The organism is Variovorax sp. Varisp53 (assembly GCF_059491555.1).
Genome location: NZ_CP168512.1, coordinates 6,177,964 through 6,290,643, shown reverse-complemented (window position 1 = coordinate 6,290,643; position 112,680 = coordinate 6,177,964). Strand labels below are relative to the sequence as shown.

The following is a 112,680-nucleotide window of genomic DNA, read 5'->3' as shown; positions in this document are numbered from 1 at the left end:
CGGTTTCGTGCATGCGGTCGATCACGTACAGCTGGCGCGCCCGCGCGCGGCGCGGGTTGGCCACGGGGTTGTTGGCGCCGGGCGCCTTCGGCAGGCCGGCCAGCATCGCGGCTTCGGCGACGGTGACGTTCTGCAGCGGCTTGCCGAAGTAGGTTTCGGCCGCGGCGGCAAAGCCGTAGGCGCGGTTGCCGAGGTAGATCTGGTTCAGGTAGATCTCGAGGATCTGGTCCTTGGTGAGCTGCCGTTCGAGCCGCAGCGCCAGCAGGATCTCGTAGGTCTTGCGGCTCATCGTCCGCTCGGAACTCAGGTACACGTTGCGCGCCACCTGCATCGTGATGGTCGATGCGCCCTGTTTGCGGCCACCCTTCAGGCTGGCGACCGCAGCACGCAGGAAGCCCTTGTAGTCCACCCCGCCGTGGTCATAGAAGCGCGCGTCTTCAACGGCCAGCACAGCGTCCTTCATGACCTTCGGAATGCTGGCGAAGGGCGTGAGGTTGCGGCGCTCTTCACCGAACTCGCCGATCAGCTGGCCCTCGGTCGAGTACACGCGCAGCGGCAGCTTGGGGCGGTAGTCGGAAAGCTCCGAGACATCGGGCAGCTTCGGGTAGATGGCGACCACCGCGACGATGGCCGCGACCAGCACCACGAGCGCGCCGGAGCCCACCCCGATGGCGCCCCAGCCGGCAATGCGTTTCCAGCGGCGGCGGGGATCGTTCGGCGCCGCGCTGTCGTCGTCGGAAGGTTTGGGGCTTGAGCGTTTGAACATAGGAATTGGCTACTGGCTAGCGAAAGGTTGGAGCCGCCGCGCGCTGCTGCGTTCCAGCATCGAGAGGTCGAGCGCGCCGCACTGCGCCGCCTGCTGCGCGCAATGCATGGCATCGAAATACTTGTCTTGGTCGAAGGCGATCGGCAACGAGTCCACGCTGGCGCCGAGGGCACGAACGGTGGCATCGCAAAGACCGCGGTTGCAGGCCGCGCCCATCGTGAGATCGTCGGTGACGAGCAGGCCCTGGCAGCCCCATTCGCCTCGAATCACCTGTTGCACGATTTTGCGCGAGAAAGAGACCGGATATTCGGCGTCGAGTTCCACAAGGATGACATGGCCCGGCATGATCGCGGCATCCGAATGTTTCGACACGTCTTGAAACGGTTTCCGGCCGCGCGCCCTCAGCAGCTTCATGCCGCCTGCGCTTCGGGTGCCGCGACCGGAGCCGGTTCCACGCGGCGGGAGAGCGCATACCAGTCGACCTTGCGCGTGACGAGCATCAGCACGGCCAGCATGCCGAAGATCAGCAGCGCGCCCAGCAGCAGCGCATTGCTTTCGGAAGCCAGCAGGCCGTAGAGCGCGCCATAGAGCAGCGCAACGAAGGCGCCGAACGACAGGCCGCGCCGCCAGCCTCCGAGCACCGCGCTGAAGTACACGGCCAGCAGGGCGACGCTCGCCGTGGCGGCGCCTGCGTACGCCATCCAGAACGCGAATTTCTCGGAGAGCGCGAGCAGCAGCAGGAAGAACAGCGCGATCGACAAGCCGACCAGCCCGTACTGGATGGGGTGCAGGCGCAGCTTGCGGAACAGCTCGAACATGAAGGCGGCCATCAGCACCAGCCCGATGAACAGCACGCCGTACTTGCCGGCGCGCGTGCTCATCGAATAGACGTTGATCGGCTGCGCGAGCGACACGTCGAAGGTCTGCAGCGGACCCGTGTTGCGGTGCGCGGTGGTAGCAACAGCTGCGGCGGCGGCGTTGTCGTCGGCGGGACCGCCTCGGGCCGAGAGATCCGCGCGCGAACAGGTGCGCGCGGAAGTCACGAGCGAAGACACGCGCCAGTGCGCGTCGAAGCCCTGCGGCGTCACGCTGCGCTCGGCCGCGAGAAAGCGCCCGCCGAAGCTGGGGTGCGCCCAGGGCGAGCTCAGGTGCGCGGTCGTTTCCTCGGCGATGGGCGCGATGGCGAGCGTGTCCTGCCCGACCAGGCCGAGCTTCATGTCGAACGAAACCGGCGTACCGGCCTGCCATGCGGTGAGCGCCGCGCCCGTGACCGGTGCGTGGATGCCATCGGCAAACCAGGCGCCGTCGGCCAAGCCCGGCACGCGCTGCCTGAAGCGCAGTGCCTCGCCGCCCATCGTCATCGCCGGCGAACCGTCGAGGCCGCGCAGGTCGCTCACGTTGAAGGCGATGAAGGGCACCTTGAATTCGATTTTCGAATCGGTCTCGCTGTGCGCCACGGCGTTCAGGTCGAAGGCCGCGAAGCCACCGGTGAGCGTGGCGCTGAGTGTGTAGAACGGAATCCTGAAGATGCCGCGGTAGCGTTCCTGCGGAGCCATCGAGCCTTCGATGTGCAGCTTGTCCGGGAACACCACGTGGGCCATTTCCTTGCTGCGCGGCTCCTGGCCGATCACCTTGCCCTGCGCGTTGCGCAGCGGCTCCATCCAGCGCTCCACGTACGGCACCAGCAGCAGCGGGCCGACCATCGTCTGGCGCCCGGCGTAGGTGGCGGCGAGTTCGTCGGCCGCTTCGCGCTGGCTCTCGCCGCGGGCGCGGTTGATCGATTGGATCTCCCCCAGCGGAATGCACAGGAGCAGCAGCAGGAACAACAGGCCGGCGACCTTGGCCAGCATGGAATTCAGCACGGCCTTGAACAACTGAAGCATTTTTTTCTCTCCTCGTCTGTAGCGAAGCCGTGATGCTCGCCGCGCGACCCGAAGGCCGTGTGAAGCGTGTGCGCCGCCTCGCTTCACACAGACTTCACACAGCGGCCGATGGCGCCGTTCGACTTCAACGCGCCTTCCAACTGCCTTCTCGTGCGGTGCCGACAGTTGCGGCTGTGCAAGTTCGCACGGACAAGGAACCTCGCCATGGATGCCCACACCACCCCACGTCCCGGCCGCTGGCTCTGGCTCGCCACCGTGAGCCTGGCGGCCGCGGGCTTCATCGCCATGGGCGCGCGCCCGGCGCATGCGCAGGAAGCGCCCGCCGGAGCGCGTCTGAAGACCGAGAGCCCCTATTTCTTCGTGAAGAGCGATGACCCCTCGGTCGACCGCCTGCCCCTGAAGGGCACCGAGGTCTCGGTGAAGATTTCGGGCGTGATCGCCGACGTGACGGTCACGCAGACCTACCGCAACGAAGGCCAGCGCGCCATCGAGGCGAAATACGTGTTTCCCGGTTCGACCAAGGCCGCCGTGAGCGGCCTCAACGTGCGCCTGGCCGACCGGCTCATCACCGCGCAGATCCGCGAGAAGCAGCAGGCACAGATCGAGTACGACACGGCGAAGAAAGAAGGCAAGACCGCCGCGCTGCTCGAGCAGCACCTGCCCAACGTGTTCCAGATGAACGTCGCCAACATCCTGCCGGGCGACGATGTGAAGGTGGAGCTGCGCTACACCGAGCTGCTGGTGCCGCAGTCGGGCAACTACCAGTTCGTGTTTCCGACCGTGGTCGGGCCGCGCTACAACAGCCCGAAGTCGGAGAACGCGCAAGCCAAATGGGTCGCGCAACCGACGCTGGCCGCGGGCGTGGCGCCCAACACCAGCTTCAAGCTCAAGGCCAGCATCGACACGCCGATGGGCCTGAAGGAAATCCGCTCGGCCACGCACGCCATCGACGTGAAGAAGAGCGACGAAGACCAGCACGCCGACATCGTGCTCACGGCCGATGGCCGCCCCGCCGACAACCGCGACTTCGTGCTCGACTACCGCCTGGCGGGTGAAAAAATCGAATCGGGCCTGATGCTCTACAAGGGCCAGGGACAAAACTTGGATGGAAGCGCCGAGAACTTTTTCCTCGCCATGGTCGAGCCCCCCAAGGCCGTGGCCGCCAGCGCGATTTCGCCGCGCGACTACATCTTCGTGGTCGACATCTCGGGCTCGATGCACGGCTTTCCGCTCGACACCGCGAAGACGGTGCTCGAACGCCTGATCGGCGGCCTGCGGCCGAGCGACACCTTCAACGTGCTGCTGTTCTCGGGCAGCAACAGGATGCTGTCGCCGAAGTCGGTGCCGGCCACGCGCGCCAACATCGAGCAGGCGCTGGCCACCATCCAGAACTACAGCGGCAGCGGCAGCACCGAACTGATTCCGGCGCTCAAGCGCGTGTACGCTGAGCCGAAGGAGGAGAACGTGTCGCGCACGGTGGTGGTGGTGACCGACGGCTACGTGACGGTCGAGCGCGAAGCCTTCGAGCTGGTGCGCAACAACCTCTCGAAGGCCAACGTATTCGCCTTCGGCATCGGCTCGTCGGTCAACCGCAGCCTGATGGAAGGCATTGCGCGCGCCGGCATGGGCGAGCCCTTCATCATCACCGACCCGGTGCAGGCGCCCGAGCAGGCCGCGCGCTTTCGTCGCATGGTCGAGTCGCCGGTGCTCACCAGCGTGAAGGCCACCTTCGGCGGGCTCGACGTGTACGACGTGGAGCCGCAGGCGCTGCCCGACGTGCTCGGCGAGCGCCCGGTGATCGTGTTTGGCAAGTGGCGCGGCGAAGCCAAGGGCCGCGTGATCATCGAAGGCCGCAGCGCCAACGGGCCCTACCGCCAGGAAGTGCGCATCGACGAGCGCACCCGCCAGGATTCGGCCGCGCTGCGCACGCTGTGGGCCCGCCATCGCATCCAGAGCCTGAGCGACCAGGAAACGCTGGAAGGCGGCGCGGCGTTCAAGGAGCGCATTACGGAACTCGGCCTGAAGTACAGCCTGCTCACGCAGTACACGAGCTTCATCGCCGTCGACAAGGTGGTGCGCAACGTGGCACCGCAGAACAGCGTGGACGTGAATCAGCCGTTGCCGATGCCGCAAGGCGTGAGCGACCTTGCGCTGGGCGCCGAGGTGCCGAGCACGCCCGAGCCCGAATCGCTGGGCGCCATCGCTGTCGTGCTGTCGATGCTGGCCATGCTGCGCCGCCGCGCGCGCCGCAACGACGCCCGCCGCTTTACCGCCTGATCCATCGAGAAAGAAAAAAATGTCTCTGGCAACGCTCGCCCACCGCCACCCGCGCATCGTGGACTGGGGCATCCACATCGATCGCACGCCGGCCGCAGGCTGGCTCGGGCTGCAGTTCGTCGCGCTAATGCCGACCTGGGCCTGGATGGCGCAGCGCATGCGCGACGGCTCCGACGATCCGATGGGGCTGCTGGCGCTGGTCGCGCTCGCCGCCCTGGCCTGGAGCCGCCGGCGCGAACTGCGCGCCTCGCCGCGTCTGGGCTGGCTCGCGCTGGCGGGCGCGAGCACCGTGCTCGCGACGCTGCTGCGTACGGGGCTTGGCTTCATGCCTGCGCTGCCGCCGCTCGCGGCGGGGCTGGTGGCCGTGCTGTCGCTGGCGTGCGGGCTGCTCGCTTTCCTGCCGCGTCGCGTGGCTGCGCTGCCGGTGGCCGGTCTCGCGGTGCTCGCGCTGCCGCTGCTGTCGTCGCTGCAGTTCTATGCCGGCTATCCGCTGCGCGTGGTGACGGCCGAGGCCAGCCGCTGGCTGCTCGCGCCCGCCTTCGAGGTGGCGCGCGAAGGATCGAGCCTGGTGATCGACGGCCGGCTCGTGGTCGTCGATGCGCCCTGCTCCGGCGTGCAGATGGTGTGGCTCGGCTACTTCACGGCCTGCGCGGTCGCGCTGTGGGCGTCGCGCAGCGACCGGGCCTTCATGCGGCGGCTGCCGATGGTCGGCCTCCTCGTGCTGGCCGGGAACATCGTGCGCAACAGCGTGCTGATCGCCTTCGAGGGCGCAGGCCATCCGCTCGCACCCTGGGCGCACAACGCGCTGGGCCTGCTGGTGCTGGCCCTCGTGTGCGGCGTCATCGCCCGCCTCATGGTGCCGGCACGACCCGTGCCCGAGCCGGCCGAACTGCCCATCCCGGGCCTGATCACCACCCACGGAGGCCGCCATGTCGACACCGTTCTTTGAACGCTGGTTTGCGAACCATTTCATCAATCGCATCGGCCACAAGACGGCTTTCGCGCTGGCAATGCTGCTGTGCGTGCTGTGGTCGGCCGCCGCGGTGGTGCGTGCCCCGGCCGAACAGGTCGCCGCCGCCGTGCCGCATGAATGGCCGAGTGAATGGGATGGCGTTCCGTTGCGCCCGCTGGCCCTGAGCGACGTGGAACAGCGTTTTGCCGAGCGCTTCCCCGGCGCCATCGGCCGCATGACCGACGGCGCGCAGACGCTGGTGATGCGCGAGGTGACGCAGCCCACGCGCATGCTGCATCCGGCCGCGGACTGCTACCGTGCGCTGGGCTATCGCATCGAACAGGCGCGCCTGGAACGCGATGCGCAGGAACGGTTGTGGCGCTGTTTTGTTGCGCAACGGCACGGAGCGCAAAAAATCCGCGTCTGCGAGCGCATCGTCGATGCCCGGGGCACCGCTTTCACAGACACTTCAAGCTGGTACTGGGCAGCGGCCAGCGGCCAATCCCATGGGCCGTGGCAAGCTGTCACCGTGGCGAGACCGATCTGAGAACGTGCCTGTGAAGAAGACCCTGCGATTCGTGCTTTTCGGCCTGCTGGCCCTGGTCATTACGGCCTGCGTGGCTATCTTCCTGATAGCCAAGCTGGCGCTCGCTCCGGCTGCCGGCGAATGGAGCACCACGGTGAAGGCGGGGCCGCTGAGTTTCGAGATCGGCGTTCCGACGGCCGTGCGCGTGGCCACTTCGCCGTGGTTCGCGCCGTATCTCGACGGGCGTTCGCTGGACACCCGCTTCGGCACCGTGCGCTTCGCCTGGAAGCCGGCCGGCGAGCTGCTCGAAATGCAGTGCGCGCCCTGCAGCGCCGAAGTGCCGGCGCTCGGCACCCAGCCGATCAGGATCGAGCGCCTGCTCGCCACCGTGAAGCGCGACGGCAACACGCTGAACGGCACCTTCGAAGCCACGCCCCAGAGCACCGACACCACCCGGCTGCAGGGCCATTGGGACGGCAAGGTCACGCTGAAGAACCTGCAGCTCAATGCCAGCGTGCAGGATGCGCCCATCGAGCGCTGGTACGCGGTGCTGGTGCCCACACTGCCCGAGCTGCAGCGCGCACGCATCGGCGGCACGCTCGCGCTGCGCGGCCAGCTCGTGCTGCCCGAGGCCACCTTCGCCGTGCAGCCCGTCATCAGCCAGTTCACCGTCGAGGGGCTGGGCACCGAGGCCATGCTCAACGCGCGCACCAGTTGCGGACCGTCGGCCAGGCTCGCCAACGACAGCTGGCTGGCGCGCGCCGTCATCGCCGCCGAAGACCAGCGCTTCTTCACTCACAACGGCTACGACCTGACCGAGATCCTCGCGTCGATCGACAACAACCAGAAGCCAGGCCAGACCCGGCGCGGCGGCAGCACCATCACGCAGCAGCTGGCCAAGCTGCTGGTGACGGGCAGCGACCGCACCGCCGAGCGCAAGCTGCGCGAGCTGCTCTACGCGGTCGAGATGGAGCAGACGCTGGGCAAGGCCCGCATCCTGCAGCTGTACCTGGACAACGCGCCGTGGGGCGGCAACGCCTGCGGCGCCGAGGCCGCGGCGCGCCGCTACTTCAAGCGCAGCGCGCGCACGCTCGAGCCGGCACAGGCGGTGTGGCTCGCCGCCATGCTGCACAAGCCGCAGGCCGTGCTCGAACAATGGCGGCAGGATGGCCACGTCGACGCCGACCGCATCAAGTGGATTGCCGAGGGCATCCGCGGGATCAGCCGGAACCAGCGCGAAGCGCTGCTCAAGGGCGTGGCCGCGGCGAAGTTCACGGCACCGGAGGCCACGAAACAATGAACACCACATCCCTGGGCGTCCCGGATATCGAGGCCATCGAGCGCGCCACCATCGCCGCGGTGTCGCCCGACCTGACCGAGGAGCTCGACGGCTGGCTGCTGCCCTTTGCCAGCGGCACCGTGAAACGCGCGAGGTCGGCCGTGCCGCTGCACCGCAGCGAGGTCGACCACGGCACGCTCGACCGCATCGAGGACCGCTACGACAGCCGCCAGCTCACGCCCGCGCTGCGACTCGCCGACGCACCCTGCTTCGAGGGCCTGCGCGCCGAGCTGGAGCGGCGCCACTACATCGGCGACAGCCCGACCTGCGTGCAGGCCGGCTCGGCGCAGCGCATGCGGCAGGTGGTCGCAGGCGGCGCGCTGGCTGACGTCGATCACGCGCCCGACGCCGCCTGGTCGGCGCTGTTCCTCGGCGAGGGCTTCGATCCGGTGGACGGGGCCCATCGCGTGCGGATGCTGTCGCGCGCCAAGGGCTCGCTCTATGCGAGCGTGCGCGAAGGCGGCCGCACGGTGGCGGCGGGCGCGATGGCGTTCGGACACGGCTGGGCCAGCGTGCACGGCATGCGCACCGACCAGGCGCAGCGGGGGCGGGGCCTGGCGGCGCGCGTGCTGGCCGGGCTGGCGCAGGCCGCGTCGGCGCGCGGCTTCGAGCGGGTGTTCCTGCAGGTCGATGCGCAGAACCATGCGGCGCTGTCGCTGTACCGCCGCGCCGGCTTCGAAACGCAGTGGAAATACTGCTACTGGCAGCGCCAGCAGTGGCCATGACACTCCAAGCCGCCCGCTGAAAGGCCGCGGGTGGCGCGGTGGGCGCGTTAGTGCCACCATGGACGGATGACGAACGCCAACCACCACGCCAACCATCCCACCGATCCCGTCGCCACGCCGCGCGGCATCGACCACATCGTGGCCGGTGTCTCCACCAGCGACGGCGACGGCGTCAAGCTCACCCGCGTGCTGCAGCAGCCGCTGCAGAAGCGGCTCGACCCCTACCTGATGCTCGACGCCTTCGGCAGCGACAACCCGGGCGACTACATCGGCGGCTTTCCCAATCATCCGCACCGCGGCTTCGAGACCGTCACGTACATGATCGCCGGCCGCATGCGCCACCGCGACAGCGCCGGCCATGAAGGCCTGCTGGAGAACGGCGGCGTGCAGTGGATGACCGCCGGCCGCGGCCTCGTGCACAGCGAGCTGCCCGAGCAGGAAGAAGGCCTGATGGAAGGCTTTCAGCTGTGGCTCAACCTGCCGGCCAGGGACAAGATGCGCGAGCCCTGGTATCGCGACATCCAGAGCGAGGAGATCCCGGAGTTCACCACCACCGGCGGCGCGCACGTGCGCGTGATCGCGGGCGCGAGCCACGGCATCGAGGGTGCGGTGCGGCGCGAGCACACCGAGCCGCTGTACCTCGACATCACGCTGCCCCCGGGCGCGGAGTTCGCGCAGCCGCTGCCTTACGACCACAACGCGCTGGTCTACGTGTTCCGCGAATCGCTGTGGATCGCGGGCAGCGAAGTCCCGACGCGGCGCATGGCGATCCTGGCCAACGACGCAGGCAGCGACGGCGTGGTGCTGCGCGCGGGCGCGACCAACCACAGCCCCGCGCGTGCGCTGCTCATCGCCGGCAAGCCGCTGCACGAGCCCATCGCGCAGTACGGCCCCTTCGTGATGAACACGCAGGAGCAGGTCCAGCAGGCGGTGCACGACTTCCAGAACGGCAAGCTGGGCTGAGCCTGTAGTCGCCCACCTACCGAAAGTCGGCATCGGGCAGGGTTCCGGCCATCGCATGGGCCATCTAGATTGTGCTCATGCCCACCACGATCCGAAAAGGACAGGCGCCCGCCACGCTGCAACGCGCCCAGTTCCACGAACGCTTCATGCAGCCCTTCCAGGACCCGGCCTTCCAGGCCGAGGCCGACTCGCTGCGGCGCATCGAGATCATCGCCTGGGAAGCCTATGAGCAAGGCCGCAAGGCGCCCGTCACCCACAGGGCGGGGCCCGGCTATGCGGACCCGGACTACGAACTGTCCGTCGACTGGCTCGAAGCCAAGGCCCGCATCGACGCGGCGCAGCTCGCCTGGGGCCTGCCGCAGACGCCTTCGCGCGTGCTGCTGGTGAACGGTTCGCCGCGCAACGACGGCACCTGCCCCGGCGAAGTCTCCAAGACATGGCGCCTGACCGAACTCGCGCGCGAAGTGCTCGGCGGCAGCGGCATCGAGACCGACCTGCTCGACCTGAGCCTGCTCACCTCCGAGTACGGCCGGCAGATCCACCCATGCAAGGGCTGCGTCTCCACCGCCATGCCGCTGTGCCACTGGCCCTGCAGCTGCTATCCCAACCATTCGCTGCGCCAGACCGGCGACTGGATGAACGAAATCTACGAACGCTGGGTGTCCGCGCACGGCGTGATCCTGCTCACGCCCACGCACTGGTACCAGGCGGCGAGCCCGCTGAAGCTCATGATCGACCGCCTCGTGTGCGCCGACGGCGGCAACCCGGACCCCACCAGCACGCACGGCAAGAAGCCCGAGGAGGCCAAGGCGCTCGAACTCGAAGGCTGGGGCTATCCCAAGCACCTCGACGGCCGCGTCTACGGCGTGGTGGTGCACGGCGACGTGGCAGGCGTGGAGAGCGTGCGCCGCAGCCTCGCCGACTGGCTCGACTGGATGGGCCTGGTCGACGCCGGCACGCAGGCGCTGCTCGATCGCTACATCGGCTACTACGAACCCTACGCCACCAGCCATGACGCGCTCGATGCCGACGCCGACGTGCAGGAAGAAGTGCGCAACGTCGCGCGTGCCGTCGCCCGCGCGGTCGGCGACCTGCGCGCGGGCAGGCTGCAGGTGCCCGACCGCGGGCTGAAGCGGCCGCGGCCCAAGTAAAAAGTCACGCCACAGGCCGCTTCGCGCTCGCTGTACATCATTCTTTACGCAAGCTCACGCCGGCCTAACGGAGGCGATACAGAGCGCTTCCACACTTCGTCTCACCTGCTGCCCATCGGTGGCGGGCTTCTTCGAAAGGAAGCACTTTTCATGATTTCTCTTCGCCAACGCATCGTCTGGGCCAGCCTGCTGGGTTCGGCCGCCCTCGCCTCTTCGGGCGCGTTCGCTCAAGCGCCGGCCGCCTCCACCCCAGCCGCACCCACCGCCGCGGTGGCCCAGGCCGACAACGCCGCGGCGCCCAAGGCGCAGCACAAGCGCATGGACCCCGCCCAGCGCATGGAGCGCATGCAGGAGCGCCGCACCAAGCGTCTTGCCGCCCTGAAGGAAAAGCTCAAGCTCACTGCGGCCCAGGAAGGCGCATGGAGCACCTTCACCGCCGCGACGCAGCCGCCCGGCGGTCCGCGTCCGCACATGGACCGAGCCGAGTTCGCCAAGCTGACCACGCCGCAGCGCCTGGAGCGCATGGAGGCTCGCCGTGCCGAACGCAGCGCGATGTTCGCCAAGCGCGCCGAAGCCACGAAGACTTTCTACGCCGCGCTGACGCCCGAGCAGCAGAAGACCTTCGACGCCGAGACTGTGCACTTCGGTGGCCACCGGGGTGACCACGACGGTCACCGCGGCCATGAAGGCCAGCGCGGTGCGCCGGCACCTGCCAAGGGCTGATCCGCGCCCCGCTGCGCCGGTGACGGCGCCATCGAATGAAAGCCCGCAACGCGAAAGCGCTGCGGGCTTTTCTCATCGACGGGCGGGTTTTACTGCGGCGTGCCCGTCTTGTCCGTCGGATTGGTCACCACTTCGGGGCGTTCGCCCTTCTGGCCGAACTGCGGCTTGACCTTGCGCCCCGTCTGGCTGACCTCCGCGCGGGACATCTCGCCGGTCGGCTGCGGCATGGCGTTGGGCTGGTGGTTGACGGTGGTGGACGCCTCGCCCTTGGGCACCACGCTGTTGGCATTGTTGCGGTTTTGCGCACGGGCCTCGGCCTTCACGGCCTCGCGCGAGACGGGCATCGAGGCGTCGGGGCGCTGCGGCGGATTTGCGACGCCGGCAGGCGTCATGGTGCTGGCTTCGCCGCCCACCGACGGGTCGGGCTGGGCGGGCATGGACGTGGCTTGTGCCGACGCGATGCCGGCCATGCCCAACAACGCGGCGAGAACCGTGGCGTGAAAAGTAATTTGCTTCATGGATGTGCTCCTTGTGGCTTTGTGTCGGTGTCGAGGATGAAACGCGGGCTGCTTCCCGAGCCCTCGAAAATCACCGTAGGAGCGGCGAAATTCCCACCGTGTGGGGGTGCGGCAGGCCTGCCTGTAGGAGCCGGCCGCCCACGCGTGAAAGGGGGGCGGAAGGAGGTGGCGAGTTCCTACAGGCAGGAGGGGCGCGGCAACGTACAACTTGCACAACGATGTCCTCCTCTCCCATTCCAGACGCCGCGGCGTCCGCGCAGGCCTCGCCGACCTCGCTCAAGGTCATGACGGTGAACACCCACAAGGGCTTCACCGCGCTCAACCGCAAGTTCATCCTGCCCGAGCTGCGCGACGCCGTGCGCACCGTGGGCGCCGACGTGGTGTTCCTGCAGGAAGTGCTCGGCACCCATTCGCGCCATTCGCGCAGGGTGAGCAACTGGCCCGAGGCGCCGCACTACGAATTCCTGGCCGACACCATGTGGCCGCAGTTCGCCTACGGGCGCAACGCGGTGTACCCGAAAGGCCACCACGGCAATGCGCTGCTCTCGAAATTCCCGATCGTGCATTTCCGCAACCACGACGTGTCCGTGAGCGGCCCCGAGAAGCGCGGGCTGCTGCATTGCGTGCTGCGGCTGCCGGGCCGCGTCGTCGACGTGCACGCGGTCTGCGCCCACCTCGGCCAGGCCGAGGCGCACCGGCAGCAGCAGCTCGAGCTGCTCTGCCACATCGTGCGCGACGAGGTGCCGGCCGACGCGCCGCTGATCGTGGCGGGCGACTTCAACGACTGGCGCGGCCGTGCGCACGAGATCCTGGAAAAAGGCGCCGCGCTGCGCGAGGTGTTCGTGCATGCCAACGGCCGCGCGGCCAGGACCTTTCCCGCCCGCTTCCCCGTGCTGCCGCTGGACCGCATTTACGTGCGCAATGCCGGCGTGCACGCGCCCGTGGTGCTGCCGCGCCGGCCGTGGTCGCACCTGTCGGACCACGCCCCGCTGGTGGCGGACATCGACCTGTGAGCGCAGTGCGCGCGCGAGCCATGAGCAGCAGGAACAACAACAACCACTGGACCGGCGGCAACCGCATCGAGCTGCTGGAGAACGGCGAGCAGTTCTTTCCGCGCGTGTTCGACGCCATCCGCAAGGCACGGCGCGAGGTGATCGTCGAGACCTTCATCCTGTTCGAGGACAAGGTCGGCCTGCAGCTGCACGCCGCCATGCGCGAGGCGGCGCAGCGTGGCGTGAAGATCGACCTGATGATCGACGGCTTCGGTTCGCCGGATCTCTCGCGCGAGTTCATCGAGGGCCTGACCTCGGCCGGCGTGAAGGTGCGGGTGTTTGATCCGGGCCAGCGCTTCATGGGCCAGCGGCTGAACGTGTTCCGCCGCATGCACCGCAAGATCGTGGTGGTCGACGGCGAGCGCGCCTTCGTCGGCGGCATCAACTATTCGGCGGACCACCTGCTCGATTTCGGACCCAAAGCCAAGCAGGACTATGCGGTGGAACTCGCGGGCCCGATCGTGGGAGAGATCCACCAGTTCGTGTTGCGCGCCATCGCGCTCGGCGGCAAGGGCGCGGGCTGGTTCCGCCGCCGGCTGAAGCTGGCGCCGCCCGAGAACCAGGTCCGTGCCGGCGAGGCCGACGCGATGTTCGTCACGCGCGACAACCGGCGCCATACCAACGACATCGAGCGGCAGTACCGTGCGGCCATCCGCGCGGCGCGCAAGCGCATCGTGATCGCCAATGCGTACTTCTTTCCGGGCTATCTGCTCATCAAGGAACTGCGGCGCGCGGCGCGGCGCGGCGTGGACGTGCGGCTCGTCCTGCAGGGCGAGCCCGACATGCCGATCGTCAAGACTGCCGCGAGCATGCTCTACCACCACCTGCTACATGCCGGCGTGCGCATCTACGAATACTGCGACCGTCCGCTGCATGGCAAGGTCGCGCTCATGGACGACAGGTGGAGCACCGTGGGGTCGAGCAACCTCGATCCGCTGAGCCTGTCGCTGAACCTCGAGGCCAACGTGATCGTGCGCGACGCGGCCTTCAACCAGGTGCTGTGGGAGCGCATGGACCGGCTGATGCAGCACAGCTGCAAACAGGTGGAGGCGGCCGACCTCGCCAGCGAATGGAGCGGCTGGCGGCTGGTGCGCAGCTTCTTCGTCTTCCACATCCTGCGCTGGTACCCGGCCCTGCTGGGCCGCCTGCCGCGACACGCGCCGCGCCTGACGCCGGCCGAGGCCACCGATCTCGCAAGCCGGCGCGACAGCGGCCGCAGCGACTCGGCCGGCGGCGCCACCCGGACGGAAGCCGCCTGAGCGGAAGCGCCGCATCGAGTCGATGAGCACCATGGCCCTCTCCCACCACGGCTGGTGGCCCTGGATTCGCCGCGCGGCGACGTGGGGCTTCTTCGCGCTGATCGCGTGGCTGCTCGTGCGGCAGGCGCGCACCATCCACTGGGACGAGGTGTTCGACGCGATCCGTTCGCTGCCTGCCGTCGCCCTGCTTGCGGCCGGTGCGCTGGCGGCCTGCAGCTTCGCGCTCTACAGCACCTACGACCTGCTGGGCCGGCACCTGACGCGGCACCGGCTCGGCACGGGCACGGTGATGGGCGTGACCTTCATCAGCTACGCCTTCAACCTCAACCTCGGGTCGCTGGTGGGCGGCGTTGCCTTCCGCTACCGGCTCTATTCGCGCCTGGGCCTCGCGAACGAGACCATCACGCGCGTGCTCGGCTTCAGCATGCTGACCAACTGGCTCGGCTACCTCGTGGTGGCCGGTGCGGCATTCCTTTTCTGGCCGATGACGCTGCCGCCCGGCTGGAAGATCGACCACGAGGACCTGCGCATGCTCGGCGCGGTGCTGCTGATGGTGGCCCTGGCCTACCTGGTGCTGTGCGCAGCGGCGAAGGGGCGCGTCTGGCGCGTGCGCGGCCATGCGTTCAGGACGCCGGGGCTGGCGATGGCGCTGCTGCAGCTCGCCATGTCGTGCACCAACTGGTCGCTCATCGGCGGCGTGATCTGGTTCCTGCTGCAGGGTCAGGTCGGCTATCCGCAGGTGCTCGCGGTGCTGCTGGTGGCGGCGGTGGCCGGCGTCGTCACGCACGTGCCGGCGGGGCTCGGCGTGCTCGAGGCGGTGTTCGTGGCGCTGCTGTCTCACGAGGTGCCGGAAGCCCAGCTGCTCGGCGCGCTGCTGGCCTATCGCGGCCTGTACTACCTGCTGCCCCTGATGGTGGCCGCGCTGGGCTATCTGGTGACGGAGGCGAGAGCGAAGCGGCTGGGAATGGCGGGGCGCTAGAAGCGATAGGCGTAGCGCAGCCGGACGAAGGTCTCGCCCGGGTTCGGTTTCTTGATGCCGCCATTCGAGAAGTGCTGCACGCGCAGCGACAGTTCATGCGCGCCGTGTTCGCCGAAGCTGCGTCCGATGCCCAGCACCTCCGTGAACTGGAAGGCGGTGCTGAAGCTGCGGTCGGGTGTCCTGTAGACGTGATCCATCACGCTGCCGCCGACGCCGCCTTCGGCAAACCAGGGCGAGTCGCCATGGTCGAAGCGGTAGCGCCAGGTGTAGATGGCGCCGATCTGCGTGTAGTTGCGCGGGCCGTTGCCGAGGGCGGGCGCATGCCAGTTGCTCAGGTACACATCCCAGTAGCCCGAGAGCGCGCCTTCGCGCACCGGCTGGCGTGGTGACCACGGGAAGGTCATGCCCACCGTGGCCGAATCGGCGCTGCCCATTTGCCCGTGCGGGGCGCGGCCTCCCTCAACGTACATGCCCGTTGCGCTGTCTTCGAATGCATGGGCCGCCGCGCCCGGAAGAGCCAAAAGGGCCGAAAGGGCCGTGAACAGGGCGGCCCGGAGAGGTGTGGCGACGCGAAATCTCATGATGCGGCCCGTGATGAGTGACCTGAAACAGGAAGACACCATCAATCTCAACCCTGTTTCAGCATTCGCTCGGCACGTAATTTCCACATCGGGAAGTAGGACCCGATCAATAAAAATGCAGTGCCGGATTTGCTGCACTGCAGCATTTTCGGGCCGGCGAAGCCTATAGTGACCCGACCTCCTCCAGCGCACTGCCCTCATGCCCTCCCTCACCTCCGCCGCCCGCCTGGCCAATCCGCTCATGCAGTGGTTCGACCTGGCCTTCAAGACCCATGAGATGCTGCTGTCGTCCGGCTCCGTGATCCGCATGCGCACCGAGCGCATCGCCAAGGCCGGGCTCACCCCCAGTGCGGCCGACCTCGCGGAATTCCAGCTCATGGGGCAGGAAAAACTGGCGGCTGCAAGCGAGGCTGGCATCGCGATGGCGAAGCAATGGCACAGCAGCCATTTCTCGCTCGCCAGCCGGGTGCTGCAGCAATGGGTTCAGGGCACGACGGCCTTCTTCTTGCTGGCGGGCAGTGTCACGCCGGCCCAGGCGGCCGCGCATGGCGATGCGTTCGTGCAATCGGCCGCAGGCACGGTCGATGCCGCGAGCCAGCTGCCGGAAATCGCGGCGCGCATCGCACGCGAGGGCCTGGAGCCGATCCACGCGGCGGCTACCTCCAACGCACGCCGGCTGGCCGAACTGGAATCCTGAGCAGGCTCTTCAGGACTTCGCCGGCACCAGCGTCAGCAGCGTGATTTCGGAAGGCGCGCCAAAGCGCTTCGGCGGGCCCCAGTAGCCGGTGCCCCGGCTCACGTACACCCACATGTCCTGCAGGCGGTGCAGGCCGGCCGTGAAAGGCTGCTGCATCGGCACGAACAGGTTCCAGGGAAAGAACTGGCCGCCGTGCGTGTGGCCAGACAGCTGCAGCTGGTAGCCGGCCACCGCAGCCAGTGGCGCGCTGCGCGGCTGGTGCGCGAGCAGCACGCGCGTGTGCACCAGCGGCGGCGCGTCGTGCAGCGCCAGGTGCGGATCGCTGGTGTGCGCCGCGTCGAAATGCCCAGCGGTGAAGTCGGTCACGCCAGCAAGTACCAGCGCGCTTTCGAACAGCTCTTCATCGGTCTGCGCACCGCGCACGTTGCGCGTCTGCAGCACCACGTGCTCGTTGAGCAGCACCTTCAGGCCGAGCCGGCGCAGCTCGTCGATCCAGGCATGCGCGCCCGCGTAGTACTCGTGGTTGCCCGTGACCACGAAGGTGCCGTGGCGCGCACGCAGACCGGCCAGCGGCGCGATGTGCTCGCGCAGTTCCGGCACGGTGCCGTCGACCAGGTCGCCGGTGATCGCGATGGCGTCCGCGCCCAGGCGATTCACCGCGTCGACGATGCGCTGGATGTACGCGCTGCGGATCGTCGGACCCACGTGGATGTCGCTGAGCTGCGCGATCGTGAAGCCTTCGAGCGCCTGCGGCAGGCCGCGGATGGGCACCTCCACCCGCTTCACGCCGGCCGTGCGGCGCGCATTGAGGAAACCGATCGCCGACGTGGCCGTGGCCATTGCCAGCACCGCCAGCGCGCTCCATGGCTGCAGCACATTCCACTGCACCGGCACGCCGCCCAGCGCGCTTGCGAGCCAGGCGAGCAGCAGGCCGGCGTCGCGCAGCAGCGTGAGCACGAACATCGACGAGAACCAGCCCATGCCGATCAGGCCGATCCACTTGAGCACATCGCCCGTGGCGGCATCGCGTCCGGCGCGGCGCGACACGAAAGGCAGCGGAATCGTGACCGCCGACACCGCGAGCGCGAGCAGCGCCAGCGGCCACGCGGGCGTGAGCACGGCCAGCGCGGGCAGCAGGCGCAGCGCGATATAGACGTGCAACAGCGCGGTCAGGGCGCTCAGGGGGCGGATCGGCATCGGGGCAATGAAATCGGGCACTGCCCGGGACACCTCATCTGCAAGGCGCATGCCGCGCATTCAAGGCGCCGGGAAGTGCGGCAATAGCTATTTTTTCTATAGCGCGAAGCGCCCGGATAGCAGGCTTCATGGCTCGGCCGGGCCCGCAAGAACGGCACCGGCCGCCGCGGTGCCGGCGCCCACTTTCGCCGCGCTACTGCACCGTACGCGTGCCGGCCGAAGCCATGTCGGTGCCTGCCGGCCAGATGAAGCTCGCCTTGGCCGGCGCGCCCTGCAGCACGTGCAGCTGCTGCTTCAGCACCTGGCTGCCGATGCGGGCCTCGACCTCATAGGTGCCCGGATCGAGGCGCGCCACCATGAACGGGCCGCCCGACACCACGTTGTCGAGCAGTGCGGTGCCGCTGCTGTCGCGCACCGTCACGTGCACGTTGGCCGCGAAGTCGGCGCCCTTGCTGTCCTTGACCGCGAATTCGAAGGTGGCGGGCCAGCGCGGCGACACCGTCTCCATCAGCTGGGCCTCGTCGCTGCCGATGCCGCCGCTCATGTATTCGACACCGTGCGCCATGTAGATCGGCGGGTTCACCGCCGCCTGGGCAGGCGAAAGCGCGCCGAGCACAACGGCGGCGCAGAACAGAGCGGCCGCCAGCGGCCGCATCGCGCGCGATGATGGAAAACGGGTGCTCATGGTCGGAATCCTTTCCTTGTCGTCGTGGCGGGAAGCCACGACGTCACTGTGCGGTTCGCGGCTTAGGAAAGGCTGACCGGAAAAAACACTCAGCGGGCGGTGGACGTCTGCGCCAGCGCCTGCGGCAACGACGGCGCGACCGAGGCCATGTCGAAATTCGACGGCCACACGAACGACGCACGCGCCGGCATCCCGGCAATCACCACCAGCGACTGTGTCAGCGTGAGGCCGCCGAGCGTCACGTTCACGTCATAGGCGCCCGGATTGAGGCGCGCGAGCATGTAGGGGCCTTGCGACTGCACGTCCATCACGACCTGGCCGGTGTATTTCTGGCGTATTTCAATGAGGGCCTTGGCGGGAAAGCCGGGCACCCCCGCACCCTTGCCGTCGCTCACGCCGAAATCGATGGTCGCGGCCCAGCGCGGCGACACCATTTCCATGAACGCGGCTTCGTCCTTGGCGGCGCCGCCGCACATGTACTCGATGCCCTGCGCCACCTGGATGGGCGGGTTCGAGAACGCGTGGGCTGAAGTCACGGCCCCGAGGAATGCTGCTGTACCGCCCAATACCAGCGCGGCCAGGGGCCGGCGGAGACGCGTAGGGTTCATTGCTGTGTGGTCCTCGATCTTGCGTGACGTGAAATCCGTCGGGGATTTTGCTTAGCAAGAGTCGGGCTAGATATAGCGTTTACGAGGAACGATCTTCGGATTGGAGGTGAATGCTATTGTTTTCATAGCTGATGACGGCCTTGTGACGTGCATTGCCGGTACTTTTGCTAACAAACCTCAGGGAAACCCTGATACGCCTTGGTCTGCGGCGTTTTCGGGACGGATTCCGCCGGCGGGCATGGCGCGCGCCTACAGCCGTGCATGGCGGTGCGAGCTAAGAACGGTTGAACGCAAACAAGGAGCTTCAGCCATGACACTCCAATCGACCATCGACGACTTCAGGAAAGTGGATGCCGCGCGCGCCGACTATCCAGGCGAGCACCTCGCCGTGCTGGGCGCCGGCGTCTTGCTGCTGCTGGCGGCGGGCCGCAGCCGCTCGTTCCTGACGCGCATCGCGGTCGGTGCGGCAGGCGGCGCCCTGATCGGGCGCGCGGCGAGCGGCACCGGCGGGATCGCCCGGTTGGCAGGCGCATTGCAGGCCGGGGGCTGGCCATGGCTGCGGCGCTGAGAGGACGGCCTGGCCGGTCCTTCGGGCCTTGGGGGCCGCCGCAGTATTGGGCGCCGTGCCTCGGGGTGGCACTCGTTGCGATGTGCCTGTTCTATGCAACCCTCCAGGGGCTGGTGCGTGAGAGCGCGGCACGCGCGCCGGTTCAGGCGAGCGTCCCGGCTGCGTTCGTCCAGCCGCCCGTGACGAACGATCGCGAGGAAGCTGCGCGGCCTCCTGTGAGGCCGGCTGCCCTCCCCGTCGCGTCTCTCGTTCCGCTGGAACGTGCCCCTGTCGAGCCCCCCCGCGTGGCAACGCCCACCGTCGAGGTGACCAAGTGCATCGGCCCGTCGGGCGAAGCCGAATACTCCGACGGTCCGTGCTCGAACGGCGGGCTCGCCACGACCTTGCGCCTGCAATGAGAAACGCCCGGGTGACCGGGCGTTCTCAGGCTCTTCAGCGGTGCGGCACGGGGCCGCGCGCGTCGGTGACGACCATCGTCACACGTCGATATTCGCCGCCCGCAGCGCGTTCTGCTCGATGAACTCCCGACGCGGCTCGACCTCATCTCCCATCAGCATCGTGAACACACGATCCGCTTCGATTGCGTCGTCGATCTGCACGCGCAGCAGGCGCCGCACGGTCGGGTCCATCGTGGTTTCCCACAGCTGCTCGGGGTTCATCTCGCCCAGACCCTTGTAGCGCTGGCGCGAGGTGGCGCGCTCGGCTTCGCTGATCAGCCACTTCATGGCCTGGCGGAAGTCGTCGACCTTTTCTTCCTTGGCACGTTCGCCTTCGCCGCGCTTCACCAGCGCGCCTTCGGGACTCAGCAGGCCGCGGAAGGTGTTGGCGGCTTCGGCCAGCGCTGCGTAGTCGGCGCCGTGGACGAAGTCCTGCGTGAGCACGCTGCTCTTGATGTTGCCGTGGTGGCGGCGGCTGATGCGCAGCAGCGGCTTGTCGGTGCGGGCGTCGAATTCGCTGCTCACCTCGGCCGGCACGCCGGTCGTGTTGAGCTCGCGCAGCTTGGCCTGCAGCGCGACGGCCGAAGCCTCGGCGGCGGGCGTGGTGTCGAGGTCGAGCGCCACGCCGTCGGCAATCGCGCGCAGCGCCTCGGCGTCCATGAAGTTGCGCAGGCGCGCAATGACGGCCTCGGCCACCTGGTGCTTGCGCGCCAGCTCGCCCAGGGTGTCGCCGCTGAGCGTGGTGGAGTTCGCGCCGCCGGTCTGCAGGCTCGCGTCCTTCAATGCCACCTTGAGCAGGAAGGCGTCGAGCGCGGGGCCGTCCTTCAGGTACTGCTCTTCCTTGCCGACCTTCACCTTGTACAGCGGCGGCTGCGCGATGTAGATGTGGCCACGCTCCACCAGCTCCGGCATCTGCCGGTAGAAGAAGGTGAGCAGCAGCGTGCGGATGTGGGCGCCGTCGACGTCGGCGTCGGTCATGATGATGATGCGGTGGTAGCGCAGCTTGGCGACGTTGAAGTCATCCGCGCCGCCGCCCGCGGTGGTTGCGCCGGCGCGGCCGATGCCGGTGCCCAGCGCGGTGATCATCGTGAGAATTTCGTTGCTGGTCAGCAGCTTCTCGTAGCGCGCTTTTTCCACGTTCAGGATCTTGCCGCGCAGCGGCAGGATGGCCTGGAACTTCCGGTCGCGACCCTGCTTGGCGGAGCCGCCGGCGGAGTCGCCCTCCACCAGGTAGACCTCGCACAGCGCGGGATCTTTTTCCTGGCAGTCGGCCAGCTTGCCGGGCAGGCCCATGCCGTCGAGCACGCCCTTGCGGCGCGTCATTTCGCGGGCCTTGCGGGCCGCTTCGCGGGCGCGGGCAGCCTCGACGATCTTGCCGCAGATGATCTTGGCGTCGTTCGGGCGTTCCTGCAGGTAGTCGGTCAGCAGCTTGCCGACGATGTCTTCCACCGGCGCGCGCACTTCGCTGGACACCAGCTTGTCCTTGGTCTGGCTCGAGAACTTGGGCTCGGGCACCTTCACGCTCAGCACGCAGCACAGGCCTTCGCGCATGTCGTCGCCGGTGACTTCGACCTTCGCCTTCTTCGCGAACTCGTTCTCTTCGATGTACTTGTTGATGACGCGGGTCATCGCGGCGCGCAGGCCCGTGAGGTGGGTGCCGCCGTCGCGCTGCGGGATGTTGTTGGTGAAGCAGAGAACCTGCTCGTTGTAGCCGCTGTTCCACTGCATCGCCACTTCGACGCCGATGTGCGTGCCGGGAATGCCGCCGTAGGTGTCGGCCGGGCGCTCGCCCTCGGCGTAGAACGAGTTCGGGTGCAGGACGGTCTTGCCCTTGTTGATGAACTCCACGAAGCCGCGCACGCCGCCGGCGCCGGAGAAGTCGTCTTCCTTGCCGGTGCGCTCGTCCTTCAGGCGGATGCGCACGCCGTTGTTCAGGAAGCTCAGTTCGCGCAGGCGCTTGCTGAGGATTTCGTAGTGGAAGTCCGAGTTCTCCTTGAAGATCTCGGTGTCCGGCAGGAAGTGCACCTCGGTGCCGCGCTTGTCGGTGTCGCCGATGATCTTCATGGGCGAGACCTCGACGCCGTTCACCGTTTCGAGCAGCCGGTCCTGCACGAAGCCGCGGCTGAATTCGAGCTCGTGGATCTTGCCTTCGCGGCGCACCACGAGGCGCAGCATCACGCTCAGCGCGTTCACGCAGCTCACGCCCACGCCGTGCAGGCCACCCGACACCTTGTAGCTGTTCTGGTTGAACTTGCCGCCGGCGTGGAGTTCGGTCAGCGCAATTTCGGCGGCCGAGCGCTTGGGCTCGTGCTTGTCGTCCATCTTCACGCCGGTGGGAATGCCGCGGCCGTTGTCGGTGACGCTGATGGAGTTGTCGCTGTGGATCGTGACGACGATGTCGTCGCAGTAGCCGGCCAGCGCTTCGTCGATGGAGTTGTCGACGACTTCGAAAACCAGGTGGTGCAGGCCGGTGCCGTCGGAGGTGTCGCCGATGTACATGCCGGGGCGCTTGCGCACGGCCTCGAGGCCCTCGAGGATCGTGATGGAGCCCTCGCCGTAGCTGGCGTCGGGCGGCACGACCTGGACTTCAGGGGTGTAGACCGGCTCGGTGTGCGGCACTTCGGGCTTGTTTTCTTCAGCACTCATTCGGATATTCCTCTGTCTCTCACGGCATTCACGTGATTTTTCGGGCTCTCAAAAGCTCAATTCGCCGCCTCTTGAAAGCGCAAACCCGCGGAGGGCCGCGGGCTGTGTGCGCAAGGCGCTTCGGGGTCTGTCTGCTAGATACGCATCGGCATCACGACGTACTTGAAGGATGCGTTCTCGGGGATGGTCAGTAACGCCGAGCTGTTGGAGTCGGCAAGGTCGAGCTTGACCATGTCCTGGTCCATGTTCGACAGCGCGTCGATCAGGTAGGTGACGTTGAAGCCGATCTCGATGGCGTCGCCGCCGTAGTCGATGTCGAGTTCGTCCTGCGCTTCTTCCTGCTCGGCGTTGTTCGACGCGATGCGCAGCGTGCCCGGTTCGATGTTCAAGCGCACGCCCTTGAACTTCTCGCTCGTCAGGATGGCGGTGCGCTGCAGGCTGGCCAGCAGCGGCGCGCGGCCCAGTGTGACGCTGTTCTTGTGGTTCTTCGGGATCACGCGGTTGTAGTCGGGGAACTTGCCCTCGACCAGCTTGGTGACGAACTCCATGCCGCCAAAGCTGAACTTGGCCTGGTTGTTCGCGAACTGCATCTCGATGGCGCCCTCGGCGTCCGACAGCAGGCGCTGCATTTCGATCACGGTCTTGCGCGGAAGAATGACTTCCTGGCGCGGCACCTCGACGTCGAGCATGGCGGAAGAAAACGCCAGGCGGTGGCCGTCGGTGGCGACCAGGCTCAACTGCTTGCCTTCGGCCACGAACAGGATGCCGTTCAGGTAGTAGCGGATGTCGTGCACGGCCATCGCGAACGAAACCTGCGAGAGCAGGTCCTTCAGCGTCTTTTGCGGCACGCTGAACACGGGGCCGAAATTGGCGGCTTCCTGCACCAGGGGGAAGTCTTCGGCGGGCAGCGACTGCAGCGTGAAGCGGCTCTTTCCGCCCTTGAGCACCAGCTTGCTCGCGCTCGATTCGAGGCTCACGGTCTGGTCGGCCGGCATGGTGCGCAGGATGTCGATCAGCTTGCGCGCGCCGATGGTGGTGGTGAAGTTGCCTTCGTCGCCGCCGAGCTCGGCGGTGGTGCGGATCTGGATTTCGAGGTCGCTGGTGGTCAGCTGCAGCTGGCCACCGGTCTTGCGGATCAGCACGTTCGCCAGGATCGGCAAGGTGTGACGCCGCTCCACGATGCCCGCCACCGACTGCAGCGCGGCGAGGACTTTGTCTTGGTTTGCCTTCAAAACGATCATGTCTTCTTCCTCTTCTCTATCTCTTTGAATCAGCTTGTAAGGGCGCCATTCTCCGCTGTCGCGAGGGGCTTTCTTGATGACATTCGGCGGTCAGCCCTTGAGCGTCTGCTCGAGCACGTGAAGCTGCTGGTTGAGCTCGGTGAGCTGCTGGCGCTCGCCCGAGATCTTGCGCACCGCGTGCAGCACCGTCGTGTGATCGCGCCCACCGAACAGCTCGCCGATTTCGGGCAGGCTTTTCTGCGTAAGCTCCTTGGCCAGGTACATCGCGATCTGCCGCGGTCGCGCAATGCTGGCCGGGCGCTTCTTGCTGTACATGTCGGCGACCTTGATCTTGTAGTAGTCGGCGACCGTCTTCTGGATATTCTCGACCGAGATCTGACGGTTCTGGATCGACAGGAGGTCGCGCAGCGCCTCGCGCGCCAGAGCGATCGAGATCTCCTTCTGGTTGAAGCGCGAGTAAGCCAGGATCTTGCGCAGCGCGCCTTCGAGTTCGCGCACGTTGGAGCGCACGTTCTTGGCGACGAAGAAGGCCACTTCTTCCGGCATTTCGGCCGATTCGGCGCGCGCCTTGTTGATCAGGATGGCCACGCGCATTTCGAGTTCAGGCGGCTCGATGGCCACCGTGAGGCCCGAATCGAAGCGCGACACCAGGCGTTCATGGATGTCGGCCAGGCCCTTCGGGTAGGTGTCGCTGGTCATCACGATGTGCGACTTCTTGGCGAGCAGGGCCTCGAACGCATTGAAGAATTCTTCCTGCGTCCGGTCCTTGTTGGCGAAGAACTGCACATCGTCGATCAGCAACAAATCGAGCGAGTGATAGCGCTCCTTGAACTCATCGAAAGTCTTGCGCTGATAGGCTTTGACCACATCCGAGACGAACTGCTCGGCGTGGATGTAGAGAACTTTGGAGTCCGCCTTGTCGGCCAGCAGCCGGTTACCCACAGCGTGCATCAGGTGGGTCTTGCCCAGGCCGACGCCGCCGTAGATGAAAAGCGGGTTGTAAAGATGACCCGGCATGCCGGCCACGTGCATGGCCGCGGCGCGCGCCATGCGGTTGGCCGTGCCCTCGACCAGGGTGTCGAAGGTGAGGCCGGAATTCAGCCTGTTCTTGAAGCCGGCGGCGGCCGGCTCCTCGCCCGGACCGGCCACGTCGCGCGGCACGTCGGTTTCGGCCATGACGGCCACAGGTGCAGGACGGACGGTCGCTTCGCGAGGAGCAAGCGCTAACTCAATGGCGACCGGCTGGCCGTACATCTTCTCGGCCATGGCGGCGATCTTGCCGGCGTACTGGGCCCGGATCCAGTCGAGCTTGAAGCGGTTGGCGACGAACACCGTCATGCGCGAGAGGTCGTCGGCGACCTGCGCAGTCAGGGGCTTGATCCAGGTGTTGAACTGCTGCTCTGACAGCTCCTGCGCGAGTTGGTCGACGCAGGCCTGCCAGAGGCTTTCGCCGATGCCGTCAGTCGACATGGGCGCTTGAAAAAGTGATGAGACCCTCGGGCATTTTTTGGTATAGGTATTGTGGATATTCTCTGCTGGAAGGCGCCCGGCATTCTAACTTGTCAAAACCTTATCCACACGCCGCTGGGCCGATCGAAAGGCCCGCAAATCCACTCGAAGATTGTTCCGGCGGCCAATGTTTGCGATAATTGCGGGTTTCCCTGAAAACCTCTTGCGTCTTTCGGGGACCATCCGAAACACGCTCCCCCGGCGGCCCGCAGGTACTTCATGCTTTTTGTGCGAAGAACCGGCGCGAACAGGGAAATAGGAAATCACCATGAAACGCACTTATCAAGCATCCAAAGTCCGCCGCGCCCGTACCCACGGCTTCCTGGTCCGCATGAAGACCCGCGGCGGCCGCGCCGTCATCAACGCACGCCGCGCCAAGGGCCGCAAGCGCCTGGCCGTCTGACGGCAGCCCACCTGCCGTTGCCAGCAGCCGACACGTCAGCGCAGGCTTCCATAGCCAGCGCTTCTGGCGTATCCGGTCCGGCTTCCATGCAGCGGCTCAAGACCCGCGCGCAATTCCAGGCCGTCCTCGCAGGTGCCACCGTGGCGCGCACTGCTCATTTCGCATTGCATCGCTGTGCGCTCGATCTCGCATCGGGCGCACCGCCGTTGTTCGCGTCCGACGATGTCTGGCTGGGCGCCATGGTGCCCAAGCGTTGGGCGCGTCGCGCGGTCACGCGCAACGCCATCAAGCGCCAGATCTATACGGTGAGCGCCGCACCCGGCGTCGGTTTGCCACGTGCTGCGCACGTGGTGCGGCTGCGCGCCGGTTTCGACCGCAAGGAATTCGTGAGCGCCACTTCGGACAAGCTCAAGGCAGCGGTGCGCGCCGAACTCCAGCAGCTGCTGGCGCGGGCGGCGCGTTCTTCCGCGCCCGCTTCCTCCTCGTCATGAAACGCCTGCTGATCGGCCTTGTGAAGGGCTACCGCCTGCTGCTGAGCCCCTGGCTCGGCCAGTCGTGCCGCTTCACGCCGAGCTGCTCGGCGTATTCGATCGAGGCGCTGGAAGTGCATGGCGCGCTCAAGGGCAGCTACCTCACTCTGCACCGCATCGCGCGCTGCCAGCCATGGTGCGATGGCGGGCACGATCCGGTTCCACCGAAATCACAGCGTCGCACTGACAAGTCAGGCTCGCTGTTTTCGTCTCTTCTCTCCTCCGACAAGAAGTCTTCGTCATGAACGATATACGCCGCACGATCCTGTGGGTGATTTTTGGGTTCTCGCTGGTGCTGCTGTGGGACCAATGGCAGGTCTTCAACGGCAACAAGCCGACCTTCCTGCCGTCGAGCAAGCCGGCCGCGGTGGCCTCCGCCCCGGCCGCTGGCAGCGCACCCGCCGCCAGCAACGGCGTGCCGGCTGCATCTTCGTCGGGCGCGAGCGGCGGCAGCGCCGGTGCCGTGCCCACGCAAGCCGCTGCAGCCGCGCCGCGCGAGCAGGTCAGCGTGACCACCGACCTGTTCAAGGCCACGATCGACAGCGAAGGCGGCACGGTCAACCACCTCGAGCTGCTGAAGTACGACGAAGCCGACCGCACCAAGCGCGTCGTGCTGTTCGAAAACGGCTCGCCGGCCACGCGCTATGTGGCGCAGACCGGTCTGCTGAACCCCGTCGACTCGGGTGAGCGCTTTCCCAACCACCTGACGCCGATGACGCCGAAGGCCGGCCCGCGCGAGATGGCCGATGGCCAGAACACGCTGGAAGTGGGCTTCGAAAGTGCCCCCGTCGGCGGCCTGAAGTACGTCAAGACCTACGTGTTCCACCGCGGCGACTACGCCATCGGCGTGCGCCACGAGGTGGTCAACGTGAGCGACCAGCCGCGCGACGCCCAGCTCTACATGCAGCTGCTGCGCCATGGCACGGTGGCCGCCGGCACGATGTTCGGCACCAACACCTTCACCGGTCCGGCCGCGTACACCAACGAGAAGAAGTTCCACAAGCTCGACTTCAAGGACATCGCCAAGGGCAAGATCGAACCGCCCCCGCCGGCCAACGACGGCTGGATCGCGATGGTGCAGCACTACTTCGCGTCGGCCTGGCTGCTCAAGGGCGATCCGGCCAGCGAACAGCTGCGCCGCGAATTCCGCGTGAAGGACCTGGGCGACAACCTCTTCACCGTCGCCATGGTGGCCACGCTGCCGAAGATCGCGCCGGGCGCCACGCAGGTCGTGAACAGCGCGCTGTTCGCCGGCCCCGAAGAAGAAAAGAAGCTCGAAGCCATCGCCCCGGGCCTGGACCTGGTGAAGGACTACGGCATCTTCGCGATCATCTCCAAGCCGCTGTATTGGCTGCTCACGCAACTGCACGGCATCCTGGGCAACTGGGGCTGGGCGATCGTTGCGCTCGTGGTGCTGCTGAAGGCGGCCTTCTACTGGCTCAACGCCAAGGCCTACGCCAGCATGGCCAAGATGAAGGCCATCAATCCGAAGATCATGGAAATGCGCGAGCGGCTGAAGGACAAGCCGCAAGAGATGCAGCAGGAAATGATGCGGATCTACAAGACCGAGAAGGTCAATCCGATGGGCGGCTGCTTCCCCATCGTGATCCAGATCCCGGTGTTCATCGCGCTGTACTGGGTGCTGCTGTCGTCGGTTGAAATGCGCCACGCCCCGTGGATCGGCTGGATTACCGACCTGTCGGCGCCGGACCCCTGGTACATCCTGCCGATCGTGATGACGGCCACCTCGCTGTTCCAGACCTGGCTCAACCCGACGCCGCCCGATCCGATGCAGGCCAAGCTGATGTGGATCATGCCGCTCGCGTTCAGCGTGATGTTCATCTTCTTCCCGGCCGGCCTGGTGCTGTACTGGATCACGAACAACACGCTGTCGATCGCGCAGCAGTGGTTCATCAACAAGCGCCTGGGCGTGCTCGGCGCCAAGAAGTAGCCGCACGACGCCCCAGTCATCCCCCGAAAGGGCCGCGAAAGCGGCCCTTTTTGCTGAAAGAATCCGCACCATGCTGTTCGCCCGCACCACCGATCCCATCGTCGCCATCGCCACCGCCTCAGGCCGTGGCGCGGTCGGCATCGTGCGGGTGTCGGGCGCCAGGCTGGCGCCGCTGATCGACGCCATCTGCGGCCGCGTGCTCAAGCCGCGCGAAGCCACCTACCTGCCGTTTCGCGATGCCGGCGGCGAGCCGGTCGACCATGGCCTGGCCATTCACTTTCCTTCGCCGAATTCCTTCACCGGCGAGGACGTGCTCGAATTGCAGGCCCACGGCGGCGCGGTCGTGCTGCAGCTGCTGCTGGCGCGCTGCCTCGAAGCCGCGGCCGAGCCTGATCCCGTCACCGGCCGCGCTCGCCTGCCCGGCTTGCGCGTGGCCGAACCTGGCGAGTTCAGCCAGCGGGCCTTTCTCAACGGCAAGGTCGACCTGGCACAGGCCGAGGCGATCGCCGACCTGATCGACGCCAGCACCGAGGCGGCTGCGCGCAGCGCCGGGCGCTCGCTGTCGGGCGCTTTCTCGCGCGAGATCCATACGCTGCGCGATGCGTTGATCCACCTGCGCATGCTGGTCGAAGCGACGCTCGACTTCCCGGAAGAAGAGATCGATTTCCTCCAGAAAGCCGATGCCACCGGGCAACTGGCAAAGCTGCAGTCGCAGCTCGCGGCCGTGCAGCAGCGCGCGAAACAGGGTGCGCTGCTGCGCGAAGGCATCAAGGTCGTGATCGCAGGCCAGCCCAACGCGGGCAAGAGCTCGCTGCTCAATGCGCTGGCCGGTGCCGAACTGGCCATCGTGAGCGCAGTGGCGGGCACCACGCGCGACGTGGTCTCGCAGACCATCCAGATCCACGGCGTGCCGCTGCACGTGGCAGACACCGCCGGCCTGCGCGAGAGCAGCGACGAGGTCGAGCAGATCGGCGTGGCGCGTGCCTGGGGCCAGATCGAAAGCGCCGACGCCGTGCTGTTCCTGCACGACCTGACGCGTGCCCATCTGGCCGACTACGCCGCCGCCGATGCCGACATCCTGGTCGGCCTGCGCCAGAAGCTGCTTGCGAGCGTGCCGGTGCTCGACGTCTGGAACAAGCAGGACGCCGCGCCTGCCGCCCATGCCGGGCATGGCATCGCCTTGTCCGCCAAGACCGGCCTGGGCATCGAGGCCCTGCGTGAACAGCTGTTGGCCATGGCCGGCTGGCAGGCCGTGCCCGAGGGCGTGTACCTCGCACGGGCGCGCCACGTGCAGGCGCTGGCCCGGGTCGAAACGCACCTGGCGCTGGCGGCCAGCCATCTGGCGGCGCAGGCCCAGTTGCTCGACCTGCTGGCCGAAGAACTGCGGCTGGCACAGAACGCCCTGAACGAGATCACCGGCGAGTTCGGCGCGGACGACCTGCTGGGCGTCATCTTTTCGCGCTTCTGCATTGGTAAATAGCGACAGCCGGTTTGAAAAACGTAAACAGTTGTAGCCGAATCTCCTGAGCATCGCTGATACTTCGGCTCACATGCGGGGGCCGAAGAAAACATGTCCATCCAGAACCTGAGCCGCGCCATCGCGGAGAACATCAACACCGACGCGTTTGCGTTGACGTTCAACGTCCAGCAGTGGGAAACACTGGCGGGTTATCTGCAGCCCATCGATACCGGCGTTGGCGACGTGCTGATCGAACAGGGCACGCCGGACCGCTCGGTTTTCTTCATCGAGAGCGGTGCCATCAGCGTGCACCGCGTCAGCAGCAAGGAGCAGATGCGGCTGGCCGTGCTCACGTCCGGCTCGGTGGTCGGCGAAGGCTCGTTCTTCTCGCGCCAGCCGCATTCGGCCAACGTGGTGGTCACCGGCGCAGGCCGTGTGTGGCGGCTCACGGCGATCCGCTTTGCGGAAATGTCGAACCGCCAGCCCAACATGGCGCTGGAGATCGCGATGGCGCTCGGCGCCGTGATCGCCAAGCGCATGGCGCACCGCTCCAAGCGCGTCGCCGTGACCTGAGGCTGCGCTGTCCGCCGGCGGATCGATCTGCCACATGCGGGCAGGCCAGCCAGCTTTTCGTTTTGACCCCCGAGAGTAGTCAGTAAGCAATCCATGGCCTCGATCTGTCCGGTCTGCAGCACGGAAAACCGCGGCGGCGCGAATTTCTGCAGGAGCTGCGGCGTCAAGCTGCCTGCCGCAGGAGACCGGATTCCCCCGCCGCCGAGCCCCGAACGCGAATGGGCCGCCACCGCGCCCGCCCAGTTGCGCGCGCCGACCATTCCGGCGCCGCTGTTCGATCCGGACGAGGCGCTGCCCGCGCGCGCATCTTTTTCGGCAGGTCGGCCGCGCGGCAGAGCAACGAGCATGAACAGACCGTGCTCATGGTGCACGACGACGAACTGCCGCGGACACCCGCGCCGCCCGCTTCGCCGCCGGGCCTGGAGTCGACCTGGGCCCCGAAGCCCGGAACGAAAAGGAGAAGCCGGGTCAAAGTCCGGCAATCCGTGCCGGCCGAACGGCCGCTGCGCAAGCGCGTGATCCTGTTGTGGCTCGGTCTGCTGGTGGTCGCGGTGGCAATGATCGTCGCCGGTTGGTCCGGCAACGAGACGCGAAAGGCGCCTGCGGCCGCTGAGGAGGCCACCGCCCCAGCCACCGAAACTCCAGTGCCCGTGGCGCCGTCGTCGTCGCCGCCCGCCGAACCATCGCCGGCGGCGCCCGAACCCCAGCCCGCCGAGCCGGCCGTGACGCCGCCTGCCGCGGAAACCGCACCGGCTGCCGCCGCGGCGCTCAAGCCCGCTGCCAAGCCACGCAACAAGCAGGCGACCACTGCCGCGCCGCCGTCGAACACGCCCGAACCCGCTGCCGCAGTCGCCGCCCCCGCCCCGGCGCCGGCACCTGTTGCTGCGGCCGAGCCCCAGGCCATGTGCGGCGACCGCAACTTCATCGCCAAGGCGCAATGCATGGCGGCCCAGTGCCTGAAGCCCGAATTCAAGGCCCATGCGCAGTGCGAAGCGGTGCGCCGCCAGCAGCGCATCGAAGAAGAAAAGCGCAACCCGACGCTGATCAACTGAGCTCGCCTCTACCCGGGGCCCCCCTGCAAAGCAGGTTCCGCGGTGTTCCCGAACAGGAAACTAGCCTTTTTGCAGGCGGTCGATGGCAATCGCCAGCGCGGCTGGCTTGCCGGACAGCACCAGCGTATCGCCCTCCGACAGCACCGTGCTGTCGGCCAGCGCGCGCGGCTGGCCGTCGTGCCGACGCAAGCTGGCCACGCGCACACCCAGCGTGGGCAGCGCCAGCCGTTCGAGCGGCTGGCCCACCGCGCGCGCGCCGGCGTTGAGCGTGAAGCTGTTGAGGCGCTCGTGATCGAGTTCGTCGGCGTTGTCGTCATCGGCGCCGTGGAAGTAGCCGCGCAGCAGGTTGTAGCGGGCGTCGCGCTGGTCCTGCACCACGCGGATCACGCGGCGCATCGGCACGCCGACCAGCGCCAGCGCATGGCTCGCGAGCATGAGCGAACCTTCGATGGCCTCGGGCACCACTTCCGTCGCGCCGGCCGCCTGCAGTTTTTCCAGGTCGTGATCGTCCTGCGTGCGCACGATCACCGGCACGTGCGGCGCATGGGCGCGCGTGTTGGCCAGCACCTTCATCGCGCCGGGCACATCGAGGTAGGTGACGACCACGGCACTCGCGCGCGCAAGGCCGGCCGCCATCAAGGCCTGCAGCCGCGCCGCATCGCCGAACACCACCGAGTCGCCGGCGGCGGCGGCCTGCCGCACGCGGTCGGGGTCGAGGTCGAGCGCCATGTACGGGATGCCCTCGCGCTCGAGGATGCGCGCCAGGTTCTGGCCGCAGCGCCCGTAGCCGCAGATGATCACGTGCTGCGCGGTGTTGATGGTCTTGCGCGCGATGGTCGTCATCTGCAGCGACTGCTGCAGCCAGTCGCTGGCCACGAGCTTTCGCACGATGGCGTTGCTGTACATGATGATGAACGGCGTCGTGAGCATCGACAGCACCATCGACGCCAGCACCGGGTTGGCCAGCCACGGCGGCAGCAGGCTGCGCTCCTGCGCCAGCGTCAGCAGCACGAAGCCGAACTCGCCCGCCTGCGCCAGGTAGAGGCCGGTGCGCAGCGATACGCCCGAGGTGGCGCCCAGCACCCGCGCCAGCACCGTCACCAGCCCCAGCTTGAACGCCAGCGGCACCAGCAGCAGCACGGCCACCAGCAGCCAGCGCTCGACCACGATATGCCAGTCGAGCGACATGCCCACGGTGATGAAGAACAGCCCCAGCAGCACGTCGTGGAAGGGACGGATGTCGGTCTCGACCTGGTGCTTGTATTCGGTCTCCGACACCAGCATGCCCGCGATGAAGGCGCCCAGCGCCAGGCTCAGGCCGGCCAGTTCGGTGAGCCAGGCCAGGCCGAGCGTGATCAGCAGCACGTTCAGGATGAAGAGCTCCTCGCTGCGCCGCCGCGCCACCAGCGTGAGCCACCAGCGCATGATGCGCGGGCCGCCGTACAGCAGCACGCCGATCAGGAAGCTCGCCTTCAGCAGCGCGAAGCCCAGCGCCTTGGCCAGCGCCTCGGGCGGCGCGCCCAGTGCGGGGATCAGCACCAGCAGCGGCACCACGGCCAGGTCCTGGAACAGCAGCACGCCCATCACGCGCTTGCCGTGTTCGCTCTCGAGTTCGAGCCGCTCGGCCATCAGCTTGACCACGATGGCCGTGCTGCTCATGGTGAGTGCGCCCGACAGCGCCAGCGCGGTCTGCCAGCCGAGCCGCCACGACGGCGGCAGCCAGTGGGCAATCAGCAGCGCGCCGGCCGTGGCGATGGCCATCGTCAGCAGCACCTGCAGCAGGCCGAGCCCGAACACGTGCTTTCGCATCGCGCGCAGCTTGGGCAGGCTGAACTCCAGCCCGATCACGAACATGAGGAACACCACGCCGAATTCGCCCAGGTGCTGGATGCCTTCGGTGTTCTGCGCCAGCGCGAAGGCATGCGGCCCGATCAGCACGCCGGCCGAGAGATAGCCCAGCATCGGCGGCAGCTTGAGGGAGCGGCACGCCACCACGCCGATCACCGCGGCGAGGAGATACAACAGCGTGAGATCGAACGAAGACATAGGCGGCGATGCTAGAGCAAGACCCATGCGCAGCGCGTCGGGGAGGACACCGAGCGCCGGGCGTGGGGACATCGAGCGCCCCTCGGGGGGAGCGAGGACACGCAGTGCCGAGCGTGGGGGCAACGAGCGCCGCCGGGCCGCCCCAAGGCGCGAGCGCCCCCTTGGGGGGCAGCGAGGACACGCAGTGCCGAGCGTGGGGGCAACGAGCGCCGCCGGGCCGCCCCAAGGCGCGAGCGCCCCCTTGGGGGGCAGCGAGGACACGCAGTGCCGAGCGTGGGGGCAACCCTCCGGCCCGTAAAATCCGGCAATGAGCTCCCGTCCCGTCCCGACCCCCGTGGTCGACCCCGAAGCCATCCTCGCTCGGGCACGTCTCACCTTCGACATCGAAGCCGAAGCCGTCACCGGTCTGAAGACCCGCGTCGGCCCGAGCTTCGTCGAGGCCGTGCGCAAGATCCTCGAAGTGCGCGGCCGCGTGGTCGTGATGGGCATGGGCAAGAGCGGCCACGTCGGCCGCAAGATCGCCGCCACCCTCGCCTCCACCGGCACGCCCGCGATGTTCGTGCACCCGGCCGAGGCCAGCCACGGCGACCTCGGCATGATCAAGGCGGTCGACCTGGTGCTCGCCATTTCCAACAGCGGCGAGGTCGACGAGCTCACCGTCATCCTGCCGGTCGTCAAGCGCCAGGGCGTGCCCCTGATCGCCATGACCGGCCGCCCTGAATCCACCCTCGCGCGCCATGCCGATATCGTGATCGACGCGGGCGTGTCCAAGGAAGCCTGCCCGCTCAACCTCGCCCCCACCGCGAGCACCACCGCCCAGATGGCGATGGGCGACGCGCTGGCCGTGGCGCTGCTCGACGCGCGCGGCTTCGGCTCGGAAGATTTCGCGCGCTCGCACCCGGGCGGTGCGCTGGGGCGCAAGCTGCTCACCCACGTGAGCGACGTGATGCGCTCGGGCGACGAGGTGCCGCGCGTGCCGCCCTCGGCCACCATCAGCGAGCTGATGCGCGCAATGAGCATCAAGGGCTTTGGCGCCGCCGCGGTGGTCGAGCCCGACGGCCGCGCCTCGGGCATCTTCACCGACGGCGACCTGCGCCGCCTGATCGAGGCGGGCGCGGACCTGCGCACGCCCAAGGCGGTCGACGTCATGCACCGCGACCCGCGCACCATCCGCGTCGATGCGCTGGCGGTGGAAGCCGCCGAGCTGATGGAGCAATGCGGCATCACTCGCCTGTTCGTGATCGATGGCGCCGGCGTGGTCGTCGGCGCGATCAACACCAACGACCTGATGCGCGCGAAGGTCATCTGATGCCGCTCGAGTTCCAGGCCGAGACATTGCTCGCCGCGCAGGACGTGCGCATCGTCTTCTTCGACATCGACGGCGTCCTGACCGACGGCGGCGTGTACTTCACCGAGCACGGCGAGACGCTCAAGCGCTTCAGCATCCTCGACGGCTACGGCCTGAAGCTGCTGCGCAAGGCGGGCATCGTGCCGGCCGTGATCACGGGGCGTGATTCGAAGCCGCTGCGCGTGCGGCTCGAGGCGCTGGGCATCGAGCACGTGCGCTACGGCACCGAAGACAAGCTGCCCGCCGCCCAGGCCATGCTCGACCAGCTCGGCTTCGGCTGGGCGCAGGCCGCGGCCATCGGCGACGACTGGCCCGACCTGCCGGTGCTGGCGCGCGTCGGCTTCGCGGCGGCGCCGGCCAACGCCCATGTGGAAGTGCGCGGCATTGCGCGCTACGTCACCCGGGCGCGCGGCGGCGAAGGCGCGGCGCGCGAGTTCTGCGACCTGCTGCTCACGGCCTGTGGCCAGTACCGCGCGATGCTCGACGCTGCCCGGGGCCCGAATCCATGAGCAACGTGAAACGCGCATGGAGCGCGGTGCGCGACGTCCTCGACCGCGCCACGATCTACCTGCCGATCATCCTGACGGCGGCCGTCGCGCTCGGCACCTACTGGCTGGTGCGCAACGCGCCCAAGCTGCTGGAGCCCACGGCCAAGGCCGCGCCCACGCACGAGCCCGACTACTTCATGCGCGATTTCGTCATCAAGAACTTCCTGCCCAACGGCGACCTGCGCAGCGAACTGCACGGCACCGAAGGCCGGCACTACCCGGACTCGGACACCATGGAGGTCGACAAGGTGCGCATGCGAACGGTGTCGCCCGAAGGGCTCGTGACGCGCGCAACGGCCGACCGGGGCGTGTCGAACTCCGACGGCAGCGAGATCCAGCTGTTCGGCAACGCGATCGTCATCCGCGATCCGTCCGTAGGGCCCGGTGGCAAGCCTGCGCCGCGCCTCGAGTTCCGTGGCGACTTCCTGCACGCCTACGTCGACACCGAACGCGTCACGTCGAACAAGCCGGTCACGCTGATCCGCGGCACCGACCAGTTCACCGGCGACACGCTCGACTACGACAACCTGAGCGGCGTGGCGAATCTGAACGGCCGGGTGCGCGGCGTGCTGATTCCTTCGGCGGCTGCTCCTGCAGGGAAGCGCTGAATGACTTCATCCCCGCTTGTCTTCATCACCGGCGCTTCGAGCGGCATCGGCCAGGCGCTGGCTGCGAGCTTCTACGATGCGGGCTATCGCCTGGCGCTGGTCGCCCGGCGCACGGGCGAGATCGAATCGTGGGCTGCGGCGCGCCAGCTGAGCGCAGACCGCTACCGGATCTACAGCGCCGACGTGGCGCAGACCGACAGCATCGTCGCTGCCGGCAATGCCTGCATCGCGCAGCAGGGGCTGCCCGACGTGGTGATCGCCAATGCAGGCATCAGCGTCGGCATCGACACGGCCGAGCGTTCCGACCTCGACGTGCTGGCGCAGACCTTCGCCACCAACAACGTCGGCCTGGCCGCCACCTTCCATCCATTCGTGCGGGCGATGGTGCAGCGCGGCAGCGGGCGGCTGGTGGGCATCGGCAGCGTGGCGTCCATCCGCGGGTTGCCGGGGCACGGCGCGTACTGCGCCAGCAAGGCCGGCGTGGTGGCGTACTGCGAGAGCCTGCGCGGCGAGCTGCACAGCAGCGGCGTCAAAGTCGTCACCCTGTGCCCGGGCTACATCGATACGCCGCTGACGCAGGGCAACCGCTACGGCATGCCCTTCCTCATGAAGGCCGAGGATTTCGCCGCCCAGGCGCTGCGCGCCATCGAGGCCGGCACGAGCTATCGCGTGATCCCGTGGCAGATGGGCGTGGTTGCCAAGATCATGCGCATGCTGCCCAACGCCGTGCTCGACCGGGCGGTGCAGGGGCGCGCACGCAAGAAGCGCAGCGGCGAAGCCTGACAAACCGCACGCGCCGAGCGATCGGCCATTGAAAAAGGCTCCCGAGGGAGCCTTTTGTCTGTGTGTGCCTTGCAGTGCAGGGCTCAGTAGCCGCTGTTGCCGCCGCCGTAGCCACCGCCACCACCGCCGGAACGGCCACCGCCGCCACGGGGGCCGGCGCCGTAGGGGCTGCGGAAACCGCCATCGCCACCACCACCGCCGCCGCCACTGCGGCCACCACCACCGCCGCCGTAGCCGCCGCCACCGCCGGAGCGGCCGCCGCCGCCACCACCGTAGCCGCCACCACCGCCGCCGTAGCCACCGCCACCACCGCCGCCATAACCACCACCGCCGCCGCCGTAACCGCCGCCACCACCGCTGCGCGGGGGACGTGCTTCCATCGGACGTGCTTCATTGACGACGACGCTGCGACCACCCAGGGGCTGGCCGTTCATGCCGTTGATAGCGGCTTGTGCTTCCGCGTCACTGCCCATCTCGACGAAGCCGAAGCCCTTCGAGCGGCCCGTGTCGCGTTCCATCATGACCTTGGCGCTGGTCACTGCGCCGAACTGCCCGAAGGCCTGTTCGAGATCTCCGTCGCGCACCGAGTAAGGCAGGTTGCCGACGTACAGTTTGTTGCCCATCAAGGGACTCCTATAAACACATCAAGAAAAGCGATGGAGTCCCGGAAAGCATCACTCAAACGAGAGCCGTCGAGCCGCGCGAAACTGACCGATCACCGAACTTGCCCCCCGACCAAAATGAAGAGGGAGGCTCGTGCATTATGGGTGAAATAGCCGAAATGCAAGCAGGAATTTGCGTCTTGAGGTAGCACCTGTCAAAACTCCTGAAAGCTAGCACCTACTTGCGGGGTGAGGCGAGGTCCTTGGTGCTACATGTAGAATTCGCCCGTCATTGGGGAGTAGCCGCCTTCCGATTTGCGAGAGGGGCCCGCGTCAACAGACTTGTCCTGCCCCACAGGACATGGCGCGTGCAGTGAACACACCTGGCGAGACCTTTGACCGTGCAACTTCGGGAATATGGCCGAAGGTGTTGCACGGTCAATTGCGTCCTTCGGCCCAAGGAACCCCTCTTCATCATGGAAGCTTTTCTGGTTGCAACCGGCGTGGTTGCGCTCGCCGAAATGGGCGACAAGACCCAACTCCTGGCCCTCCTGCTCGCAGCCCGCTTCAGGAAACCCTGGCCGATCGTCCTCGGCATCTTCGCCGCCACCCTCATCAACCACGCGCTGGCCGGCGCGGTCGGCAACTACATCACGCGCTGGCTTGGGCCCGATGTGCTGCGCTGGATCCTGGGCGGCTCCTTCATCGCGATGGCCGCGTGGATGCTGATTCCAGACAAGCTCGACGACGATGACGCCCCGGGCGCGTCGAAGTTCGGGGTCTTCGGCACCACCGTGATCGCGTTCTTCCTCGCCGAGATGGGCGACAAGACTCAGATCGCCACCGTCATGCTCGCCGCCCGCTTCACGCACGACTATTTCTGGGTGGTGGCGGGCACCACGCTGGGCATGATGCTGGCCAACGCGCCGGTCGTATGGCTCGGCGAGAAGATCGTGCGGCGCGTGCCGATCAAGCTCGTGCACGGCATCTCCGCCGCGATCTTCCTGGTGCTGGGCGTGATCATGATCATCGGTTGGTAAGAAGAGGCCGAGCCCCTTCGAGAAACACCGCGGAACCGGCTCCACCGGGCCGCAGGTGTTGCCCCCGAAGGGGGTTGGCGAAGCGACACGCAGTGCGCGCAGCCTGGGGGATATACTTGCCCTGCGCCGATTTGCTTCAGCTTGCGGGCGCTTTATAAATCCAGCTAAAGACAGGCGCGGCAGACCCGGCTCGTTTTTGGCGAGGCCGGGTTTTTTCATTCATGTCGTCGTCACCATCCTTGGTCGTCACCTCGCAGTCGATGCAGTTCGCAGGCCCGCTGGCCCTGCGCAGCGGCGCGTCGATCAGCGACTACACGCTCGCCTACGAAACCTACGGCACCCTGAACGCCGAGCGCAGCAATGCGGTGCTGGTGTGCCACGCGCTCAACGCGTCGCACCACGTCGCGGGTGTCTACGAAGGCCAGGCCCGTTCCGAAGGCTGGTGGGACAACATGGTCGGCCCCGGCAAGCCGGTCGACACCGATCGCTTCTTCGTCATCGGCGTGAACAACCTCGGCTCCTGCTTCGGCTCGACCGGCCCGATGCACGCCAACCCTGCCACGGGCCGCGTCTACGGCGCCGACTTCCCGGTGGTCACGGTCGAGGACTGGGTGGACGCCCAGGCCGTGCTGCTCGACGCGCTCGGCATCCGCACGCTCGCGGCGGTGATGGGCGGCAGCCTCGGCGGCATGCAGGCGCTCTCGTGGACGCTGCAGTACCCCGACCGCGTGCGCCACGCCGTCGTCGTGGCGAGCGCGCCCAACCTCACGGCCGAGAACATCGCCTTCAACGAGGTTGCGCGCCGCGCCATCGTCACCGACCCCGACTTCCACGGCGGCCACTTCTACGAACACGGTGTGATCCCCAAGCGCGGCCTGCGCATCGCGCGGATGATCGGCCACATCACCTACCTCAGCGACGACGTGATGAACGCCAAGTTCGGCCGCATCCTGCGCAGCGCCGTGGAGGGCGAGGCCGCGGGGCTCGACTACCGCTACTCCACGCAGGACGTCGAGTTCCAGATCGAAAGCTACCTGCGCTACCAGGGCGACAAGTTCAGCGAGTACTTCGACGCCAACACCTACCTGCTGATCACCCGCGCGCTCGACTACTTCGACCCCGCACGCAGCCATGGCGGCAAGCTCAGCACCGCGCTGGCCCAGGCCACCGCCCAGTTCCTGCTGGTGAGCTTCAAGACCGACTGGCGCTTCTCGCCCGCGCGCAGCCGCGAACTCGTGAAGGCGCTGCTCGACAACCGCCGTAACGTGAGCTACGCCGAGATCGATGCGCCGCACGGCCACGACGCCTTCCTGCTCGACGACGTGCGCTACATGGGCGTGGTGCGCTCCTACTTCGAGCGCATCGCCAAGGAGTTCCTGCAATGAGCGACCTCGAGCATCAACGATTGATCGCGGAGCTGGTGCCGCGAGGCGCACGCGTGCTCGACCTGGGCTGCGGCGACGGCGCCCTGCTCGACCTGCTGCAGCGCGAGCGCGGCTGCACCGGCTACGGCGTGGAGATCGCCGACGGCAACGTGCTGCAGTGCATCCGCCGCGGCGTCGACGTGATCCAGCTCAACCTCGACGAAGGCCTCGCGATGTTCGACGACGCCTCCTTCGACGTGGTGCTGCAGATCGACACGCTGCAGCACCTGCGCAATGCCGAGGTGATGCTGCGCGAGACCGCGCGCGTGGGCCGCATCGGCGTCGTCGCCTTTCCCAACTTCGCGCACTGGCCCAACCGCCTGAGCGTGGCGCGCGGCCGCATGCCGGTGACGCGCCGCCTGCCCTACCAGTGGTACGACACGCCCAATATCCGCGTCGGTACCTTCAAGGACTTCGAGGTGCTGGCTGGCAAGAACAACCTGCGCATGCTCGACGCCTTCGGCCTGCAGAACGGGCGCGACGTGCGCTGGCTGCCCAACGCGCGCGCCAGCACTGCGGTCTTCAAGTTCGAGCGCGGCGGCGGCTGAACGCCACGAAGAACGCCGGATGAGCTTCACGCTCGCACAGCCCGTCCACAGCGAGCTGCTCATCAAGAAGAGCCGCTTCATCGGCTGCGTGCAGCCGGTGGCCGACCGGGCGGCCGCGCTGGCCGTGGTCGCCTCGCTGCGCGCCGAACACCCCGCGGCGGCGCATGTGTGCTGGGCCCTCATGGCTGGCGGCCAGTCGGCCGCGAACGACGACGGCGAACCCGGCGGCACGGCCGGCCGCCCGATGCTGGAGGTGTTGCGCCACCAGCAGGTCGAAGGCGCACTCGCGACTGTGGTGCGCTACTTCGGCGGCGTGAAGCTCGGCGCGGGCGGCCTCGTGAGTGCATACACCGACGCGGTCGCGCAGGCCCTGCTCGGCGCCACGCTCGTGCCGTTGCTGCGCCAGCGTAGCCTGCGTTGCGCCGTGCCCTATGCGCTCGAAGGACTCGTGCGGCGCGAACTCGCCGCGGCCGGCGCGGTGCTCGACGGCGTGCAGCACGGCGACGACGTCGCCTTCGCCTTCTCGCTCCCTGAGCCCGATGCCGATGCCTTCATCGTCCGCCTCGGCGATGCTGCGCAAGGGCGCGTCGTCTGGCCGCAGGCGTAACGCGCTTCGGCGGCACGCTGAGCGGCGCCGTCATCGCGAGGATGCCGCGCGGCGCCAATGGCATCGCTTCGTCATCGGGGCCGCGCCGCGCCATCTCCGCGGTCACGATGCCGGTCGGCACCGCGAGCACGCCCCAGCCCAGCAGCATCATGACGGAGGCGATCGCGCGGCCCAGGTCGGTCTTGGGCACGAGGTCGCCGAAGCCCACCGTGGCCATCGTCGAGATGGCCCAGTAGATCGCCACCGGGATGCTGGTGAAGCCATGCACCGGCCCTTCGACCACGTACATCAGCGTGCCCATCACCAGCACCACCAGCATCACGAAGCCGACGAACACGGTGATCTTGCGCCGGCTCGATGCCACCGCCGACACCAGCGCGCGGTACTCCACCGAGTAGCGCGACAGCTTGAAGATGCGGAACACGCGCAGCAGCCGCAGGATGCGCACGTCGATCAGGTAGGCCATCTCGGGCGCGAAGGCCACGAGAAAAGTCGGCAGCAGCGCGAGCAGGTCGATCACGCCGTAGAAGCTCGTTGCATAGCGCAGTGGCTTGTTCACGCAGCTCAGCCGCGCGATGTACTCCAGCGTGAAGAGAATGGTGAACACCCACTCGAGCACATTGAACAGCGGCCGCCACTGCTCGCGGATCGGCTGCACGCTGTCGAGGATCACCACGAGCACGCTGGTCACGATCACCGCGATCAGCGCCAGGTCGAACATCAGCCCGGCGCGCGTGTCGGCCTCGAAGATCACCGTGAACAGCGTGCGCCGCCAGCCGTGCGTGGGCTTGTCGAAGCGTGAATCGGTGGCGGACGACATGGCGCGCGAGGCATGCGCGGCGGAGAGGTTGTCGGTGTTCGAGCGGTTCATGGCGCCACATTGTCATGTCCATGGCCGACTTATTCGGTTACGCTTATTGCGCAATGAAGTGCCGCAGGCCGTGAGCGCGTTCTTACGATAGTCCCTTTCTTGAGGAGCTCCCCCTTGGCTACACAGTCCCCCTTCTTCGGCAAGCGTGATCGTGACACCGATTCGTTGACATCGCGCCCTGCACCGCTCGTCGGTTCGGGCACCAATCTCTCCGGAACCCCCGTCAATCCCTCGTCGCTGACCGCACAGCAAGGCGGCCTGAACGCGGCCGCCGCACCTGCCGCCAAGGAAGGCGGCAGCAAGCTCACCGTCGGCCCGAACATCAAGCTCAAGGGCGTCGAGATCACCGATTGCGACACGCTCGTGGTCGAAGGCCTCGTCGAGGCCACCATGGACTCGCGCCTGATGCAGATCGCCGAGCAGGGCGAGTTCAAGGGCTCGGCCGAGATCGACATCGCCGAAATCCGCGGCGTGTTCGACGGCAGCCTCACGGTGCGCGAAAAGCTCGTGATCCACTCGACCGGCAAGGTCACCGGCAAGATCCGCTACGGCAAGATCGTGATCGAGGAAGGCGGCCAGCTGTCGGGCGAGATCAGCTTCGGCGCCAAGCCGTCGCTGCACGCGGCGGCTTAAGCCTCCACGGGAGGCTTCCATCCAAGGCGCTCCAGCAAGGCACCGGCCGCGGCCGGTGCCTTTTCCTTGGCGCCGTTGATGAAGTAGACGAACACGTCGCGCTTCTTCGGCGACTCGGCCCAGCCCTGCGCGCGCTCGGCCCAGGTGTCGAGCGCCTTGGGTGCGTAGCCGGTCTTGAGCTCGGCGTCGGCCATCATGAGCCGTGCGTAGGCGACATCGCCCTCGGGCTCCTCGAACGACGGAAACTTGTCGGCGTCCGTGAACACGGTCGAGACCTTGTGCTTCTTCGCGAGTGCCTTGTAGGCGGGCACGATGAAGCTCTCGTGCCGCACGTCCATCACGTGCCGCAGCACGCGGCTGCCCTCCTTCTTCGGCAGCAGCTCCAGAAAAGCCTCGAAGTCTTCCGCATCGAACTGCTTGGTCGGCATGAACTGCCACACGATCGGCCCGAGCTTGTCGCCGAGCTCGCTCACGCCGCTGTCGATGAAGCGCTTGATCGAATCTCCCGCGGTGGCAAGCACCTTGCGATTGGTAGTGAAGCGCGAGGCCTTCATCGAGAACACGAAGCCGGCCGGCGTGTCGTCGTGCCACTTGCGGAAGGTCTCGGGCTTGAAGGTGCTGTAGTAGGTGCCATTGACCTCGATGGCGCTGACCTGTCGGCTTGCGTAGTTCAACTCCTTCGCATGGGCGAGGCCCTTCGGGTAGAAGTTGTCGCGCCACGGCTCGTAGGTCCAGCCGCCGATGCCCACCTTGATCCGAGTCGATGCTGCCTTGCTCACATTGCGCTCCGGGTTGAGATCGCCCGCACTCTACGCGGGCTCGCTGCCGGGCGCAAAATGCGTTTTTTCGTCACCCGCGGAGAACCCTTCGATGAACGCCCCCCTGCACCGCGAAATGCCCGCCAGCACGCTCGACGCCGAGCGTGCCCTGTCCGACGTCACCGCCCAGTGGGACGGTGACATCCTCAAGCAGCTCACCGACTACATCGCCATTCCCGCCAAGTCGCCCGGCTTCGACAAGGACTGGTCGGCCAATGGCTACCTCGAGACCGTGCTGCGCAACGCCGCGGCCTGGGTCGAGGCGCAGAAGGTCGAAGGCCTGAAGCTCGAGATCGTGCGCCTCGAAGGCCGCACGCCAGTGCTGTTCTTCGAAGTGGCTGCCACCGGCACCGACATGGGCGAGACCGTGCTGATGTACGGCCACCTCGACAAGCAGCCCGAATTCACCGGCTGGCGCAACGACCTCGGCCCGTGGACGCCCAAGTACGAGAACGGCCTGCTCTACGGCCGCGGCGGCGCCGACGACGGCTATGCGGTGTACGCCAGCATCGCCGCGCTGCAGGCGCTCAAGGCCCAGGGCGCGGCGCATCCGCGCATCGTCGGCCTGATCGAGACCTGCGAGGAAAGCGGCTCCTACGACCTGCTGCCCTACGTCGACGCACTGCGCCCGCGCCTGGGCAACGTCGAGCTCGTGATCTGCCTGGACTCCGGCGCCGGCAACTACGACCAGCTGTGGCTCACCACCTCGCTGCGCGGCATGGCCAGCGGCACGCTCAAGGTCGAGGTGCTGACCGAGGGCATCCACTCGGGCGACGCTTCGGGCCTCGTGCCTTCGAGCTTCCGCATCATGCGGCAGGTGCTCGACCGCCTGGAAGACAGCGCCACCGGCCGCCTGCTGCCCGCGAGCTTCCACTGCGAGGTGCCGGCCGACCGTCTCGCGCAGGCCAAGGCCACCGCGGCGATCCTCGGCGAAGAGGTCTACAAGCGCTTCCCGTGGGCGCACTACGACTGCGGCGGCTCGACCATGTTCGCGCTGCCGACCACCACCGATCCGGTGGAAGCGCTGCTCAACCGCACCTGGAAGCCGACGCTGTCGGTGACCGGCGCCGAAGGCTTTCCGGCGCTGAAGGACGCGGGCAACGTGCTGCGCCCGTACACCGCGTTCAAGCTCTCGCTGCGCCTGCCGCCGCTGGTCGATGCGGCCGAGGCAGTGCAGAAGCTCAAGGCGCTGCTCGAGGACAACGCGCCCTACCAGGCCCGCGTGACTTTCGAAAGCGGCGGCGGAGCCACCGGCTGGAACGCGCCGACGATCACGCCGTGGTTCGAGGACGCGCTCAACAAGGCTTCGCAGGCGCACTTCGGCGCCTCATGCGGCTACATCGGCCAGGGCGGCACGATCCCGCTGATGAGCATGCTCAGCGCCGGCTTCCCGAAGGCTCAGATGATGGTCTGCGGCGTGCTCGGTCCGAAGAGCAACGCGCACGGCCCGAATGAGTTCCTGCATGTGCCCTACGCCAAGAAGCTCACTGCCGCCGTGGCCGAGGTGATCGCCGCGCTGCCGGCCGCGCACCGCGCCGCATCGGAGCCGGCGGCCGCTTGAGCGAGGCGCTGCCTTTGCCGCAGCGCGTGTCGCTGTCCACGCCGGACGGCGAGACGCTCGCTCTGCGCCGGCTGCCAGCGCCCGGTCCGGCGCGCGCCGTGATCGTGGTGGTCCATGGGCTCGGCGAGCACGCAGGCCGCTATCACGCGCTCGCGGAATGCCTGCACGAATGGGACTTCGCCGTGTGGGCGCACGACCACCACGGACATGGCGAATCGACCGGCGCACGCGGCGGCCTGCCCGGCGAGCTGCGGCTGGTCGACGACCTCGCCCTCGTGATCGACGATGCGCGCCGCGAGAACCCCGGCCTGCCGCTCGTGCTGCTGGGCCACAGCCTGGGCGGGCTGGTGGCCGCGAGCCTGGTGGCGCGCGGGGTGCGGCCGGTCGACGGGCTGGTGCTTTCTTCGCCGGGGCTCGATCCGGGCCTGGGCGGTTTGCAGAAGGCGCTGCTCGCGGTGCTGCCGCGCATTGCGCCGAACCTGCGCGTGGGCAACGGGCTCGACGACAACTACCTCTCGCACGACCCGGCCGTGGTGCAGGCCTACCGCGACGATCCGCTCACGCACGACCGCATCGGCGGCCGGCTCGCGCGCTTCCTGGCGTACGAAGGCGCGACGGTGCAGCAGCGGGCCGCCAGCTGGCCCGTGCCGACACTGCTCCTCTACGCGGGCGACGACCGCCTCGTGGTGCCCGCCGCCAGCCGCGCCTTTGCCGCGGCCGCTGCGCCCGGCGGCAAGGTCGAGGCGCACTGCTTCGAGACGCTGTACCACGAGATCTTCAACGAGCTCGAAGCCGACCCCGTCTTCGAAGCGCTGCAGCGCTGGCTCAACCGGCGCTTTCCGCCGCTGGCCTGACGGCGCGCCTGCGCGCCAGCCAGAGCAGCGCCGCGCCGGTCAGCACCACCGGCACCAGCGAACCGAGGTTCAGCAGCCGCCAGCCCTGCGTGGTGACCAGCACGCCGGAGGCGAACGAAGTCACCGCCAGCGTGGCGAACACGCAGAAGTTCAGCGCACCCTGTGCACGGTCGCGCTCCTCGGCGGTGTAGGTCGTGAGCGAGAGCGTGGTGCTGCCGGTGAACAGGAAATTCCAGCCCACGCCCAGCAGGCACAGCGCCACGACGAAGTGGTGCAGCTCCACGCCCGAAAGCGCGATCGCGATGCACCCGAGGTTGAGCACCAGCCCCACACCCATCACCGGCAGCGCGCCGAAGCGGCGGATCAAATGGCCGGTGAAGAAGCCCGGCGCGAACATGCCGATCACATGCCATTCGAGCACCAGCGCGGCATCGGAGAACGGCAGGCTGCAGATCTGCATCGCGATGGGCGTGGCGGCCATCAGCAGGTTCATCACGCCATAGCCCAGCGCGCCCGCGACGGCGGCCACGATGAACACCGGCTGCCGCATGATCTCGCCCAATGGCCGGCCCCCGGCGGGCCCCGTGCGCGTGGGCGCGGCGGGGAATTCGATGAAGTGCATCACCGCCATCGACAGCAGCGCCACCGCGGCTAGCGCGATATAGGCGCCCGCGAACGGCACGGCAAAGACCTGGCGCGTGGCCGTCGCGAGGTTGGGCCCCGCGACCGCGCCGATCAGCCCGCCCGCCATCACCACCGACACCGCCTTCTCGCGCCACGCCGGCGCCGCGAGCTCGGCTGCGGCAAAACGGTAGAGCCCCGCATTGGCGTTGTAGTAGCCCGCGACCACCGTGGCGAAGCACAGCAGCCAGAAATTCTTCGTGGCAGCCGCGTAGCAGCACAGCAAGGCCGACACCAGCGCCACCGCCAACCCGGTCTGGAACGAGCCGCGTCGGCCGAGGCGCTGCTGCGTGCGGGCCACCAGGCCGGTGCTGAGCGCGCCGCCGATCACGTAGCTCATCACCGGCAGCGTCGCCATCCAGCCGCGCGGCGCGATGCTCAGGCCCACCAGCCCGTTGATGGCGATGAAAGTGACGTTGTTGGTCAGGAGCAGGCCCTGGCAGATGGCGAGCAGCCAGAGGTTGCGGTTCATGGTGTGTCCCGTATCGCGCGTTGCAGGTCGCGTTCGATTTCACTGAAAACGACAGGTGGCAGGTCGCCCAGCGTGCCTTCGGTGCCGTCGAGCGCCACCGCGCGCACGGTTTGCAGTTCCTTGCCGTCGGGGCTGTCCTGCACGAACCAGCCTTCTTCGATTTGCAGGCAGATGCGGCGTCCACCGGGCACGGCCTTGTTGAAGCTGTCGACCATGCCGCCCTCGCCCACCTCGCGCTGCCAGCCGCGCGTTTCCAGGCCCATGAGGGCGGCGTTCGATATGGCGCGGCCGGCCCAGTGCGGCAGCTCGCGGCGCGGGCGCAGCGCTTCGTCGAGTACGAAGACCGGACGCATCAGCTGTTCGAAGGGTTGCATGATTTCGTAGTCGGCCAGCACGGCGGCCCAGGCCGCTGCCAGCGACGGATCGAGGGCCGCGACTTCGAGCGGATGCGGCAGGCCGATGCGCGCGGTCTCGGGCAGCTTGACGGCGTCGTCCTGCAGGTCGGTCAGCTCGCCTTCGGCACTGATGCGGAAGGTGCCTTCGAGCTGCCTGCCCGATGCGTCGAACAGGCCCCAGACCAGCGGCCGGCTGAAGACCCGCAGCACCGGATGGTTGGCGAAGAAGGGAATGAACTCGTCGGGGCCCCAGCGGCGCTGCGCGCACATCGCGGCCTCCAGGCGCTTGACCTGCGTGGTGGCCACGGTCTTCGCGAGCTTGCGCAGCTCCTTCAGCTGCGTGGTTGCAGCGGCGGTCTTGCCGGCGTCGTCGTTGGCGCCCGGCTTGGGCAGCGTCTTGAGTGCCTTGCCCCTGGCGTCGTGCACGACGGGCTGGAAGTTGTCGTCCATGCGCACTTCGAAGCTGCGCGGGCCGAAGTCGAGCGTCAGCCGGGCGCGTGTGTCGAGGCCGAGGTCGGGCACGGTGCGGTCGGCCAGCTGGTCGAGGCTGAGGCCGCGCTGCTCGGCCACTTCGCCGAGCATGCGGTCGGCGCGCGTGCGCAGATCGTCGTGGCGGGTCTGGCGCGCGAGTTCGGCCAGGTGCATCAGCGCGGCATCGCTGCCGATCTCGCCGAGCATCGCCATCGCGTCGTAGGCGCGCACGCGGTCGAGCGCGACGCGCCACTGGCGCAGCAGGCCGTAGAGCTGGCGCGCGGTCTCACCGTCGCCGAGGCGGCCCTGCAGCGTGAACATCCAGCGCTCCTTGACCGGGCGGCCGTTGCCGATCCACCAGGCCAGCAGCGCGCGGCCGAAGCGCGCGAGGGAATCGGGCGTGAGTGCATCCAGCAGCCCGGCCAGCCCAGGATAGGGGGTGTCGGGCTTGCCGAGCATCATCGCCATCAGCACGTCGGGCACCACCGCCTGCGGTAGCGCGTGGCCGCCTGCCTTGAGGATCAGGCGGGGCAGCGTTGCCAGCGGCAAGGCCTTCGGCACCATGGGCAGGTTGTCGGGCAGGAGTTCTTCGGGCGCGATGGCCAGCAGCTGCGCCACCGCATTGGCGGCTTCGGCGCCGTACGCGTGGGCCTGGTTGCGCACCGCTTCGGCGTGGCCGGCGCCGTACAGCCAGCGCAGCGCGGCCTGCGCCGCCTCGCGCGCGGGGCCGGGTTCGCCCAGCGCGACGGGAACGAGGCCGCGCGCGGCCGTGTCGGGATAGCGCGCGAGCCACTCGCCGGCTTCGCGCCGGACCCAGCGGTTGGTGTGAAAGCCCCTGGCGATCCAGCCGGCGAGCGGATCCCATTCGATGACCGAGGCCAGCTCGAACATTGCGCGAGAGCCCTGCTTGAGAAAGCGCGGCAGCCCCGGCAGTGCGGCAGCGCCGAACGCATGGAGGATGGGCCGCACGCGCGAGACATCGCCCGAGTAGAGGATGGGGGGTGGCCCGTGCATGAATACCGCGACAGCCAGCGGCAGGGGCAGGTGCCAGATGCATTCGGCGACGCCCCAGTGGTTGCCCGGCAGCGTGCCGAAGTCTTCCGGGCCGATCTCGCGGCCGTTCGCCGCGACGGCCTCGATGAGCTCGGGGCGCAGGCCCAGCATCCACAGGGCCTTGTGAACCGTGCCGCCCTCACGCACCTCTGCAGGTGCGTCGGGTTGGTTGCGCGCGAACTCCTTCATCCACCGGTCGGCGCTTTCGCGCGAGACCCGGAGTTCGCGGGCCAGCCAGTCGGACGATTCGCCCGTGGCCTGCAGGTACTGCGGTGGCGGCAGATCGCTCCAGTGCAGCAGCGCCGTCGGCGGCAGGGGCTGCAAGGCCAGCGTCGGGATGACGGGCAGCGCCTGCCGGTTCTTCCACGGCGGGCGCCGCAGCAGCGCGGGCCAGGCATCGGCAGCGGCATCGGTCACTCCGCCGGAGCTGTCTTCCTGCAGGCGCGCGAGCGTCTTGCGCTGGGCGTCGTCGCAGGAGGCTTCCAGCGGTTTCTGCCAGTCGGGGTTCGCGGCCAGCAGCTCCAGGACCAGCGCGGCGCCGGCCTGGTGCCGCGCCGGGTTCGCCGACAGCAACTCGCGCAGCACGAACAACGGCCAGCGGCCCGCCTGCTTGACGAGGGCGTTCTTGCAGTCGATCTGTTTGACCTGGGCCACGAAGAAGCCAACGACCGCCGGATCGTGGATGGCCAGCAGGTCGGTGACGGCTTCCTTGTGCGGGGACGGCTCGAAGAACAGTTCCGCCGCCGCGGCGCCGTGCATGTCGAGCATGCGCAGCCGCGCGGCGCGCGGGGGTAGAAGCGGGAGCGGTGGCGGCGAAAGAAGTCGAGGCTGTCGCAGAGGCTGCGTTCATCGCAGAGCAGGCCGCCGCAGTGGCCGCAGGGCCGGTCGTTGAACTGCGCGAGCGCCTCGCGCATGCCCTTGGACCACCGCACGGTGCCATCGGGCTGCGCGTTCAGACCTTCTTCCTTCGACTTGCGACTGCCCGCCATGCCATTTCCCTCGATTGATGCCAGCGGGATTGTCGGCCAACACGCGCGGCCAAAAAAAAGCGCCCTCGCGGGCGCATGAATTCAGGAGAAGACAGTCCTTCGGTCAGGACTGCCTGCCTTGCAGCAGGCCGCTGAGCGAACCCAGCAGGTCGTCGTGGTTGCCCAGACCCTGGTCCGGGACCTTGCCGTGCGGCGTGAGCTGGTCGATCAGCGCTGGCAGCATGGTGGCCAGCATCGGCAGCAGCGTTTGCGCATTGATGCCGAGCTTGGACGCGATGGCGGCAATGGTGTCGCTGCCCAGCGCGTTTTGCAGCTGATCGCCCGAAACCGGCTGGTTTTCTCCCTTGCCGATCCACGAGCCGATGACGTCACCCATGCCCGCCTGCTCGAACTTCGAGACCAGACCGCCCAGGCCGCCCTGCCCGCCGTTGTTGGCGAGCAGGCCGCCCAGCGCACCGGCCAGGCCTCCCAGATCGCCCAGTCCACCGCTTTGCGGTTGCTGCTGTTGGGCAGCGCCCCCGAGCACCTGACCGAGTACTGAATCGAGCAATCCCATGGCTTTTCCTTTTGGTGTGTGACAGACCGACAGCATTGTTAGGCGCGGCGGACCATAAGCTGAAAGTGGAACATCACTTTCAAACTGGCAACGTGACAAATTACTTGGTACGGGCCGTCCGTTTGGGGAGCAATGCGGGACTGACCCCTTGCACTCCCACCAGGCCCAGCACGGTGAGCAGCGAATTCTGCGCGCCTTTCCATGCGTCTGTCACGTCAATGGACTCGCTCAGTGAATGGAATCCCGAGGCCTTGCCGCCGCCGCCGACGATGATGGCCGGAACGCCCAGCGAGATCGGCACGTTGGCGTCGGTGCTGCCGCCGCGCAGCAGGGTCTTGTGGCCGAAGGCGCTGTTCGAGCGGACGGCGGCCTCCACGATCACCGAGTCGGGCGGCGTGCGGCCGCCGGGGCGGTTGCCGATGAGCTTGGTGCTCACGCTCAGCGTGTTGACGTTCCAGCGCTTGTTTTCCTCGACCACGGCCTCGTCGATGGCCACGAGGATCTTCTTTTCGGTCTCCAGCAGCGAGGCCATGTCGTCCGAGCGGATGTCGATGGCCATGCGCGCGTCGGGCGCGATGGTGTTGACCGAGGTCCCGCCGCCCACGGTGCCGACGGTGAAGGTCGTCTTCGGGAAGCTCGGCGTGCGGATCTCGGCGATCTTCGCGATGGCGCGACCCATGCCGTGGATCGCGCTGGGCACCTGGCCGAAGGCGCCGAAGCTGTGGCCGCCCGGGCCCTGGAACGTGACCTCGTAGCGGTGGCTCGCGGTGCCGAGCACCAGCACCGCGCCCGGCGGCGAGGGCTCCAGCCCCACCATGCCGTCGATGTCGAGGTAGTCGTTGAAGACGGCCTTCATGCCACGCAGGTTGCCGAGCTCTTCCTCGCCGACGTTGCCGACGAACAGCAGGTCGCCCACCGTCTGCACCTTGTTGTCGTTCAGCACCTTGAGCCACGACAGCAGCACGGCGAGCCCGCGCGTGTCGTCCGCAATGCCCGGCGCGTGGAGCCGGCCGTCGCGCTCCTTGACCTTCACGTCGGTGCCGGCGGGAAACACGGTGTCGAGGTGCGCGGAGATCAGCAGCTTCGGCCCGTTGCCCGTGCCCTTGCGCAGGCCGACCACGTTGCCTTCGGCGTCGATCTTCGCGTGCGTCAGGCCGAAGGCCTTCATGCGCGCGAGAAAGGCTTCGGCGCGCTTCTGTTCCTTGAAGGGCGGTGCCTCGATCTCGGTGAGCATCTTCAGGTCTTCGACCGAGCGCTCATGGTCGGCCCTGACCGCGTCGAGCAGTTTCTGGATGGCCGGCGCTGCCATCAGTTGGGCATAGGCCTTGTCGACCTCGGGGCTGACCTGCGCGGGCGTTGGGGCGACAGCCGGGCTCTGGGCGAGCGCGCCCTGTGCAGTGCACACCAGTGCGGCGAGGACGAGAGGGGCGAGGCGCAGTGGACTAGGCGAGCGGGACATCGAAAGTCCTTCTTTTGTCTCAGTAGAGTAACGATTGTTTCTCAGGCTTTCCGCGCGCGCGTTGCGGAAAACACCACCTTGCGCGGCCTGCCTAGAGCCCGGCGAGGCACACCAGCGCGGCCAGCGCCGCGGTTTCGGCGCGCAGCACGCGCGTGCCGAGGGTGACGGGGGCGAAGCCGCGGGCGATGGCCTGCTGTTCTTCCGAGCTGCTCAGGCCGCCTTCGGGGCCGCTCAGCACGACCGCGCCGTGGCCATCGGGGATCTGCACCGCAGGAAGGGCGCGCGTGCCCTCCGCGAGGCTCAGCACGAGGCGCACGGCGGTCGATCCCGTGTTGTGCTGCGCATCGAGCCAGCCCGAAAAGGACTGCACCGGAAGGACTACCGGCACGCGGTTGCGCCCGCACTGCTCGCAGGCCGCAATCGCGATCGCCTCCCAGTGGGCCCGCTTCTTCTCGGCGCGTTCGCCCGACAGGCGCAGCACGCCGTGGGCCGTGGCCAGCGGCTGGATGCTCGCCACGCCGAGCTCGGTGGCTTTCTCCACCAGCCAGTCCATGCGTTCGTTCGCCGGCATGCCGACCGCGAGATGCACGGCGCGCGGGGCTTCACGCTCCACCGGCTGGTGCGCGCCGACCGTCACCGCGACCTCGCTGCGGCCCATGCGCTCGACCGTCGCCGCGTATTCGCCGCCTGCGCCGTCGAACAGCGTGAGCGCATCGCCGGGCTGCATCCGCAGCACCTGCACATGGCGCGCGGCGCCGGCCGGCAGCGCCAGGCTGGCACCGGCGGTCAGCGGCACGGAACAGTGAAAACGCGGCATGCTGTGAAATCGATGGCGGTGGGCAGCCGTTTTCCTTCAGACGCGGCCGTAGGCGAAGCCGGTGAGGGCCGAGGTGCCCTCGACTTCGTCGATCACGCGCAGCAACGGCGTCAGCTCCATGTAGCGGCTGGCGGTGGCGCGGATGTAGGCGATGAAGCGCGGCGTGTCGGCCAGGTACTTGGGCTTGCCGTCGCGCAGCGTGAGGCGCGCGAAGATGCCGGCCACCTTCAGGTGGCGCTGCAGCCCCATCCACTCGACCGCGCGGTAGAAGGCGCCGAAGTCCTCATCGACCGGCAGGCCGGCCTTGCGCGCCGCTGTCCAGTAGCGGATGGTGACGTCGAGCACGAATTCCTCGTCCCAGCTCAGGAAGGCGTCGCGCATCAGGCTGGCGACGTCGTAGGTGATGGGGCCGTAGACCGCGTCCTGGAAGTCGAGCACGCCGAGCGCGGGACCGTTGCCGGCCATGAGGTTGCGCGGCATGAAGTCGCGGTGCACGTAGACGCTGGGCGAAGCGAGGTTGCTCTCGACGATCAGCTTGAAGCTGCGCTCCAGCCGCTCCTTCAGCTTGCCCTCGACCGCGATGCCGCGGTGGCGGCCGATGTACCACTCGGGGAACAGCGCCAGTTCGCGCTCCAGCAGCGCCCGGTCATAGGGCGGCAGCACGCCGGGTTGGGAGGCCAGCTGCCAGCGGATCAATGCGTCGATGGCCTGGTCGTAGAGCGGGCGGCTCGCGTCGGGCCGGGCCGGATCGATCACGTCCAGCATGGTCTGGCGGCCCAGGTCGTCGAGCAGCAGGAAGCCGTGGGGCTGGTCCCATTCGAGCACCGTGGGGGCGAGCACGCCGGCGCCGGCCATCAGCTGCGCCACCTGGACGAAGGGGGCGCTGTTTTCCTTGTCCGGCGGGGCGTCCAACACGATGCGCGTCGGCGCGGCCGGGTCGGTGGTGTCGAGGCGGAAATAGCGGCGGAAGCTCGCGTCGGCCGAGGCGAGCCGCACCGTGTCGGGCAGCAGTCGGTGGGTAGGCGCGATAGCGGCCACCCAGGCCCGGAACGCTTCGGCCCGCTGCGGATCGGTCCAGGGGATGGTCTCGGCGGGGCTTGGGGCCAATGAGGCCGGGGGCGGGGGTGCTGTCATGGATAATCGATTCTACAAATCCGCCTGGCGCGGCAATCCCCCTTGGCCGGCTTCCGGCCGATGCGGGTTGCTGCCCGCCCCAGCAACCCCCCCGCCTGCCGCGCCGTCTCCCGACGATCCTTCGTTCCGAACCGATGCCTACGACCCAAAGCCCCCACGCTTGGCACCTTGTGCGCTCGCTGCCGCTCTCCCTCGGGGAGTCGGCGGCTTCCCTCGGAACAGCGGGGCGGGTGGCTTGATGCGCCGGCGTGTCGCCCTGCGGCGCTCCGCCCCGCCGCTGCCGCTGGCCGTTCTGTCGCTGGCCCTGATGCACGCGCATGGCGCGTCCGCGCAGCAGGCCGGCAACCTCGACGGGCCGCTCACGCTGAAGCGCACGCCGCTGCTGACCGAAACCCTGACGCCCGCGGACCGCAGCCAGATGCCCAGCATCATCACCGGCGACCGCATCTCCGGCCGGCCCGACCTCGAGACCGTGGTCGAAGGCAACGCCACGCTGCGGCGCGGCGCGGTGTCCATCACTGCCGACCGGCTCGAGTACTACCAGCCGGACGACCGCGCCAAGGCCACCGGCAACGTGCGGGTCAATCAGGCCGGCAACGTGTACGAAGGCCCCGAGCTGCAGCTCAAGCTCGAGACCTTCGAGGGCTTCTTCAACAACGTGCGCTACCAGTTCCTCGCGAACGAAGCGCACGGCGAGGCCAAGCGCATCGACTTCGTCGACGCCAACGTGTCGGTGGCCCGCGAAGCCACCTACACCACCTGCCGCCGCGAGGACTTCCCGGGCTGGATGCCGGCCTGGCTGCTCACCGCGACCACGATGACCACGGACACCGAGGAAAACGAGGGCGTGGCCAAGAATGCGCGGCTGAGCTTCATGGGCATCACCACGCCGCCGATTCCGAGCGTGAGCTTCCCGCTGTCGAACGAGCGCAAGAGCGGCCTGCTGCCGCCCACCATCGGCGTCGACAACATCAACGGCATCGAGATCGCGCAGCCGTACTACTGGAACATCGCGCCCAACCGCGACGCCACGTTCACGCCGACGATCATGAGCAAGCGCGGCGTCGATTTCAGCAACGAGTTCCGCTACCTCGAGAAGGGTTACAACGGAACGATGCGCCTGGACCTGATGGGCAGCGACCGGCTCGTGGGCCAGCGCTACAACGAACTGCGCGCCAGCCAGCTCCAGCAGCTGGCCAATGGGCAGATCCAGGCCAAGGACCTGACTCCGGCGCCCAGCAGCACCAAGCGCTGGGGGCTGTGGGGCACGCATCACCAGGACTTCGATGCCAAGGCGCTGGGCCTGGATTCGTTGACCGCCAACATCACCATCAACCGGGTGAGCGACAACGACTACTGGCGCGACTTCACGCGCACGCCGTCGCTCACGCAGCGCCAATTGCCCAACGACGCATCGCTCAGCTGGAGCAAGGGCGACTGGAGCGGCATGGTCCGCACGCTGAAGTACCAGAACCTGCAGTACAACCTGTCGCCGATCGTGCCCGCGTACGACCGGCTGCCGCAGATCACGGCCAACTACAACAAGTACGACTGGCACGGCTTCGACGTGGCGCTCAACCTGGACTACACGCGCTTCCGCGTGAACACGATCCTGGCGGGGCAGCCCGGCTACGACGCCACCCAGCAGTCGCAGCCCGACGGCGACCGCGCCTCGGCCGTCGCCTCGATCAGCCGGCCGTTCATCACGCCGAGTTCGTTCGTCATTCCCAAGCTGATGCTGAACGCGGCCTCGTACAACTACTACCTGCCGCAGTCGGACATTCCGAAGCTGACGCTCAACGGAGTCCAGTACGTCAATGGCGTGCCCTACAACGCCAACTCGCTGTACTTCTTCCCGACCTCCAGCAACCGGACGGTGCCGACCTTCAGCCTCGACAGCGGCCTGATCTTCGAGCGCGACGCCAGCTACTTCGGCCGCGCCTTCCGCCAGACGCTGGAGCCGCGTGCGTACTACGTCTACACGCCGTACCGCAACCAGAGCATGCTGCCGAACTACGACTCGGCGGCCAACGACTTCAGCTTCGCGACCATCTACACCGAGAACGCGTTCTCGGGCGGCGACCGCATCTCGGACACCAACGCCCTCACGCTGGGCGTGACCTCTCGCCTGATCGATCCGGCAACCGGCGTCGAGGCTGCGCGCTTCGGCATCGCGCAGCGGCTGCGCTTCAGCGACCAGAAGGTCACGCTGCCCGGCGGCACGCCGGTGACCGACCGCAAGAGCGACCTGCTCGTGGGCGCCCAGATCAACTGGACGCCCAAGTGGAGCCTGGACACCGTCGTGCAGTACAACCCCGACACGCGCAAGTCGGAGCGATCGGCCATCAGCGCGCGCTACAACCCCGAGCCGTACCACAACCTGAGCGCGGCCTTCCGCTACCAGGCGCCCACCACCCCGACCGCGACTGACGGCAACAAGTCGATCGACGTGGGCTGGCAATGGCCGATCAACGACCTCTGGGGCGACAAGGGCAAGAACCTCGGCCCCGGCAAGGGCCAGGGCGGCGGCCGCTGGTATGCGGTCGGCCGGCTCAACTACAGCCTGCAGGACAAGAAACTCACGGACGGCGTGCTCGGTTTCGAGTACGACGGCTGCTGCTGGATCGGGCGCGTGGTGCTGCAGCGCATCACCACGGGCCAGGTGACGGCGAACACCCGCATCATGTTCCAGCTCGAATTCGTCGGCTTCTCGAGCATCGGCTCCAGCCCCATGCAGGCCCTGCGGCAGAACATCCAGCGCTACGAACCCTTGCGCCAACCGGGCGAGGCGCCGAGCCGCTTCACCAATTACGACTGAGACGACTGACTGAGCGACGCCATGAAATACATCCGTTCCATCATCACCCTGGGCTGCCTTGCGGCAATCGCTGCAAGCTCGGGCGCGCAGGGCTACCGCGCCGGCAGCGGCATCACGGACATCATGCGCGCCGGGCCGCGCCTGGGCCCGCCCGCAGCGCGTGCGCCGGCGGCTGCGCCCGCTGCGGCGCCCGTGCAGCGCTCGGCCGAATACATCGTTGCGCTTGTCAACTCGGAGCCGATCACCAACACCGACGTGCAGACGCGCGTGTCGCGACTGGTCAAGGAGAACCCCGACGCCGAACGCGTCCCCCGCAGCGAGCTCACGCGGCTCGTGCTCGAGCGGCTGATCACGGAACGTGCGCAGCTTCAGCTCGCGAAGGAAGCCGGACTCAAGGTCGACGAAGTGGCCATCGACCAGGCCGAGCAGACCGTGGCGCGCCAGAACGAGATCAGCCTCGTCGAGCTGCGCCGCCGCGTGGCTGGCGAGGGCATCGCGCTGCAGGATTTCCGCAACGACCTGCGCGACCAGCTGCTGCTCACGCGCCTGCGCGACCGCGAAGTCGAATCGAAGGTCAAGATCAGCGACGCCGAGGCTGACGAATACCTGCGCGACCAGCGCAACCTCGCCGTCAAGAATGCGGCGCTGGAAAACCTCAACCTCGCGCAGGTGCTGGTGGCCGTTCCCGAGAACGCCACCGACGCGCAGGTGGCCGCGGCGCAGAAGAAAGCACAGGACCTCGCCCAGCGCGCCCGCTCCGGCGAAGACTTCGCCAAGCTGGTGCGCGAGAACTCCGATTCGCCCGACCGCGCCAATGGCGGCGCCATCGGCATGCGCAGTGCCGACCGCTATCCGTCGCTGTTCGTCGAGGCCACGCAATCGACGGCGGTGAACGGCATCGCCGGGCCGGTGCGCTCCAGCGCCGGCTTCCACGTGCTCAAGGTGCTGGCCAAGGCCCAGATCGGCTCTGGCGACGCGACGGTCACGCAGACGCAGGTGCGCCACATCCTGCTGCTCAACGATCCCAAGCGCACCACGGCGCAGGCGGTGGCGCAGCTGGCCGAATTCAAGCGCCGTGTGCAGGCCGGCACCGCCGACTTCGCCGGCCTGGCCCGCGACAACTCGCAGGACGCCAGCGCCAAGACAGGCGGCGACCTCGGCTGGTCGCGCCCGGGCCAGTTCGTGCCCGAATTCGAGGAGGCCATGGACCGGCTCGCGCCGGGCCAGATCAGCGACCCCGTGGTGTCGCGCTTCGGCGTGCACCTGATCCAGGTGGTCGGCCGCCGCGACACCAAGCTCAGCCAGTCGGAGCAGCGCGAAGCCGCGCGCGCCGCGCTGCGCGAACAACGCGTGGACGAAGCCTTCACCACCTGGGTGCAGGAAGTGCGTGCGCGCGCCTACGTCGAATACCGCGACCCGCCCCAGTCTTGATGTGGCACACCCCCAGGCTGCGCGCACTTCGTGTCGCTTCGCCAACCCCCTTGCAGGGGGCAACACCAGCGGCCCGGCAAAGCCGGTTCCGCGGTGTTCCTGGCGTAACTTCCCTTTTTCCTCGTTGACGGTGGCTTGACGGCATGGCTCAGCACATCGCGAGGAAGCGATTCGGGCAGCATTTCCTGTCCGACGGGGGGATCATCGATGCGATCGTGAGCGAGATCGCACCGCAGCCCGGCGATCCGATGGTCGAGATCGGCCCGGGGCTTGCGGCGCTGACGCAGCCGCTGGTCGAGCGGCTCGGCCGCCTGACGGTCATCGAGCTCGACCGTGACCTGGCCAAGCGGCTGCGCGAGCATTCGCAGCTCGACGTCATCGAATCCGACGTGTTGAAGGTGGATTTCGCCGAACTCGCGGCCAAGGCGTCGAAACCCCTGCGCGTGGTGGGCAACCTGCCTTACAACATCTCCACGCCCATCCTGTTCCACCTGCTGGGCTATGCCCACCTGGTCGCCGACCAGCACTTCATGCTGCAAAAGGAAGTGATCGACCGCATGGTGGCGAAACCCGCCACCTCGGACTACAGCCGCCTGAGCGTGATGCTGCAGTGGCGCTATGAGATGGAAAACGTGCTGTTCGTGCCGCCCGAGAGCTTCGACCCGCCGCCGCGCGTGGACAGCGCCGTGGTGCGCATGGTGCCGCTGGCCGAACCGCCGGCCGTGGATGCGGCGCGGCTCGGCGAGATCGTGCAGGTGGCTTTCAGCCAGCGCCGCAAGATCCTGCGGCACACGCTGGGCAAGTGGCTTGAGGAACATGGCTTCGATGGGGCGTTCGACCCCCAGCGCCGTGCCGAAGAAGTGCCGGTAGCCGAATACGTGGCATTGGCCCAAGCCGTCCCCCATTGAAAAAGCCCCGCAGAAGCGGGGCTTTTTCAATTCCAGGGTGCCGCCGATCCGGCTTTGCCGGTCGGCCAGCACCGCCCCCGGAAGGGGGTAGGCGCAGCGACACGAAGTGCGCGCAGCCTGGGGGTGAACCGCTTACGCGGCGGCGAGCCAGTAGCCAGCGTTGAAAGGGCTGCTCATGCGCAGCGCCAGGGGCGACACGTCGACCAGTTTGTCGGTCGGCATTTTTTCGCCGGCCGGCTCGGTGCTGGCGGCGGCCGTTGCGGCGGCGTTGGGGTTCACTTCGATGCCATCGAGGGTTTCAGCGTTTGGCTGAGCCTCGTTCGCCCGTTCTGCTTGGCTGGTAGATGCAGAACGGGCTACAGAAAAGAATAGAAGCACCGGAACGGGACCTTGCGGTCGCCCCAGTAGTCCGAGGCGTCGCGGAAGATGTCGAGCAGCTGCTCGCGCGCTTCCTTGTCGAACTTGGCGTTGGCCGGAATCTGTTCCAGGACGATGACGAAACCAGGCTGCGGGCCCGATTTATGCAACGGGTCCGTCATGCAGTCGTACAGCGCGTCGAAGTTCTTCCCGAAGTGGGCCGGGAACGTGAACTGCTGCGCGATCAGGTCGAGCACGTCCTGCTTGGTCTGGGCGTTGCCCAGGTTGGCGTACAGGAAGTGCTGGCCGGCTGCGTTGGCAGCGTCCTGCAGGTCGCTCACGCGGAACGCGCGGATCGATTGCACGATGTTCGGGCGTACGGCACGAAGGGATAAGGTCATCTCCGCTGGTCTTTCCATAGTCATCATCATTTCTTCGGGGCGCTTCGGGGCGCCGCCCAGGTCGTTTTCATCGCTCATGGCGCAATCCGTCTGAAACTCGCATAGTGATCTGCCGTGTACCAGCAGGCCTCGGGTGCCGTGCGCTGCTCGCCGCCGCAGACGATCCGTTGTGCACCACGATTGCGTGAACCGGGCGTCTGCACCGTGTACTCGCGGTAGTGGCCACGGCGCGCCGGCGGCAAAAGACGCTCGCGATTGCCGAACACGGTGCCGTCCTTGTCATGCCGGAAGGGGCCGCCACTGAGGATGGCCTGGTAGGTTCGCTGGCCTTGCACCGGCAAGTCGGACAGTGCAATTGTTTCCTCGGCGGACGTTTTTCCGGCGCCGAACCATCCGCGGGCCTCGGCCCCCGTCGTCAACGCCGCCAGCATCAGGCTGGTGAGCGCAAACTTTGTGAACGAGGACGTGATCGAGGCGTAAGCCGCCATGGGGCACCACAAGAAAAGAGCGGGGGGTTCGAATCGGCGATCAACGTCGGGGTTAACCCGCAAATTCAAGCCCGCGAGTGTGCACCACGCTGGCGAAAATAGCAAGCGACTGCTCAAAGTTTGAGCAGTCGCAAGGGGGGTGAGTGGTGCTTTAAGTTGGCGACCACTCTCGCCAAAGGGCCTATCTTTCGGCGTTTGCGTCAGCCACTGTCAAGGCTGTCATGTTCACGATGCGTCGAACAGTCGCGCTGGCCGTGAGAATGTGCACAGGTTTGGCCGCGCCGAGCAGAACCGGGCCGATCGCGATATTGCCGCCAGCCGCCGTCTTGAGCAGGTTGTACGAAATATTGGCGGCATCGATGTTCGGAAATACCAACAGGTTGGCGTCGCCGGCCAGTGCGCTGTGCGGCATGACGACCGCGCGCTGCTTGCTGTCGAGCGCCACGTCGCCGTGCATTTCGCCATCCACTTCGAGCCAGGGCGCCTGCACGCGCAGCAGTTCGAGCGTCTTGCGCATCTTGATGGCGCTGGGCTCGTTGCTGGTGCCGAAGTTCGAATGCGACAGCAGCGCCGCCTTCGGCTTCAGGCCGAAGCGCATCATTTCCTCGGCCGCCATCGTTGTGATCTCGGCCAGTTCCTCGGGCGAGGGGTCGTAGTTGACGTGCGTGTCGACCAGGAACACCTGGCGGTCAGGCAGCAGCAGGCCGTTCATGCAGGCGTACACCGGCACGTCCTGCGGCGTGCTTTCGCAGCCGCCGGGGCGCTTGCCGATCACTTGGTCGATGTAGTGCAGGTGGATCAGCGTGGTGCCCCAGGTGCCGCAGATCATGCCGTCCACCTCGTCCTTGTGCAGCAGCATCGCGCCAATCAGCGTGAGGCGGCGGCGCATCTCGATCTTGGCGGTCTGCACCGTCTGGCCCTTGCGCTCGGTCATGCGGTGGTAGGTCTGCCAGAAATCGCGGTAGCGGTGGTCCTGCTCGACGTTGACGATGTCGTAGTCGAGCTCTTCCTTCAGGCGCAGGCCGAACTTCTCGATGCGCTGGGCGATGACGGCCGGGCGGCCGATCAGCGTCGGACGCGCAATGCCCTCGTCGACCACGATCTGCGCGGCGCGCAGAACGCGCTCTTCCTCGCCTTCGCAGTACGCCACGCGCTTCTTCGACGCGCGCCGGGCGCTGTCGAAGATCGGCTTCATCGTGGTGCCCGAGGCATAGACGAAGCTCTGCAGCCTGTCGCGGTAGGCGTCCATGTCCTTGATCGGACGCGACGCCACGCCGCTATCCTCGGCTGCCTTGGCCACGGCCGGCGCGATCTTCATCATGAGACGCGGATCGAAGGGCTTCGGAATCAGGTATTCGGGGCCGAAGGACAGCTTTTCACCGACGTAGGCCGCAGCCACGCGCTCGCTCTGCTCGGCCTGTGCCAGGTCGGCAATGGCGTGCACCGCGGCGATTTCCATCTCGTCGGTGATCGTCGTCGCGCCGCAGTCCAGCGCACCGCGGAAGATGTACGGGAAGCACAGGACGTTGTTGACCTGGTTCGGGTAGTCGGTGCGGCCGGTGGCCATGATGACGTCGTCGCGCACCGCATGGGCGTCCTCGGGCGCGATCTCGGGGTTCGGGTTCGCCAGCGCGAAGATCACCGGGCGCTTGGCCATCTTGGCCACCATGGCAGGCTTGAGCACGCCGCCGGCCGACAGGCCCAGGAACACGTCGGCGCCCTCGATCACCTCTGCGAGCGTGCGCGCGTCGGTCTTCTGCATGTACTGGCGCTTGTCGTCGTCCATCAGCTCGGTGCGGCCTTCGTAGACCACGCCAGCGAGGTCGGTGACGAACACGTTCTCGCGCTTCAGGCCGACCTTCAGCAGCAGGTTCAGGCAGGCCAGCGCAGCGGCACCGGCGCCGGAGGCCACCAGCTTCACCTCGGCGATGTTCTTGCCGGCCACCTTCAGGCCGTTGACCATGGCGGCCGCCACCGTGATGGCCGTGCCGTGCTGGTCGTCGTGGAACACCGGGATCTTCATGCGTTTGCGCAGCTCGCGCTCGACGTAGAAGCAGTCCGGCGCCTTGATGTCTTCGAGGTTGATGGCGCCGAAGGTCGGCTCCAGCGACGCGATGATGTCGACCAGCTTGGCCGGGTCCTTCTCGTCGATCTCGATGTCGAACACGTCGACGCCGGCGAACTTCTTGAAGAGGACGCCCTTGCCTTCCATCACCGGCTTGGACGCCAGCGGGCCGATGTCGCCCAGGCCCAGCACGGCGGTGCCGTTGCTGATGACGGCCACGAGATTGCCGCGCGAGGTGTACTTGAACGCGTTGGCCGGGTCCTTGACGATTTCCTCGCAGGGCGCGGCCACGCCGGGCGAGTAGGCCAGCGACAGGTCACGCTGGTTGACCATCTGCTTGGTCGCCGCGATGGCGATCTTGCCGGGCACGGGAAACTCGTGGTACTCGAGGGCGGCACGTCGCAACTCGGCGCGTTTGTCTTCGGGCGTGGGAGTCGATGAGGTCGAGGGGGTCGAATCTGACATGTGCCGTAGCTCCTGGTGGCGCTTCTTCTGGGGGCGCCGATTGTAGACCTCGCTGCGCACCGGCCATACGCCGCATGGCCGGTGGGAGCCATGGCGAAAAGCCGGGTGCGGCGTCAAACCGGTGTGGCAATATGCACGGTTCGGACAAAACCTGAAAAAACGAGGAGCGACCATGGCCCTGATGGATTTCATCAAGAAGCAGTTCATCGACATCATCCAGTGGACCGAGACCGGCGACGGCACGCTGGCCTGGCGCTTCCCAATGGCCGAGATGGAAATCCAGAACGGCGCCTCGCTCACCGTTCGCGAATCGCAGGTTGCCGTCTTCGTCAACGAAGGCAAGGTGGCCGACGTGTTTGGCCCCGGCATGTACAAGCTCACGACGCAGACGCTGCCCGTGCTCACGTACCTGAAGAACTGGGACAAGCTCTTCGAGTCCCCCTTCAAGAGCGACGTCTATTTCTTCAGCACCCGCCAGCAGGTCGACCAGAAGTGGGGCACGCCCCAGCCGATCACCATCCGCGACAAGGACTTCGGCGCGGTGCGCCTGCGGGCCTTCGGCAACTACAGCTTCCGCATCGGCGACGCCAAGGCCTTCCACACCGAGATCTCCGGCACGCGCGACATCTACTCGGTGGCCGACCTCGACGGCCAGCTGCGTGGGCTGGTGCTGCAGAACATCAGCAACGCCATCGCTTCGAGCGGCGTGCCCTTCCTCGACCTCGCGGCCAACCAGATCCAGTTTGCGCAGGCGCTCGCCGCGCAGCTGGTGCCCGAGTTCGGGAAGATCGGCATCAAGCTCGAGAACATCACGGTGCAGAACGTCTCGCTGCCCGAAGAGCTCCAGAAGATCCTCGACCAGAAGATCGGCATGGGCATGGTCGGCAACGACATGGGCAAGTTCATGCAGTACCAGACGGCGCAGGCCATTCCCAAGTTCGCCGAGGGCGCCGCTGGCGGCAGCGGCATCGCGGGCGACGCGATGGGCCTGGGCGCCGGCGTGGCGCTCGGCCAGGTGCTGGCGCAGAACCTCGCGCAGGGCCTGAGCCCGAATGCGGCCGCCCAGGCTGCGGCGACGCAGCAGCAGCCGGCCGTGGCCGTGGTGAGCCCCACCGACGTGATGACCACGCTCGAGAAGCTCGGCGAACTCAAGGCCAAGGGCATCCTCACGCAGGAAGAGTTCGACGCCAAGAAGGTGGAACTCCTCAAAAAGCTCGTCTGACCCGGCGCCATGTTCCCGATAGCGCCTGACGCCCGTTCCACGGGCGCCAGAGGCCTCATTGGCTTGAAAAACTCGTGGCCGTCCGAGCCATGGCCTGCAAGCCATGGCTGAGGAAAACGGCAACCAACGCTACTACCGCGCACCCTGCCCCGGCTGCGGCGCGCCGGTCGAATTCCGATCGGCGCAATCGACGCACGCGGTCTGCCCCTACTGCCAGAGCACCGTCGTGCGACAGGGCGACACGCTCGCGCGCACCGGCAAGATGGCCGAGCTGTTCGACGACTTCAGCCCGCTGCAGCTGTTTGCCGCCGGCCGCATCCAGGACAAGCCCTTCACGCTGATCGGCCGGCTGCAGTACACCTACCCCGGCGGCCGCTGGACCGAGTGGATCGCCGCGCTCGACGGCGACCGCACCGGCGTGCTCAGCGAGGACAACGGCGCCTACGTCTTCGCACTGCCCTTCGACCTGCAACGCACTGCGCCGCCCTGGAACGAACTGCGCGTGGGCGCCACCACCGCCTTCGCGGGCCAGAGCTACGCCGTCACCTCGAACGAGCAGGTGGCGCTGACCTCCGCGCAGGGCGAACTGCCGCACCTGCCCGAGCTCGGCCGTTCCTTCGCGATGGTCGAGCTGCGCAACGACAAGGGCCTGGTCCTCAGCATCGACTACGGCACGCAGCCGCCCGCGAGCTACCTCGGCCGCTCGGTGCAGCTCGAAGACCTGCAGCTCACCGGCCTGCGCGAGGAATCCGCCAAGGACGAAAAGGGCCGCAGTTTCAACTGCCCCAACTGCGGCTCGCCCGTCACCGTCAACTTCGCCGACAGCAAGAGCATCACCTGCCGCTCGTGCAACAGCATCGTCGACCTGTCGCAAGGCATCGGCGGCGAGCTCAAGCACGCCACGCAGGACGAGCCCGTGCGCCCGCTCATCGCGCTGGGCAGCATGGGCCAGCTGCAGGGCGCGCAGTGGCAGGTGGTCGGCTTCCAGCACCGCATGGGCAGCGCGCCCGGCGACGACGAGTTGTTCGGCTGGGACGAGTACCTGCTCTACAACAAGAAGCGCGGCTTCAGCTTCCTGGTGGACGCCGAGGACGGCTGGAGCATGGTCAAGCCGACCACAGGCGCGCCTGTGATGGCCGAGAACGGCAGCACCGCCACCTACCTCAACAAGCGCTACCAGCAGCAGTACGCCTACAACGCCGAGACCACCTACGTGGCGGGCGAGTTCTACTGGCAGGTCGAGCGCGGGCAGAAAACCTTCAACCGCGACTTCGCCAGCGGCGGCGCGCTGCTGTCGATGGAGCGCTCGGCCAACGAACTCACGTGGTCGTCGGGCAGCAAGCTCGACAGCGGCCTGGTGGCCACCGCCTTCAAGCTCGACGCGCGCAAGGACATGTTCAAGCGCGCCGACGCGCTGCCCGTGAGTGCCGCATCCGGCATGGGCTGCGGCACCATCGTCCTCATCGTCGTCGTGATCATCATCGTGTTGATCATCATGAGCACCTGCAGCAATACCAACGACTCCTCGGGCGGTTACCGCAGCTCGGGCGGCTCGTACGGCGGCTATTCGAGTGGCGGCGGCCACAAATGACGGCGAAGATGCACGCGATGTTGTCTCTCACTACTACGACTGGAGGTCCCCATGGGATTTGAATGGCTGAAACCGGGCGTGGTCCTCGGATCGCTCGTGTACGCGCTGATCGGCGTCCTGGTCTTCTGGCTCTGCTTCCTGATCATCGACAAGATCACGCCCTATGACCTGTGGGGCGAGATCGTCGAGAAGCAGAACGTGGCGCTGGGGCTGGTGGTTGCCGCGATGAGCCTCGGCATCAGCATCATCGTCGCCGCAGCAATCCATTGAGCGACGCGGCCCTGCCCGCGCGCACCCCGGATGCGCGGGGGCCGCAACCCGTGGAGATCGCGCTGCTCGCCAGCGTGTTCGTGGTCGCCGCCTGCGGGCTTGTCTACGAACTGAGCGCGGCCGCGCTGAGCAGCTATCTGCTGGGCGACTCGGTGCTGCAGTTCAGCACCATCATCGGCACCTACCTGTTCGCGATGGGCGTGGGCTCATGGCTCTCGCGCTATTTCGAGCGGCAACTGCCGGCGCACTTCCTTCGCATCGAACTGATGGTGGCGCTCATCGGCGGTGCGTTGCCGGCGATCCTGTTCCTGGCGAATGCGTATGTGCCGAGCGCCTTCCGGCTGCTGCTGTACGGCCTCGTGATGGTCGTGGGCACGCTGGTGGGGCTCGAGATTCCGCTGGTGATGCGCATCCTGAAGCGCAACATCGTGCTCAAGAACCTCGTGTCTCAGGTGCTCACCTTCGACTACCTCGGCGCGCTCGCGGTGTCGGTGGCGTTTCCGCTCGTCCTTGTGCCGCAGCTCGGCATGATCCGCACCGGCCTGCTGTTCGGCTTCATGAATGCGGCCGTGGCGGTGTGGGCGCTGTGGTTGTTCCGGCATGAGCTGCGCCGCGTCGGCGCGCATGCGGTCGCGTGCTTTCTCGCACTGGCCGCACTGGTCGCGGCCTTCGCCTGGGCCGATCACATCACCACGCTGGCCGAGGACAAGTTCTACCAGGACCGTATCGTGTTCAGCGCCACCTCGCCCTACCAGCGCATCGTGGTCACGCGCGGGCTGCTCGGGCACCGGCTGTTCCTCAACGGCAACCTGCAGTTCGCCGAGCGCGACGAATACCGCTATCACGAGGCGCTCGTGCATCCGGTGATGGCCGCGCAGGGCGCGCCGAAGAAGGTCGCCGTGCTGGGCGGCGGCGACGGCATGGCGGTGCGCGAGATTCTCAAGTACCCCTCGGTCGAGTCGGTCACGCTCGTGGAGCTCGATCCGAACATGACAAAACTCTTCACCGAGCACGAGACCCTGGCCGCGCTCAACGGCCACTCGCTCTCGTCGCCCAAGGTGAAGATCGTCAACACCGACGCCTTCCAGTGGCTGCAGCAGCCCGGGGACATGTTCGACGTGATCGTGGTCGACTTTCCGGATCCGACCAACTTCGCCATCGGCAAGCTCTACACCAACAGCTTCTACGCGCTGCTCGAGAAGCGCCTTTCGGCCAGCGGCTACGCGGTGATCCAGACCACCTCGCCGCTGGTGGCGCGCAAGAGCTACTGGACCGTGGCCACCACCATCGAATCGGTGGGCCTGCGCGCCACGCCGTATCACGCGCACGTGCCGAGCTTCGGCGAATGGGGCTACATCATCGCGAGCCGGCGGCCCTACCGCATGCCCGATGCGCTGCCTTCGGGCCTGCGCTTCCTCTCTCCTTCCACGCTGCCGTTGATGTTCGACTTCCCGCTCGACATGGCGCGCGTGCCGGCCGAAGTGAACCGGCTGTCGAACCAGACCCTTGTCACCACCTACGAGCAGGAGTGGGGCAAGGTGATGGCGCACTAGCTGAGTCATGCAACGGCGCGAATTTCTCGGAATGGCGGCAGGCGCGCTGGCGCTTGCCGGCTGCGAGGCGCCGCCAACGCCCATCGAAGGCGGCTTCACCGGTATCGACGTGGCGCGCGGCCACGCGATGCGCGACGGCGCGCTCAAGAGCCAGGCGCCCGCCGTCGTGAAGCGCACGCGCGTGGTGATCGCAGGCGGCGGCGTCGCGGGCCTTGCGGCCGCACGCGCCCTGCGGCTCTCGGGCATCGACGACTTCACGCTGCTCGAGCTCGAGGACACCGCCGGCGGCAATGCACGCGGCGGCGTGGTCAACGGCATCGCCTGCCCGCTGGGCGCGCACTACCTGCCGGTTCCCGGCGACGATGCGCGCGAGGTGCAGGACCTGCTCGAGGAACTCGGCCTGCGCCGCCGCGTGGCGGGTCGCTGGGAATACGACGAGGTCATGCTCTGCCACAGCCCGCAGGAGCGCCTGTTCTTCCGCGGCGAGTGGCAGGACGGCCTGCTGCCCGTGCACGGCGTGGGCGAAGGCACGCTCGCGCAGTACCGCAAGTTCGCGCAGCGCATCGATGCGATGCAGCACGCGGCGCACTTCGCCATTCCCACGCTCAAGGTCGCCGTCACGCCCGAGCTGCTGGCGCTCGACGCCATCACCTTCGCGGGCTGGCTCGACAGCGAAGGCTTCAGCGACGCGCAGCTGCGCTGGTACCTCGACTACTGCTGCCGCGACGATTACGGCGCCGGCATCGAACACGTCTCGGCCTGGGCCGGCATCCACTACTTCGCGAGCCGCCACGGCTTCCATGCGCCCGGCGATCCCACCGGCAGCGTCAACGATTCGAGCCCCGAGCGCGACGGCATCCTCACCTGGCCCGAAGGCAACGGCTGGCTCACGAAGCAGCTGGCCAGGCCGCTCGGCGACCGGCTGCGCACCGGCCAGGTCGTTACGCGCATCGCCGAGGTGCGCGACGGCGTCGAGGTCGACGCGTGGGATGCGGCCACGAAATCGCTCGTGCGCTGGCAGGCCGAGCGCTGCATCGTCGCGCTGCCCGTGTTCATCGCCGCGCGCGTGGTCGAGAGCTCGCCGGCCGTGCTGAAGAACGCCGCGGCCCACGTGCGCTACGCGCCCTGGCTCGTGGCCAACATCCATCTGCGCGGCCCGCTGGCCGACCGCCACGGCGCCGCGCCGAGCTGGGACAACGTGATCCACGGCACGCGCGGCCTCGGCTACGTCGACGCGCGGCACCAGTCGCTCGACCCGACGCCGCGCGGCACGGTGCTCAGCTGGTACCGCCCGCTGGGGCCGAGCAACTACGACGCGGCAGACGGCCGCAAGCTGCTGCTCGATCGGCCGTGGAGCGGCTGGCGGGACGACCTGCTCGCAGAGCTGTCGGTGCCGCACCCCGACTTGCTTTCGCTCGCCACGCGCATCGACGTCACGCGCTATGGACACGCCATGTCCATCCCCAGGCCAGGACTACTGGCCCAGATCGGCTCGCAGCGCAGCGCGCCCGATGCTGCGCATCGCGGCAGCGTCGTGGCGGGCCGCCTGTCGTTCGCGCATGCAGACTGGTCGGGCTACTCGATCTTCGAGGAGGCGTTCACGCGTGGGCACCTCGCCGGAACGAGCGTGGGGGCGGCATGAGGACACACGTCCGAGACGCAATCACGCCGACGGGGTGCTCTGCTCCGCGAATGTCCCCCGGCCTGCGGCCTCCTCCTTTATTTCGCTGCGCAGAGCACCCCATCGACGTGATCGTTCGGAGCACTGGTTGATCGAGCGGAAGAAACGCAGCGTGCCCTGTGCGAAGGGCACCGGGTGTCCCCCGCAGCGAAATAAAGGAGGAGGCGAAGCCGGGGGACATTCGCGGAGGGGGACACCCGGTGTCCTTTGCACTCGCCATGAAAAAACACCCAGCAAGGCAAACCGCACCATGAATCCTTGAAAACGGCCCGGCGCAGCCCCGTGCAGTTTTCACGCGGACTTCACACACGGCGCCATTGCTTCACAGACGGTCTGCAAACTCGCGAACGCCAACAAAAACATCGGGGGAGCTTCCATGCTTCAAGTCGCCAACAGAAAACTCGCGTCGCTCAGCGACGTGCTCTTCACCGGGCTGGGCCGCGCGCTCGGCTTCCTGCGTCCGCTGGCCCGCGGGCTCATCGGTTCCTGGCGACCCCCGGGCTGGCTGCGCATTGCCGGCGCCTTCGTGCTGCTCGGATTGCAGTGGCTGCAGCAGCGGTTGGCCTGGCTGGTGCTGCTCCTCTTGCTCGTGTTGGCCGGCTGGATGGCGAGCCCCCATGTGCTGAAGTGGTGGCACGGCCTCACGCCCGACCGCGTCGAGCCCGTCGTCGCCACCGCGAAGACCGAGCCGCCGCAGCGTACGCAGATCGAGCTCGACAAGGGGCCGAACCCCTTCGTCATGAACTTCTCCGCCTCGGTCGCGCCCATTGCGCGCATCGGCCAGGAGGCCACCGGCGTCACCATCGAGCCCGCCATCGCCGGCCGCTGGAGCTGGACCAAACAGAATCGCCTCGAATTCCTGCCCGCGCAGGACTGGCCCATCGGCCAGCCCTACAAGGTGCAGATCGCCGGCAACGCGCTCGCGCCGCACATCGAGATGGCGCAGCGCAAGTACGAGTTCACCTCGCCCGAATTCACCGCCCAGATCGCCAGCGCCGAGTTCTATCAGGACCCGGTGCAGGCCAACGTGCGCCGCGCGCTTTTCCAGGTGCGCTTCTCGCACCCCGTCAACACGGCCGAGTTCGAAAAGCGCCTGGTGCTGACCTACGACCAGCCCTGCAGCAGCTCGATCTTCAGCGTCGGCAAGTGCGCGAGCGAGAAGTTCACGGTCAGCTACGACAAGCTGCGCCTCAATGCCACCCTGCAGTCGGAGCCGCTGCCGATTCCCGAGAAGACGCGTCCAGCGATTCTCAGCCTCACGGCCGGCACGGTCGCGCAGAAGGGCGGCCCGGCGCTGCGCAACGACCAGTCCCGCGCGGTCGACATCCCCGGCCTCTTCAGCCTGGCCATCGCCGGCATCGAGCCCACCATCGTCACCGGCGAGAACGGCGAGCCCGAGCACGTGATGCACGTCACCGCCTCGATGCCGGTGCACGAGCGCGAAATGGCGCGCGTGGTGCAGGCCTGGCTGCTGCCCGCCACGGAAGAAGCCAAGGGCGACCCCGACGAGAAGTTCGACTGGTCGGCCGGGTCCGCGAAGATCACTGACGCCGTGCTGCGCCGCGCGAAGAAGATCAACCTGCAGCCCATCGCCAGCGAGCGCGAAGTGACCGAGATGGTCAGTTTCCGCATGCCGCAGGCCGAGGGCGGGCGCTACCTGCTGGTGCGCGTGGCCAAGGGCTTGAAGACGCCCGGCGGCTACCAGCTCGGCGCGGCGCGCCAGGACGTGCTGCTGCTCAAGACCTTCGCGCCCGAGCTCACCATCATGAGCCAGGGCTCGCTGCTCGCACTCTCGGGCGAGCGCAAGCTGCCGATCCTGGTGCGCGACCTGCCCGGCATCCGCCTCGAGATCGGCCGCCTGCTGCCGCAGCAGCTGCAGCACCTGGTGACGCAGACCAACGGCGACTTCGCGCATCCGCAGTTCTACGGCGGCCTGCAGTCGGACAACCTCGTCGACCGCTTCCAGAAGGAGATCCCGCTCAGCATTCCCGCCGGCAAGGCGCACTACGAAACGGTCGACTTCGCCGAGTACCTGCGCAGCGACGCGGCCGACCGGCGCGGCGTGTTCCTGCTCAAGGTGCAGGGCTACGACCCCAAGGCCAAGAAGAAGCCCGAAGGCGACGCGCAGGCCCAGCCCGAAGACGAACAGCAGCAGGAGCAGTCCTCGGACGAGGAAGAAGGCAACGGCGAAGGCGGCAACCCCGAGCAGCAGCTAGACCAGCGCCTCGTGCTCGTCACTGACCTGGGCATCGTCGCCAAGAAGTCGCTCGACGGCACGCGCGACGTGTTCGTGCAGAGCATCGCCAACGGCCAGCCGGTGGCGGGCGCCATGGTCGAGGTGTGGGGCCGCAACGGCATGATCGTCGCGTCGCAGGCCACCGACGCGACGGGCGCGGCCAAGCTGCCCAACCTCGCCGGCTACCAGCGCGAGAAGGCGCCGGTGGTGCTGGTCGTGCGCAAGGACGGCGATCTGAGCTTCCTGCCCTTCAACCGCAGCGACCGCACGCTGGACATCTCGCGCTTCGACGTCGGCGGCTTGCGCGCGGCCGGCGTGCCGAACCAGATGACGGCCTACGTCTTCAGCGACCGTGGCATCTACCGCCCGGGCGACACCATGCACATCGCGATGATGGTGAAGGCCGGCAACTGGGCCACCTCGCTGCGCGACCTGCCGCTCGAAGCCGAGATCATCGACGCGCGCGGCCTCAGCGTGCGCCGCGAAAAACTCAAGCTCGGCCCCGGTGGCGCCGCGGAAATCGCCCACACCACGCAGGACAGCTCGCCCACCGGCAACTACACCGTCAACCTCTACCTGCCGCGCGAATCGTCGCCCGGCACGCCCGAGGTCGAAGGCCTGCTGATCGGCAGCACCACCGTGAAGGTGCAGGAGTTCCTGCCTGATCGCACCAAGGTCACGGCCAAGCTCAGCAGCGAAGTGGCCGAAGGCTGGGTCAAGCCGAAGGACCTGAAGGCCCTCATCGACGTGCAGAACCTCTTCGGTACGCCCGCGCCCGACCGCAAGGTGGAAGGCACTCTCACGCTGAGCCCCGGCTTCCCGGTGTTCCGTGCGTTCACCGACTACGCCTTCTTCGATCCGCAGCGCGCTGCCGACAGGCAGGTCGACGACCTGGGCAGCGTGCAGACCAGCGCCGACGGCAAGGCCGAGTTCGACCTGCGCCTGTCGCGCTTCGACGCCGCCACCTACCAGGTGCACGTGCTGGCCAAGGCCTTCGAGCCCGAGGGCGGGCGCAGCGTGTCGGCCGAGGCGCAGACGCTGGTGAGCGACATGCCCTACCTCGTCGGCGTGAAGGTCGACGGCGACGTCGGCTACGTGAGCAAGGGCGCCGCGCGCAGCGCCACCGTGATCGCGATCGACCCGCAGGCCAGGAAGACGGCCGTGCCCGGCCTGAAGATCGAGCGCGTCGAACGCAAGGTGCTGTCGGTGCTCATCAAGCAGGACAGCGGCCTGTATCGCTACGAGTCGCGCCGCAAGGAGATCGTGCTCGACGAGAAGCCCTTCGCCATCGTTGCCGCCGGCAACACCGTGGCGCTGGACACCGGCGCCCCCGGCAACTTCGCCTACGTGGTGCGCAACGCCGACGGGCTGGAGCTCAACCGCGTCGAATACAGCGTGGCCGGCAATGCCAACGTCTCGCGTTCGCTCGACCGCAATGCCGAGCTGCAGCTCACGCTCGACCGCAAGGACTACGAGCCGGGGCAGGAGATTGCCGTGAGCATCCGCGCGCCCTACGTGGGTGCCGGCCTCATCACCATCGAGCGCGACAAGGTCTACGCCCACGCTTGGTTCAAGACCGACAAGACCGCCTCGGTGCAGAAGATCACTCTGCCCAAGGACTTCGAAGGCACGGGCTACATCAACGTGCACTTCGTGCGCGACCCGGCCTCGGACGAGGTCTACATGAGCCCGCTGTCGTACGGCGTCGTGCCCTTCGCCACCGCGCTGACCAAGCGCACCGCCAACCTGCAGCTCACCAGCAGCGAACTCGTGAAGCCCGGCCAGACCGTGAAGATGAAGCTCACCAGTGACAAGCCCACGCGCGCCGTGGTGTTTGCGGTGGACGAGGGCATCCTGCAGGTGGCGCGCTACAAGACGCCCGATCCGCTCAAGCACTTCTTCCAGAAGCGCGCGCTCGAAGTCGGCACGCTGCAGACGCTCGACCTGATCCTGCCGGAGTTCAAGAAGCTCATGCAGGGCGCCGCGCCCGGCGGGGACGGCGAAGGCGAACTCGGCAAGCACCTGAACCCGTTCAAGCGCAAGCGCGACAAGCCGGTGGCCTACTGGTCGGGGCTGGTGGATGTGAACGGCAGCCGCGAGTTCAGCTACACCGTGCCCGAGAGCTTCAACGGCAGCCTGCGCGTGATGGCCGTCGCGGTGAACGACGAAACCACTGCCGCCAAGAGCACCCGCACCGTGGTGCGCGGCGACATGGTGATCCTGCCGAACGCACCGCTCGCGATGGCGCCCGGCGACACCGTCGAGGTGGGCGTGGGCCTGGCCAACAATATCGTGGGCTCGGGCAAGGAAGCGCCCATCGCGCTCACGCTCACCGCCTCGGGCGGGCTCGAAGTGGTGGGTGATGCCACGCAGACGCTCAAGGTCAACGAGCGCGGCGAAGCCAGCACGAAGTTCAACGTACGCGCCAAGCCGGGCGAACAGGCGGTGCTGGGTTCCTCGGCGCTGGTGTTCACCTCCACGCACAAGAACTACAGCGCCCGCTTGTCCACCGAGGTGAGCGTGCGTCCGGCATCGCCCTTCGTCACGCTGGTGCAGGCCGGCAGCTTCCAGCGCGCGGGAGAAATCTCGAGCCAGGCCGACCTGTATCCGAACTTCCGCCAGAGCGACGTGGCCGTGTCGGCCGCGCCGTGGGCCTTTGCCACCGGCCTCATGCAGTACCTGGAGGCCTACCCGCACGGCTGCACCGAGCAGATCACGAGCCAGACCTTCCCGGCGGTTCTGCTCTCGGGCCGTCCCGAGCTGGTGAAGGAAATGGCGCGTGGGCGCACGGCCGAGCAGGGCCCGCTGCCCGAGGCGCGCAAGACCTTCGAGCGCTACCTCGTGCAGCTGCGCGCACGGCAGACGGCCGACGGCGGCTTCTCGCTGTGGCCCGGTGCGGGCACCGATGCCTTCGCCACGCTGTACGCCGTGCACCTGCTGGTCGAGGCCAAGGACCACAAGCTGCCCGTGCCACAAGACCTGCTGCAGAAGGCCAACATCTATCTGCAGGGCTGGCTCGGCAGCGGCGACAGCTCGCTCGACGGCTGGCGCCAGCGCACGCAGGCGGCCTACCTGCTGACGCGGCAGGGCATCGTCGCGCCGGCCGCACTGGCCAACCTGCGCGAAGCATGGCGCGGCAGGCAGACGCAAGGCTGGAGCGACGACCTCGGCGCCGTGTACCTCGCCGCGAGCTACCAGTTCGTGAAGCAGGAGCAGGTGGCCAACGAGCTGCTCAACCCGGTGTGGGCCGACCTGCTCGCGCGCACCGAGAAGAAGCAGCGCCGCAACGTCTGGGGCGCCTACTACGACCCGCTGGTGCACGACAGCGTGACGCTGCACCTCGTGGGCCGCCACTTCCCGTCGCGCCTGAAGACGCTGAAGCCCGCGGTGTGGGAAGGCATGAGCGCGATGGTGCGCGACGGCTGGTACAACAGCCTGTCGTCGGCCTCGATGCTGCTTGCGGTCGACTCGTACTTCGAGGCCGTGGGGCAGAACGTGGAAGGCAAGCTCACGGCGAGCACCGTCAATGCACAGGGCCAGGCCGCCGCGCTCGCGCTGGGCGCGGTCAACCCGATCACGCGCGCCGCGGTGCCGGCCGGCACCGCCAAGCTGAAGCTGTCGAACGACAGCGACTTCAACCTGTACTACAGCTGGGCCGAACAGGGCTTCGAACGCAACGTGCCCACCACCGCGGTGAACAAGGGCCTCGAGATCTTCCATGAAGTGCTCGATGCCAAGGGCAACCCGATCGCCAAGGCGAAGCTCGGCGAGGAGGTCACGGTGCGGGTGCGCGTGCGCAGCCTGGAGCGGGCGAACATCAACGACGTGGCGCTGGTCGACGTGCTGCCCGGCGGGCTGGAGCCGGTGCTGCAGGCCGTGGGTGACGACGACGATGCGAACGCCGACGCGCCGATCTGGAAGAAGCGCCTCGGTGGCGGCGGCTCGTGGAAGGTGCAGTACGCCGACATCCGCGAAGACCGCGTCGTGTTCTACGGCAGCGTCAACAAGGACCTGCTCGAGGTGACCTACAAGGCGCGCGCCACCAACGTGGGCGACTACGTGGTGCCGGCGGCGTACGGCGAGGCGATGTACGACCGGCGCGTGTTCTCGCGCTCGGCAGGGGCGCGCTTCCAGGTGGTGGCGAATTGATCATGACGCACCTGGGTCTTGTCCCCTCTCCCGCTTGCGGGAGAGGGTTAGGGTGAGGGTGCGGCACCAACATGACCACCGTGCTCGATCCGTCGCCGATGCCCTCACCCCAACCATCTCCCGGAGGGAGAGGGAGAAAGATGGGCATCGCTTTCGCGTTCGTCGTCTTCGTGCTCGCACTGCTTCGCCTGTGGCCGCACGCAGCGCTCAGCGAAACCGTCGGCAGCTCCCGCGCCGTCTACGCGCAAGGCGGCCAGCTCCTGCGCCTCACGCTCGCCGGCGACGAACAATACCGTCTCTGGGTGCCGCTCGAACGCATCTCGCCCACGCTGGTCGATGCGGTGCTGCTGTACGAAGACCGGCGCTTCTACACGCACCCCGGCGTCAACCCTGCCGCGCTGGCGCGCAGCGCGTGGCGCATTGCCAGCGGCGAGCGCCGCCAGGGCGGCTCCACGCTCACCATGCAGCTCGCGCGACGCGTCTACGGCATCGACAGCCGCACGCCCACCGGCAAAGTGGCGCAGATCTTCGCCGCGCTGTGGCTGGAGGCGCGCTTCAGCAAGCACGACATCCTCGAGGCGTACCTCAACACCGCGCCCTATGGCGGCAACATCGAGGGCGTGCAGGCGGCGAGCCTCATCTACTTCCGCAAGGACGCCGCCAAGCTGAGCCTGCCCGAGGCGCTGACGCTCGCGGTGATTCCGCAGAACCCCGTCAAGCGCATCGCCGAGCGCGGCCGCAACGCCGAGCTGCAGTCGGCGCGCGAACGCCTGTGGGCGCTGTGGGCCGAGCGCGATCCGGCGGCGAAGCAGCATGCGCCCGATGCGCAACTGGCGCTGTCGGCGCAGTCGCGCGGCAGCCTGCCCTTTCTGGCACCGCACGCCACCGACATGCTGCTCGCGCAGGAGCGTGGCGTGCAGGAAGTGCACACCACCATCGACCTGCGCATGCAGGCCACGCTCGAACGCGTGATGGCGCAATACCTGCGCGCGCATGCCGACGTGGGCATGAACAACGCGAGCGCGCTGCTGCTCGATGCATCGACGATGCAGGTGCGCGCGATGATCGGCTCCGCCGACTTCCGCAACGACGCCATCTCGGGGCAAGTCAACGGCGTTCTGGCCAAGCGCTCGCCGGGCTCCACCCTCAAACCCTTCATCTACGCGCTTGCACTCGACCAGGGGCTGCTGCATCCGAAGACCATGCTGAAGGACGCGCCCACCTCCTTCGGCCCCTACACGCCTGAGAACTTCGACCACCGCTTCGCCGGGCCGCTGCCCGCGCAGGAAGCGCTGATCCGCAGCCGGAACGTGCCCGCGGTGGCGGTGGCGGCGAAGCTCTCGAAACCGGGGCTCTACGACTTCATGCGGCTGGCAGGCGTGCAGAAGCTGCAGGGCGAATCGCACTACGGCCTCGCGCTGGTGCTGGGCGGTGGCGAGGTCACGCCCGAGGAGCTGGCCGGCATGTACGCGACGTTGGCCAATGGCGGCATCTCGCAGCCCATCCGCTACACGCAGCCCGCGCCCGGCGAGCGGCCCGTGCAGCCGCTGCGCCTGCTGAGCGAGGAAGCGTCGTTCATCACGCTCGACATGCTGCGCCACACGCCGCGCCCCGACACCACGCTGCCCGCGCGCCCGGCCATCGCGTGGAAGACGGGCACGTCCTGGGGCTTTCGCGATGCGTGGACGGCCGGCGTGTTCGGCCGTCACGTGCTGGTGGTGTGGGTCGGCAATTTCGACGGCACCAGCAACCCGGCGCTGGTGGGCGTCGATGCGGCCGCGCCGCTGTTCCTGCGCATGGTCGATGCGCTGCGCGCCGAGCGGCTCGACCCCGGCGAGGTGGCGTCGCGCCAGCCGCCCGACCTGCGCCAGGTCGAGGTCTGCGCCGCGACGGGTGGCCTGCCCGACGCACTGTGCCCGGTGCGCACCATGACATGGTTCATCGCCGGCAAGTCGCCGATCCAGGTCAGCAACCTGCACCGCGCAGTGTGGGTCGACGAAACGACCGGCAAGGTGGTCTGCGGCCCGCAGCCCAATGCGCGCCAGCAGGTGGTGGAGCAATGGGGCAGCGACATGCGCCGCCTGTTCCGCCAGGCCGGCCTGCCACGCGCGAGCGCACCGGCGGACGGCTGCGAGAAGGATGGCGCTGCGTCGGAAAGCGCGCCGCTCATCACGTCGCCCTTGCGCGGCGTGCGCCACACGCTGCGCGTGAAGAAGCCCGAGCCGCTGGTGCTGCGCGCCGAGGCTGCCGCGGGCACGCAGGCCATCTACTGGTTTGCCGACGACGCGCTCATCGGCCGCGCCGCGCCCGGCGAAGGCATCACCTGGATGCCCGACCTCGCGGCATCGGGCCGGCGCTATGTGCTGCGCGCGGTCGACGACCAGGGCCGCGCGGAGTCGCGCGAAGTGACGGTGGACGTCGCCCCCTGAAAGGATGTCATGGCCGCGTCATGCCGCCTCGGCATGGTCACGCGTTTTGAACTCGAACGCCTTCCTTTCCATGACGCGCATCGCCTCCCTGTCTTTCGTCGCTCTTGCCGCTGCACTCGCATGCGGCGGCGCTGCGGCCCAGACCGCCTTCCCCTCCACGCTCGCCGGCCACGCCGTGCTGCCCGCGCAGAGCTTCGTCGCTGCGCCCAAGGACGCGCCGGCCGACCTGCAGGCCAGCGGCAAGTTCACGACCGGCAAGCGCGTCGAGGCGATCGGCTCGGTCGAAGGCCTGTCGGCCGGCCGCGGCACGGGCGTGTCGCTGCCCTTCAAGGGCCAGCCGCTGCAGGGCCACTCGGGCATCAAGAAGATGGACGACGGCAGCTTCTGGATCCTCACCGACAACGGTGCCGGTACCAAGGCCAACTCGCCCGACTTCATGCTCTACCTGAACCACTACAAGGTGGACTTCAAGAGCGGCAAGTTCAACCGCCTGAACACCATCTTCCTGCACGACCCGGACAAGAAGGTGCCCTTCCGCATCGTCCACGAAGGCTCCAAGCAGCGCTACTTGACGGGCGCCGACTTCGACCCCGAGAGCTTCCAGTTCGCCGGCGGCGCGCTGTGGATCGGCGAGGAGTTCGGACCCTTCCTGATCAAGGCCGACCTCAAGGGCAAGGTGCTCGCCGTGTACGACACGCTGGTCGACGGCAAGGTCGTGCGCTCGCCCGATCACCCCGCAGTGACCACACCGGGCGTGCCCGGCGGCGCGGTCGATTTCCAGATCAAGCGCTCCAAGGGCTTCGAGGGCATGGCCTCGTCGAAGGACGGCAGCAAGCTCTACGCGCTGCTCGAAGGCCCGGTGTGGAACGCCGAGGCCAAGGACTACGAACGCGTCGACGGCAAGGAAGCGCTGCGCGTGCTGGAGTTCGATGTGGCCACCGAGAAGTGGACGGGCCGCCACTGGAAGTACGTGCTCGAAGCCAATGGCAACGCCATCGGCGACTTCAACATGATCGACGGCACCACCGGCTTGATCATCGAACGCGACAACGGCGAAGGCACGAGCGACAAGGCCTGCCCCGAAGGCCAGAAGCGCACCGACTGCTTCCACGACATAGCCAAGTTCAAGCGCGTCTACAAGGTCGAGCTGAACGACGCGAACGTGGGCGGCCCGGTGCGCAAGATCGGCTACATCGACCTGCTGAACATCGCCGACCCCGACAAGCTCGCACGCAAGCCCTTGAACGACGGCGTGCTGAAGTTCCCCTTCTTCACCATCGAGAACGTCGACGTGGTCGATGCCACACACATCGTGGTCGGCAACGACAACAACCTGCCGTTCTCGAGCAGCCGCGAGCCGAACAAGGCGGACGACAACGAGCTGGTGCTGCTGGAAGCGGGCGCGTTGCTGCAGGCGAAGTAAGCGACCCGCAGCGAGGGCATCGGCACCGCCTTGCGGCCTTTCAAGTGTCCGTGCCGCGCTGCTGCACCAAGGTCATCGCGAACTGGCCGTTGCCGACCGACCAGTCCGAGTAATCGTTTTCGTGAGTGAAGATGAAAACGTCGGCTGGTGCGATGCCAGCCTGGTGTTCCAGGTTGTGCGCGATCTGGCCATAGAGTGTCCGTTTCATCGCGTCGCTGCGCCCCCGGCGCATGGTGATTTCGACCACGATCACGCGATCGGAACGTGCCACGCCATTGAACCTGCGATCGAAAAAGAAATGGTCGGCCCTGTATGGGTTCACCAGGTTGAACAGCTCGTCCTCCGGCATCCCGATACTGCCGACCAGTGCGTCGTGGATGCCTCGCACGATGGCCTGGCATTGGGCGGGAGGCGTGTCTTCAGGGACGGCGGTGCGAATGAAAGGCATGGTGACGGACTCCAGCAAAAGCGATGCATGCCGCCGGACGATTCCGGACAGGTCATGCGCCGTTTGTAGGCGCCGCAAAGCAAAAAACGAACCGATGAATTTGCCGGTGCTATGTGCAATAAAGTCACTTCACCATGAAACAGCATCTTCGCCACATGAACGCGCTGCGCGCCTTCGAAGCGGCCGGCCGTCTGGGCCGCATGACCCTGGCCGCCGACGAGTTGCATGTCACGCCTGGTGCGATCAGCCGGCAGGTGCGGCAACTCGAGGATGCGCTCGGCGTCGTGCTGTTCGAAGGGCCGAAGAACCAGCCCGTGCTGACCGCTGCCGGCAAGTACTTGCAGCCGACCCTGTCGGCGGCCTTCATGCAGATCGAACAGGCGGTGGATGCCATGCTCGAGCGGCAGCACACGACATTGGACGTCTCCTGCCTCAGCACCTTCACAATGCGCTGGCTCATTCCGCGGCTCTACGATTTTCATGCGAGCCAGCCGGACATCGGCGTGCGGCTCAAGGCCACGGACCAGAGTGCGGCAACGCCGGTGTCGCGGAGCGACGTCGCGATCTCGGTGGCGCAGGACGAAGACGAGGAGGCGACGCCCGCCGATGTGTTCCTGTTCGACGAACTGCTCGGCCCCGTGCTGGCTCCCGGCCTGGCCGACCGGTTGCGGCTCGGTGAGCCGGCCGATCTCGAGAACCAGGAGATCCTGCAGACACGCACGCGGCGCAATGCCTGGTCGATGTGGAGCGCATCGGTCGGCAGCGCGGTGCGGGTTCTGCCCGGCACGGAGTTCGAGCACTACTACTTCACGCTGGAGGCCGCGATCGGCGGCCTGGGCATCTGCATCGCGCCCTGGCATCTCGTGATGGACGACGTGCGGGCGGGGCGATTGACCGCGCCCTTGGGCTTTCATGCCAGCGGCTACCGCTATGTCGCCAGGCGCAACGGCACCCGGGACGAGGCGGCGCGGTTGTTTTGCGACTGGCTTCAGGCCCAGGCCATGGCGATGCCACAGCCCGGGCCGCTCGGCGCGCGCGCCGTCAAGCCCGCATCAGCGCCTCGATCTCGTCCGCCTTCACGGGCACGCCGCGCGAAATAAGCTCGCAGCCGGTGGCCGTGACGATCGCGTCGTCCTCGATGCGGATGCCGATGCCGTGGAACTGCTCGGGTACGCCGTCGGCGGGCCGAACGTAGATGCCGGGCTCCAGCGTCAGCACCATGCCCGGATGCAGGATGCGGCTCGGGCGGTTCTTGATGACCTCGTTCGACAGCGGATCCTTGCGCTCGCTCACCTCGCCGACCTGCGTGGGCTCGACGTAGCTGCCGCAATCGTGCACGTCCATGCCGAGCCAGTGGCCCGTGCGGTGCATGTAGAACTGGAAGTAGGCGCGCGAGTCGATCACGTCGTCCACGCCGCCCACCTTGTTGGCGTCGAGCAGGCCGAAGTCGAGCATGCCCTGCGCCAGCACCTTCACCGCGGCGTCGTGCGGGTCGGTGAAGCGGTTGCCGGCCTTGGTGACGGCGGCCGCGGCGTCCTGGCTGGCCAGCACGAGGTCGTACAGCGCGCGCTGCGGGCCGGTGAACCTACCGTCGGCCGGGAAGGTACGGGTGATGTCGCTCGCGTAGCCGTCGAGTTCGCAGCCCGCGTCGATCAGCACCAGCTCGCCCTTGCGCAGCGGCGCCGCATCGGCGCGGTAGTGCAGCACGCAAGCGTTGGCACCGGCCGCGACGATGGAGTAGTAGGCCGGGTACTGCGAGCCGCCAAGGCGGAATTCGTGCAGCAGCTCGGCGTCGAGGTGGTACTCGCGCGCGTCCTTGCCCTCGCGCAGCATGCGGGCCGAGAGCTGCATCGCGCGCACGTGGCCGCGGGCGCTGATCTGCGCGGCGCGGCGCATGACGTCCTGCTCGTGCGCGTCCTTGATCAGGCGCATCTCGTCGAGCGGGCCGCACAGGTCGCGCTGTTCCTCGGGGCACAGCGCGCCGTAGCGCACGCGGGCGCGCACCGACTGCAGCCAGCCGTCGATGCGGGTCTCGAGGCCCTTGTGGATGGCGAATGGGAACCACACGATCGAGCGGTTCTCGAGCAGCTTCGGAAGCCTGGCATCGAGGTCGGCGACCGAGAAGGCTTCGTCGACGCCGAGTGCCGCGGGTGCCGCGTCGGGGCCGAGGCGGTAGCCGTCCCAGATCTCGCGCTCCAGGTCCTTCGGCGCGCAGAACAGCGTGGCGCGGCCGTCGCCCGCCAGCACCAGCCAGGCGTTGGGCTCGGTGAAGCCGGTCAGGTAATAGAAGTAGCTGTCGTGGCGGTAGAGGAAATCGGTGTCGCGGTTGCGCGGGCGTTCGGGCGCGGTCGGGATGATCGCGATGCCGTCCTTGCCCAGCTGCGAGGCGAGGCGCGCGCGGCGCTCGGCGTAGATCGTGGTGGTGGCTGCTGCTGAAGTCATCTGCTTGGCGTGTTCAGTTGGGCGAGTCGTTCGGGGGTGCCTACATCGGTCCAGGGGCCGGTGTAGAGCTCGGCGCTCACGAGTTCATTGTCCATCGCGGCGCGCAGGATCGGTGCCAGCGGGGCTTTGCGGCCGGCCGGGTTGCCGCTCGGGATGTCGCAGTACGGCGGCGCGAAGAGCTCGGCGCGGTACAGGCCGATGCTCGAGAAGGTGAACTTCCGGTCGGCCGTGTTGAGCGCGAGGCCCCCGGCGGACAAGCCGAAATCGCCCTTGAGGTTGTGCGCGGGGTTCGGCACCAGCCACAGGTGCGCGAGCTTGCCGCTGGCGACGAAGCGGTCGACCGAGTCTTGCGCGAAGGCGAAGCCAGGCGCGAACACGTCGCCGGCCGCCACCCAGAACACCTCGCCGAGCAAGGGCAGCGCACGCACGATGCCGCCGGCCGTTTCGAGCGCGCCGCCGAAGTCGCGGCCCTCGTCGGAATATGAAATCGACAGTGCCGATGGCCCCTGCAACAAGGGCTTGGCGCCGAACCGCTCGGAGATCTGCGTGCCCAGCCAGTCCGTGTTGATCACCAGCTCGGTGAACCCGCCCGCGGCCAGCGCTTCCATCGGCCACTGCATCAGCGGCTTGCCGCGCACTTCGAGCAGGGGCTTGGGAGTGATGTCGGTCAGCGGCCGCATGCGTTCGCCGCGCCCCGCGGCCAGGATCATGGCCCGCACGGAAATCGAAGCTACGTTCGTCATCGGCTGATTCTTTCGGGAAACACCGAGGAACCGGCTATGCCGGGCCTCTGGTGTTGCCCCCGGCAGGGGGTGGGAGAAGCGACACGAAGTGCGCGAAGCCTGGGGGCGAGTGTCATTTCCGCCCGCGCTGCAACTCGTTGCGTTCGCTGTGGCGGGGCTGGAACAGCGCCACCAGGCATTCCATCAGCGCATGCGCCTTGGCCGAGTGGTCGCCGCCGAAATTGCACACATACACGTCGAGCGTCACGCCGCGCTGCTCGGGCCAGGTGTGGATGCACAGGTGCGATTCGGCCAGCAGCACGGTGGCCGTGACCCCGCCCGGGCCCTGCGGCGTGGCCGGAAATCCGTGGACCAGCCTGCCCACCGCCTGCAGTCCGGCAGCGTCCACCGCCTTGAGGCAAACGGCGCCCAGGGCCTCCCGGTCGGTCAGCCATTGAAGGCCGCATTGGCAGTCGTGAAGGTCGGCGGTGAGGTGCAGCCCGTGCATGGGGCGCAACTCTAGCAGTCCGGCCGCTGCACAAGAGAGCATCGGCCGGACGTTTGCCCTGTATCGGCGGGTGTCCGGGCTCGCCCGGTAAAATCGCGGGTTCCCCCTATCCCCTCCCACCCTTTTCCCCCGAAAGTCCACCGCAAATGGCAAACCACGCCCTGATGGCCAACGCAATCCGCGCTCTGGCCATGGATGCCGTCCAACAAGCAAATTCCGGACATCCGGGCGCACCGATGGGCATGGCCGACATGGCCGTCGCACTCTGGGGCGAACACCTGCGCTACAACCCCGCCAACCCGCACTGGTTCGACCGCGACCGCTTCGTGCTGTCGAACGGCCATGCCTCGATGCTGCTGTACTCGGTGCTGCACCTCACGGGCTACGACCTGCCGATGGAGGAAATCAAGCACTTCCGCCAGCTGCACAGCAAGACCGCCGGTCACCCCGAAGTCGACGTGACGCCGGGCGTCGAAACCACCACCGGCCCGCTGGGCCAGGGCATCACCAATGCCGTGGGCTTCGCGCTGGCCGAGAAGCTGCTCGCCGCCGAGTTCAACCGCAATAGCCACAACGTCGTCGACCACCACACCTACGCCTTCCTGGGCGACGGTTGCATGATGGAAGGCATCAGCCACGAAGCCTGCGCCCTCGCTGGCGCCTGGCACCTGAACAAGCTGATCGCGCTGTACGACGACAACGGCATCAGCATCGACGGCCAGGTCAAGCCCTGGTTCATCGACAACACGGAAGAGCGCTTCAAGGCCTATGGCTGGAACGTCATCGGTCCGATCGACGGCAATGACGCCAAGGACGTGTCCAAGGCCATTGCCAAGGCCAAGAAGGAAGAATCGAAGCCCACGCTGATCATCTGCAAGACGACCATCGGCAAGGGCAGCCCGAACCGCGCCGGCACCGCCAAGGCGCACGGCGAGGCACTCGGCGCCGAAGAAATCAAGCTCACCCGCGACGCGATCGACTGGCACTACCCGCCCTTCGAAATCCCGGCCGAGGTGTACGCCGACTGGGACCACAAGGCCGAAGGCGCGAAGACCGAAGCCGCCTGGAACGACAAGTTCGTCGCCTACGCCGCCGCGTACCCCGAACTGGCCGCCGAGTTCACCCGCCGCATGAAGGGCGAGCTGCCCAAGGATTTCCACCAGGTGGCGTTCGACACCGTGGTCGCCGCCCACACCAGGGGTGAGACCGTCGCCAGCCGCAAGGCCAGCCAGCTCGCGCTGGAAGCCTTCACCGCCGCGCTGCCCGAAATGCTCGGCGGCAGTGCCGACCTGACCGGCTCGAACCTCACCAACACCAAGAGCACCGCCGCGCTGCGCTTCGACGCCAAGACCGGCGCCGTCGTGCTGAACGCGCCCCCCGCGCCGGTGGTGCTCCAGGGCGCCGAAGACGAAGCCGCACAAGGCGCTGCCGTCGAGCCGCCGCACGGCGAGATCGGCCGCCACATCAACTACGGCGTGCGCGAGTTCGGCATGGCCGCCATCATGAACGGCGTGGCGCTGCACGGCGGCTACATCCCCTACGGCGGCACCTTCCTCACCTTCAGCGACTACAGCCGCAACGCCATCCGCATGGCCGCGCTGATGAAGCGCCGCGTGATCCACGTGTTCACGCACGACTCCATCGGCCTCGGCGAAGACGGCCCGACGCACCAGTCGATCGAGCATGCCGCCTCGCTGCGCCTGATTCCGAACCTCGACGTCTGGCGTCCGGGCGACACGGCCGAAACGGCCGTGGCCTGGGCCGTGGCGCTGCAGAACCAGTCGCGCCCGACCGCGCTGCTGCTGAGCCGCCAGAACATCGCCTACGCACCGAAGAGCGAGCTCGGCGACATCAGCCGCGGCGCCTACGTGCTGTCCGAGCCCGAAGTCGTCGGCCTCAAGAGCAAGAAGACGGCCGCCGTCATCATCGCCACCGGTTCCGAAGTGCCGCTCGCACTGGCAGCGCAGAAGCTGCTGGCCGAGAAGAAGATCGCCGTGCGCGTGGTGTCGATGCCCTCGACCACCACCTTCGATCGCCAGGACTTGGCCTACAAGAAGAGCGTGCTGCCGAAGAAGATTCCGCGCATCGCCGTCGAGATGGGCTGCACCGGCGGCTGGTGGAAGTACGGCTGCGCGGCCGTCGTCGGCATCGACACGTACGGCGAGTCGGCACCGGCGCCGGCGCTGTTCAAGCACTTCGGTTTCACGGCGGAAAACGTTGCCGCCACCGTGGAAGCGGCGCTGCGGGACTGATCCCGCCAAGCGTTTCTTTCCGTTCGATCACAAGTTTTTCAACCTTAGGAGCAAGTCAGATGGCTATCAAACTCGGTATCAACGGCTTCGGCCGCATCGGTCGCAACGTGCTGCGCGCAGCGGTGCAGAACTTCAAGAACGACATCGAGATCGTTGCCATCAACGACCTGCTCGAGCCGGACTACCTCGCCTACATGCTCCAGTACGACTCGGTGCATGGCCGCTTCAAGGGCGAAGTCACGGTCGAAGGCAACACGCTGATCGTCAACGGCAAGAAGATCCGCCTCACGCAGGAACGCGACCCGTCGCAGCTGAAGTGGAACGAGGTCGGCGCCGACATCGTGCTCGAATCGACCGGCCTGTTCCTCACGAAGGAAACGGCGCAGAAGCACATCGACGCGGGCGCGAAGAAGGTCATTCTGTCGGCACCGTCGAAGGACGACACCCCCATGTTCGTCTACGGCGTGAACGACAAGAAGTACGCCGGTGAAGCCATCATCAGCAACGCCAGCTGCACCACCAACTGCCTGGCGCCGCTGGCCAAGGTGCTGAACGACAAGTGGGGCATCAAGCGCGGCCTGATGACCACCGTGCACGCCGCCACCGCCACGCAGAAGACCGTGGACGGCCCGAGCAACAAGGACTGGCGCGGCGGCCGCGGCATCCTGGAGAACATCATTCCCTCGAGCACCGGCGCTGCCAAGGCCGTGGGCGTGGTGATCCCCGAGCTCAACAAGAAGCTCACGGGCATGAGCTTTCGCGTGCCGACCTCCGACGTGTCGGTGGTCGACCTGACCGTGGAGCTGGTGAAGGAAGCCACGTACAAGGAAATCTGCGCCGAAATGAAGGCGCAGAGCGAAGGCGCGCTCAAGGGCGTGCTGGGCTACACGGAAGACAAGGTGGTGGCCACCGACTTCCGCGGCGACCCGCGCACCTCGATCTTCGACGCCGAAGCCGGCATTGCGCTCGACGGCACCTTCGTGAAGCTCGTGAGCTGGTACGACAACGAATGGGGCTACTCGAACAAGTGCCTGGAGATGGTGAAGGTCGTGTCGAAGTAAGGCTTTGCGGCTTCAACAAGAAACGCGCCCGAGGGCGCGTTTCTTGTTGCTGGATGTCGGGCGATGGGTGCGAGACGATCAGCGCAGCTTTTCGTTCTTCAGGATTTCGCTGCTCAGCGCGACGGACATCTTGGTTGCCGCGCGTTTGGCGGAAAGGCCGAACTCACCCTTGAATTCGCTGAATTCCGCCTCGCCCCGGCCCGAAGCCTTGACGCGGGTAATTTCAGCGCCTGCCGGATCGGTCACGACACACGCAACCTCGGTGGTGAAGTACGTGGGCGGCCAGGTGAAGGGAGACGGCGAGCCCGAATCGGTCTTGATCTCGGGCGTGAACACGAGCGAGGCGCCCGATGCCTGGACCGCGCCGGCGTCCGCAGCGGACTTGAGGACAACCACGTCCTGGTAGACCGCGCGCAGCGCATCGCGAATCGACTTCTCCAGGTCACGGTACGGGTAGTAGCTGATGCGGTCGCCACCGCCGCCGGCTGTAGTGGCCTGTAGGGCGCGCTGCGCATCGGTCATGGTGTAGGCCACCTTTTTCTGGATCAGGCTGGCTTCCACGCGTGGCGGTGCGGCGTCGGTGCCGACATTGATGGGATGCGCACAGCCTGCGAGCACGGCCACGACAGCGAGCGCAGTGGCGGCGCGGAAAGCTCTGGAAACGATAGACATGAAATTTCTTCTCCGGGTTCTGTTTTTTAAGAGGCGAGGGCTGCGGCGAACTGGGGATCGGCATACACCTGCCGCAGCAGCGTGCGCACGAGGTCCGAGTAGGCGGCCTGCCCAGCAGGGATGGCCACGATGCCCGCGAAGCTGGACTCGAAGCTGGTGTTCGCCTTGTAGGTCTTCCTGAGGCGTTGCATGCCCTCGCGCGTGATCTCGATCTGTACTTCCATCACGCCCGTGCCGGTGACGATGTTCCCCACGCTGATCTCGTTGCTGAGGATGCGAGCGTCGATCCGTGTGCGGGATTTCGCGTCGTATGCAGCTACCTCCTTGAGGTCATTGACCAGCGCGTCCTCGAGGTATTTTGCGAAAGTGCCGCTGGGCGAAAGCAGGCGCGCGCCGCGCAGCGAGAGGTTGTTGACGGGGTCATTCGGATCGGTCGGCTGCACCTTCACCACTGCCACGGGGGCTGGCTTGCTTGCCTTGAGCCGGTCAAGGGCTTCGTAGTCCGCCGCGTAGGGCGGGGCCTTCAATTGCGCACATCCTGTGGCCAGAACGGCCAGGGCGCAGAAGGCGAATCCATGCACGCGAGTCACTGTCACGCTCTCCTCCTAAATGGGTTGTTTTTGGAGACGAGACGGTAACACGATGCTACGGCAATGCCCGCGGCATTTCTTCGGGTTGATCTGCAGCGTGAACACCAGCGACACACCGGCCGCTTCATTGGCCTTCGCAACGCAGGACGATCACGTCGCGGTACACCGCGCCCGAAGACCGGCGGCGAAGCTCAGACCGGTTCGAGCACGTGGATCAGCTTGCTCTCGACGAATTCCTTGGTCTTCTCGCCGTGGGCTTTCATGTGCGGGGCCACGGCATGGGCCTGCAGGTGCGCCAGCGTTTCCCACTTCTCGACGACGACAAAGGTGTCGGGGCCGAAGCTGGCCTTGGACGTCGGAATGCCTTGCGCATCGACCGTGGCGGCGTATTCGATGCAGCCCGCTTCTGCCAGCACGGCCGCGCGGTTCCCGGCGAAGGCTTCGAGCAGTCTGGCGCGCTGGCCGGGCTTGGCGGTGATGACGGCGACGACGTGAATCATTGAAAGAGTCTCCAGTGGGTAAAGGATGCGAGGGTCGAATCTAAGAGAAACGGTGCCGCGGTGCAGGTCCGGTCCGCGACAACACCAAGCCGCGCGGTCTCCCCATGTGTCTGTCCGATTGTTGAACACAGGTTAACGATGGATTGACTTCGAGTGCGAATCGTTCGGTGCACCTGCTCCTAAAGTGGCAGCTCCCCAGCAGCATTCCATGAAGGACATCGATGAGCAGCTACAGCATTGCCACCATTCCCGGCGACGGCATCGGCAAGGAAGTGATCCCGGCCGGACGCGAAGTGATGGAGGCGCTGGCCGCAGCCTCCCACGGCGCGCTGAACTTCAGCTTCGAGGATTTCGGCTGGGGCGGCGACTACTTCCGCGAGCACGGCGTGATGATGCCGGCCGATGGCCTCGACGCGCTGCGCAAGAAGGACGCCATCCTCTTCGGCTCCGCAGGCGACCCGCACATTCCCGACCACATCACCCTCTGGGGCCTGCGCCTGAAGATCTGCCAGGGCTTCGACCAGTACGCCAACGTGCGCCCGACGCGCATCCTGCCGGGCATCGACGGCCCGCTCAAGCGCTGCGGCCCGGCCGACCTGAACTGGGTCATCGTGCGCGAGAACTCCGAAGGCGAGTACGCCGGCGTCGGGGGCCGCGTGCACCAGGGCCACCCGATCGAAGCCGCCACCGACGTGAGCATGATGACCCGCGCTGGCGTCGAACGGATCATGCGCTTCGCCTTCAAGCTGGCCCAGTCGCGCCCCCGCAAGCTGCTGACCGTCATCACCAAGAGCAACGCCCAGCGCCACGCGATGGTGATGTGGGACGAGATCGCGCTGCAGATCTCCAGGGAGTTCCCGGACGTGACCTGGGACAAGGAGCTGGTCGACGCCTCGACCGCGCGCATGATCAACCGGCCGGCATCGCTGGACACCATCGTCGCGACCAACCTGCATGCCGACATCCTCAGCGACCTCGCTGCCGCGCTGGCGGGCAGCCTGGGCATTGCGCCCACCGGCAACATCGATCCCGAGCGGCGCTACCCCTCGATGTTCGAGCCAATCCACGGCTCGGCCTTCGACATCATGGGCAAGGGGCTGGCCAATCCGGTCGGCACCTTCTGGTCGGTCGTGATGCTGCTCGAGCACCTGGGCGAAGTCCAGGCCGCGCGCCGCGTGATGGAGGCCGTGGAGCACGTCACCGCGAACCGGTCGCTGCACACGCGCGACCTCGGCGGCAATGCCACCACTGCGCAGGTGACGCGTGCCGTGTGCGAGCACATCGCCAGTGCGCGGCAGCGCCTCGCGGACTGAACCCAAGCCCCCCCGCCGCCGCGTGCATCGATGCACGCGGGCACGACAACAACGAGCCAGAGACAAGACCATGACCGCTTCTTCTGTCCCTTTCATCCAGGGCCGGCGCACCATGCTGCGGGCCGGCGCCCTGGCGCTGGGCCTGGGCACTGCCGCACTGGCCTTCGCGCAGCCGGCCGTCTGGCCCACGCGGCCCATCAGCCTCGTCGTGCCCTTCCCGGCCGGCGGCACCACCGACGTGCTGGCCCGTGCGCTGGCCGAAAAGCTGTCGCAGTCCCTCGGCCAGCCTGTCGTGGTCGAAAGCAGGCCCGGCGCAGGCGCCACGCTCGGCGCCGATTACGTCGCCAAGGCCAAGCCCGATGGCTACACGCTGCTGATGGGTGCGGTGCACCACACCATCGCCACCAGCGTCTACAGGAAGCTGCCCTACGATTTCCAGAAAGACCTGGCGCCGATCACCGTCGTGGCCATGGTGCCCAACGTGCTGGTCATCAACGCGGCCAACACGCCCGCGAAGAACGTGGCCGAGCTGGTTGCGCTCGCCAAGGCCGCGCCCGGCAAGCTGGCCTATGGCTCCAACGGCAACGGCACGGCGCAGCACCTGATCGGCACGCAGTTCCAGGCCAGCACCGGCACCACGCTGCTGCACGTGCCGTACAAGGGCAGCGGCCCGCTCACCACCGACCTGCTCGGCGGGCAGGTGGCCATGTCCTTCGACACCATCACGCCGGTGCTGCAGCACATCAAGGGCGGCAAGCTGCGCGCGCTGGCCGTGACCACAGCGCGCCGCTCGTCGGTGCTGCCCGACGTGCCGACGCTGGAAGAGGCGGGGCTCAAGGGCTTCGACATCGGCACCTGGTTCGGCGTGCTCGCGCCGGCGGCCACGCCGAAGGACATCGTTGCGCGGCTCAACACCGAGATGGTGAAGATCATCAAATCGCCCGACTTCGCACAGCGCATGCAGGCCATCGGCGCCGAGCCGCTGGGCGGCACGCAGGAAGAGATGGCGCGGCAGATCCGCGAAGAAACCGCCAAGTTCGGGAAGCTCGTGAAAGAAGGCGGCGTGACGATCGAGTAGGCCGATGGGGCGGCACCGTACGGAGCAGTTCGTTACGCGGAAGACACACCTCGGCGGCGCTGGCACCCTGCGGAGGCCATAGGATCGGGGCCTTCGAATTCATCGCCGCCATCCTGCTCATGTTCATCGTCACCCTCACCTACACCCGCCCCCTCGAAGAGGTCGATGCGCTGATGGACGCGCACATGACCTGGCTCAAGAAGCACTACGAAAGCGGGTTGTTCGTGGCGTCGGGGCGGCAGGTGCCGCGCACGGGCGGCGTGATTCTCGCGCGCTCGGGCGACCGCGAGGGGCTCGAATCGGTGCTGGCGCGCGACCCGTTCGTGCAGGGCGGCGTCGCGCGGGTGGACGTGACCGAGTTCGTGCCGAGCATGACCGCTCCCGGCATGGAAGCTCTGAAGAAATTCTGATTGCCCGCCTTCGGTCAGCCTGCGGGGGTTTCCTTGCGGCCGTCCGGATGGAGCGCGAAGCGCGCAGCCTCGCGGTCGTGCACCGGCGCCGGGTCGTTCCACGGCCAGCCGCCGAACTGCGTGCGGCGGTAGTCGGCCATGGTCTGGCTGATCTCGGCCTGCGTGTTCATCACGAAGGGGCCGTACTGTGCCACCGGCTCGGCGATCGGGCGGCCCTGCAGCACGAGGAATTCGCTGGCTTCGTCGTCGCCGTTGACCAGCTCGACCGCGGCATCCGCGCGCAGCTCGACGGCGGCCGGGCCTTCGATGCGCTGGCCGGCGACGTACGCCATCGCGCCCTTGAAGAAATAGAGCATCCGTTGCGTGCCCTCGCCCGTGGCGGCCGGCAGCGTCCATTGCGCGCCGGGCGTCATCTTCAGCGTCCAGATCGCCACGTCGGCACCGGCCTGCGCGGCCCATGAATCGGGCGGCGGCGAGAGCGGGTGGATCGGTTCCTGGCCGTCCGCTGCATCGCCCAGGCGGCCGGCGATCACCGCGACCTCGGTGCGCCCGCCCTTCGCGTCATCGGATGCGAAGCGCGGAATGGCCTCCGACCAGAACATCGTGAAGTGCGGCTCGGCCATCTTGTTCTTCGCGGGCAGGTTGAGCCAGATCTGGAACAGTTCGAGCGGATTGGCCGCGCCGTTGTCGAGCAGCGGGAACATCTCCGAATGCACGATGCCCTTGCCGGCCGTGAGCCACTGCACATCGCCGCCGCCGAAGCGCGCGGTGGCGCCCAGCGAATCGGAATGGTCGACCAGCCCCTTGCGCACGATGGTCACGGTCTCGAAGCCGCGGTGCGGATGCGAGGGAAAGCCCGGCACCGTGTCGCCGTGGTACATGCTCCAGCCGTCCTTGCGGCTGAAGTCCTGGCCGATCTGGCGGCCGGCCAGCGAGGCCTCGGGGCCCATGCGGCCGTTGGCCTTCGGGTAGGCGTCGTCGTGGTAGACGCAGAACAGGAACGGGTCGATCGTCTGCCACGGGAAACCGAGGGGTGCGATCTTCACGATGGGGTTGTTGCGCTCGTTGTTGTTGTCGTCGTCGGACATGCGGTTGTTCCTTTCCAGGTGAGGCTCGGCCGATGATGCCTGGCCGGTGCCTGGAATATCGGGCCGCCGCCGCCTTCCGGTAGACGCCTTCCCTGCAACAGTGAAGAGCGCGTATGGAACGATCGGCATCAGGGGTTCTGATGCGTCACCGCGGCGTTGGGGTCCATGTACATCAGCTCCCAGAGGTGGCCGTCGATGTCCTGGAAGCCGTGGCCGTACATGAAGCCGTAGTCCTGCGGCTCGCGCGGCACGGTGCCGCCGGCGGCCACCGCCTTGGCGACCATGGCGTCGACTTCGGCGCGGCTCTCGCACGACAGGCACAGCAGCACCTCGGTGCTCTTGCTGGTGTCGGTGAGGCTCTTGGTCGTGAAGGTCTTGAAGAAGTCCTCGACCAGCAGCATGGCGTGGATGCTGTCTTTCTGGATCACCATGCACGCCGCATTCGCATCGGTGAACTGCTCGTTGAAGGTGTAGCCCAGCGCGGCGAAGAAAGCCTTGGACTTCTCCAGGTTCTTGACGGGGAGGTTCACGAAGATCTGCTTGTTGGCCATGGTGTTTCCTGTGTCTATAAAAGGTTGGATCGGCTGCTTGCCGGCGTATTTGTGTACGCCGTCCACAAAAGATATCAAAGAAAATGGACGGCGTCCACATCTTCTTTCATTCGAACGGATCGGGCGCACAACGGAGCCATTGTGGGGAGCGAAAAAGACGGAGCATCATGGCCGCATGGAAATCGAGTTCAAGTTCTGCATTCCCGCCGGCCGCCTGAAAGCCGTCGAAGCCGCCCTGAAGCGCGGCGCCGTCGTGCGCACCCGCCTGCAGGCCCGCTATTTCGACACCGCCGACCAGCGGCTGGCCGCCCACGGCATGGTGCTGCGGCTGCGCAAGGAGGGACGGCGCTGGGTGCAGACGGTGAAGGCCACCGGCGACAACGCCCTGCACCGCCTGGAGCACAACGTCGACCTGGGCACAGCGGGCGCGGCGCCGCAGATCGATCCGCAGCGCCACCAGGGCACGCCCGTGGGCGACCGGCTCGCGAAGCTGCTGGCCGACGGCGGCGGCGCGCCGCTGGTCGAGCGGCAATCGACCGACATCGTGCGGCTCACGCGCGACGTGCGCGTTTCGGGGCCCGATGGCGCGGTGGTGGAAATGGCGCTCGACGTCGGCAAGGTCGCCGCGCACGCGGGCACGGCCGGGCAGCGCGAATCGCCTGTGTGCGAATTGGAGCTGGAGCTGAAGCGCGGCGACGTGCAGGGCCTCGTGTCGCTTGCGCGGCGCTGGTCGCAGCAGCATGGGCTGTGGTTCAGCACCGTGTCCAAGGCGGAGCGCGGCGCGCGCTTGCTGGCGGCGCATGAAACCGTGGAGGCGGTGAAGGCCGAAGCCCCGCGATTCAGCGCGCACCACCCCGACGGGCGGGGCATCCAGCAGGCCGTGGTGGCGTCGTGCCTGGCGCAGATGCTGCCCAACGCCAGCGAGATCGCGGCGGGCAGCACGGACGAAGAGCAGATCCACCAGTTACGCATCGGTATCCGCCGGCTGCGCACGGCGCTGCGCGAACTGGCGGAGCTCGACACGGCTTCGGGCCTGTTCGACGCGGCCAATTGGGAGCCGCCGCTGGTCGACGCCTTCCGCGCGCTCGGAGCATTGCGCGACCGCGAGCAGGTCGTGAAGCTCGCGCAGCCCAGGTTGAGCGAGGCCGGCGCGCCGGATTTCGACCCGCTGGCCGGCGACGACACGGCAGCCCACACCCCCGCCCGGCGATGTCGTGCGCGCCCCGGCATTCCAGAACGTGCTCGTTTCGCTGATCGGCTTTACTGCCGCGAAGCCCGCGGAAGCCTCATCGGAACCCGTGCCGATCGACGCCAATGCAGCCCACCGCCTGCTGCGTGAACACCTGCAGCATCTGCACAAACAGGTGCGGCGCGACGGCAAGCGCTTCGAGTCGCTCGACGCCGAAAGCCAGCACCGCGTGCGCAAGCGGCTCAAGCGCCTGCGCTACCTCGCCGAGTTCGTGGCGCCGCTGTTCGAGAAGGGAGACGGCAACGCCGCCGGGCGCTACCTGAAAGCACTGCGCCCCGCGCAGGACGCGCTGGGCGAGTTCAACGACGAGGCCGTGGCGCTCGCGCTGTACCGCGAAGCCGCCGCGCGCGATGCGCGTGCGTGGTTTGCGGTGGGGTGGTTCAGTTCAAGGCGCGCGGCCGGCGCGAGCGCTTGCCGCAAGGCGTTGGAGAAGATCGAGGATGCGCCGCGGTTCTGGAAGAAGAACTGAACCGCCGGGCGCCTCTCGGGTTCAGTGATGGTGCCCGTGCGCCCCATGCACATGCCGGTGCTCGATTTCCACCGGCAGCGCCGTGCGCACGTCCGTCACCTGTAGGCTGAACTTCAGTGCCTTGCCGGCCCACGGATGGTTGCCGTCGAGCAGCACGACCGGGCCCTTGATCTTGGTCACCGTGAAGACATGCTCGCGCCCATCGTCGAGCCGGCCCTGCAGCTGCCCGCCCACCTTCACGCCCGGCGGAAAGTCGGTCTTGGGAATGCTGCGCACCAGCGTTTCGTCGCGTTGGCCGAAGGCGTCTTCGGGCGCGAGGTTCAGCACGGTCTGGTAGCCCTTTTCCTTGCCATCGAGCGCTTCCTCGATCTTCGGCAGCGTGTTTTCGTACCCGCCATGCAGGTAGGCCATAGGCTCGGGGCTGGCTTCGATGAGCTTGCCCTGGGCGTCGGAGACCTTGTACTTGATGGTGACGACGGTGTCTTTTTCGATTTTCATGGGGTGGCATTTTCAGTGGAAACGAAAAAGGCGCCAGCGCTCAGGCCTTCCGCGGAGGCGGTGGCTCCTGCAGCACGTCGATCTGGTCGAGCTTGCCGATCACCAGGTCGATGAACGCCGACACCGCCAGCGGCAGGTGCTTGCGGCTCGGATACACCACACTAAGCCCTCGGCCGGTGTACCGGTACTGCGGCAGCACGCGCACCAGCCGTCCTTCCTGTTCGTCGCGCGTCGCCATCGCCGGCGGCAGCTGCGCGATGCCCAGCCCGGCCAGCGCCGCCTTGCGCAGCGCCTGCGCCGTATTGCCGGTGAATCGCCCGGTGACTTGCACTTCTTCCTCGACCCCATCGGGTCCCGCAAGGTGCCAGGTGGTGGTGCCGGATGCGTGCGGCGGTGTCACGCAGTCGTGGTTCGCGAGGTCCTGCAGGTTCCGGGGCTCGCCGCGCCGCGCGATGTAGTCGGGACTTGCCAGCAGGCCGCCGCTGCGCGTTGCCAGCCGCCGGCCGATGTAGCCCGAATCGCGCAGCACGCCGCCCCGGAAGGCCACGTCGATCTGCTCCCCGATGAGGTCTGCGCTCGCGTCGCTGAGCACGAAGTCGAGCTTTACCAGCGGATGCGCGGCCAGAAAGTCCGACACCCATTCCATCGGGAAGAAATCGAAGAAATCCGCCGGCGCGGCCACGCGCACGAGGCCGCTGGGCTCCTGCCCTCCGGCGACCAGCGCCTGCCCGGCCGCCACCAGCCCGTCGATCGACCCCGCGCACTGGTCATGAAACTCCCGCCCGGCGCTGGTCAGCGTCAGCTTGCGGGTCGAGCGCTGCATCAGCCGCGTGCCGAGCTGCGATTCGAGCTGCTGGATGCGCCGGCTCACGGTGTTCGGCGGCAGGCCCTGCCGCCGGGCCGCTTCGGCGAAGCTGCCGTGGCGCGCCACCTGCACGAACAAGGCGATGTCGTTGAGGTCGAGCATGACGGGCTGATTCCTTCTATCTGTGGACGAGTGCAATCCGACTCTACCGTCTAGTCGATCAATGGGTGCGTGCCTAACCTTGTGCCCATGACTTCCACATCACTTCCTTCTCCCTCCTCCACCCCGGTGCAGCGCCGCATCGTCTGGGGCGTCCGCATCTTTCTGGCGCTGGCTTTCGGCGCCGCGGGCGCCGCCAAGCTGGCCGGCGCGCAGCAGATGGTCCAGGTGTTCGACGCGATCGGCTTCGGGCAGTGGTTCCGCTACCTGACCGGACTGGTCGAGGTCGGCGGGGCGTTGCTGCTGCTGGTGCCCGCGACCGGCTTTCTCGGCGGCCTGCTGCTGGCCGCGACCATGGTCTGCGCCGTGGCAACGCACCTGGGGCTGATCGGCGGCAACCCCGCGCCGGCGGTGGTGTTGGGGCTGCTGTCGGGCTTCGTCGCCTGGCGCACGTGGCCCGCGTTCCGGCCGGCTGCCGCTGCCGCCTGACCCCTTTTCTTCAACGTTCCCGGAGTACCCCATGACACAGCAACAACCCCGTATCGGCGTCATCCTCGGCTCTATCCGCGAAGGCCGCTTCGGCGAGAAGCCCGCGCAATGGATTCATGAGATCGCGAAGCAGCGCACCGACCTCGCCTTCGAGCTGGTCGACCTGCGCGACCATCCGCTGCCCTTCTTCAACGAGGCGGGCGCGCCGGCCTGGGGGCCGGTAAAGAACGAGGCCGCGCAGCGCTGGCAGGCGAAGCTGGCCACCTTCGACGGTCTGGTCGTCGTGACGCCCGAATACAACCACGGCCCGAGCGCGGTACTGAAGAACGCGATCGACTGGGCCTACAAGGAATTCATTCGCAAGCCGATCGGCTTCGTGGGCTACGGCGGGGTGGGCGCGGCGCGCGCGATCGAGCAGCTGCGGCTGGTGGCCGTCGAGATGCAGATGGCGCCCGTGCGCAACGCCGTGCACATCGGCATGGTCGAGTTCCTGGGCATCTGGCAGCAGGGCAAGAGCTTCGGCGACTTCCCGCACCTCGCTCAGGCCGCCACCGCCATGCTCGACGACATCGCCTGGTGGACCAAGGCACTGAAGAACGCGAGGGAGGCCGCATGATGACCACCGCTGTTGAAACACCGGCCCGCGCCATCGTCTACCGCACGCGCGGCTCGCGCCATGGCGGCATCACGCGGCTGATGAGCCCCGGCGACCTGGGCGAATTCCTCAAGCCCTTCGTGTTCCTCGATCTCTTCGGCTTCGACGTCACGGGCGGCCACAAGGGCTTCGGCCTGCACCCGCATTCGGGCATCGCCACGCTGACCTGGCTGATGGAGGGCGACACGCTGTATGAAGACACGACCGGCGAGCAAGGCACGCTGCTCGGCGGCGGCGTCGAGTGGATGCGCGCCGGCAACGGCGTATGGCACACCGGCGCACCCGCGCCGGGCGTGGAGCGCGTGCGCGGCTTCCAGCTGTGGGTGGCGCTACCGGCCTCGGAAGAGAACGCACCGGCGCAGAGCATGTACCTCGCGCCCTCGCAGGTCCCGCGGGAGGGCCCAGCGCACGTGCTGCTCGGGCGCTACGGCGCGGCGCAAAGCGCGATTGCCGCGCCGGCGTCGATGAACTACCTGGCCGTGGAGCTGAAGGACGGCGAGCGTTGGCGCTACACGCCGCCCGCGGGCCACACGGTGGGCTGGGTCGCGGTCAACGTCGGCGGGCTCGAAGCGGACGACGGCACGGGCGGCCCGATCGTCGCCGGCGAACTCGCGGTCTTCGAAGAGTCCGCCGAGGCCATCGACTTCGTGGCCCGTGGCGATACGGCCTTCGTGCTGGGCTCGGCGGTGAAGCATCCGCACGAGCTGGTGATGGGCCATTACTCGGTGCACACCAGCAAGGCGGCGCTCGACCAGGGCGAGGCCGAGATCCGGCGCATCGGCGCACGGCTGCGCGCAGAAGGCCGCCTGCCCTAGCACTTCATCGGTGCGCCTGGGCGCACCACCGACCCATCCAGCCACGCCGGCCGCGCGCATCTTCGGGTGCGCGCGGCCGGCGTTTTGGCGCTCCGATTCCCTGGTGGCGCCGCTTTTCCCGCCTCAAAGGACGACGACCAAGGGCTTACCCCATAACTCGGGCCCGCATATTGCTTAAGACTGTCGTCGGTTGACTGTCGACAGATTGCAGTCAACCCGATTAACCCAAACAAGGGCTTGGCCTGGCAGCCAGGCCGGTGAAAAGGAACGCGATATGCAACTGCACGCAGTGGACCGCAAGGCCCCGCCGGTCTCCGACGCCGAGCGCCAGGTCCGACAGGACCTGGCCGCGGCCTACCGGCTGGTGGCGCACTACGGCATGGACGACAGCATCTACACGCACATCTCCGCGCGTGTGCCGGGAACCGAAGACCAGTTCCTGATCAACCCCTTCGGCATGCTGTTTCGCGACATCACGGCCTCGTCGTTGGTCAAGATCGACCTTGCGGGCCGCATCCTCGACGACTCGCCCTACGACGTGAACCCGGCCGGATTCACCATCCACAGCGCGGTGCACGCGGCGCGCCATGACGCGGCCTGCGTGCTGCACACGCACACGGTGGCCGGCGTGGCGGTGTCGTCGCTGGCCGGCGGGCTGCAGCCCTGCAACCAGTGGGCGCTGCAGTTCTACCAGCGCGTGGTCTATCACGACTTCGAGGGCATCGCGCTCGACCCCGAGGAGCGCGAGCGCCTCGTGGCCGACCTCGGCCCGACGGCGCGCGCGCTCATCCTGCGCAACCACGGCCTGGTGACGCTGGGCCGCACGGTGTCGGAGGCCTTCATCCTGATGCTGAACCTGGAGCGCGCCTGCCGCGTGCAGGTGGCCATCGAGTCGAGCGGCCAGCCGGTCTACCCGGTGCCGGCCGAGGTCTGCGAGAAGACCGCGCAGCAATACGAAGCTGGCGGCGGCAGCCACCTGCCCGGCCAGGCCGACCCGAACGCGCGCGAATGGCGCGCGCTGCTGCAGCGCATCGAGCCCGCGCCGGCCACCTCGTTCCGCGACTGATCGCCCCGCTTTCCCCTCCCGTTCCCTGACCCTGTCCACCACCTCGAAAGAGCCAGAAGGAGTTCGCCCCATGAAACGTCGCAACCTCATCCAGATGGGTGCCGCCGCCACCGCCGGCCTGACGCTGGCCGGCGTTCCCCTGCACCTTCTGGCCGCGGGCAGGAAGGGCGGCACGATCAACGCCGTCGTCCAGCCCGAACCGCCGGGGCTGATGCTGGGGATCACGCAGAACGGCCCGACGCAGATGATCTCCGGCAACATCTACGAAGGCCTGCTTCGCTATGACGAGAAGATCACGCCGCTGCCTTCGCTGGCCACCGCGTGGACCGTCAACAAGGAAGGCACGCTCTACACCTTCAAGCTCAAGCCCGGCGTCACCTGGCACGACGGCAAGCCCTTCACCTCGGCCGACGTGGTGTTCTCCGCCGACGTGTTCCTGCGCAAGACGCACGCACGCCTGCGCGCCAACCTGGCCGCGGTGGAAAGCATCCGCGCGGTCGATCCGCTCACGGTCGAGTTCAAGCTCAAGTACCCCTTCGGGCCCTTCATCGGCATCTTCGAGGTCGGCAGCATGCCGATGATCCCGAAGCACATCTACGAAGGCACCGACTTCGCGACCAACCCCGCCAACGCCACGCCCATCGGCACCGGGCCGTTCAAGTTCAAGGAGTGGGTCAAGGGCTCGTACATCCAGCTCGTGGCCAACGACAAGTACCACGTCAAGGACGTGCCGCTGGTCGACAGCGTCTACTTCCACGTCATTCCCGACGCGGCTTCGCGCGCAGCGGCCTTCGAGTCGGGCAAGGTCGACCTGGTGCCTGGCGGCGCGGTCGAGTACTTCGACGTGCAGCGGCTGTCCAAGCTGCCGGGCGTTGCCGTCACCACCAAGGGCTGGGAGTTCTTCGCGCCGCATTCGTGGCTGTGGCTGAACAACCGCAAGGCGCCGATGGACAACGTCAAGTTCCGCCAGGCCGTGATGTTCGCCATCGACCGCGAGGCCATGGCCAAGATCGCGTGGCAGGGCTTTGCCAAGCCGGCGACGGGACCGTTCAACAGCAACATCAAATTCCACAGCACCGACGTCGCCAAGTACCCGCGCAACGTCGAGACGGCCAAAAAGCTGCTGGCCGAATCGGGCTACAAGGGCGAAACCCTGCGGCTGCTGCCGCTGCCCTATGGCGAGACCTGGTCGCGCCAGGCCGAGATCCTGAAGCAGAACCTGGCCCAGGCCGGCATCAAGGTCGAGATGACCGCCACCGACGTGGCCGGCTGGAACCAGCGCCTCAATGACTGGGACTACGACCTCGCCTTCACCTACGTCTACCAGTACGGCGACCCGGCGCTGGGCGTGGCGCGCAACTACACCACCGCCAACATCGCCAAGGGCTCGCCGTTCAACAACGTCGAGGGCTACTCGAACCCGAAGATCGACGAGCTGTTCGATGCCGGCGCGCGCGAGACCGATCCCGAGAAGCGCAAGGCCACCTACCTGCAGGCGCAGAAGATCCTGCTCGACGAAGTGCCCGTGGCCTGGCTGCTGGAGCTCAACTTCCCGACGCTCTACCGCACCAAGCTCAACAACATCATCAGCTCGGGCATCGGGCTGAACGACAGCCTCGGCACCGCAAGCATCGGCTGACCGCGCGGAGCAGCGAATGAAACGTACGCAGTTCATGTTGACCCGCGTGCTGCAGGGGTTGGTGGCGATCCTGCTGATCGCCACGGTCAACTTCATGCTGGTGCGCGCCGCGCCGGGCGATCCGGTGTCGGTGCTGGCGGGCGAAGCCGGCGCGTCCGATCCGCAGTTCGTGGCGCAGCTGCGCGCGCAGTTCGGGCTCGACCAGCCGCTGTCGACGCAGCTCGCCACCTACGTCGGCAAGGTGGTGCGGCTCGACCTCGGCTACTCGTACCGCCAGCAACAGCCGGTGCTCAAGCTCATCTTGGACCGGCTGCCGGCCACGCTGCTGCTTACCGGCAGTGCCTTCGCGCTCTCGCTGCTGTTCGGCATCACGCTCGGTGCGCTGTCGGCGCGGCGTGCGGGCACATGGGTCGACAGCGCCATCACGGTGGTGGCGCTGCTCTTCTACGCCACGCCGCTGTACTGGCTCGCGCTGATGGCGGTGCTGGTGTTCACGGTGCAGCTCGAATGGCTGCCGGGCTTCGGCCTCATGACCGTGGGCTCGGGCCACACCGGCTTCGCGCTGGTGCTCGACGTGGCGAAACACCTGGTGCTGCCCGCGCTCACGCTCGCGCTGTTCTACATGGCCGTCTATGCGCGCATGACGCGCGCCGCGATGCTCGAGGTGGCGCAGATGGACTTCGTGAAGACCGCGCGCGCCAAGGGCGTGCGGCCCGGCCGCATCCTGCGCGCGCATGTGCTGCGCAACGCGCTGCTGCCGGTGGTCACGCTCGCGGGCATCCAGGCCGGCGGCATGATCGGCGGCGCGGTGCTGACCGAGACCGTCTTCGCCTGGCCCGGCATCGGCCGCCTGATGTTCGACGCGCTGCTGCAGCGCGACTACAGCCTGCTGCTCGGCGCCTTCCTGGTGACGGCCGCGATGGCCGTGCTCTTCAACCTCATCACCGACCTCGTGTACACGCTGGTCGATCCGCGGATCGAGTTGACATGATGCAAAGCGATTTCTGGCGGCGCTTTCGCCGCAACAAGGGCGCCGTGGCCGGCATGGTCGTGCTGCTGATCGTGGCAGTCGTCGCGCTGCTCGGCCCGTGGCTCGCCACCAACGATCCGTGGGCCATGGTCGAGCAGCCCTTCGTGCGGCCGTGGACCGAACCCGGCTTCTTGCTGGGCACCGACACGCTGGGCCGCGACATCCTCTCGGGCCTCGTCTACGGCGCGCGCATCTCCTTGCTGATAGGCGTGGTGTCCACCTTCGTGGCGCTGCTGATCGGCGTCAGCCTCGGCGCGGTGGCCGGCTACTTCGGCGGCTGGATCGATGCGGCGCTGATGCGCTTCACCGAGCTGTTCCAGGCCGTTCCGAGCTTTGCGCTGGCTATCGTGCTGGTGGCGATCTTCGAGCCTTCGATCAAGTCCATCGTCGTGGCCATCGCCATCGTCTCGTGGCCGCCGGTGGCGCGCCTCGTGCGCAGCGAGTTCCTCACGCTGCGCCAGCGCGACTTCGTTCAGGCCGCGCTGCTCGCGGGGCAGTCGACGCCGCGCATCATCCTCACGCAGATATTGCCCAACGCCATGTCGCCCATCATCGTGATGGCCTCGCTGATGGTGGCCACGGCCATCCTGCTCGAAAGCAGCCTGAGCTTTCTCGGCCTGGGCGACCCGAACCAGATGAGCTGGGGCTACATGGTCGGTGCCGCGCGCACCGTGCTGCGACAGGCCTGGTGGATGGCGCTGTTCCCGGGGTTGGCGATCGTGCTGACCGTGCTCGCGCTCAACCTCGTGGGCGAAGGCCTGAGCGACGGGCTCAACACGCGGCTGCACGGAAAGGGCAAGTGAATGAACGCCACCGTCACGCCAATGAAACCCCTGCATCCCGTGCTCGACATCGTCGACCTGAGCATCTCGCTGCCCTCGGGCGCCGACCGCGCGCTGGCCGTCGAAGGCGCCACGCTCTCGGTAATGCCTGGCCAGACGCTGTGCGTGGTCGGCGAGTCGGGTTCGGGCAAGTCGATGATCGCCAACGCGGTCATGGGCCTGTTGCCGCGCCCGCACGTGGCGCCGGTCGCGGGGCGCATCCTGTTCGACGGCCATGACCTGCTGCAGCTCACCGAGCCGCAGATGCGCGAACTGCGCGGGAGGCGCATCGGCATGGTGTTCCAGGAGCCGATGACCGCGCTGAACCCGGTGATGCGCATCGGCGAGCAGATCGGCGAAGTGTTCGACGCGCACGGCAACGTGCCTGCTGCAGAGAAGCGCCGCCGCATCCTCGCGGCGCTGGCCGACGTGGGCCTGCCCGACCCCGAGCTGCTGATCGACGCTTATCCCTTCCGCCTCTCGGGCGGCCAGCGCCAGCGCGTGATGATCGCCTGCGCGCTGGTGCTGGAGCCCGTGCTGCTGATCGCCGACGAGCCCACCACCGCGCTCGACGTCACCACCCAGGCGCAGATCCTCGCGCTGGTGCGCGAGCTGCAGCAGCGCCGCGGTACGGCCGTGCTCTTCATCACGCACGACTTCGGCGTGGTCTCCGAAATTGCCGACCACGTGGTGGTCATGCAGACCGGCCACGTGGTCGAGAGCGGCCCGGCCGCGCAGGTGCTCGGTGCGCCGCAGCATCCCTACACGCGCAAGCTCATCGCCGCCATTCCCGACGGCCAGGCGCAGACCGTGCCGCACGATGACCTGACACGCGTGCTGCAGGTGCAGGACCTGTGCAAGACCTACCATTCGAGCGGCAGCCTGTTCAAGCGCGGCCGCGCGGTGCAGGCGGCGAAGGACATCAGCTTCGAGCTGCACCGCGGCGAGACGCTGGGGCTCGTGGGCGAGTCGGGTTCGGGCAAGTCGAGCGTGGGGCGCTGCCTCGTGGGGCTCGCGCCCTTCGACAGTGGGCGCATTCTCTTCAAGGGCCGCAACCTCGCGCAGGGCAAGAGCTTCCGGCGTGCGGCGGCCGGCAAGATCCAGATGGTGTTCCAGGACCCGTACGCCTCGCTCAACCCGCGCCACCGCATCGGCGCGGCCATCGCGGGCGGGCCTATCGCACAAGGCGTGGGCAAGGCCGAGGCGATGGCGCGCGCCATGGAGCTGCTGCAGCTCGTGGGCCTGGGCGCCGATGCAGCGCAGCGCTATCCGCACGAGTTCTCGGGCGGGCAGCGCCAGCGCATCGGCATCGCCCGCGCACTCGCGATGCAGCCCGAGCTGCTGGTGGCCGACGAGCCGGTGTCGGCGCTCGACGTGTCGGTGCAGGCACAGGTGCTGGAGCTCTTCGCGCAGGTGCGTGCGCAGTTCCAGCTCGCGATGGTCTTCATCACGCACGACCTGCGCGTGGCCGGCCAGATGTGCGACCGCATCGCGGTGATGCAGCGCGGCGAGGTGGTGGAATACGGCGAGACGCAGAAGGTGCTCAACGATCCGCAGCACGCCTACACGCGCAAGCTGATCGACGCGGTGCCGCGCCTCGCGGGGCAGGCCGACGTGTCTGCGAAGGTGGCCTGATGCCTTGCGTTGCGCTGCTGAGCGATGTGCTCGACATGCACTACCTTGCGCCGGCCTTCCGCCAGCACTGCCCCGATATCGACTTGCGGCTGGGCACCGACCTCGGCCCGCTCGAACAGATCGATGCGGCCGTCTGCTGGTATCCGCCGCACGGCCTGCTGGCGAGCTTGCCGCAGCTGCAGCTGGTGCAGTCGCTGGCCGCGGGCGTCGACCACATCACGGCCGACCCGCAACTGCCGCGCGCGCTGCCGCTGTGCCGCATCGTCGATCCGGAGATGGCCACGGGCATGAAGGCCTACGTGTGCTGGGCCGTGATCCAGCATCAGCGACTGATGCCTGCGTACCTTGCGAGCGCGGCCATGGGGGCATGGCAGGAGCAGCCGATGAGCCCGCCGGGGCGCCACCGCGTCGGCATCGCGGGGCTTGGCACCCTGGGGCTGGCCTGTGCCGAGGCATTGGCCGCCATCGGCTATGCGGTGCGCGGCTGGAGCCGCAGCGCGAAGGCCGACCTACCGGCGGGTGTCGCGGGCTTCCATGGCGATGCGCAGCTCGATGAATTCCTCTCGGGCTGCGACACGCTGGTGTGCCTGCTGCCGCTCACGCCGCAGACGCAGGGCTTTCTGAGCGCAGACCTGTTCGCGCGGCTGCCGCGCGGCGCGCACCTGGTCAACGTCGGACGCGGTGCACACCTTGTCGAGGCCGACCTGCTGCGCGCGCTCGACAACGGCCAGTTGTCCGCCGCCACGCTCGATGCCTTCACGCAGGAGCCGCTGCCGGCCGACCACCCTTTCTGGGGCGACCGGCGCATCCTGGTCACGCCGCATATCGCCACCCGCACCGACACGTCGGTGATCGCGCAGCAGACACTGCACAACCTCGCGCTCGTACGGCGCGGCGAGCGGCCAGGAACGGCCGTCGACCTCGACCGGGGCTACTGAGCCGCCCTCGCATTTCAAGACAACGGAGCAGGCCACATGAACGCATCCATCTCTATCGCCGCCCTGCAATCGGCGCACGCAGAGCGCGCCGCTAACGACATCGCGGCCCACCTGCATCCCTTCACCAACCTCGCGGCGCATCCGCAGGTCGATCCGCTCGTGATGGAGCGCGGCGATGGCATCTACGTGGAGGACGACCAGGGCCGCCGCTATCTGGAGGCCATGTCGGGCTTGTGGTGCGTCTCGCTGGGCTTCAGCAACGCGCGCCTTGCCAAGGCCGGCAGCGACGCGTTGCACACGCTGCCCTGCTATCACACCTTCAACCACCGTTCGAATGCGGCGGCCATTGCGCTGGCCGAAAAGCTGCTGTCGATGGCGCCGGTACCGATGTCCAAGGTGTTCTTCGCCAACTCGGGTTCGGAGGCCAACGACACGGCCGTCAAGCTGGTCTGGTACTACCACAACGCCATCGGCAAGCCCGGCAAGAAGAAGATCATCGCGCGCCGCAATGCGTACCACGGCGTCACCGTGGCGGCGGCCAGCTTGAGCGGGCTGGTGCCGAACCACCGCGACTTCGACCTGCCGATCGACCGCGTGCTGCACGTCGACTGCCCGCACCACTACCGCTACGCCGAGCCCGGCGAAACCGAAGAGGCCTTCGCCACGCGGCTGGCCGACGCGCTCGAGCAGCGCATCCTTGCCGAAGGGCCCGACACCGTGGGTGCCTTCATCGCGGAACCGGTGATGGGCGCCGGCGGCGTGCTGGTGCCACCAGCCACCTATTTCGAAAAGGTGCAGGCGGTGCTGCGCAAGTACGAGGTGCTGCTGATCGCCGACGAGGTGATCTGCGGCTTCTGCCGCACCGGCGAGATGTTCGGCTCCACCACCTTCGGCCTGCGGCCCGACATCCTTACCGCAGCCAAGGCCCTGTCGTCGGGCTATGTGCCGATCTCGGCCGTCATGGTGTCCGAGCAGGTGCATGCGGCCGTGGCCGCCAACAGCGGAAAGATCGGCACCTTCGGCCACGGCTTCACCTACTCGGGCCATCCGGTGACTGCCGCGGTCGCGCTCGAAACGCTGCGCATCTACGAGGACGAGCAGGTGCTCGCGCATGTGCAGGCGGTGGCGCCGCAGTTCCAGGCCGGCCTGCGCCGCTACGCCGGCCATCCGCATGTGGGCGAGGTGCGCGGCGTGGGGCTGATCGGCGCGCTCGAACTTGCAGCCGATCCGGCGAAGCGCATGCCCTTCGATGCGGCGATGAAGGCCGGCGCACGGCTGGCCGAACTCGCGCTGCAGGAGGGCCTGATCGTGCGCGCCATGGGCGATGCCGTCGCCTTCTGTCCGCCGCTCATCATCACGCCCGCGCAGATCGACGAGATGTTCGAGCGCTTCGATCGCGCGATGGTCCGCTTCGAGGCTTCGCTGGCGTGAACACCGCCGCGAGCGCCGCAGTGCTGCTGCGCCCGCCGGGCTCCAGGAGCACCGGCGTTGCGCTGTTCTTCTGCGCGCTGGTGGCGTTCGCGAGCTACGACGCCTTCTGCAAGCACATGCTGCAGTTCTACCCCGCGCCGTTCGTCAACCTGATGCGCTACCTGTCGGTGATCTGCATTGCCTTCGCGATGCTGCTGCGCCACGGCGACTTGCGCATCTGGCGCGCGCCGCAGAAGAAGCTGCTGCTGTTGCGCGGCGCGATGCTCGCGACCGTGGCCACCTGCTTCATGACCGCGCTGATCTGGATGCCGCTGGCCGAGGCCACCGCCATCTACTTCACCGCGCCGCTGCTCATGGTGGCGCTGTCGCCCTGGCTGGTGGGCGAGGCGGTGCAGCGCAGCCGCTGGGTGGCGGTGAGCGTGGGCTTCGCAGGTATGCTGCTGATCGTGCGGCCCGGCGGCAACCTGCCTTGGGTGGGTACGGTGCTGATGGCGGTGTCGGCCGTCTGCTATGCGATCTTCCAGCTGCTCACGCGCCGCCTCGCGGGGCTGGTCGCGAGCCCGGTGCAGTACGCGTACACGGCGCTGGTGTGCCTGGTCGTCACCGCCCTGCCCGCGCCCTTCTTCCTGCCGACCGAGCAGCCCGCTGCCGGCGCGGTGCTGTTGCTGCTCGCGGGCGGTGCCTGCAGCGGGTTGGCGCAGTGGCTGCTGCTGGCCGCCTTCGAGCGCGTCGAGGCCGCGACGCTGGCACCGCTCAACTACTTCCAGCTGCTGCTCGCGGTGGTCTTCAGCACTTTCTGGTTCCACAAGCCGCCCGATGGGCTGGCGATGGCGGGCATTGCGCTGATCATGGCCGCGGGGGTCTACCTGGCACGGCGGCCGATCAAGAATACGGCCCCGCTACCCCTCACATGACGAGACAAACACCATGGCTTTTTCTTCTTCCACCGCCGACAGCACCGGCTTCGAGTCCGTCGAGGCGCCTGACCTGGTCGGACTGGTCGAAGCGCAGCTGACGCGCGCCATCGTCGAAGGGCGCCTCGCGCCCGGCAGCCGCATCGTCGAGGCCGAGATCGCGCGCCGCATGGGCGTGAGCCGCGCCCCCGTGCGCGAGGCCGCGCGCCGGCTCGAGCGCCAGGGCGTGCTGGTGGCGCGCCCGCGCCATGGCTTCGCGGTGCGCACCATCAGCGTCCAGGAAATCGACGACCTGTTCGAAGTGCGCCTGAGCCTGGAGATGACCTCGGTCGAGCTGGCCTGCCGCAAGGCCGACGACGCAGGGCTGCAGCGCCTGCGCACGCTGGTGGACGACATGGTGCGCGAGGCGCCCACGCAGCCGCAGCACGTGCGCATCGCGACCGACCTGGCCTTCCACACGCTGATCACCGAGCTTTCGGGCAACGCGCACCTGCACCGCATCTTCTCGAACACCCAGACCGAGATGCAGATGATCATCGCGCTGATCGACGCGGTCTACCACGACCCCGAGACCATGGCCAACACGCACTACCCCATCGTCGATGCGCTGATGAGCCGTGACGTCGAGGCGTCACGCCTGGCCATGCGCGAGCATCTCGACGACGCCTGGCAGCAGGTGCGCGCGCTGTTCGTGAAGCAGCACGGCGACGTCTCTCCCACCACTTCCACGCAAGGACCTGCGAGATGAAGATCGTCTACAGCGACGCCCACAAGGACCACGACCCGCAGCTCTTCATGGTGCGCGGCCGCCTGAAGCGCAGCAACGAGCAGCCCGAGCGCGCCTTCCGCCTGCTGTCGGCGGTCGAGCACGATGGTCATGAGGTTGTCGCGGGCGAAGACTTCGGTGCCGGCCCGCGTGCCGCGATCCACACGCCGGAGTACCTGCGATTCCTGGAGACGGCCTACGCGCGCTGGCGGCTGCTGGACGATCCGTCCGACGAGGTCATGCCCAACATCCATCCCTTTCCGGGCGAGCCCTGCACGTATCCGGAGAGCGTGGTCGGGCAGGCCGGCTTCCACATGGGCGACAACGCGTGTTCCATCGGCCCGCACACCTGGGCCGCAGCCGTGGGCTCGGCCCACGTGGCCACCCATGCAGCGCAGCTCGTGCTGCAAGGCGAGCGCGCGGCCTATGCGCTGTGCCGTCCGCCGGGCCACCACGCCTATGCCGACCGGGCCAACGGCTTCTGCTACCTGAACAACACGGCCATCGCGGCGCAGCACTTGCGTGCGGCGCACGACCGCGTGGCGATCCTCGACATCGACGTGCACCACGGCAACGGCACGCAGGGCATCTTCTATCGCCGCGCCGACGTGCTGACGATCTCGCTGCACGGCGACCCGCGCAACTTCACGCCCTTCTTCACCGGCTATGCGCACGAGCGCGGCGAGGGCGCGGGCCTGGGCTACAACATCAACAAGCCGCTTGCACTGGGCACCGACATCGACGGCTACCTGCCCGCGCTGCGCGATGCCTGCGACAGCATCCGTGCCTTCGCGCCCGGCGCGCTGGTGGTGGCGCTCGGCCTCGACACGCACGAGCGCGATCCCTACAAGGGCATGAAGATCACGACGCCCGGCTTCGCGCAACTGCTGGCCGAGATCGCGCGCCTCGGCCTGCCCACGGTGCTGGTGCAGGAAGGCGGCTACCTGTCGGACGACCTGGGCCCGAATCTCGCCAGCGCTTTGCGCGGCTTCGCGAGCGCCGCATGACGGCAACGGCCGGGTTCGACGACGCGGAAGTCCTGAGCGAAGGCTCGCCCGAGCTCGACCCCGACTGGGTGCGCACGTTCGCGCTGCACCACTACGGCATCGAAGGCGAGATGCGGCCGCTGACCGGCGAGCGCGACCGCAATTACCGCCTTGAGTCCGCGCGGAGCGGCGAGCGCTTCATGCTGAAGATCTCGCACCCGTCGGAAACGCCGCTGGTGGCGGACTTCCAGACGCAGGCGCTGCTGCACATTGCAAGAGCCGATCCGGAGCTGCCCGTGCAGCGCATCGTGCCCACATGCGACGGCCAGCCTTCGTTGCTCTGCGATCCGGGCGACGGCCTGCCGCGTGTGGCACGGCTCTTCAGCTACCTGCCGGGCTTGCCCCTGCCCGACGCGCCGCGTACTTCCGCGCAGCAACTGAACCTTGCGCGCACGCTGGCCCGGCTCGACCTCGCGCTGAGCGGCTTCGACCATCCGGCCGGTGCGCTCGCCCTGCCCTGGGACATCCAGCGCGCCGACAGCGTGCGTGGCCTGCTCGCGCACATCGCCGACCCGGCGCGGCGCGCGCTGGCCGAACGCTCGCTCGACCGCTTCCAGCGCGATGCAAAGCCGGTGCTGGGGGGCCTGCGCACGCAGCCCATCCACAACGATTTCAACATCTACAACGTGCTGGTCGACCCCGGCGACACCGACCGCATTGCCGGCATCCTCGACTTCGGCGACATGGTGCGCGCACCGCTGATCGACGACCTCGCGGTGGCTGCGGCCTACCAGCTCGATCCGGCGGGCGATGCGCTGGCCGGCATCGTGCCCTTCATCGCCGCGTACCACGCCGTGCTGCCGTTGACGCGCGAGGAAGTCGACGTGCTGTTCACGCTCATCACCGCGCGGCTCGTGATGGTGGTCGCCATCAGCGGCTGGCGCGCTGCGCGCCATCCCGACAACGCGGCCTACCTGCTGCGCAACAACCTGCTGTCGTGGGCCCGCCTGCAGGCCTGCGACCGCATCGGCAACGATGTCACCAGTGCCGCGTTCCGGCGCGCTTGCGGCATGAACGAGAGTCGCGAACATGCCTGAAGAAGAATCGCTCCTGGAACGCCGCGCGCGCCTGCTCGGCCCGGCCTACCGCCTGTTCTACGAAGCACCGCTGCATCCGGTGCGCGGCGATGGCGTGTGGCTCGACGATGCCGACGGCAAGCGCTACCTCGATGCGTACAACAACGTCGCGTCGGTGGGGCATTGCCATCCGCACGTGGTGGAGGCGATTGCACGGCAGGCCAGCGTGCTCAACACCCACACGCGCTACCTGCACGAAGGCGTGCTCGACTACGCCGAGCGCCTGCTGGCCACCATGTCGCCCGCGCTCGGCCATGCGATGTTCACCTGCACCGGCAGCGAGGCCAACGACCTTGCGATGCGCATCGCCAAGGCCCACACGAAGGCCGAAGGGCTGATCGTCACGCGCTTCGCGTACCACGGCGTGACGGAGTCGATCGCGCAGGCATCGCCCTCGCTCGGGCGCTTCGTGCAGCTCGGCAAGACCGTGCGCACCGTGCCGCCCCCCGACAGCTACCGCGTGCCGCCCGAAGACCAGGGATGGGCTTTCGCCGCTGGCGTGCGCGCCGCCATCGCCGACCTGCAGGCGCATGGCTTGCGGCCGGCCGCGCTGATGGTCGACACTGTGTTCTCGAGCGACGGCATCTTCACCGACCCGGCGGGCTTCCTGAACGAAGCGGTCGCCGCGATCCGCGAGGCCGGCGGGATCTTCATTGCCGACGAAGTGCAGCCCGGCCTGGGCCGCACCGGCGATGCCTTCTGGGGCTTCATGCGCCACGAGGGTCTGGTGCCCGACATCGTGACCATGGGCAAGCCGCTGGGCAACGGCCATCCATTGGCTGGGCTGGCGGTGCGGCCGGAGGTGCTGGCCGCGTTCGGCCGCGAGTGCCGCTACTTCAACACCTTCGGCGGCAACCCGGTGTCGATGGCGGCCGGCATGGCGGTGCTCGACGTGATCGAGCGCGAAGGCCTGATGGCCAATGCGCAGCGCGTGGGCCGCCATCTGCGCGCCGGGCTGGCCGGGCTGGCCGAGCGCCATGCGCTGATCGGCGACGTGCGCGGCGCGGGGCTGTTCGTGGGCGTGGAACTCGTGACGGACCGGCGCACGCGCACGCCCGCCACTGTGGAGACCGTGCGCGTCGTCAACGGCCTGCGCGAGCGGCAGGTGCTGCTGAGCGCCACCGGCGAGCACGCCAACACGCTGAAGATCCGCCCGCCGCTTGTGTTCTCCGAGGCCAATGCCGACCTGCTGGTCGCGACGCTAGACGAGGTGCTGGCGGGGCTCTGACAAAGCGGCATGGCGGCAAACGCCGCCTTGCGCCAGAATCCTCCGCCTCCCACGACAGCCCTTTTCCGCCATGAACATCGCAGATTCCTTTCTTGCCAACGCCGCGCGCTTCGTCGAGATCCGACGCGACATCCACGCCCATCCCGAACTCGGTTTCGAGGAGCACCGCACTTCCGAGAAGGTCGCGAACCTGTTGACCGGATGGGGCATCGAGGTGCACCGCGGCATTGCCGGCACCGGTCTCGTCGGCGTGCTTCGCAAGGGCACGGGCAGTCGCACCATCGGCCTGCGCGCCGACATGGACGCGCTGCCGCTGCATGAAGCCAACGAGTTCGCCCACAAGTCGACCAACCCCGGCCGCATGCACGCCTGCGGCCACGACGGCCACACCACCATGCTGCTGGCCGCCGCGTGGCACCTGTCGCAGCAGGGGCCGGACGACTTCGACGGCACGGTGCATTTCATCTTCCAGCCCGCCGAGGAGATGGGCAAGGCCGGCGCGAAGAAGATGATCGACGAGGGTCTGTTCGAGCGCTTTCCTTGCGACGCGGTCTTCGGGCTGCACAACTTCCCCGTCGGCGACGTGGGCCGCTTTGCGCTCAACGAAGGCGCGCTGATGGCGTCGAGCAACACGTACAAGATCACGCTGCGCGGGCGCGGCACGCATGCCTCGATGCCGCACACGGGCATCGACCCGGTGGCGGCCGTGGTCACGCTCGCGCAGCAGCTGCAGACCATCGTGGCGCGCACCATCCCGAGCACCGAGCGTGCGCTGTTGGCGGTCACGCAGCTGCAGGGCTCCGATGCGCCCAACGTGATTCCCGACGTGGCCACGGTGGGCGGCACCATCCGCACTTTCTCCATCGAGGCCATCGACAAGCTCGAGGCCCGCCTGCGCGAAGTGGCCGCGGGCGTTGCGGCGGCGCACGGTTGCACGGCCGAGGTGTATTTCAACCGCTCGTCGCCGCCGACCGTGAACCATCCGGCCGAGGCGCGCTTTGCCGCCGGCGTGATGCGCGAGGTGGTGGGTGACGACATGGTCACCGACAACTTCCCCGCCGTGATGGGCGCCGAAGACTTCGCCCACATGCTGCTCGCGCGGCCCGGCTGCTACGCCTTCCTGGGCAACGGCGACGGCGACCACCGGCTCGACGGCCACGGGCCCGGCCCTTGCATCATCCACAACACCTCGTTCGACTTCAACGACGAGATCATCCCGATCGGTGCCAGCTACTTCGTGAAGCTGGTGCAGCGCTGGCTG

Annotated in this window: 103 protein-coding genes and 1 riboswitch (2 of these 104 cut by a window edge); of the genes, 67 read left to right on the top strand and 36 right to left on the bottom strand. The window is 67.7% G+C overall.

The genetic code is table 11. The features are described 5' to 3' along the window. The 3 genes in view from ACEOAB_RS29605 to creD are tightly spaced (at most 9 nt apart) and all read right to left on the bottom strand, a layout consistent with a single transcriptional unit that may run on beyond the window. Positions 1–766, bottom strand: partial view of a penicillin-binding protein 1A gene (locus tag ACEOAB_RS29605; protein WP_413750063.1) — the beginning only. 1,640 nt of this gene lie to the left of the window's left edge; only the first 766 of its 2,406 coding nucleotides appear in the window; it begins with the start codon at positions 764–766; its stop codon lies beyond the left edge, outside the window. A gap of 9 nt (positions 767–775) precedes the next feature. Next, the gene (locus ACEOAB_RS29600; RefSeq protein WP_413750064.1) at positions 776–1,180 is read right to left on the bottom strand and encodes a glycoside hydrolase family 3 N-terminal domain-containing protein; all 405 of its coding nucleotides are present in this window, start codon (positions 1,178–1,180) and stop codon (positions 776–778) included. Further along, positions 1,177–2,649 (bottom strand): cell envelope integrity protein CreD, encoded by a 1,473-nt coding sequence (gene creD / locus ACEOAB_RS29595; protein ID WP_495653319.1) that lies wholly within the window; start codon positions 2,647–2,649, stop codon positions 1,177–1,179. Before creD ends, ACEOAB_RS29600 begins: the two co-directional genes overlap by 4 nt. Positions 2,650–2,853: 204 nt before the next feature. Between creD and ACEOAB_RS29590 the strand changes: the two genes are divergently transcribed. From ACEOAB_RS29590 to ACEOAB_RS29555, 8 genes are all read left to right on the top strand, one after another. Beyond that, positions 2,854–4,926: a VIT and vWA domain-containing protein gene (locus ACEOAB_RS29590; RefSeq protein ID WP_413750066.1), complete on the top strand. Its 2,073-nt coding sequence runs from the start codon at positions 2,854–2,856 to the stop codon at positions 4,924–4,926. Positions 4,927–4,945: 19 nt separating this feature from the next. After that, positions 4,946–5,875 carry an exosortase Q gene (xrtQ, locus tag ACEOAB_RS29585; RefSeq protein ID WP_495653318.1) on the top strand — a complete coding sequence of 310 codons (930 nt, stop codon included), beginning with the start codon at positions 4,946–4,948 and terminating at the stop codon, positions 5,873–5,875. Continuing rightward, complete coding sequence (locus tag ACEOAB_RS29580) at positions 5,856–6,425, top strand: hypothetical protein (protein WP_413751213.1); 570 nt, start codon at positions 5,856–5,858, stop codon at positions 6,423–6,425. The genes xrtQ and ACEOAB_RS29580 overlap by 20 nt, the downstream gene beginning before the upstream one ends. A 10-nt stretch (positions 6,426–6,435) precedes the next feature. After that, complete coding sequence (locus ACEOAB_RS29575) at positions 6,436–7,704, top strand: biosynthetic peptidoglycan transglycosylase (RefSeq protein WP_413751214.1); 1,269 nt, start codon at positions 6,436–6,438, stop codon at positions 7,702–7,704. Next, complete coding sequence (locus tag ACEOAB_RS29570) at positions 7,701–8,468, top strand: GNAT family N-acetyltransferase (protein WP_495653317.1); 768 nt, start codon at positions 7,701–7,703, stop codon at positions 8,466–8,468. Before ACEOAB_RS29575 ends, ACEOAB_RS29570 begins: the two co-directional genes overlap by 4 nt. Positions 8,469–8,534: 66 nt before the next feature. After that, positions 8,535–9,431 carry a pirin family protein gene (locus ACEOAB_RS29565; protein WP_413751389.1) on the top strand — a complete coding sequence of 299 codons (897 nt, stop codon included), beginning with the start codon at positions 8,535–8,537 and terminating at the stop codon, positions 9,429–9,431. Positions 9,432–9,508: 77 nt separating this feature from the next. After that, complete coding sequence (locus ACEOAB_RS29560; RefSeq protein WP_495653316.1) at positions 9,509–10,582, top strand: flavodoxin family protein; 1,074 nt, start codon at positions 9,509–9,511, stop codon at positions 10,580–10,582. Between the two features lie 150 nt (positions 10,583–10,732). Beyond that, positions 10,733–11,305, top strand: coding sequence for a Spy/CpxP family protein refolding chaperone (locus ACEOAB_RS29555; protein ID WP_056600000.1), 573 nt, complete (start codon positions 10,733–10,735; stop codon positions 11,303–11,305). An 89-nt stretch (positions 11,306–11,394) separates the two neighbouring features. Here ACEOAB_RS29555 and ACEOAB_RS29550 read toward each other — a convergent pair whose 3' ends face one another. After that, a complete protein-coding gene (locus ACEOAB_RS29550; RefSeq protein WP_056599997.1) occupies positions 11,395–11,823 on the bottom strand; it encodes a hypothetical protein in 429 nt (142 codons plus the stop codon). 218 nt (positions 11,824–12,041) lie between these two features. On the opposite strand from ACEOAB_RS29550, the gene ACEOAB_RS29545 reads away from it, so the two are divergent. Genes ACEOAB_RS29545 through ACEOAB_RS29535 form a run of 3 tightly spaced genes read left to right on the top strand, consistent with a single transcriptional unit; the run spans position 12,042 to position 15,113 of the window. Continuing rightward, on the top strand, positions 12,042–12,836 hold the full coding sequence (locus ACEOAB_RS29545; protein WP_495653315.1) for an endonuclease/exonuclease/phosphatase family protein: 795 nt from the start codon (positions 12,042–12,044) through the stop codon (positions 12,834–12,836). A 20-nt stretch (positions 12,837–12,856) separates the two neighbouring features. Then, a complete protein-coding gene (clsB, locus tag ACEOAB_RS29540; RefSeq protein ID WP_413750448.1) occupies positions 12,857–14,134 on the top strand; it encodes a cardiolipin synthase ClsB in 1,278 nt (425 codons plus the stop codon). A 22-nt stretch (positions 14,135–14,156) separates the two neighbouring features. Then, complete coding sequence (locus ACEOAB_RS29535) at positions 14,157–15,113, top strand: lysylphosphatidylglycerol synthase domain-containing protein (RefSeq protein ID WP_413750446.1); 957 nt, start codon at positions 14,157–14,159, stop codon at positions 15,111–15,113. On the opposite strand, the gene ACEOAB_RS29530 is transcribed toward ACEOAB_RS29535, so the two are convergent. Further along, positions 15,110–15,547 (bottom strand): acyloxyacyl hydrolase, encoded by a 438-nt coding sequence (locus ACEOAB_RS29530; RefSeq protein ID WP_495653314.1) that lies wholly within the window; start codon positions 15,545–15,547, stop codon positions 15,110–15,112. The two genes, ACEOAB_RS29535 and ACEOAB_RS29530, sit on opposite strands and share 4 nt — an antisense overlap. Positions 15,548–15,893: 346 nt before the next feature. Between ACEOAB_RS29530 and ACEOAB_RS29525 the strand changes: the two genes are divergently transcribed. Then, positions 15,894–16,391, top strand: a complete 498-nt coding sequence (locus ACEOAB_RS29525) for a polyhydroxyalkanoate granule-associated phasin (protein WP_413750444.1) — start codon at positions 15,894–15,896, stop codon at positions 16,389–16,391. 9 nt (positions 16,392–16,400) lie between these two features. On the opposite strand, the gene ACEOAB_RS29520 is transcribed toward ACEOAB_RS29525, so the two are convergent. From ACEOAB_RS29520 to ACEOAB_RS29510, 3 genes are all read right to left on the bottom strand, one after another. Beyond that, positions 16,401–17,648 carry a metallophosphoesterase gene (locus ACEOAB_RS29520; RefSeq protein WP_413750443.1) on the bottom strand — a complete coding sequence of 416 codons (1,248 nt, stop codon included), beginning with the start codon at positions 17,646–17,648 and terminating at the stop codon, positions 16,401–16,403. Positions 17,649–17,781: 133 nt separating this feature from the next. After that, positions 17,782–18,273: a hypothetical protein gene (locus tag ACEOAB_RS29515; protein ID WP_413313648.1), complete on the bottom strand. Its 492-nt coding sequence runs from the start codon at positions 18,271–18,273 to the stop codon at positions 17,782–17,784. An 89-nt stretch (positions 18,274–18,362) separates the two neighbouring features. Then, positions 18,363–18,881, bottom strand: a complete 519-nt coding sequence (locus tag ACEOAB_RS29510; RefSeq protein WP_056599973.1) for a peptidase associated/transthyretin-like domain-containing protein — start codon at positions 18,879–18,881, stop codon at positions 18,363–18,365. Between the two features lie 310 nt (positions 18,882–19,191). Here ACEOAB_RS29510 and ACEOAB_RS29505 point away from each other — a divergent pair, with 310 nt between their 5' ends. Next, complete coding sequence (locus ACEOAB_RS29505; RefSeq protein WP_056599970.1) at positions 19,192–19,449, top strand: hypothetical protein; 258 nt, start codon at positions 19,192–19,194, stop codon at positions 19,447–19,449. A 476-nt stretch (positions 19,450–19,925) separates the two neighbouring features. Here the strand turns inward: ACEOAB_RS29505 and gyrB are convergent, their stop codons facing one another. From gyrB to dnaA, 3 genes are all read right to left on the bottom strand, one after another. Further along, a complete protein-coding gene (gene gyrB, locus ACEOAB_RS29500) occupies positions 19,926–22,532 on the bottom strand; it encodes a DNA topoisomerase (ATP-hydrolyzing) subunit B (protein WP_413750559.1) in 2,607 nt (868 codons plus the stop codon). A gap of 134 nt (positions 22,533–22,666) precedes the next feature. After that, positions 22,667–23,773 (bottom strand): DNA polymerase III subunit beta, encoded by a 1,107-nt coding sequence (dnaN, locus tag ACEOAB_RS29495; RefSeq protein WP_056599958.1) that lies wholly within the window; start codon positions 23,771–23,773, stop codon positions 22,667–22,669. Positions 23,774–23,863: 90 nt separating this feature from the next. Continuing rightward, on the bottom strand, positions 23,864–25,243 hold the full coding sequence (dnaA, locus tag ACEOAB_RS29490; RefSeq protein WP_056599955.1) for a chromosomal replication initiator protein DnaA: 1,380 nt from the start codon (positions 25,241–25,243) through the stop codon (positions 23,864–23,866). A 307-nt stretch (positions 25,244–25,550) separates the two neighbouring features. Here dnaA and rpmH point away from each other — a divergent pair, with 307 nt between their 5' ends. The 7 genes from rpmH (at position 25,551) to ACEOAB_RS29455 (ending at position 31,250) form a co-directional block, all read left to right on the top strand. After that, positions 25,551–25,685: a 50S ribosomal protein L34 gene (gene rpmH, locus ACEOAB_RS29485; RefSeq protein WP_007834827.1), complete on the top strand. Its 135-nt coding sequence runs from the start codon at positions 25,551–25,553 to the stop codon at positions 25,683–25,685. Positions 25,686–25,771: 86 nt separating this feature from the next. Further along, positions 25,772–26,176 (top strand): ribonuclease P protein component, encoded by a 405-nt coding sequence (locus ACEOAB_RS29480; protein ID WP_413750560.1) that lies wholly within the window; start codon positions 25,772–25,774, stop codon positions 26,174–26,176. Then, positions 26,173–26,460, top strand: a complete 288-nt coding sequence (gene yidD / locus ACEOAB_RS29475; protein ID WP_413750561.1) for a membrane protein insertion efficiency factor YidD — start codon at positions 26,173–26,175, stop codon at positions 26,458–26,460. The genes ACEOAB_RS29480 and yidD overlap by 4 nt, the downstream gene beginning before the upstream one ends. Then, positions 26,457–28,166, top strand: a complete 1,710-nt coding sequence (gene yidC / locus ACEOAB_RS29470; protein WP_495653313.1) for a membrane protein insertase YidC — start codon at positions 26,457–26,459, stop codon at positions 28,164–28,166. The genes yidD and yidC overlap by 4 nt, the downstream gene beginning before the upstream one ends. A gap of 70 nt (positions 28,167–28,236) precedes the next feature. Continuing rightward, positions 28,237–29,646 (top strand): tRNA uridine-5-carboxymethylaminomethyl(34) synthesis GTPase MnmE, encoded by a 1,410-nt coding sequence (gene mnmE, locus ACEOAB_RS29465; RefSeq protein ID WP_413751115.1) that lies wholly within the window; start codon positions 28,237–28,239, stop codon positions 29,644–29,646. Positions 29,647–29,736: 90 nt separating this feature from the next. Next, positions 29,737–30,198: a Crp/Fnr family transcriptional regulator gene (locus tag ACEOAB_RS29460; protein WP_056595025.1), complete on the top strand. Its 462-nt coding sequence runs from the start codon at positions 29,737–29,739 to the stop codon at positions 30,196–30,198. Positions 30,199–30,554: 356 nt separating this feature from the next. Continuing rightward, the gene (locus tag ACEOAB_RS29455; RefSeq protein ID WP_495653312.1) at positions 30,555–31,250 is read left to right on the top strand and encodes a zinc ribbon domain-containing protein; all 696 of its coding nucleotides are present in this window, start codon (positions 30,555–30,557) and stop codon (positions 31,248–31,250) included. 60 nt (positions 31,251–31,310) lie between these two features. On the opposite strand, the gene ACEOAB_RS29450 is transcribed toward ACEOAB_RS29455, so the two are convergent. Then, positions 31,311–33,296: a monovalent cation:proton antiporter family protein gene (locus tag ACEOAB_RS29450; protein WP_413750827.1), complete on the bottom strand. Its 1,986-nt coding sequence runs from the start codon at positions 33,294–33,296 to the stop codon at positions 31,311–31,313. A 307-nt stretch (positions 33,297–33,603) separates the two neighbouring features. Here ACEOAB_RS29450 and ACEOAB_RS29445 point away from each other — a divergent pair, with 307 nt between their 5' ends. From ACEOAB_RS29445 to ACEOAB_RS29430, 4 genes are read left to right on the top strand one after another with little or no spacing between them, the layout of a single operon-like run. Further along, complete coding sequence (locus tag ACEOAB_RS29445) at positions 33,604–34,605, top strand: KpsF/GutQ family sugar-phosphate isomerase (protein WP_413750828.1); 1,002 nt, start codon at positions 33,604–33,606, stop codon at positions 34,603–34,605. Further along, positions 34,605–35,153, top strand: coding sequence for a KdsC family phosphatase (locus tag ACEOAB_RS29440; RefSeq protein WP_413750829.1), 549 nt, complete (start codon positions 34,605–34,607; stop codon positions 35,151–35,153). Before ACEOAB_RS29445 ends, ACEOAB_RS29440 begins: the two co-directional genes overlap by 1 nt. After that, complete coding sequence (gene lptC / locus ACEOAB_RS29435; RefSeq protein ID WP_413750830.1) at positions 35,150–35,800, top strand: LPS export ABC transporter periplasmic protein LptC; 651 nt, start codon at positions 35,150–35,152, stop codon at positions 35,798–35,800. Before ACEOAB_RS29440 ends, lptC begins: the two co-directional genes overlap by 4 nt. Further along, the gene (locus ACEOAB_RS29430) at positions 35,801–36,583 is read left to right on the top strand and encodes an SDR family oxidoreductase (protein ID WP_413750831.1); all 783 of its coding nucleotides are present in this window, start codon (positions 35,801–35,803) and stop codon (positions 36,581–36,583) included. 83 nt (positions 36,584–36,666) lie between these two features. Here ACEOAB_RS29430 and rbp read toward each other — a convergent pair whose 3' ends face one another. Further along, positions 36,667–37,206 (bottom strand): RNA-binding regulator, encoded by a 540-nt coding sequence (gene rbp / locus ACEOAB_RS29425; protein WP_495653311.1) that lies wholly within the window; start codon positions 37,204–37,206, stop codon positions 36,667–36,669. A 261-nt stretch (positions 37,207–37,467) separates the two neighbouring features. Beyond that, positions 37,468–37,653, top strand: a riboswitch (yybP-ykoY riboswitch). Positions 37,654–37,661: 8 nt separating this feature from the next. Here rbp and ACEOAB_RS29420 point away from each other — a divergent pair. From ACEOAB_RS29420 to ACEOAB_RS29405, 4 genes are all read left to right on the top strand, one after another. Then, on the top strand, positions 37,662–38,225 hold the full coding sequence (locus tag ACEOAB_RS29420; RefSeq protein WP_056595010.1) for a TMEM165/GDT1 family protein: 564 nt from the start codon (positions 37,662–37,664) through the stop codon (positions 38,223–38,225). A 221-nt stretch (positions 38,226–38,446) separates the two neighbouring features. Then, positions 38,447–39,610: a homoserine O-succinyltransferase MetX gene (metX, locus tag ACEOAB_RS29415; protein WP_056595008.1), complete on the top strand. Its 1,164-nt coding sequence runs from the start codon at positions 38,447–38,449 to the stop codon at positions 39,608–39,610. Further along, complete coding sequence (gene metW, locus ACEOAB_RS29410; protein ID WP_413751157.1) at positions 39,607–40,197, top strand: methionine biosynthesis protein MetW; 591 nt, start codon at positions 39,607–39,609, stop codon at positions 40,195–40,197. The genes metX and metW overlap by 4 nt, the downstream gene beginning before the upstream one ends. Before the next feature lie 19 nt (positions 40,198–40,216). Then, on the top strand, positions 40,217–40,804 hold the full coding sequence (locus ACEOAB_RS29405) for an IMPACT family protein (RefSeq protein WP_495653310.1): 588 nt from the start codon (positions 40,217–40,219) through the stop codon (positions 40,802–40,804). Here the strand turns inward: ACEOAB_RS29405 and ACEOAB_RS29400 are convergent. Then, the gene (locus ACEOAB_RS29400) at positions 40,749–41,675 is read right to left on the bottom strand and encodes an ion transporter (protein ID WP_495653309.1); all 927 of its coding nucleotides are present in this window, start codon (positions 41,673–41,675) and stop codon (positions 40,749–40,751) included. The two genes, ACEOAB_RS29405 and ACEOAB_RS29400, sit on opposite strands and share 56 nt — an antisense overlap. 114 nt (positions 41,676–41,789) lie before the next feature. Here ACEOAB_RS29400 and ACEOAB_RS29395 point away from each other — a divergent pair, with 114 nt between their 5' ends. Beyond that, positions 41,790–42,308: a bactofilin family protein gene (locus tag ACEOAB_RS29395; protein WP_007834862.1), complete on the top strand. Its 519-nt coding sequence runs from the start codon at positions 41,790–41,792 to the stop codon at positions 42,306–42,308. Here ACEOAB_RS29395 and ACEOAB_RS29390 read toward each other — a convergent pair. Next, positions 42,305–43,087, bottom strand: coding sequence for a DUF72 domain-containing protein (locus ACEOAB_RS29390; protein ID WP_413750669.1), 783 nt, complete (start codon positions 43,085–43,087; stop codon positions 42,305–42,307). The genes ACEOAB_RS29395 and ACEOAB_RS29390 overlap by 4 nt on opposite strands. Before the next feature lie 91 nt (positions 43,088–43,178). Here ACEOAB_RS29390 and ACEOAB_RS29385 point away from each other — a divergent pair, with 91 nt between their 5' ends. Continuing rightward, on the top strand, positions 43,179–44,687 hold the full coding sequence (locus ACEOAB_RS29385) for a M20 family metallopeptidase (protein WP_495653308.1): 1,509 nt from the start codon (positions 43,179–43,181) through the stop codon (positions 44,685–44,687). Beyond that, positions 44,684–45,541 (top strand): alpha/beta hydrolase, encoded by an 858-nt coding sequence (locus tag ACEOAB_RS29380; protein ID WP_495653307.1) that lies wholly within the window; start codon positions 44,684–44,686, stop codon positions 45,539–45,541. The genes ACEOAB_RS29385 and ACEOAB_RS29380 overlap by 4 nt, the downstream gene beginning before the upstream one ends. Here ACEOAB_RS29380 and ACEOAB_RS29375 read toward each other — a convergent pair. Beyond that, the gene (locus ACEOAB_RS29375; protein ID WP_413751133.1) at positions 45,513–46,694 is read right to left on the bottom strand and encodes an MFS transporter; all 1,182 of its coding nucleotides are present in this window, start codon (positions 46,692–46,694) and stop codon (positions 45,513–45,515) included. The two genes, ACEOAB_RS29380 and ACEOAB_RS29375, sit on opposite strands and share 29 nt — an antisense overlap. Continuing rightward, the gene (locus ACEOAB_RS29370) at positions 46,691–49,381 is read right to left on the bottom strand and encodes a DUF4132 domain-containing protein (RefSeq protein ID WP_495653306.1); all 2,691 of its coding nucleotides are present in this window, start codon (positions 49,379–49,381) and stop codon (positions 46,691–46,693) included. The genes ACEOAB_RS29375 and ACEOAB_RS29370 overlap by 4 nt, the downstream gene beginning before the upstream one ends. A 38-nt stretch (positions 49,382–49,419) precedes the next feature. Between ACEOAB_RS29370 and ACEOAB_RS29365 the strand changes: the two genes are divergently transcribed. Next, complete coding sequence (locus tag ACEOAB_RS29365; protein WP_495653305.1) at positions 49,420–49,620, top strand: hypothetical protein; 201 nt, start codon at positions 49,420–49,422, stop codon at positions 49,618–49,620. An 85-nt stretch (positions 49,621–49,705) separates the two neighbouring features. On the opposite strand, the gene ACEOAB_RS29360 is transcribed toward ACEOAB_RS29365, so the two are convergent. From ACEOAB_RS29360 to ACEOAB_RS29345, 4 genes are all read right to left on the bottom strand, one after another. Then, positions 49,706–50,158, bottom strand: coding sequence for a YidB family protein (locus ACEOAB_RS29360; RefSeq protein ID WP_007834874.1), 453 nt, complete (start codon positions 50,156–50,158; stop codon positions 49,706–49,708). A 100-nt stretch (positions 50,159–50,258) separates the two neighbouring features. Further along, complete coding sequence (locus tag ACEOAB_RS29355; protein ID WP_413750925.1) at positions 50,259–51,617, bottom strand: M20/M25/M40 family metallo-hydrolase; 1,359 nt, start codon at positions 51,615–51,617, stop codon at positions 50,259–50,261. 91 nt (positions 51,618–51,708) lie between these two features. Continuing rightward, complete coding sequence (locus ACEOAB_RS29350) at positions 51,709–52,434, bottom strand: 16S rRNA (uracil(1498)-N(3))-methyltransferase (protein ID WP_413750926.1); 726 nt, start codon at positions 52,432–52,434, stop codon at positions 51,709–51,711. 36 nt (positions 52,435–52,470) lie between these two features. Next, positions 52,471–53,568: an aminoglycoside phosphotransferase family protein gene (locus ACEOAB_RS29345; protein WP_495653304.1), complete on the bottom strand. Its 1,098-nt coding sequence runs from the start codon at positions 53,566–53,568 to the stop codon at positions 52,471–52,473. Positions 53,569–53,806: 238 nt separating this feature from the next. On the opposite strand from ACEOAB_RS29345, the gene ACEOAB_RS29340 reads away from it, so the two are divergent. From ACEOAB_RS29340 to rsmA, 3 genes are all read left to right on the top strand, one after another. Next, positions 53,807–56,386, top strand: coding sequence for an LPS-assembly protein LptD (locus ACEOAB_RS29340; RefSeq protein ID WP_413749836.1), 2,580 nt, complete (start codon positions 53,807–53,809; stop codon positions 56,384–56,386). A 21-nt stretch (positions 56,387–56,407) separates the two neighbouring features. Further along, positions 56,408–57,817 (top strand): peptidylprolyl isomerase, encoded by a 1,410-nt coding sequence (locus ACEOAB_RS29335; RefSeq protein ID WP_495653303.1) that lies wholly within the window; start codon positions 56,408–56,410, stop codon positions 57,815–57,817. A gap of 143 nt (positions 57,818–57,960) precedes the next feature. Next, entirely contained in the window at positions 57,961–58,725 is a 765-nt protein-coding gene (gene rsmA, locus ACEOAB_RS29330; protein ID WP_056594984.1) for a 16S rRNA (adenine(1518)-N(6)/adenine(1519)-N(6))-dimethyltransferase RsmA, read from the top strand. A 132-nt stretch (positions 58,726–58,857) separates the two neighbouring features. Here the strand turns inward: rsmA and ACEOAB_RS29325 are convergent, their stop codons facing one another. The 4 genes from ACEOAB_RS29325 to ACEOAB_RS29310 all read right to left on the bottom strand — a co-directional run bounded on the left by ACEOAB_RS29325 (position 58,858) and on the right by ACEOAB_RS29310 (position 62,501). Next, complete coding sequence (locus ACEOAB_RS29325; protein ID WP_155403714.1) at positions 58,858–59,004, bottom strand: hypothetical protein; 147 nt, start codon at positions 59,002–59,004, stop codon at positions 58,858–58,860. A 77-nt stretch (positions 59,005–59,081) separates the two neighbouring features. After that, positions 59,082–59,507: a barstar family protein gene (locus tag ACEOAB_RS29320; protein ID WP_157610139.1), complete on the bottom strand. Its 426-nt coding sequence runs from the start codon at positions 59,505–59,507 to the stop codon at positions 59,082–59,084. Between the two features lie 50 nt (positions 59,508–59,557). Further along, on the bottom strand, positions 59,558–59,971 hold the full coding sequence (locus tag ACEOAB_RS29315; RefSeq protein ID WP_007828532.1) for a guanyl-specific ribonuclease: 414 nt from the start codon (positions 59,969–59,971) through the stop codon (positions 59,558–59,560). Between the two features lie 181 nt (positions 59,972–60,152). Beyond that, positions 60,153–62,501 (bottom strand): NADP-dependent malic enzyme, encoded by a 2,349-nt coding sequence (locus tag ACEOAB_RS29310; RefSeq protein ID WP_413749838.1) that lies wholly within the window; start codon positions 62,499–62,501, stop codon positions 60,153–60,155. Between the two features lie 172 nt (positions 62,502–62,673). On the opposite strand from ACEOAB_RS29310, the gene ACEOAB_RS29305 reads away from it, so the two are divergent. From ACEOAB_RS29305 to ACEOAB_RS29270, 8 genes are all read left to right on the top strand, one after another. Continuing rightward, complete coding sequence (locus ACEOAB_RS29305; RefSeq protein ID WP_007828536.1) at positions 62,674–63,723, top strand: SPFH domain-containing protein; 1,050 nt, start codon at positions 62,674–62,676, stop codon at positions 63,721–63,723. Positions 63,724–63,826: 103 nt separating this feature from the next. Continuing rightward, on the top strand, positions 63,827–65,314 hold the full coding sequence (locus ACEOAB_RS29300; protein WP_413749839.1) for a DUF4178 domain-containing protein: 1,488 nt from the start codon (positions 63,827–63,829) through the stop codon (positions 65,312–65,314). A 51-nt stretch (positions 65,315–65,365) separates the two neighbouring features. Then, positions 65,366–65,584 carry a DUF350 domain-containing protein gene (locus ACEOAB_RS29295; RefSeq protein WP_007828540.1) on the top strand — a complete coding sequence of 73 codons (219 nt, stop codon included), beginning with the start codon at positions 65,366–65,368 and terminating at the stop codon, positions 65,582–65,584. Then, the gene (locus ACEOAB_RS29290) at positions 65,581–67,137 is read left to right on the top strand and encodes a polyamine aminopropyltransferase (protein ID WP_413749840.1); all 1,557 of its coding nucleotides are present in this window, start codon (positions 65,581–65,583) and stop codon (positions 67,135–67,137) included. The genes ACEOAB_RS29295 and ACEOAB_RS29290 overlap by 4 nt, the downstream gene beginning before the upstream one ends. A 7-nt stretch (positions 67,138–67,144) precedes the next feature. Further along, positions 67,145–68,779, top strand: coding sequence for an FAD-dependent oxidoreductase (locus ACEOAB_RS29285; protein WP_495653302.1), 1,635 nt, complete (start codon positions 67,145–67,147; stop codon positions 68,777–68,779). Positions 68,780–69,194: 415 nt separating this feature from the next. Beyond that, on the top strand, positions 69,195–75,203 hold the full coding sequence (locus ACEOAB_RS29280; protein ID WP_413750380.1) for an alpha-2-macroglobulin family protein: 6,009 nt from the start codon (positions 69,195–69,197) through the stop codon (positions 75,201–75,203). 140 nt (positions 75,204–75,343) lie between these two features. Next, positions 75,344–77,632: a penicillin-binding protein 1C gene (pbpC, locus tag ACEOAB_RS29275; RefSeq protein ID WP_495653301.1), complete on the top strand. Its 2,289-nt coding sequence runs from the start codon at positions 75,344–75,346 to the stop codon at positions 77,630–77,632. A gap of 70 nt (positions 77,633–77,702) precedes the next feature. Continuing rightward, a complete protein-coding gene (locus ACEOAB_RS29270; RefSeq protein ID WP_413750763.1) occupies positions 77,703–79,055 on the top strand; it encodes an esterase-like activity of phytase family protein in 1,353 nt (450 codons plus the stop codon). A gap of 40 nt (positions 79,056–79,095) precedes the next feature. On the opposite strand, the gene ACEOAB_RS29265 is transcribed toward ACEOAB_RS29270, so the two are convergent. After that, on the bottom strand, positions 79,096–79,503 hold the full coding sequence (locus ACEOAB_RS29265; RefSeq protein WP_007828549.1) for a tautomerase family protein: 408 nt from the start codon (positions 79,501–79,503) through the stop codon (positions 79,096–79,098). 134 nt (positions 79,504–79,637) lie between these two features. Here ACEOAB_RS29265 and ACEOAB_RS29260 point away from each other — a divergent pair, with 134 nt between their 5' ends. Then, a complete protein-coding gene (locus ACEOAB_RS29260; RefSeq protein ID WP_495653300.1) occupies positions 79,638–80,603 on the top strand; it encodes a LysR substrate-binding domain-containing protein in 966 nt (321 codons plus the stop codon). On the opposite strand, the gene ACEOAB_RS29255 is transcribed toward ACEOAB_RS29260, so the two are convergent. From ACEOAB_RS29255 to speD, 3 genes are all read right to left on the bottom strand, one after another. Continuing rightward, entirely contained in the window at positions 80,545–81,945 is a 1,401-nt protein-coding gene (locus tag ACEOAB_RS29255; protein ID WP_413750761.1) for an aminopeptidase P N-terminal domain-containing protein, read from the bottom strand. The two genes, ACEOAB_RS29260 and ACEOAB_RS29255, sit on opposite strands and share 59 nt — an antisense overlap. Further along, the gene (locus ACEOAB_RS29250; protein WP_413750764.1) at positions 81,942–82,655 is read right to left on the bottom strand and encodes a nucleotidyltransferase family protein; all 714 of its coding nucleotides are present in this window, start codon (positions 82,653–82,655) and stop codon (positions 81,942–81,944) included. The genes ACEOAB_RS29255 and ACEOAB_RS29250 overlap by 4 nt, the downstream gene beginning before the upstream one ends. Positions 82,656–82,800: 145 nt before the next feature. Then, a complete protein-coding gene (gene speD / locus ACEOAB_RS29245) occupies positions 82,801–83,175 on the bottom strand; it encodes an adenosylmethionine decarboxylase (RefSeq protein ID WP_413750760.1) in 375 nt (124 codons plus the stop codon). Positions 83,176–83,321: 146 nt separating this feature from the next. On the opposite strand from speD, the gene ACEOAB_RS29240 reads away from it, so the two are divergent. Continuing rightward, positions 83,322–85,427, top strand: coding sequence for a transketolase family protein (locus ACEOAB_RS29240; protein WP_056594743.1), 2,106 nt, complete (start codon positions 83,322–83,324; stop codon positions 85,425–85,427). Between the two features lie 59 nt (positions 85,428–85,486). Further along, complete coding sequence (gene gap, locus ACEOAB_RS29235; protein WP_007828559.1) at positions 85,487–86,488, top strand: type I glyceraldehyde-3-phosphate dehydrogenase; 1,002 nt, start codon at positions 85,487–85,489, stop codon at positions 86,486–86,488. Between the two features lie 78 nt (positions 86,489–86,566). Here the strand turns inward: gap and ACEOAB_RS29230 are convergent, their stop codons facing one another. The 3 genes from ACEOAB_RS29230 to ACEOAB_RS29220 form a co-directional block, all read right to left on the bottom strand. Then, on the bottom strand, positions 86,567–87,160 hold the full coding sequence (locus tag ACEOAB_RS29230) for a hypothetical protein (RefSeq protein ID WP_413750278.1): 594 nt from the start codon (positions 87,158–87,160) through the stop codon (positions 86,567–86,569). A 26-nt stretch (positions 87,161–87,186) separates the two neighbouring features. Continuing rightward, positions 87,187–87,756, bottom strand: a complete 570-nt coding sequence (locus ACEOAB_RS29225) for a hypothetical protein (protein WP_413750277.1) — start codon at positions 87,754–87,756, stop codon at positions 87,187–87,189. A 185-nt stretch (positions 87,757–87,941) separates the two neighbouring features. Then, positions 87,942–88,250, bottom strand: coding sequence for a putative quinol monooxygenase (locus ACEOAB_RS29220; RefSeq protein WP_056594737.1), 309 nt, complete (start codon positions 88,248–88,250; stop codon positions 87,942–87,944). 221 nt (positions 88,251–88,471) lie between these two features. Here ACEOAB_RS29220 and ACEOAB_RS29215 point away from each other — a divergent pair, with 221 nt between their 5' ends. The 3 genes from ACEOAB_RS29215 to ACEOAB_RS29205 all read left to right on the top strand — a co-directional run bounded on the left by ACEOAB_RS29215 (position 88,472) and on the right by ACEOAB_RS29205 (position 91,051). Next, positions 88,472–89,563, top strand: a complete 1,092-nt coding sequence (locus ACEOAB_RS29215) for a tartrate dehydrogenase (RefSeq protein WP_413750276.1) — start codon at positions 88,472–88,474, stop codon at positions 89,561–89,563. A 70-nt stretch (positions 89,564–89,633) separates the two neighbouring features. Beyond that, positions 89,634–90,641, top strand: coding sequence for a Bug family tripartite tricarboxylate transporter substrate binding protein (locus tag ACEOAB_RS29210; RefSeq protein ID WP_413750275.1), 1,008 nt, complete (start codon positions 89,634–89,636; stop codon positions 90,639–90,641). 119 nt (positions 90,642–90,760) lie between these two features. Beyond that, complete coding sequence (locus ACEOAB_RS29205; RefSeq protein ID WP_007828567.1) at positions 90,761–91,051, top strand: YciI family protein; 291 nt, start codon at positions 90,761–90,763, stop codon at positions 91,049–91,051. 14 nt (positions 91,052–91,065) lie between these two features. Here ACEOAB_RS29205 and ACEOAB_RS29200 read toward each other — a convergent pair whose 3' ends face one another. Both ACEOAB_RS29200 and ACEOAB_RS29195 read right to left on the bottom strand, forming a co-directional pair. After that, a complete protein-coding gene (locus tag ACEOAB_RS29200) occupies positions 91,066–92,139 on the bottom strand; it encodes a pirin family protein (RefSeq protein WP_413750274.1) in 1,074 nt (357 codons plus the stop codon). A gap of 128 nt (positions 92,140–92,267) precedes the next feature. Beyond that, a complete protein-coding gene (locus ACEOAB_RS29195) occupies positions 92,268–92,690 on the bottom strand; it encodes a VOC family protein (RefSeq protein WP_007828571.1) in 423 nt (140 codons plus the stop codon). Positions 92,691–92,865: 175 nt separating this feature from the next. Here ACEOAB_RS29195 and ACEOAB_RS29190 point away from each other — a divergent pair, with 175 nt between their 5' ends. Continuing rightward, on the top strand, positions 92,866–94,029 hold the full coding sequence (locus ACEOAB_RS29190; protein ID WP_495653299.1) for a CYTH and CHAD domain-containing protein: 1,164 nt from the start codon (positions 92,866–92,868) through the stop codon (positions 94,027–94,029). Next, positions 93,989–94,408, top strand: a complete 420-nt coding sequence (locus ACEOAB_RS29185; RefSeq protein WP_495653298.1) for a CHAD domain-containing protein — start codon at positions 93,989–93,991, stop codon at positions 94,406–94,408. Before ACEOAB_RS29190 ends, ACEOAB_RS29185 begins: the two co-directional genes overlap by 41 nt. 21 nt (positions 94,409–94,429) lie before the next feature. Here the strand turns inward: ACEOAB_RS29185 and ACEOAB_RS29180 are convergent, their stop codons facing one another. Both ACEOAB_RS29180 and ACEOAB_RS29175 read right to left on the bottom strand, forming a co-directional pair. Beyond that, the gene (locus tag ACEOAB_RS29180) at positions 94,430–94,906 is read right to left on the bottom strand and encodes an FKBP-type peptidyl-prolyl cis-trans isomerase (RefSeq protein ID WP_007828578.1); all 477 of its coding nucleotides are present in this window, start codon (positions 94,904–94,906) and stop codon (positions 94,430–94,432) included. 40 nt (positions 94,907–94,946) lie between these two features. Beyond that, positions 94,947–95,873 carry a LysR family transcriptional regulator gene (locus ACEOAB_RS29175; RefSeq protein WP_056594718.1) on the bottom strand — a complete coding sequence of 309 codons (927 nt, stop codon included), beginning with the start codon at positions 95,871–95,873 and terminating at the stop codon, positions 94,947–94,949. 87 nt (positions 95,874–95,960) lie between these two features. Here ACEOAB_RS29175 and ACEOAB_RS29170 point away from each other — a divergent pair, with 87 nt between their 5' ends. The 16 genes from ACEOAB_RS29170 to ACEOAB_RS29095 all read left to right on the top strand — a co-directional run. Next, complete coding sequence (locus tag ACEOAB_RS29170; protein ID WP_413751061.1) at positions 95,961–96,359, top strand: DoxX family protein; 399 nt, start codon at positions 95,961–95,963, stop codon at positions 96,357–96,359. A 31-nt stretch (positions 96,360–96,390) separates the two neighbouring features. Further along, positions 96,391–96,975: an NADPH-dependent FMN reductase gene (locus ACEOAB_RS29165; protein ID WP_056594711.1), complete on the top strand. Its 585-nt coding sequence runs from the start codon at positions 96,391–96,393 to the stop codon at positions 96,973–96,975. Beyond that, positions 96,975–97,829, top strand: a complete 855-nt coding sequence (locus ACEOAB_RS29160; RefSeq protein WP_413751063.1) for a pirin family protein — start codon at positions 96,975–96,977, stop codon at positions 97,827–97,829. Before ACEOAB_RS29165 ends, ACEOAB_RS29160 begins: the two co-directional genes overlap by 1 nt. 274 nt (positions 97,830–98,103) lie before the next feature. Beyond that, entirely contained in the window at positions 98,104–98,895 is a 792-nt protein-coding gene (locus tag ACEOAB_RS29155) for a class II aldolase/adducin family protein (RefSeq protein ID WP_056594705.1), read from the top strand. Between the two features lie 70 nt (positions 98,896–98,965). After that, a complete protein-coding gene (locus ACEOAB_RS29150; RefSeq protein WP_056594702.1) occupies positions 98,966–100,534 on the top strand; it encodes an ABC transporter substrate-binding protein in 1,569 nt (522 codons plus the stop codon). Between the two features lie 16 nt (positions 100,535–100,550). Beyond that, a complete protein-coding gene (locus ACEOAB_RS29145) occupies positions 100,551–101,525 on the top strand; it encodes an ABC transporter permease (RefSeq protein WP_056517234.1) in 975 nt (324 codons plus the stop codon). After that, positions 101,522–102,367, top strand: coding sequence for an ABC transporter permease (locus ACEOAB_RS29140; protein WP_413750349.1), 846 nt, complete (start codon positions 101,522–101,524; stop codon positions 102,365–102,367). The genes ACEOAB_RS29145 and ACEOAB_RS29140 overlap by 4 nt, the downstream gene beginning before the upstream one ends. After that, positions 102,368–104,020 carry an ABC transporter ATP-binding protein gene (locus tag ACEOAB_RS29135; protein WP_413750348.1) on the top strand — a complete coding sequence of 551 codons (1,653 nt, stop codon included), beginning with the start codon at positions 102,368–102,370 and terminating at the stop codon, positions 104,018–104,020. It begins immediately after the preceding gene. Continuing rightward, positions 104,020–104,958, top strand: a complete 939-nt coding sequence (locus tag ACEOAB_RS29130; protein ID WP_413750347.1) for a 2-hydroxyacid dehydrogenase — start codon at positions 104,020–104,022, stop codon at positions 104,956–104,958. Before ACEOAB_RS29135 ends, ACEOAB_RS29130 begins: the two co-directional genes overlap by 1 nt. Before the next feature lie 36 nt (positions 104,959–104,994). Then, a complete protein-coding gene (locus ACEOAB_RS29125) occupies positions 104,995–106,389 on the top strand; it encodes an aspartate aminotransferase family protein (RefSeq protein ID WP_413750346.1) in 1,395 nt (464 codons plus the stop codon). Further along, positions 106,386–107,303 (top strand): DMT family transporter, encoded by a 918-nt coding sequence (locus ACEOAB_RS29120; protein WP_495653297.1) that lies wholly within the window; start codon positions 106,386–106,388, stop codon positions 107,301–107,303. Before ACEOAB_RS29125 ends, ACEOAB_RS29120 begins: the two co-directional genes overlap by 4 nt. A gap of 13 nt (positions 107,304–107,316) precedes the next feature. Further along, on the top strand, positions 107,317–108,051 hold the full coding sequence (locus ACEOAB_RS29115) for a GntR family transcriptional regulator (RefSeq protein WP_495653296.1): 735 nt from the start codon (positions 107,317–107,319) through the stop codon (positions 108,049–108,051). Next, positions 108,048–109,076 carry a histone deacetylase family protein gene (locus ACEOAB_RS29110; protein WP_413750876.1) on the top strand — a complete coding sequence of 343 codons (1,029 nt, stop codon included), beginning with the start codon at positions 108,048–108,050 and terminating at the stop codon, positions 109,074–109,076. The genes ACEOAB_RS29115 and ACEOAB_RS29110 overlap by 4 nt, the downstream gene beginning before the upstream one ends. Next, positions 109,073–110,152 (top strand): phosphotransferase, encoded by a 1,080-nt coding sequence (locus ACEOAB_RS29105; RefSeq protein ID WP_413750877.1) that lies wholly within the window; start codon positions 109,073–109,075, stop codon positions 110,150–110,152. The genes ACEOAB_RS29110 and ACEOAB_RS29105 overlap by 4 nt, the downstream gene beginning before the upstream one ends. Further along, on the top strand, positions 110,145–111,419 hold the full coding sequence (locus ACEOAB_RS29100; RefSeq protein ID WP_495653295.1) for an aspartate aminotransferase family protein: 1,275 nt from the start codon (positions 110,145–110,147) through the stop codon (positions 111,417–111,419). Before ACEOAB_RS29105 ends, ACEOAB_RS29100 begins: the two co-directional genes overlap by 8 nt. A gap of 70 nt (positions 111,420–111,489) precedes the next feature. After that, positions 111,490–112,680 carry the 5' portion of a M20 aminoacylase family protein gene (locus ACEOAB_RS29095; RefSeq protein ID WP_413750879.1) on the top strand. The gene runs 15 nt beyond the window's last position, so the window shows 1,191 of its 1,206 coding nt (coding positions 1–1,191); it begins with the start codon at positions 111,490–111,492; its stop codon lies off the right edge, out of view.

Excerpts from the sequence above, each read along its gene's own strand:
- ACEOAB_RS29440 (WP_413750829.1), top strand. The coding sequence starts at position 34,605 with ATGCCGCTCGAGTTCCAGGCCGAGACATTGCTCGCCGCGCAGGACGTG.
- ACEOAB_RS29345 (WP_495653304.1), bottom strand. The coding sequence starts at position 53,568 with ATGACAGCACCCCCGCCCCCGGCCTCATTGGCCCCAAGCCCCGCCGAG.
- ACEOAB_RS29215 (WP_413750276.1), top strand. The coding sequence starts at position 88,472 with ATGAGCAGCTACAGCATTGCCACCATTCCCGGCGACGGCATCGGCAAG.
- rpmH (WP_007834827.1), top strand. The coding sequence starts at position 25,551 with ATGAAACGCACTTATCAAGCATCCAAAGTCCGCCGCGCCCGTACCCAC.
- ACEOAB_RS29310 (WP_413749838.1), bottom strand. The coding sequence starts at position 62,501 with ATGTCAGATTCGACCCCCTCGACCTCATCGACTCCCACGCCCGAAGAC.
- ACEOAB_RS29300 (WP_413749839.1), top strand. The coding sequence starts at position 63,827 with ATGGCTGAGGAAAACGGCAACCAACGCTACTACCGCGCACCCTGCCCC.
- dnaA (WP_056599955.1), bottom strand. The coding sequence starts at position 25,243 with ATGTCGACTGACGGCATCGGCGAAAGCCTCTGGCAGGCCTGCGTCGAC.
- ACEOAB_RS29200 (WP_413750274.1), bottom strand. The coding sequence starts at position 92,139 with ATGTCCGACGACGACAACAACAACGAGCGCAACAACCCCATCGTGAAG.
- ACEOAB_RS29600 (WP_413750064.1), bottom strand. The coding sequence starts at position 1,180 with ATGAAGCTGCTGAGGGCGCGCGGCCGGAAACCGTTTCAAGACGTGTCG.
- ACEOAB_RS29160 (WP_413751063.1), top strand. The coding sequence starts at position 96,975 with ATGACCACCGCTGTTGAAACACCGGCCCGCGCCATCGTCTACCGCACG.
- ACEOAB_RS29195 (WP_007828571.1), bottom strand. The coding sequence starts at position 92,690 with ATGGCCAACAAGCAGATCTTCGTGAACCTCCCCGTCAAGAACCTGGAG.
- ACEOAB_RS29520 (WP_413750443.1), bottom strand. The coding sequence starts at position 17,648 with ATGCGCGGCATGCGCCTTGCAGATGAGGTGTCCCGGGCAGTGCCCGAT.
- ACEOAB_RS29430 (WP_413750831.1), top strand. The coding sequence starts at position 35,801 with ATGACTTCATCCCCGCTTGTCTTCATCACCGGCGCTTCGAGCGGCATC.
- creD (WP_495653319.1), bottom strand. The coding sequence starts at position 2,649 with ATGCTTCAGTTGTTCAAGGCCGTGCTGAATTCCATGCTGGCCAAGGTC.
- ACEOAB_RS29170 (WP_413751061.1), top strand. The coding sequence starts at position 95,961 with ATGACTTCCACATCACTTCCTTCTCCCTCCTCCACCCCGGTGCAGCGC.
- ACEOAB_RS29175 (WP_056594718.1), bottom strand. The coding sequence starts at position 95,873 with ATGCTCGACCTCAACGACATCGCCTTGTTCGTGCAGGTGGCGCGCCAC.
- ACEOAB_RS29340 (WP_413749836.1), top strand. The coding sequence starts at position 53,807 with ATGCGCCGGCGTGTCGCCCTGCGGCGCTCCGCCCCGCCGCTGCCGCTG.
- yidD (WP_413750561.1), top strand. The coding sequence starts at position 26,173 with ATGAAACGCCTGCTGATCGGCCTTGTGAAGGGCTACCGCCTGCTGCTG.
- gyrB (WP_413750559.1), bottom strand. The coding sequence starts at position 22,532 with ATGAGTGCTGAAGAAAACAAGCCCGAAGTGCCGCACACCGAGCCGGTC.
- ACEOAB_RS29180 (WP_007828578.1), bottom strand. The coding sequence starts at position 94,906 with ATGAAAATCGAAAAAGACACCGTCGTCACCATCAAGTACAAGGTCTCC.
- ACEOAB_RS29570 (WP_495653317.1), top strand. The coding sequence starts at position 7,701 with ATGAACACCACATCCCTGGGCGTCCCGGATATCGAGGCCATCGAGCGC.
- ACEOAB_RS29155 (WP_056594705.1), top strand. The coding sequence starts at position 98,104 with ATGCAACTGCACGCAGTGGACCGCAAGGCCCCGCCGGTCTCCGACGCC.
- ACEOAB_RS29480 (WP_413750560.1), top strand. The coding sequence starts at position 25,772 with ATGCAGCGGCTCAAGACCCGCGCGCAATTCCAGGCCGTCCTCGCAGGT.
- ACEOAB_RS29565 (WP_413751389.1), top strand. The coding sequence starts at position 8,535 with ATGACGAACGCCAACCACCACGCCAACCATCCCACCGATCCCGTCGCC.
- ACEOAB_RS29230 (WP_413750278.1), bottom strand. The coding sequence starts at position 87,160 with ATGTCTATCGTTTCCAGAGCTTTCCGCGCCGCCACTGCGCTCGCTGTC.
- ACEOAB_RS29100 (WP_495653295.1), top strand. The coding sequence starts at position 110,145 with ATGCCTGAAGAAGAATCGCTCCTGGAACGCCGCGCGCGCCTGCTCGGC.
- lptC (WP_413750830.1), top strand. The coding sequence starts at position 35,150 with ATGAGCAACGTGAAACGCGCATGGAGCGCGGTGCGCGACGTCCTCGAC.
- ACEOAB_RS29145 (WP_056517234.1), top strand. The coding sequence starts at position 100,551 with ATGAAACGTACGCAGTTCATGTTGACCCGCGTGCTGCAGGGGTTGGTG.
- metX (WP_056595008.1), top strand. The coding sequence starts at position 38,447 with ATGTCGTCGTCACCATCCTTGGTCGTCACCTCGCAGTCGATGCAGTTC.
- ACEOAB_RS29135 (WP_413750348.1), top strand. The coding sequence starts at position 102,368 with ATGAACGCCACCGTCACGCCAATGAAACCCCTGCATCCCGTGCTCGAC.
- ACEOAB_RS29305 (WP_007828536.1), top strand. The coding sequence starts at position 62,674 with ATGGCCCTGATGGATTTCATCAAGAAGCAGTTCATCGACATCATCCAG.
- ACEOAB_RS29420 (WP_056595010.1), top strand. The coding sequence starts at position 37,662 with ATGGAAGCTTTTCTGGTTGCAACCGGCGTGGTTGCGCTCGCCGAAATG.
- ACEOAB_RS29220 (WP_056594737.1), bottom strand. The coding sequence starts at position 88,250 with ATGATTCACGTCGTCGCCGTCATCACCGCCAAGCCCGGCCAGCGCGCC.
- ACEOAB_RS29130 (WP_413750347.1), top strand. The coding sequence starts at position 104,020 with ATGCCTTGCGTTGCGCTGCTGAGCGATGTGCTCGACATGCACTACCTT.
- clsB (WP_413750448.1), top strand. The coding sequence starts at position 12,857 with ATGAGCAGCAGGAACAACAACAACCACTGGACCGGCGGCAACCGCATC.
- speD (WP_413750760.1), bottom strand. The coding sequence starts at position 83,175 with ATGCACGGGCTGCACCTCACCGCCGACCTTCACGACTGCCAATGCGGC.
- ACEOAB_RS29335 (WP_495653303.1), top strand. The coding sequence starts at position 56,408 with ATGAAATACATCCGTTCCATCATCACCCTGGGCTGCCTTGCGGCAATC.
- pbpC (WP_495653301.1), top strand. The coding sequence starts at position 75,344 with ATGGGCATCGCTTTCGCGTTCGTCGTCTTCGTGCTCGCACTGCTTCGC.
- ACEOAB_RS29405 (WP_495653310.1), top strand. The coding sequence starts at position 40,217 with ATGAGCTTCACGCTCGCACAGCCCGTCCACAGCGAGCTGCTCATCAAG.
- ACEOAB_RS29385 (WP_495653308.1), top strand. The coding sequence starts at position 43,179 with ATGAACGCCCCCCTGCACCGCGAAATGCCCGCCAGCACGCTCGACGCC.
- ACEOAB_RS29265 (WP_007828549.1), bottom strand. The coding sequence starts at position 79,503 with ATGCCTTTCATTCGCACCGCCGTCCCTGAAGACACGCCTCCCGCCCAA.
- rsmA (WP_056594984.1), top strand. The coding sequence starts at position 57,961 with ATGGCTCAGCACATCGCGAGGAAGCGATTCGGGCAGCATTTCCTGTCC.
- ACEOAB_RS29445 (WP_413750828.1), top strand. The coding sequence starts at position 33,604 with ATGAGCTCCCGTCCCGTCCCGACCCCCGTGGTCGACCCCGAAGCCATC.
- mnmE (WP_413751115.1), top strand. The coding sequence starts at position 28,237 with ATGCTGTTCGCCCGCACCACCGATCCCATCGTCGCCATCGCCACCGCC.
- gap (WP_007828559.1), top strand. The coding sequence starts at position 85,487 with ATGGCTATCAAACTCGGTATCAACGGCTTCGGCCGCATCGGTCGCAAC.
- ACEOAB_RS29370 (WP_495653306.1), bottom strand. The coding sequence starts at position 49,381 with ATGCTCGACATGCACGGCGCCGCGGCGGCGGAACTGTTCTTCGAGCCG.
- rbp (WP_495653311.1), bottom strand. The coding sequence starts at position 37,206 with ATGGGCAACAAACTGTACGTCGGCAACCTGCCTTACTCGGTGCGCGAC.
- ACEOAB_RS29190 (WP_495653299.1), top strand. The coding sequence starts at position 92,866 with ATGGAAATCGAGTTCAAGTTCTGCATTCCCGCCGGCCGCCTGAAAGCC.
- ACEOAB_RS29150 (WP_056594702.1), top strand. The coding sequence starts at position 98,966 with ATGAAACGTCGCAACCTCATCCAGATGGGTGCCGCCGCCACCGCCGGC.
- ACEOAB_RS29165 (WP_056594711.1), top strand. The coding sequence starts at position 96,391 with ATGACACAGCAACAACCCCGTATCGGCGTCATCCTCGGCTCTATCCGC.
- ACEOAB_RS29560 (WP_495653316.1), top strand. The coding sequence starts at position 9,509 with ATGCCCACCACGATCCGAAAAGGACAGGCGCCCGCCACGCTGCAACGC.
- ACEOAB_RS29105 (WP_413750877.1), top strand. The coding sequence starts at position 109,073 with ATGACGGCAACGGCCGGGTTCGACGACGCGGAAGTCCTGAGCGAAGGC.
- ACEOAB_RS29550 (WP_056599997.1), bottom strand. The coding sequence starts at position 11,823 with ATGAAGCAAATTACTTTTCACGCCACGGTTCTCGCCGCGTTGTTGGGC.
- ACEOAB_RS29205 (WP_007828567.1), top strand. The coding sequence starts at position 90,761 with ATGTTCATCGTCACCCTCACCTACACCCGCCCCCTCGAAGAGGTCGAT.
- ACEOAB_RS29280 (WP_413750380.1), top strand. The coding sequence starts at position 69,195 with ATGCTTCAAGTCGCCAACAGAAAACTCGCGTCGCTCAGCGACGTGCTC.
- ACEOAB_RS29450 (WP_413750827.1), bottom strand. The coding sequence starts at position 33,296 with ATGTCTTCGTTCGATCTCACGCTGTTGTATCTCCTCGCCGCGGTGATC.
- ACEOAB_RS29270 (WP_413750763.1), top strand. The coding sequence starts at position 77,703 with ATGACGCGCATCGCCTCCCTGTCTTTCGTCGCTCTTGCCGCTGCACTC.
- ACEOAB_RS29355 (WP_413750925.1), bottom strand. The coding sequence starts at position 51,617 with ATGTCCCGCTCGCCTAGTCCACTGCGCCTCGCCCCTCTCGTCCTCGCC.
- xrtQ (WP_495653318.1), top strand. The coding sequence starts at position 4,946 with ATGTCTCTGGCAACGCTCGCCCACCGCCACCCGCGCATCGTGGACTGG.
- ACEOAB_RS29240 (WP_056594743.1), top strand. The coding sequence starts at position 83,322 with ATGGCAAACCACGCCCTGATGGCCAACGCAATCCGCGCTCTGGCCATG.
- ACEOAB_RS29210 (WP_413750275.1), top strand. The coding sequence starts at position 89,634 with ATGACCGCTTCTTCTGTCCCTTTCATCCAGGGCCGGCGCACCATGCTG.
- ACEOAB_RS29555 (WP_056600000.1), top strand. The coding sequence starts at position 10,733 with ATGATTTCTCTTCGCCAACGCATCGTCTGGGCCAGCCTGCTGGGTTCG.
- ACEOAB_RS29515 (WP_413313648.1), bottom strand. The coding sequence starts at position 18,273 with ATGAGCACCCGTTTTCCATCATCGCGCGCGATGCGGCCGCTGGCGGCC.
- ACEOAB_RS29400 (WP_495653309.1), bottom strand. The coding sequence starts at position 41,675 with ATGAACCGCTCGAACACCGACAACCTCTCCGCCGCGCATGCCTCGCGC.
- ACEOAB_RS29580 (WP_413751213.1), top strand. The coding sequence starts at position 5,856 with ATGTCGACACCGTTCTTTGAACGCTGGTTTGCGAACCATTTCATCAAT.
- ACEOAB_RS29315 (WP_007828532.1), bottom strand. The coding sequence starts at position 59,971 with ATGGCGGCTTACGCCTCGATCACGTCCTCGTTCACAAAGTTTGCGCTC.
- metW (WP_413751157.1), top strand. The coding sequence starts at position 39,607 with ATGAGCGACCTCGAGCATCAACGATTGATCGCGGAGCTGGTGCCGCGA.
- ACEOAB_RS29525 (WP_413750444.1), top strand. The coding sequence starts at position 15,894 with ATGCCCTCCCTCACCTCCGCCGCCCGCCTGGCCAATCCGCTCATGCAG.
- ACEOAB_RS29590 (WP_413750066.1), top strand. The coding sequence starts at position 2,854 with ATGGATGCCCACACCACCCCACGTCCCGGCCGCTGGCTCTGGCTCGCC.
- ACEOAB_RS29460 (WP_056595025.1), top strand. The coding sequence starts at position 29,737 with ATGTCCATCCAGAACCTGAGCCGCGCCATCGCGGAGAACATCAACACC.
- yidC (WP_495653313.1), top strand. The coding sequence starts at position 26,457 with ATGAACGATATACGCCGCACGATCCTGTGGGTGATTTTTGGGTTCTCG.
- ACEOAB_RS29320 (WP_157610139.1), bottom strand. The coding sequence starts at position 59,507 with ATGACTATGGAAAGACCAGCGGAGATGACCTTATCCCTTCGTGCCGTA.
- ACEOAB_RS29360 (WP_007834874.1), bottom strand. The coding sequence starts at position 50,158 with ATGGGATTGCTCGATTCAGTACTCGGTCAGGTGCTCGGGGGCGCTGCC.
- ACEOAB_RS29285 (WP_495653302.1), top strand. The coding sequence starts at position 67,145 with ATGCAACGGCGCGAATTTCTCGGAATGGCGGCAGGCGCGCTGGCGCTT.
- ACEOAB_RS29510 (WP_056599973.1), bottom strand. The coding sequence starts at position 18,881 with ATGAACCCTACGCGTCTCCGCCGGCCCCTGGCCGCGCTGGTATTGGGC.
- dnaN (WP_056599958.1), bottom strand. The coding sequence starts at position 23,773 with ATGATCGTTTTGAAGGCAAACCAAGACAAAGTCCTCGCCGCGCTGCAG.
- ACEOAB_RS29115 (WP_495653296.1), top strand. The coding sequence starts at position 107,317 with ATGGCTTTTTCTTCTTCCACCGCCGACAGCACCGGCTTCGAGTCCGTC.
- ACEOAB_RS29535 (WP_413750446.1), top strand. The coding sequence starts at position 14,157 with ATGAGCACCATGGCCCTCTCCCACCACGGCTGGTGGCCCTGGATTCGC.
- ACEOAB_RS29295 (WP_007828540.1), top strand. The coding sequence starts at position 65,366 with ATGGGATTTGAATGGCTGAAACCGGGCGTGGTCCTCGGATCGCTCGTG.
- ACEOAB_RS29140 (WP_413750349.1), top strand. The coding sequence starts at position 101,522 with ATGATGCAAAGCGATTTCTGGCGGCGCTTTCGCCGCAACAAGGGCGCC.
- ACEOAB_RS29250 (WP_413750764.1), bottom strand. The coding sequence starts at position 82,655 with ATGATCCTGGCCGCGGGGCGCGGCGAACGCATGCGGCCGCTGACCGAC.
- ACEOAB_RS29545 (WP_495653315.1), top strand. The coding sequence starts at position 12,042 with ATGTCCTCCTCTCCCATTCCAGACGCCGCGGCGTCCGCGCAGGCCTCG.
- ACEOAB_RS29110 (WP_413750876.1), top strand. The coding sequence starts at position 108,048 with ATGAAGATCGTCTACAGCGACGCCCACAAGGACCACGACCCGCAGCTC.
- ACEOAB_RS29375 (WP_413751133.1), bottom strand. The coding sequence starts at position 46,694 with ATGAACCGCAACCTCTGGCTGCTCGCCATCTGCCAGGGCCTGCTCCTG.
- ACEOAB_RS29530 (WP_495653314.1), bottom strand. The coding sequence starts at position 15,547 with ATGGGCAGCGCCGATTCGGCCACGGTGGGCATGACCTTCCCGTGGTCA.
- ACEOAB_RS29350 (WP_413750926.1), bottom strand. The coding sequence starts at position 52,434 with ATGCCGCGTTTTCACTGTTCCGTGCCGCTGACCGCCGGTGCCAGCCTG.
- ACEOAB_RS29260 (WP_495653300.1), top strand. The coding sequence starts at position 79,638 with ATGAAACAGCATCTTCGCCACATGAACGCGCTGCGCGCCTTCGAAGCG.
- ACEOAB_RS29125 (WP_413750346.1), top strand. The coding sequence starts at position 104,995 with ATGAACGCATCCATCTCTATCGCCGCCCTGCAATCGGCGCACGCAGAG.
- ACEOAB_RS29255 (WP_413750761.1), bottom strand. The coding sequence starts at position 81,945 with ATGACTTCAGCAGCAGCCACCACCACGATCTACGCCGAGCGCCGCGCG.
- ACEOAB_RS29505 (WP_056599970.1), top strand. The coding sequence starts at position 19,192 with ATGACACTCCAATCGACCATCGACGACTTCAGGAAAGTGGATGCCGCG.